102 protein-coding genes, 2 tRNA genes, 3 pseudogenes and 1 riboswitch (1 of these 108 cut by a window edge) are annotated in these 113797 nt (G+C 73.0%); of the genes and pseudogenes, 47 read left to right on the top strand and 60 right to left on the bottom strand.

All coding sequences use genetic code 11. From position 1 onward, the window contains the following. Window positions 1-364 precede the first annotated feature (364 nt). The 11 genes from ACN28A_RS04705 (at window position 365) to ACN28A_RS04655 (ending at window position 15688) form a co-directional block, all read left to right on the top strand. Window positions 365-1534, top strand: a complete 1170-nt coding sequence (locus tag ACN28A_RS04705; protein ID WP_421392689.1) for an inositol-3-phosphate synthase — start codon at window positions 365-367, stop codon at window positions 1532-1534. Continuing rightward, the gene (locus tag ACN28A_RS04700; RefSeq protein ID WP_421392686.1) at window positions 1518-2438 is read left to right on the top strand and encodes an SCO3242 family prenyltransferase; all 921 of its coding nucleotides are present in this window, start codon (window positions 1518-1520) and stop codon (window positions 2436-2438) included. The genes ACN28A_RS04705 and ACN28A_RS04700 overlap by 17 nt, the downstream gene beginning before the upstream one ends. After that, window positions 2435-3391: a sugar phosphate isomerase/epimerase family protein gene (locus ACN28A_RS04695; RefSeq protein ID WP_421392683.1), complete on the top strand. Its 957-nt coding sequence runs from the start codon at window positions 2435-2437 to the stop codon at window positions 3389-3391. Before ACN28A_RS04700 ends, ACN28A_RS04695 begins: the two co-directional genes overlap by 4 nt. A 77-nt stretch (window positions 3392-3468) precedes the next feature. After that, window positions 3469-4152 carry an EboA domain-containing protein gene (locus ACN28A_RS04690; protein ID WP_421392681.1) on the top strand — a complete coding sequence of 228 codons (684 nt, stop codon included), beginning with the start codon at window positions 3469-3471 and terminating at the stop codon, window positions 4150-4152. Next, entirely contained in the window at window positions 4152-5048 is an 897-nt protein-coding gene (locus ACN28A_RS04685) for a TatD family hydrolase (protein ID WP_421392679.1), read from the top strand. Before ACN28A_RS04690 ends, ACN28A_RS04685 begins: the two co-directional genes overlap by 1 nt. Continuing rightward, a complete protein-coding gene (eboE, locus tag ACN28A_RS04680) occupies window positions 5048-6346 on the top strand; it encodes a metabolite traffic protein EboE (RefSeq protein WP_421392677.1) in 1299 nt (432 codons plus the stop codon). The genes ACN28A_RS04685 and eboE overlap by 1 nt, the downstream gene beginning before the upstream one ends. Beyond that, window positions 6339-7763 carry an alkaline phosphatase family protein gene (locus ACN28A_RS04675; protein ID WP_421392674.1) on the top strand — a complete coding sequence of 475 codons (1425 nt, stop codon included), beginning with the start codon at window positions 6339-6341 and terminating at the stop codon, window positions 7761-7763. The genes eboE and ACN28A_RS04675 overlap by 8 nt, the downstream gene beginning before the upstream one ends. After that, window positions 7760-8827 carry a polyprenyl synthetase family protein gene (locus ACN28A_RS04670; RefSeq protein ID WP_421392672.1) on the top strand — a complete coding sequence of 356 codons (1068 nt, stop codon included), beginning with the start codon at window positions 7760-7762 and terminating at the stop codon, window positions 8825-8827. The genes ACN28A_RS04675 and ACN28A_RS04670 overlap by 4 nt, the downstream gene beginning before the upstream one ends. A gap of 435 nt (window positions 8828-9262) precedes the next feature. Continuing rightward, window positions 9263-12148: a PQQ-dependent sugar dehydrogenase gene (locus ACN28A_RS04665; RefSeq protein WP_421392670.1), complete on the top strand. Its 2886-nt coding sequence runs from the start codon at window positions 9263-9265 to the stop codon at window positions 12146-12148. Window positions 12149-12215: 67 nt separating this feature from the next. After that, window positions 12216-14372 (top strand): ThuA domain-containing protein, encoded by a 2157-nt coding sequence (locus tag ACN28A_RS04660; protein ID WP_421392667.1) that lies wholly within the window; start codon window positions 12216-12218, stop codon window positions 14370-14372. Between the two features lie 308 nt (window positions 14373-14680). After that, window positions 14681-15688, top strand: coding sequence for a sugar phosphate isomerase/epimerase family protein (locus tag ACN28A_RS04655; RefSeq protein WP_421392664.1), 1008 nt, complete (start codon window positions 14681-14683; stop codon window positions 15686-15688). A 120-nt stretch (window positions 15689-15808) separates the two neighbouring features. Here ACN28A_RS04655 and ACN28A_RS04650 read toward each other — a convergent pair whose 3' ends face one another. Further along, window positions 15809-16240 (bottom strand): hypothetical protein, encoded by a 432-nt coding sequence (locus ACN28A_RS04650; protein WP_421392661.1) that lies wholly within the window; start codon window positions 16238-16240, stop codon window positions 15809-15811. A 285-nt stretch (window positions 16241-16525) separates the two neighbouring features. Here ACN28A_RS04650 and ACN28A_RS04645 point away from each other — a divergent pair. The 4 genes from ACN28A_RS04645 to ACN28A_RS04630 all read left to right on the top strand — a co-directional run bounded on the left by ACN28A_RS04645 (window position 16526) and on the right by ACN28A_RS04630 (window position 20681). After that, window positions 16526-16598: transfer RNA gene (locus ACN28A_RS04645), tRNA-Asn, on the top strand. A gap of 203 nt (window positions 16599-16801) precedes the next feature. Next, the gene (locus ACN28A_RS04640; protein ID WP_421392658.1) at window positions 16802-19033 is read left to right on the top strand and encodes an MMPL family transporter; all 2232 of its coding nucleotides are present in this window, start codon (window positions 16802-16804) and stop codon (window positions 19031-19033) included. 14 nt (window positions 19034-19047) lie between these two features. Continuing rightward, window positions 19048-20343, top strand: coding sequence for an FAD-dependent oxidoreductase (locus tag ACN28A_RS04635; RefSeq protein WP_421404148.1), 1296 nt, complete (start codon window positions 19048-19050; stop codon window positions 20341-20343). Window positions 20344-20607: 264 nt separating this feature from the next. After that, window positions 20608-20681: transfer RNA gene (locus tag ACN28A_RS04630), tRNA-Ile, on the top strand. Between the two features lie 180 nt (window positions 20682-20861). On the opposite strand, the gene ACN28A_RS04625 is transcribed toward ACN28A_RS04630, so the two are convergent. After that, window positions 20862-21368, bottom strand: a complete 507-nt coding sequence (locus tag ACN28A_RS04625) for a hypothetical protein (protein ID WP_421392656.1) — start codon at window positions 21366-21368, stop codon at window positions 20862-20864. A gap of 300 nt (window positions 21369-21668) precedes the next feature. Between ACN28A_RS04625 and ACN28A_RS04620 the strand changes: the two genes are divergently transcribed. The 5 genes from ACN28A_RS04620 (at window position 21669) to ACN28A_RS04600 (ending at window position 24154) form a co-directional block, all read left to right on the top strand. Further along, window positions 21669-21908, top strand: a complete 240-nt coding sequence (locus ACN28A_RS04620; RefSeq protein ID WP_421392653.1) for a type II toxin-antitoxin system RelE/ParE family toxin — start codon at window positions 21669-21671, stop codon at window positions 21906-21908. A gap of 113 nt (window positions 21909-22021) precedes the next feature. Next, window positions 22022-22321, top strand: a complete 300-nt coding sequence (locus tag ACN28A_RS04615; RefSeq protein WP_421392651.1) for a helix-turn-helix domain-containing protein — start codon at window positions 22022-22024, stop codon at window positions 22319-22321. A gap of 239 nt (window positions 22322-22560) precedes the next feature. Then, on the top strand, window positions 22561-22815 hold the full coding sequence (locus ACN28A_RS04610; protein ID WP_421392648.1) for a FitA-like ribbon-helix-helix domain-containing protein: 255 nt from the start codon (window positions 22561-22563) through the stop codon (window positions 22813-22815). After that, window positions 22797-23213, top strand: a complete 417-nt coding sequence (locus ACN28A_RS04605) for a type II toxin-antitoxin system VapC family toxin (protein WP_421392645.1) — start codon at window positions 22797-22799, stop codon at window positions 23211-23213. The genes ACN28A_RS04610 and ACN28A_RS04605 overlap by 19 nt, the downstream gene beginning before the upstream one ends. 227 nt (window positions 23214-23440) lie before the next feature. Then, window positions 23441-24154, top strand: a complete 714-nt coding sequence (locus ACN28A_RS04600; protein WP_421392643.1) for a peptidylprolyl isomerase — start codon at window positions 23441-23443, stop codon at window positions 24152-24154. A gap of 223 nt (window positions 24155-24377) precedes the next feature. On the opposite strand, the gene ACN28A_RS04595 is transcribed toward ACN28A_RS04600, so the two are convergent. From ACN28A_RS04595 to ACN28A_RS04555, 9 genes and pseudogenes are all read right to left on the bottom strand, one after another. Beyond that, window positions 24378-25574 (bottom strand): epoxide hydrolase family protein, encoded by a 1197-nt coding sequence (locus ACN28A_RS04595; RefSeq protein WP_421392640.1) that lies wholly within the window; start codon window positions 25572-25574, stop codon window positions 24378-24380. Between the two features lie 128 nt (window positions 25575-25702). Next, complete coding sequence (locus tag ACN28A_RS04590) at window positions 25703-26038, bottom strand: monooxygenase family protein (protein ID WP_421392638.1); 336 nt, start codon at window positions 26036-26038, stop codon at window positions 25703-25705. 150 nt (window positions 26039-26188) lie between these two features. Further along, window positions 26189-27631, bottom strand: a complete 1443-nt coding sequence (locus ACN28A_RS04585; protein ID WP_421392637.1) for an LPXTG cell wall anchor domain-containing protein — start codon at window positions 27629-27631, stop codon at window positions 26189-26191. A gap of 281 nt (window positions 27632-27912) precedes the next feature. Then, window positions 27913-28917 carry a hypothetical protein gene (locus tag ACN28A_RS04580; RefSeq protein WP_421392635.1) on the bottom strand — a complete coding sequence of 335 codons (1005 nt, stop codon included), beginning with the start codon at window positions 28915-28917 and terminating at the stop codon, window positions 27913-27915. Window positions 28918-29049: 132 nt separating this feature from the next. Continuing rightward, on the bottom strand, window positions 29050-29439 hold the full coding sequence (locus ACN28A_RS04575) for a VOC family protein (RefSeq protein WP_421404146.1): 390 nt from the start codon (window positions 29437-29439) through the stop codon (window positions 29050-29052). 299 nt (window positions 29440-29738) lie between these two features. Continuing rightward, window positions 29739-30986 (bottom strand): RICIN domain-containing protein, encoded by a 1248-nt coding sequence (locus ACN28A_RS04570; RefSeq protein WP_421404144.1) that lies wholly within the window; start codon window positions 30984-30986, stop codon window positions 29739-29741. 124 nt (window positions 30987-31110) lie between these two features. Then, window positions 31111-31719, bottom strand: a pseudogene (locus ACN28A_RS04565) (family 43 glycosylhydrolase); the annotation flags it as partial. 239 nt (window positions 31720-31958) lie between these two features. After that, complete coding sequence (locus tag ACN28A_RS04560; RefSeq protein ID WP_421392633.1) at window positions 31959-33494, bottom strand: YibE/F family protein; 1536 nt, start codon at window positions 33492-33494, stop codon at window positions 31959-31961. 166 nt (window positions 33495-33660) lie between these two features. Beyond that, window positions 33661-34251, bottom strand: coding sequence for a TetR/AcrR family transcriptional regulator (locus ACN28A_RS04555; protein WP_421392631.1), 591 nt, complete (start codon window positions 34249-34251; stop codon window positions 33661-33663). Between the two features lie 244 nt (window positions 34252-34495). Between ACN28A_RS04555 and ACN28A_RS04550 the strand changes: the two genes are divergently transcribed. Next, window positions 34496-35299 carry a hypothetical protein gene (locus ACN28A_RS04550; protein ID WP_421392628.1) on the top strand — a complete coding sequence of 268 codons (804 nt, stop codon included), beginning with the start codon at window positions 34496-34498 and terminating at the stop codon, window positions 35297-35299. Window positions 35300-35394: 95 nt separating this feature from the next. Then, window positions 35395-36324, top strand: a complete 930-nt coding sequence (locus tag ACN28A_RS04545) for a DUF72 domain-containing protein (protein ID WP_421392626.1) — start codon at window positions 35395-35397, stop codon at window positions 36322-36324. Window positions 36325-36426: 102 nt separating this feature from the next. Here ACN28A_RS04545 and ACN28A_RS04540 read toward each other — a convergent pair whose 3' ends face one another. Then, entirely contained in the window at window positions 36427-37368 is a 942-nt protein-coding gene (locus ACN28A_RS04540) for a threonine/serine dehydratase (RefSeq protein ID WP_421392624.1), read from the bottom strand. Between the two features lie 70 nt (window positions 37369-37438). On the opposite strand from ACN28A_RS04540, the gene ACN28A_RS04535 reads away from it, so the two are divergent. Continuing rightward, on the top strand, window positions 37439-38203 hold the full coding sequence (locus tag ACN28A_RS04535; RefSeq protein ID WP_421392621.1) for an MBL fold metallo-hydrolase: 765 nt from the start codon (window positions 37439-37441) through the stop codon (window positions 38201-38203). Between the two features lie 84 nt (window positions 38204-38287). On the opposite strand, the gene ACN28A_RS04530 is transcribed toward ACN28A_RS04535, so the two are convergent. Genes ACN28A_RS04530 through ACN28A_RS04520 form a run of 3 tightly spaced genes read right to left on the bottom strand, consistent with a single transcriptional unit; the run spans window position 38288 to window position 40839 of the window. Beyond that, entirely contained in the window at window positions 38288-38884 is a 597-nt protein-coding gene (locus ACN28A_RS04530) for a hypothetical protein (RefSeq protein WP_421392619.1), read from the bottom strand. A 57-nt stretch (window positions 38885-38941) separates the two neighbouring features. Then, window positions 38942-39631 carry a response regulator transcription factor gene (locus ACN28A_RS04525; RefSeq protein ID WP_421392617.1) on the bottom strand — a complete coding sequence of 230 codons (690 nt, stop codon included), beginning with the start codon at window positions 39629-39631 and terminating at the stop codon, window positions 38942-38944. Next, window positions 39628-40839 (bottom strand): sensor histidine kinase, encoded by a 1212-nt coding sequence (locus ACN28A_RS04520; protein WP_421392615.1) that lies wholly within the window; start codon window positions 40837-40839, stop codon window positions 39628-39630. Before ACN28A_RS04520 ends, ACN28A_RS04525 begins: the two co-directional genes overlap by 4 nt. A 142-nt stretch (window positions 40840-40981) precedes the next feature. Between ACN28A_RS04520 and ACN28A_RS04515 the strand changes: the two genes are divergently transcribed. Further along, window positions 40982-41494, top strand: coding sequence for a hypothetical protein (locus tag ACN28A_RS04515; protein WP_421392613.1), 513 nt, complete (start codon window positions 40982-40984; stop codon window positions 41492-41494). Between the two features lie 87 nt (window positions 41495-41581). Here ACN28A_RS04515 and ACN28A_RS04510 read toward each other — a convergent pair whose 3' ends face one another. Further along, window positions 41582-42280 carry a C39 family peptidase gene (locus ACN28A_RS04510; protein WP_421392611.1) on the bottom strand — a complete coding sequence of 233 codons (699 nt, stop codon included), beginning with the start codon at window positions 42278-42280 and terminating at the stop codon, window positions 41582-41584. A 414-nt stretch (window positions 42281-42694) separates the two neighbouring features. On the opposite strand from ACN28A_RS04510, the gene ACN28A_RS04505 reads away from it, so the two are divergent. Continuing rightward, window positions 42695-43783: an S-(hydroxymethyl)mycothiol dehydrogenase gene (locus ACN28A_RS04505; RefSeq protein WP_421392608.1), complete on the top strand. Its 1089-nt coding sequence runs from the start codon at window positions 42695-42697 to the stop codon at window positions 43781-43783. Beyond that, window positions 43783-44412 (top strand): MBL fold metallo-hydrolase, encoded by a 630-nt coding sequence (locus ACN28A_RS04500; RefSeq protein ID WP_421392606.1) that lies wholly within the window; start codon window positions 43783-43785, stop codon window positions 44410-44412. Before ACN28A_RS04505 ends, ACN28A_RS04500 begins: the two co-directional genes overlap by 1 nt. Window positions 44413-44538: 126 nt before the next feature. Here ACN28A_RS04500 and ACN28A_RS04495 read toward each other — a convergent pair whose 3' ends face one another. Continuing rightward, a complete protein-coding gene (locus tag ACN28A_RS04495; RefSeq protein ID WP_421404142.1) occupies window positions 44539-46239 on the bottom strand; it encodes a copper resistance protein CopC in 1701 nt (566 codons plus the stop codon). Between the two features lie 270 nt (window positions 46240-46509). On the opposite strand from ACN28A_RS04495, the gene ACN28A_RS04490 reads away from it, so the two are divergent. Next, a complete protein-coding gene (locus ACN28A_RS04490) occupies window positions 46510-48579 on the top strand; it encodes a prolyl oligopeptidase family serine peptidase (protein WP_421392603.1) in 2070 nt (689 codons plus the stop codon). A gap of 115 nt (window positions 48580-48694) precedes the next feature. Here ACN28A_RS04490 and ACN28A_RS04485 read toward each other — a convergent pair whose 3' ends face one another. From ACN28A_RS04485 to ACN28A_RS04465, 5 genes are all read right to left on the bottom strand, one after another. Then, window positions 48695-49168 carry a MarR family winged helix-turn-helix transcriptional regulator gene (locus tag ACN28A_RS04485; protein ID WP_421392600.1) on the bottom strand — a complete coding sequence of 158 codons (474 nt, stop codon included), beginning with the start codon at window positions 49166-49168 and terminating at the stop codon, window positions 48695-48697. Window positions 49169-49318: 150 nt separating this feature from the next. Continuing rightward, entirely contained in the window at window positions 49319-50305 is a 987-nt protein-coding gene (locus tag ACN28A_RS04480) for a TIGR04222 domain-containing membrane protein (protein ID WP_421392598.1), read from the bottom strand. Between the two features lie 125 nt (window positions 50306-50430). Then, the gene (locus ACN28A_RS04475) at window positions 50431-50964 is read right to left on the bottom strand and encodes a hypothetical protein (RefSeq protein WP_421392596.1); all 534 of its coding nucleotides are present in this window, start codon (window positions 50962-50964) and stop codon (window positions 50431-50433) included. A 98-nt stretch (window positions 50965-51062) separates the two neighbouring features. Continuing rightward, window positions 51063-51869: a LysE family transporter gene (locus ACN28A_RS04470; RefSeq protein ID WP_421392595.1), complete on the bottom strand. Its 807-nt coding sequence runs from the start codon at window positions 51867-51869 to the stop codon at window positions 51063-51065. 3 nt (window positions 51870-51872) lie between these two features. Continuing rightward, on the bottom strand, window positions 51873-52619 hold the full coding sequence (locus ACN28A_RS04465) for a metallophosphoesterase (RefSeq protein WP_421392592.1): 747 nt from the start codon (window positions 52617-52619) through the stop codon (window positions 51873-51875). Between the two features lie 97 nt (window positions 52620-52716). On the opposite strand from ACN28A_RS04465, the gene ACN28A_RS04460 reads away from it, so the two are divergent. After that, window positions 52717-53370, top strand: a complete 654-nt coding sequence (locus ACN28A_RS04460) for a CGNR zinc finger domain-containing protein (RefSeq protein ID WP_421392590.1) — start codon at window positions 52717-52719, stop codon at window positions 53368-53370. 491 nt (window positions 53371-53861) lie between these two features. Here ACN28A_RS04460 and ACN28A_RS04455 read toward each other — a convergent pair. The 3 genes and pseudogenes from ACN28A_RS04455 to ACN28A_RS04445 all read right to left on the bottom strand — a co-directional run bounded on the left by ACN28A_RS04455 (window position 53862) and on the right by ACN28A_RS04445 (window position 55088). Further along, window positions 53862-54370 (bottom strand): annotated as a pseudogene (locus ACN28A_RS04455) (AfsR/SARP family transcriptional regulator). 50 nt (window positions 54371-54420) lie between these two features. After that, window positions 54421-54609 (bottom strand): annotated as a pseudogene (locus ACN28A_RS04450) (helix-turn-helix domain-containing protein); the annotation flags it as partial. Window positions 54610-54719: 110 nt separating this feature from the next. Continuing rightward, entirely contained in the window at window positions 54720-55088 is a 369-nt protein-coding gene (locus ACN28A_RS04445) for a VOC family protein (RefSeq protein WP_421392588.1), read from the bottom strand. A gap of 212 nt (window positions 55089-55300) precedes the next feature. Here ACN28A_RS04445 and ACN28A_RS04440 point away from each other — a divergent pair, with 212 nt between their 5' ends. Next, the gene (locus tag ACN28A_RS04440) at window positions 55301-56077 is read left to right on the top strand and encodes a DUF998 domain-containing protein (RefSeq protein WP_421392586.1); all 777 of its coding nucleotides are present in this window, start codon (window positions 55301-55303) and stop codon (window positions 56075-56077) included. Here the strand turns inward: ACN28A_RS04440 and ACN28A_RS04435 are convergent. Further along, window positions 56052-56684, bottom strand: coding sequence for a TetR/AcrR family transcriptional regulator (locus ACN28A_RS04435; RefSeq protein WP_421392584.1), 633 nt, complete (start codon window positions 56682-56684; stop codon window positions 56052-56054). The two genes, ACN28A_RS04440 and ACN28A_RS04435, sit on opposite strands and share 26 nt — an antisense overlap. A gap of 153 nt (window positions 56685-56837) precedes the next feature. Between ACN28A_RS04435 and ACN28A_RS04430 the strand changes: the two genes are divergently transcribed. Both ACN28A_RS04430 and ACN28A_RS04425 read left to right on the top strand, forming a co-directional pair. Beyond that, a complete protein-coding gene (locus ACN28A_RS04430) occupies window positions 56838-57407 on the top strand; it encodes a dihydrofolate reductase family protein (RefSeq protein ID WP_421392581.1) in 570 nt (189 codons plus the stop codon). A gap of 53 nt (window positions 57408-57460) precedes the next feature. Beyond that, complete coding sequence (locus tag ACN28A_RS04425) at window positions 57461-57967, top strand: GNAT family N-acetyltransferase (RefSeq protein ID WP_421392580.1); 507 nt, start codon at window positions 57461-57463, stop codon at window positions 57965-57967. 83 nt (window positions 57968-58050) lie between these two features. On the opposite strand, the gene ACN28A_RS04420 is transcribed toward ACN28A_RS04425, so the two are convergent. Continuing rightward, complete coding sequence (locus ACN28A_RS04420; RefSeq protein ID WP_421392578.1) at window positions 58051-59043, bottom strand: L,D-transpeptidase; 993 nt, start codon at window positions 59041-59043, stop codon at window positions 58051-58053. 82 nt (window positions 59044-59125) lie between these two features. Here ACN28A_RS04420 and ACN28A_RS04415 point away from each other — a divergent pair, with 82 nt between their 5' ends. Further along, window positions 59126-59536 (top strand): VOC family protein, encoded by a 411-nt coding sequence (locus ACN28A_RS04415; protein ID WP_421392576.1) that lies wholly within the window; start codon window positions 59126-59128, stop codon window positions 59534-59536. A gap of 18 nt (window positions 59537-59554) precedes the next feature. Here ACN28A_RS04415 and ACN28A_RS04410 read toward each other — a convergent pair whose 3' ends face one another. Both ACN28A_RS04410 and ACN28A_RS04405 read right to left on the bottom strand, forming a co-directional pair. Beyond that, window positions 59555-60676 (bottom strand): MerR family transcriptional regulator, encoded by a 1122-nt coding sequence (locus ACN28A_RS04410; protein WP_421404140.1) that lies wholly within the window; start codon window positions 60674-60676, stop codon window positions 59555-59557. A 206-nt stretch (window positions 60677-60882) separates the two neighbouring features. Further along, window positions 60883-62034, bottom strand: a complete 1152-nt coding sequence (locus ACN28A_RS04405; RefSeq protein ID WP_421392574.1) for an alcohol dehydrogenase catalytic domain-containing protein — start codon at window positions 62032-62034, stop codon at window positions 60883-60885. A gap of 253 nt (window positions 62035-62287) precedes the next feature. On the opposite strand from ACN28A_RS04405, the gene ACN28A_RS04400 reads away from it, so the two are divergent. After that, window positions 62288-65701: a LuxR C-terminal-related transcriptional regulator gene (locus ACN28A_RS04400; RefSeq protein ID WP_421392573.1), complete on the top strand. Its 3414-nt coding sequence runs from the start codon at window positions 62288-62290 to the stop codon at window positions 65699-65701. Window positions 65702-65747: 46 nt separating this feature from the next. Here the strand turns inward: ACN28A_RS04400 and ACN28A_RS04395 are convergent, their stop codons facing one another. Further along, entirely contained in the window at window positions 65748-66425 is a 678-nt protein-coding gene (locus tag ACN28A_RS04395; protein ID WP_421392570.1) for a BON domain-containing protein, read from the bottom strand. A 238-nt stretch (window positions 66426-66663) separates the two neighbouring features. Between ACN28A_RS04395 and ACN28A_RS04390 the strand changes: the two genes are divergently transcribed. Together ACN28A_RS04390 and ACN28A_RS04385 are read left to right on the top strand one after the other, a co-directional pair. Beyond that, a complete protein-coding gene (locus ACN28A_RS04390; RefSeq protein WP_421392569.1) occupies window positions 66664-68862 on the top strand; it encodes a hypothetical protein in 2199 nt (732 codons plus the stop codon). A 306-nt stretch (window positions 68863-69168) separates the two neighbouring features. Continuing rightward, window positions 69169-71922, top strand: a complete 2754-nt coding sequence (locus ACN28A_RS04385) for a cellulose binding domain-containing protein (RefSeq protein WP_421392566.1) — start codon at window positions 69169-69171, stop codon at window positions 71920-71922. Between the two features lie 221 nt (window positions 71923-72143). Here ACN28A_RS04385 and ACN28A_RS04380 read toward each other — a convergent pair whose 3' ends face one another. Both ACN28A_RS04380 and ACN28A_RS04375 read right to left on the bottom strand, forming a co-directional pair. Further along, window positions 72144-72563 (bottom strand): hypothetical protein, encoded by a 420-nt coding sequence (locus ACN28A_RS04380; protein WP_421392564.1) that lies wholly within the window; start codon window positions 72561-72563, stop codon window positions 72144-72146. 223 nt (window positions 72564-72786) lie between these two features. Then, entirely contained in the window at window positions 72787-72936 is a 150-nt protein-coding gene (locus tag ACN28A_RS04375) for a hypothetical protein (RefSeq protein ID WP_421392561.1), read from the bottom strand. Between the two features lie 519 nt (window positions 72937-73455). On the opposite strand from ACN28A_RS04375, the gene ACN28A_RS04370 reads away from it, so the two are divergent. Then, complete coding sequence (locus ACN28A_RS04370; protein WP_278063458.1) at window positions 73456-73827, top strand: STAS domain-containing protein; 372 nt, start codon at window positions 73456-73458, stop codon at window positions 73825-73827. Between the two features lie 85 nt (window positions 73828-73912). On the opposite strand, the gene surE is transcribed toward ACN28A_RS04370, so the two are convergent. Together surE and ACN28A_RS04360 are read right to left on the bottom strand one after the other, a co-directional pair. Next, window positions 73913-74743: a 5'/3'-nucleotidase SurE gene (gene surE / locus ACN28A_RS04365; RefSeq protein ID WP_421392560.1), complete on the bottom strand. Its 831-nt coding sequence runs from the start codon at window positions 74741-74743 to the stop codon at window positions 73913-73915. Continuing rightward, entirely contained in the window at window positions 74740-75702 is a 963-nt protein-coding gene (locus ACN28A_RS04360; RefSeq protein ID WP_421404138.1) for a 1-phosphofructokinase family hexose kinase, read from the bottom strand. Before ACN28A_RS04360 ends, surE begins: the two co-directional genes overlap by 4 nt. A gap of 88 nt (window positions 75703-75790) precedes the next feature. Here ACN28A_RS04360 and ACN28A_RS04355 point away from each other — a divergent pair, with 88 nt between their 5' ends. Further along, on the top strand, window positions 75791-76249 hold the full coding sequence (locus ACN28A_RS04355) for an SRPBCC family protein (protein ID WP_421392558.1): 459 nt from the start codon (window positions 75791-75793) through the stop codon (window positions 76247-76249). Here the strand turns inward: ACN28A_RS04355 and ACN28A_RS04350 are convergent. Beyond that, on the bottom strand, window positions 76131-76898 hold the full coding sequence (locus ACN28A_RS04350) for a hypothetical protein (RefSeq protein ID WP_421392555.1): 768 nt from the start codon (window positions 76896-76898) through the stop codon (window positions 76131-76133). The two genes, ACN28A_RS04355 and ACN28A_RS04350, sit on opposite strands and share 119 nt — an antisense overlap. 258 nt (window positions 76899-77156) lie before the next feature. Between ACN28A_RS04350 and ACN28A_RS04345 the strand changes: the two genes are divergently transcribed. Continuing rightward, window positions 77157-78398, top strand: a complete 1242-nt coding sequence (locus tag ACN28A_RS04345) for a cellulose-binding domain-containing protein (RefSeq protein ID WP_421392552.1) — start codon at window positions 77157-77159, stop codon at window positions 78396-78398. Window positions 78399-78519: 121 nt separating this feature from the next. On the opposite strand, the gene ACN28A_RS04340 is transcribed toward ACN28A_RS04345, so the two are convergent. The 8 genes from ACN28A_RS04340 to ACN28A_RS04305 form a co-directional block, all read right to left on the bottom strand. Further along, window positions 78520-79623, bottom strand: a complete 1104-nt coding sequence (locus ACN28A_RS04340; RefSeq protein ID WP_421392549.1) for a coiled-coil domain-containing protein — start codon at window positions 79621-79623, stop codon at window positions 78520-78522. A gap of 7 nt (window positions 79624-79630) precedes the next feature. Next, window positions 79631-79759: riboswitch (cyclic di-AMP (ydaO/yuaA leader) on the bottom strand. Between the two features lie 246 nt (window positions 79760-80005). After that, window positions 80006-80209: a hypothetical protein gene (locus ACN28A_RS04335; protein WP_421392547.1), complete on the bottom strand. Its 204-nt coding sequence runs from the start codon at window positions 80207-80209 to the stop codon at window positions 80006-80008. Between the two features lie 123 nt (window positions 80210-80332). Then, on the bottom strand, window positions 80333-80722 hold the full coding sequence (locus ACN28A_RS04330; RefSeq protein ID WP_421392545.1) for a hypothetical protein: 390 nt from the start codon (window positions 80720-80722) through the stop codon (window positions 80333-80335). 124 nt (window positions 80723-80846) lie between these two features. Then, on the bottom strand, window positions 80847-81218 hold the full coding sequence (locus tag ACN28A_RS04325; RefSeq protein ID WP_421392543.1) for a hypothetical protein: 372 nt from the start codon (window positions 81216-81218) through the stop codon (window positions 80847-80849). 27 nt (window positions 81219-81245) lie between these two features. Further along, window positions 81246-81521 (bottom strand): hypothetical protein, encoded by a 276-nt coding sequence (locus tag ACN28A_RS04320; protein ID WP_421392540.1) that lies wholly within the window; start codon window positions 81519-81521, stop codon window positions 81246-81248. Between the two features lie 640 nt (window positions 81522-82161). Further along, complete coding sequence (locus ACN28A_RS04315) at window positions 82162-84285, bottom strand: HelD family protein (RefSeq protein ID WP_421392538.1); 2124 nt, start codon at window positions 84283-84285, stop codon at window positions 82162-82164. Window positions 84286-84449: 164 nt separating this feature from the next. After that, window positions 84450-85499 (bottom strand): alpha/beta fold hydrolase, encoded by a 1050-nt coding sequence (locus tag ACN28A_RS04310; RefSeq protein WP_421404137.1) that lies wholly within the window; start codon window positions 85497-85499, stop codon window positions 84450-84452. Window positions 85500-85732: 233 nt separating this feature from the next. Next, window positions 85733-86062, bottom strand: a complete 330-nt coding sequence (locus tag ACN28A_RS04305; RefSeq protein ID WP_278063448.1) for a hypothetical protein — start codon at window positions 86060-86062, stop codon at window positions 85733-85735. Between the two features lie 293 nt (window positions 86063-86355). On the opposite strand from ACN28A_RS04305, the gene ACN28A_RS04300 reads away from it, so the two are divergent. From ACN28A_RS04300 to ACN28A_RS04285, 4 genes are all read left to right on the top strand, one after another. Continuing rightward, a complete protein-coding gene (locus ACN28A_RS04300) occupies window positions 86356-86847 on the top strand; it encodes a DUF3145 domain-containing protein (RefSeq protein ID WP_421392535.1) in 492 nt (163 codons plus the stop codon). 217 nt (window positions 86848-87064) lie between these two features. Further along, window positions 87065-88801, top strand: coding sequence for a glycoside hydrolase family 3 protein (locus tag ACN28A_RS04295; protein WP_421392533.1), 1737 nt, complete (start codon window positions 87065-87067; stop codon window positions 88799-88801). Window positions 88802-88921: 120 nt separating this feature from the next. After that, a complete protein-coding gene (locus ACN28A_RS04290; protein ID WP_421392531.1) occupies window positions 88922-90052 on the top strand; it encodes a glycosyltransferase family 2 protein in 1131 nt (376 codons plus the stop codon). Next, window positions 90049-92331 carry a hypothetical protein gene (locus tag ACN28A_RS04285; RefSeq protein ID WP_421392529.1) on the top strand — a complete coding sequence of 761 codons (2283 nt, stop codon included), beginning with the start codon at window positions 90049-90051 and terminating at the stop codon, window positions 92329-92331. Before ACN28A_RS04290 ends, ACN28A_RS04285 begins: the two co-directional genes overlap by 4 nt. A 22-nt stretch (window positions 92332-92353) precedes the next feature. Here the strand turns inward: ACN28A_RS04285 and ACN28A_RS04280 are convergent, their stop codons facing one another. From ACN28A_RS04280 to ACN28A_RS04260, 5 genes are all read right to left on the bottom strand, one after another. After that, window positions 92354-92548: a DUF397 domain-containing protein gene (locus ACN28A_RS04280; protein WP_421392528.1), complete on the bottom strand. Its 195-nt coding sequence runs from the start codon at window positions 92546-92548 to the stop codon at window positions 92354-92356. A 555-nt stretch (window positions 92549-93103) separates the two neighbouring features. Next, a complete protein-coding gene (locus ACN28A_RS04275; RefSeq protein WP_421392525.1) occupies window positions 93104-93451 on the bottom strand; it encodes a hypothetical protein in 348 nt (115 codons plus the stop codon). A 162-nt stretch (window positions 93452-93613) separates the two neighbouring features. Next, window positions 93614-94471 carry a helix-turn-helix domain-containing protein gene (locus ACN28A_RS04270; protein ID WP_421392524.1) on the bottom strand — a complete coding sequence of 286 codons (858 nt, stop codon included), beginning with the start codon at window positions 94469-94471 and terminating at the stop codon, window positions 93614-93616. A 471-nt stretch (window positions 94472-94942) separates the two neighbouring features. Continuing rightward, window positions 94943-95995: a tetratricopeptide repeat protein gene (locus ACN28A_RS04265; RefSeq protein ID WP_421392522.1), complete on the bottom strand. Its 1053-nt coding sequence runs from the start codon at window positions 95993-95995 to the stop codon at window positions 94943-94945. Window positions 95996-95997: 2 nt separating this feature from the next. After that, on the bottom strand, window positions 95998-97629 hold the full coding sequence (locus tag ACN28A_RS04260) for a hypothetical protein (RefSeq protein WP_421392519.1): 1632 nt from the start codon (window positions 97627-97629) through the stop codon (window positions 95998-96000). A 164-nt stretch (window positions 97630-97793) separates the two neighbouring features. Here ACN28A_RS04260 and ACN28A_RS04255 point away from each other — a divergent pair, with 164 nt between their 5' ends. Continuing rightward, window positions 97794-98531, top strand: coding sequence for a hypothetical protein (locus ACN28A_RS04255; protein ID WP_421392516.1), 738 nt, complete (start codon window positions 97794-97796; stop codon window positions 98529-98531). 129 nt (window positions 98532-98660) lie between these two features. Here ACN28A_RS04255 and ACN28A_RS04250 read toward each other — a convergent pair whose 3' ends face one another. The 7 genes from ACN28A_RS04250 to ACN28A_RS04220 form a co-directional block, all read right to left on the bottom strand. Beyond that, entirely contained in the window at window positions 98661-99923 is a 1263-nt protein-coding gene (locus tag ACN28A_RS04250) for a D-arabinono-1,4-lactone oxidase (RefSeq protein WP_421392514.1), read from the bottom strand. A gap of 11 nt (window positions 99924-99934) precedes the next feature. After that, window positions 99935-100567 (bottom strand): methyltransferase domain-containing protein, encoded by a 633-nt coding sequence (locus ACN28A_RS04245; RefSeq protein ID WP_421392511.1) that lies wholly within the window; start codon window positions 100565-100567, stop codon window positions 99935-99937. 160 nt (window positions 100568-100727) lie between these two features. Then, the gene (fabF, locus tag ACN28A_RS04240; protein ID WP_421392508.1) at window positions 100728-101954 is read right to left on the bottom strand and encodes a beta-ketoacyl-ACP synthase II; all 1227 of its coding nucleotides are present in this window, start codon (window positions 101952-101954) and stop codon (window positions 100728-100730) included. 2 nt (window positions 101955-101956) lie between these two features. Further along, window positions 101957-102196, bottom strand: coding sequence for an acyl carrier protein (locus ACN28A_RS04235; protein WP_107261778.1), 240 nt, complete (start codon window positions 102194-102196; stop codon window positions 101957-101959). A 132-nt stretch (window positions 102197-102328) separates the two neighbouring features. Then, the gene (locus ACN28A_RS04230) at window positions 102329-103258 is read right to left on the bottom strand and encodes a beta-ketoacyl-ACP synthase III (RefSeq protein ID WP_421404135.1); all 930 of its coding nucleotides are present in this window, start codon (window positions 103256-103258) and stop codon (window positions 102329-102331) included. 52 nt (window positions 103259-103310) lie between these two features. Next, window positions 103311-104486: an acyltransferase domain-containing protein gene (locus ACN28A_RS04225; RefSeq protein ID WP_421392505.1), complete on the bottom strand. Its 1176-nt coding sequence runs from the start codon at window positions 104484-104486 to the stop codon at window positions 103311-103313. 134 nt (window positions 104487-104620) lie between these two features. After that, window positions 104621-105841 carry a PucR family transcriptional regulator gene (locus ACN28A_RS04220; RefSeq protein WP_421392503.1) on the bottom strand — a complete coding sequence of 407 codons (1221 nt, stop codon included), beginning with the start codon at window positions 105839-105841 and terminating at the stop codon, window positions 104621-104623. Between the two features lie 59 nt (window positions 105842-105900). Here ACN28A_RS04220 and ACN28A_RS04215 point away from each other — a divergent pair, with 59 nt between their 5' ends. Beyond that, window positions 105901-106569 carry a phosphatase PAP2 family protein gene (locus ACN28A_RS04215; RefSeq protein ID WP_421392500.1) on the top strand — a complete coding sequence of 223 codons (669 nt, stop codon included), beginning with the start codon at window positions 105901-105903 and terminating at the stop codon, window positions 106567-106569. 170 nt (window positions 106570-106739) lie between these two features. Here ACN28A_RS04215 and ACN28A_RS04210 read toward each other — a convergent pair whose 3' ends face one another. Both ACN28A_RS04210 and ACN28A_RS04205 read right to left on the bottom strand, forming a co-directional pair. Further along, window positions 106740-107393, bottom strand: a complete 654-nt coding sequence (locus tag ACN28A_RS04210; protein WP_421404133.1) for a response regulator — start codon at window positions 107391-107393, stop codon at window positions 106740-106742. 98 nt (window positions 107394-107491) lie between these two features. Then, window positions 107492-108922, bottom strand: coding sequence for a sensor histidine kinase (locus ACN28A_RS04205; protein ID WP_421392497.1), 1431 nt, complete (start codon window positions 108920-108922; stop codon window positions 107492-107494). 255 nt (window positions 108923-109177) lie between these two features. Between ACN28A_RS04205 and ACN28A_RS04200 the strand changes: the two genes are divergently transcribed. Continuing rightward, window positions 109178-109732: a hypothetical protein gene (locus ACN28A_RS04200; protein WP_421392495.1), complete on the top strand. Its 555-nt coding sequence runs from the start codon at window positions 109178-109180 to the stop codon at window positions 109730-109732. A 184-nt stretch (window positions 109733-109916) separates the two neighbouring features. Then, window positions 109917-110582, top strand: a complete 666-nt coding sequence (locus tag ACN28A_RS04195) for a hypothetical protein (protein ID WP_421392492.1) — start codon at window positions 109917-109919, stop codon at window positions 110580-110582. 113 nt (window positions 110583-110695) lie between these two features. Here the strand turns inward: ACN28A_RS04195 and ACN28A_RS04190 are convergent, their stop codons facing one another. After that, on the bottom strand, window positions 110696-111352 hold the full coding sequence (locus ACN28A_RS04190) for a hypothetical protein (protein ID WP_421392489.1): 657 nt from the start codon (window positions 111350-111352) through the stop codon (window positions 110696-110698). Window positions 111353-111689: 337 nt separating this feature from the next. Further along, window positions 111690-113099 (bottom strand): glutamate--tRNA ligase, encoded by a 1410-nt coding sequence (gltX, locus tag ACN28A_RS04185; RefSeq protein ID WP_421392488.1) that lies wholly within the window; start codon window positions 113097-113099, stop codon window positions 111690-111692. 196 nt (window positions 113100-113295) lie between these two features. Between gltX and ACN28A_RS04180 the strand changes: the two genes are divergently transcribed. Further along, the gene (locus ACN28A_RS04180) at window positions 113296-113733 is read left to right on the top strand and encodes an SRPBCC family protein (RefSeq protein WP_421392487.1); all 438 of its coding nucleotides are present in this window, start codon (window positions 113296-113298) and stop codon (window positions 113731-113733) included. Window positions 113734-113793: 60 nt separating this feature from the next. On the opposite strand, the gene aceE is transcribed toward ACN28A_RS04180, so the two are convergent. Beyond that, window positions 113794-113797, bottom strand: partial view of a pyruvate dehydrogenase (acetyl-transferring), homodimeric type gene (aceE, locus tag ACN28A_RS04175; protein ID WP_421392484.1) — the 3' portion only. It continues 2753 nt past the right edge of the window; the window shows 4 of its 2757 coding nt (coding positions 2754-2757); its start codon lies beyond the right edge, outside the window; it ends in the stop codon at window positions 113794-113796.

Genomic DNA, 113797 nt, shown 5'->3' with positions numbered 1-113797 from the left:
TCGCCCCGCCGTCGTCCCGGCGGGGTACCACAACTGCACAGGGAACTCGCGACCGGAGCCGGCAACCCCCGCCGCCCGGTCGCCTGGACCGGGGGAGGCAGGACCGCGACGCCGACCGGCCCTGCCTACCAAGCCCCGTCCGCCCGCACGGTCACGGACCCGAGCAGTGTCGTTGCCGCCGACTCCGGCGCTGCCGACGGGATGTTCCACCGCGACGGTCGGGCGGGCGGGGCGCTCTTTTCAGATCCGAGGCAGGATGTCCCGATAGGCGGACTCGGCGGCAACGTCGGGCATATGCACTGGTTCGTCGTCGTACGCCCCCGGTGGACCCAGGGTCGTGCCGGCACCGGAGGGAGGAGTACTGATGCGTACGGGTGTCTGGCTGGTGGGCGGGCGTGGTTCGGTCGCCGTCACCAGCACGATCGGGGCGCTGGCCCTGCGGGCCGGGCTCGCCGAGCCGACGGGCTGCGTGACCGAACTGCCGGCGCTGCGCAGCGCAACCCTGCCGGCCCTGGCCGACCTGGTCTTCGGCGGGCACGACGTGGCCACCACGCCACTGGTGAAGAAGGCCGAGGCGCTGGCCGAGGCGGGCGTACTGCCGGCACGGCTGGTGCCGGCGCTGACCGAGGAACTGGGCGGGGTCGAGGCGGAGTTGCGTCCGGCACCGACCGGTGACCCGCAGGCGGCGGTGATCGAGGCGGTCGTCGCCGACCTGACCGGGTTCCGCGAGCGGAACCGGCTGGACCGGGTGGTGGTGGTGAACGTCTCCTCGACCGAGCCGGCCCCGGTGGCCCGTCCGGCGTACGCCCGGCTCGCCGACCTGGACGCCGCGCTCGCCGAGGGCAGCCCGCTGCCGGCCAGCTCGGCGTACGCGTACGCCGCCTTCACCGCCGGCTGCTCCTATGTGGACTTCACCCCGTCGACGGGTGCCCGGTTGCCCGCCCTGGCCGAGCTGTCGGCGCGGGCCGGCGTGCCGTATGCCGGGCACGACGGCAAGACCGGGGAGACCCTGGTCAAGTCGGTCCTCGCCCCGATGTTCGCGATGCGCCACCTACGGGTGCGCAGCTGGTCCGGGACCAACCTGCTCGGTGGCGGGGACGGCGCCAACCTGGCCGAGCCGGCGGCGAACGCGGCCAAGTCCGCGAGCAAGCAGCGGGTGCTCGGCGAGACCCTGGGCTACGTCCCGCAGGGCAACACCCGGATCGAGTACGTCGACGACATCGGCGACTTCAAGACCGCCTGGGACCTGGTCACCTTCGCCGGCTTCCTCGGCACCCCGATGCGGATGGAGTTCACCTGGCACGGCTGCGACTCCTCGCTCGCCGCACCGCTGGTGCTGGACCTGGCCCGGCTGACCGCCGCCGCGCACGCCGCCGGCCGGACCGGCCCGCTGACCGAGTTGGCCTTCTTCTTCAAGGACCCGCTCGGCGAGGTGCCGCACGCCCTCGCCGAACAGTGGGCCACGCTGCGCGCCTTCGTCCGCGAGTTGCACCGCCGGCCGGCCTCGGGGGGCGCCGATGCCGTCCCTGCGTGACCTGGCCGAGCTGGTCCGGGCCCCGGCCGCACTCTCGGTGCCCGGGGACGTGGTGGCCGGGGCCGCCGCCGCCGACACGCTCGACGCCCGGGTACCCGGGCTGGCCGGCGCCTCGGTGCTGCTCTACTGGGCCGGGATGGCGGCCAACGACTGGGCCGACCGGGAACTCGACGCGCGGGAGCGGCCGGAGCGACCGATCCCCAGTGGACGGGTCTCGCCGGGGTTCGCCCTCGGGCTCTCCGCCGGGCTGACCGCCGCCGGGATCGGGCTCGCCGGGCTGGCCGGTGGCCGCCGGGCGCTGGCCGTGGCGGTGCCGTTGGCCGGCGCGGTCTGGGCGTACGACCTGCGGGCCAAGAACACCGCGGCCGGGCCGGCGGTGATGGCCGCCTGCCGGGGGCTGGACGTGCTGCTCGGCGCCAGCCGTGGGCGGGTGGTCCGGGCGGTGCCGGCGGCGCTGACGGTGGCCGCGCACACGTACACGGTCACCGAGCTGTCCCGGCGGGAGGTCTCCGGCGCCACCCGGGCGCTGCCAGCGGCGACCCTGGCCGGTACCGCCGCGGTGGCCGCCGCCGCGGTCGCCCGGCCGAGGCGCCGGCCCCCGTCGCCGGCCGGCGGGTCGCTGCCAACCGACGCCGCCGCCGGGTCCGCCCGGCCCGGCTGGCGGGCCCTGGCCCCGGCCGCCCTCGCCGGCTGGTACGGCCTCCGCTACGGCCGCGCCCAGGCCCGGGTCGCGGCCGACCCGCAGGCGTCCCGGGTCCGGGCCGCCGTCGGCGCCGGCATCACCGGACTGCCGGCGTTGCAGGGCGCGCTTGTCGCCCGGGCCGGCGCCGCGCCGCTCGGCGTCGCGGTGGCCGCCGCCGCCCCGCTGGCCCGCCGGCTCGCCCGCTGGGTGTCGCCGACATGACCGCCGCCGCACCGGCGCTGCGCTTCGGGTACGGCACGAACGGCTTCGCCAACCACCGCCTCGACGACGCGCTGCGGGTGATCGCCGACCTCGGCTACCAGGGCGTGGCGCTGACCCTGGACCACGACCACCTGGACCCGTTCGGGCCGAACCTCGCGGCCCGGGTGGCGGCGGTCGGCCGCAGCCTCGCCGCGCACGGCCTCGGGGTGGTGGTCGAGACCGGCGCCCGCTACCTGCTCGACCCCTGGCACAAGCACGCGCCGACGCTGCTGCACGCCGACAACGCGCTGCGGGTCGAGTTCCTGCGCCGGGCCGTCGCGATCGGGGCCGACCTGGGTGCCGAGGCGGTCTCCTTCTGGTCCGGCGTACGACCGGCCGACGTCGACCCGGCGACCGCCTGGGACCGGCTCGTCGCCGGCTGCGCCGAGCTGGTCGAGGCCGCCGACGCGGCCGGGATGCCGCTCGGCTTCGAACCGGAGCCGGGGATGCTGGTCGCCGAGATCGCCGACTGGTGGCGGCTGCGGGACGACCTCGGTGCCCCGCCCGGCCTCGGCATCACCCTCGACATCGGACACTGCCGGTGCCTGGAGCCGTCGCCGGTGCCGGACTGCGTGGCGCAGGTGGCACCGCACCTGGTCAACGTGCAGATCGACGACATGCGCCGGGGCGTGCACGAGCACCTGGAGTTCGGCACCGGCGAGATCGACTTCCCGCCCGTACTGCGGGCCCTGGCCGAGGCCGGGTACGCCGGGCTGGTCGCCGTGGAGCTGCCCCGGCACTCGCACGCCGCACCGTCGGTGGCGGCGCACTCGATCGGGTTCCTCCGCGCCGCCGCCGCCGAGGCGGGACTCGGTGCCGCCGGGCCGACCGGGTTCGGGTCGGCGGAGGGCAGGGGGACGCCGGTGCGGGCGACCGGCGGCGCGCCGGACCGGGGCGGTGACCGGCAGAGCTGAGCAGAACGCGTACGACCGGGGGGACGTCCGGGGGGACCGCGACCACCATCCACACCGGAAAGACTGGGGAGGACCGGATGGAACCGGAACCGGAACTGGAACGACTGCGGGCGGCGCTGCTGGCCGTACCCGACGGGCCGCCGCCCGACCGGGACCGGCTGCCCGACCGGGACTGGCTGGCCGAGGCGTTACGCCGGGTCGGCGCCGAACCGGCCGCGCTCGGCCGGCTCTTCGCGGCGGCCGGCCGCAGGTGCGGCCGGGCACCCCTGCCCGGCCTGCCCGGCTGGACCGCCGACGACGCCGCCCGGGTACTGCTGCTCGGCGCACTGCCCTCGGCCGAGCTGCCCGGCCAGCTCGAGGCCCGCTACCGGGAAGGTGACGCGGCGGAGAAGCGGGCGGTGCTGCGGGCCCTGCCGCTGCTGCCGGTCGGCGACGCCGGGGTGCCGCTGCTGCATGACGCGATCCGGACCAACGACACCCGGCTGGTCGCCGCCGCCCTCGGCCGGTACGCCGACCGGCTCGACCAGGCCGGCTGGCGGCAGGCGGTGCTCAAGTGCGTCTTCACCGGCATCCCGCTGGCCGTGGTGCACCGGCTCGACGAGCGGGCCGACGTCGAACTGGCCGTGATGCTGGCCGGCCTGGCCGACGAGCGCCGGGCGGCCGGCCGGGAGATGCCGGCGGACGCGACCGCGCTGCTGGACCGACTGAGCACGCCCGACCGGTCGGGGACCCCGGGCCGGTCCGGCGTGGAGGAGGCGTGATGAGGATCTTCGACCCGCACATCCACATGACCTCGCGGACCACCGACGACTACGAACGGATGGCCGCCGCCGGGGTACGCGCCCTGGTGGAGCCGGCGTTCTGGCTCGGCCAGCCGCGGACCAGCGCCGCGTCCTTCGTCGACTACTTCGACGCGCTGGTCGGCTGGGAGCCGTTCCGGGCCAGCCAGTTCGGCATCCGGCACCACGCCACGATCGCGCTGAACCCGAAGGAGGCCAACGACCCGCGCTGCCGGGAGGTGCTCGACCTGCTGCCCCGCTATCTGGACAAGGACGGCGTGGTCGCGGTCGGCGAGGTCGGCTACGACTCGATGACGCCGGAGGAGGACGAGGTCTTCGCCGCCCAGCTCGCCCTGGCGGTCGAACACGAGCTGCCGGCGCTGGTGCACACCCCGCACCGGGACAAGGCCCGGGGCACCGAGCGGAGTCTCGCGGTGGTCGCCGAGTCCGGTCTCGACCCGGGGCGGGTGGTGATCGACCACCTGAACGAGGTGACCGTGCCGCTGGTCCGGGACACCGGCTGCTGGCTCGGCTTCTCCATCTATCCGGAGACCAAGATGTCGCCGCCGCGGATGGTCGAGCTGCTCCGGAAGTACGGCACCGAGCGGATGCTCGTCAACTCGGCCGCCGACTGGGGCCGGTCGGATCCGCTGCTGACCCGGGCCACCGGGGAGGCGATGCTGGCCGCCGGCTTCGACGACGACGACGTCGACCGGGTGCTCTGGCGCAACCCGGTCGAGTTCTACGGCCAGTCCGGCCGGCTGGAACTCGACGCGGACGCTCCGGGCGACGGCGACGCCCCGGCCGGCGGGAACGGTCCGGCCGGCGGGGCGGCCGGCACCTTCGAGGGGAACTCGATCCTGCGGGGCGGCAGCTGATGCGGCTGCGGCACGCCGACGGGCAGACGGTGCACCTGAGCTACTGCACCAACGTGCACCCGGCCGAGGACCTGGCCGGGGTGCTGGGGCAGCTCGACACGTACGCGGTGCCGATCCGGGAGCGGCTGGACGCCGACGTACTCGGGTTGGGGCTGTGGCTGGCCGCGCCGGTGGCGGCCGGGCTCGCCGCCGACCCGCAGACCCGGCGGAAGCTCCGCGCCGAGCTGGTCGCCCGGGGACTTGAGGTGGTGACCCTGAACGGGTTCCCCTACCAGTCCTTCCACGCCCCGGTGGTGAAGCAGGCCGTCTACCACCCGGACTGGACCACCCGGGACCGGCTGGTCTACACCCTGAACCTGGCCACCGTGCTCGTCGACCTGCTTCCCGACGACGCCGTCCGGGGTTCGATCTCGACCCTGCCGCTGGCCTGGCGCGAGCCGTGGGAGCGGCGCCAGGCCGACCGGGCGGCCCGGGTGCTGGACGAGCTGGCCGCCGGGCTGACCCAGGTCGCCTGGCGTACCGGCCGGGCGGTGCGGGTCGGCTTCGAGCCGGAGCCGGGCTGCGTGGTCGAGTCGACCGGCCAGGCCGTACAGGCACTGTCCCGGGTGGACACTGACCGGCTCGGCATCTGCCTCGATCTGGCCCATCTCGCCTGCGCCTGGGAGGATCCGGCGCAGGCGCTGGGCCGGCTGCGCGCCGCCGGGCTGCCGGTGGTGAAGGTGCAGGTCTCGGCCGCGCTGGCCGCCGCCGACCCGGTCGCGGCCGCCGAGGACCTGCGCGGGTACGTCGAGCCGCGCTTCCTGCACCAGACCCGCACCGAAGCCTGTGCCGGGGCCGCCGACCCGGCCGATCCGGCACACGCCGCCGACGACCTGGACGCGGCGCTGTCCGCCGGTCTGCCCGGCGCATGGCGGGTGCACTACCACGTGCCGCTGCACGCCGCACCCGCCGCGCCGCTGGAGTCGACGGTTCCGGTGCTCCGGGCGGCGCTGCGGGAGCTGTTCACCGGGCCGGCCGCCGGCTGTGACCACCTGGACGTCGAGACGTACACCTGGGGGGTGCTGCCGGCCGGGCAGCGCCCGGGATCGGAGCCGGAGCTGGCCGGCGGGATCGCCGCCGAGCTGGCCTTCGCCCGTGACGAACTGGTCGCGCTCGGGCTGACCCGAATCCCCGGCGAACCGACCGGGATCACCGGCGCCCTGTCCGACCCGGCGAACGCCGACCCGGCGAACGCCGACCCGGCCGACCCGACCGGTCCGGCCGCCCGCGTATCCGCGCCGAGGAGGCACGATGGCTGACCCACTGCTCGTGATCGACGTGGTCGGGCTGACACCCCGGCTGCTGGCCCGGATGCCCCGGCTGCGCGCCCTGGCCGAAGCCGGCTGCCAGGCCGAACTCGGCACCGTGCTGCCGGCGGTCACCTGTTCGGCCCAGGCGACCCTGCTCACCGGGGTACTTCCGGCCGAGCACGGCATCGTCGGGAACGGCTGGTACTTCCGGGACCTGGGCGAGGTGTTCCTGTGGCGCCAGCACCACGCGCTGATGGGCGGGGAGAAGGTCTGGCAGGCGGCCCGCCGGCAGCGCCCGGACTACACGGTCGCCAACGTCTGCTGGTGGTACGCGATGGGCGCCGACGTGAACTGGACGGTGACGCCCCGGCCGATCTACTACGCCGACGGGCGCAAGGAGCCGGACTGCTACACCGACCCGCCGGAGCTGCACGACGAGCTGACCGGGAAGCTGGGCGGGTTTCCGCTGTTCACCTACTGGGGGCCGGGGGCGGGACTGCCGTCGTCGGAGTGGATCTGCCGGGCCGCCGTGCAGATCATGACCGAGAAGAATCCCGACCTGACCCTGGTCTACGTCCCGCACCTCGACTACGACCTGCAACGCTTCGGCCCGTCGTCGGAGCAGGCGGCGGACGCCGCGACCGAACTCGACGGAGTGCTCGGCCCGCTGCTGGACGCGGCCGCCGCCCGGAACGCGACGGTGGTGGTGCTCTCCGAGTACGGCATCACCGAGGCGAGCCGGCCGGTGGACGTGAACCGGCTGCTCCGGGCCGAGGGGCTGCTCCGGGTCTACACCCAGGACGGGATGGAGTACCTGGATCCGTGGACCTCGCGGGCGTTCGCGGTCGCCGACCACCAGATCGCGCACGTCTACGTCAGGGACCCGGCCGACGTGCCGGCGGTGGCGAAGCTCTGCGCCGGGCTGCCCGGGGTGGCCGAGGTGCTGGACGCCGCCGGAAAGGCCGAGCACGGGCTCGACCACGAGCGCGCCGGTGAGCTGGTGCTGGTCGCCGAGCCGGACGCCTGGTTCACCTACTACTACTGGCTCGACGACGCCCGCGCCCCGGACTTCGCCCGGATGGTGGAGATCCACCGCAAGCCCGGGTACGACCCGGCGGAGCTGTTCTTCGATCCGGCCGCGCCGGGCGCGGCGAAGCGCCGGGCGGCGGTGGCGCTGGCCCGCAAGAAGCTCGGGATGCGCTACCTGATGAGCGTGGTGGGGCTGGACGCGGGCGCGCGGGCGGTGCGCGGCTCGCACGGCCGGCTGCCCGCCGACCCGGCGGACGCGCCGGTGCTGATCTGCTCGGACCCCTCGGTGGCCCGGGACCGCTACCAGGCCACGGAGGTCAAGGAGCTGCTGCTCCGCCTCGCCGGCACCGACCCGGCCGGCGTCGTCGCCGCCCCGGCGACGGGGGAGCGGCCATGACGGCGACCGTTCCGGAGGCGGACCTCGGCGAGTTGCGGAAACGCTTCGACGCCCAGCTCGTCGCCTTCCTCGACCGGCAGGACCCGGACTGGCCGGACGGCGCGCCCCGGGGTGTCTTCACCACGCTGCACCGGTTCGTGCTGGCCGGCGGCAAGCGGCTGCGTCCGCTCTTCTGCTACTGGGGCTGGCGGGCGGCCGGGGGTGCGGACGGTACCCCGATCGTGGCCGCCGCCGCCGCGCTGGAACTGTTCCACGCCTTCGCGCTGATCCACGACGACATCATGGACGGCAGCGACCGGCGGCGCGGCGAGCCCTCGGTGCACCGGCTCTTCGCCGACCTGCACGCCCGGTCCGCCTGGCGCGGCGACCCGGCCTCGTACGGGCGCAGCACCGCGCTGCTCTGCGGCGACCTCTGCGCCGCCTGGGCCGACCAGCTCTTCCACGAGTGCGGCCTGCCTCCGGCGGAGGTGCACCAGGGGTACGGCGTCTTCGCGACGATGCGCACCGAGGTGATCGCCGGGCAGTACCTCGACCTGGTCTCCGGGGTCGGCGACGGGTCGGTGGCCAGCGCGCTGACCGTGGTGCGGATGAAGGCGGCACGCTACACGGTGACCCGGCCGTTGCAGATCGGCGCCGCGCTGGCCGGCGGGTCGGCGGAGCTGCTCGGTGCGCTGGCCGCGTTCGGCGACCCGCTCGGCGACGCCTTCCAGCTCCGCGACGACGTGTTGGGGGTCTTCGGCGATCCGGCGCTGACCGGCAAGTCCATCCTGGACGACCTGCGGGAGGGCAAGCCGACGGTGATGATGGCGCTGGCCCGGGGAAGTGCGGACCGGGCACAGGCGCAGCGGCTGAAGGCGCTCTTCGGCAACCCGGAGTTGGACCCGGACGGCGCCGCCGAGCTGCGCGCGATAATCGTCGAGACCGGCGCCCTGGACCGGATCGAGCAGATGATCAAGGTTCGTACCGATGCCGCGCTGGCGGCGCTGGCCGAGGCGCCGGTCTCGGCCGAGGCCGCCGCCGTGCTCGCCACCCTGACGGCCGAGGCCGTCCAGCGGCACGGATAGCGCTGTCCCGGCGGCCCGGTAGGGACGGCGCTGCCCGACAACCCGGCACCCGGACAGCGCTGACCGGCGACCCGGCCCGGCCGGCGGCAAGCCCGGACGACCGGCCGGAGCGGCGCGGACCACAGAAATCTGATCATCAAAGTCGCAACTTTCTGTCATCGCGACAGAAGTTCATGTTGGTGTGGCGGAAGCTATGGACACATCAACACATCGAAATTAGTGTGTCGAGCAAAGCTCATTCGTATTACGTCGAGGTTACCGGCGGCGCGGTCAGCCCACGACGGCGATCGGCGTACCGGTGTGTCCATATCGGTCGGCGGTCGCGGCGGCTTGGCGGGAACGGCGACCCCCGGGCAGAGAACCACCCCGACGGCATCTGGCGCAACGGCGAGCGCCCTGCCTGTACGCACCTGTTCAGGACGGGAGTGCACGACCATGTCTCCACACCAATCCCCACCACCCAGCGGCCGCCAGGCCGGTCGGGCCCGCGCGACGAGGCGCCGGGCCTGGGTCACCGGGGTCGCGCTGCTCGCGGCGACCGCCGTACCCGCGGTAGTCGCCCAGCCCACCCCGGCGCTCGCACACACGATCAACCCGGCCGACTTCCAGCAGGTCACCCTGGCCCGCGGCGTCGCCGAACTGGGCGAGCCGATGTCCCTGGCGGTACTGCCGGACCGCTCGGTCCTGCACACCGCCCGCAACGGCACGCTGCGCCGGACCGACGCCGCCGGAAACACCTCGGTGATCGCGAACATCCCGGTCTACACCCACGACGAGGAGGGGTTGCAGGGCGTCGGGGTGGACCCGAACTTCGCCAGCAACCGGCACATCTACCTCTACTTCGCCCCGCCGCTGTCCACCCCGGGCGGCGACGCGCCGGCCACCGGCTCGGCGGCGCAGTTCGCGCCGTTCAGCGGCGTCAACCGGCTGGCCCGGTTCACCCTGAACTCCGACTTCACCGTCAACATGGGCAGCCAGGTGGCGGTGCTCGACGTGGCCGCCGACCGGGGGATGTGCTGCCACGTCGGCGGGGACATCGACTTCGACGCCGCCGGCAACCTCTATCTCTCCACCGGCGACGACAGCAACCCGTTCGAGTCGTCCGGCTACTCCCCGCTCGACGAGCGGACCAACCGCTACCCGGCGTACGACGCGCAGCGGTCGGCCGGCAACACGAACGACCTGCGGGGCAAGATCCTGCGGATCAAGGTGAACGCCAACGGGACGTACTCGATCCCGAGCGGGAACATGTTCGCACCGGGCACCCCGAACACCCGGCCGGAGATCTACGCGATGGGTTTCCGCAACCCGTTCCGGCTCAGCGTCGACCGGGCCACCGGGGTCGTCTACATCTCCGACTACGGCCCGGACGCCGGCTCGACCAACTCCAGCCGTGGGCCCAGCGGCCAGGTCGAGTTCAACCGGGTCCCCGCGCCCGGCAACTACGGCTGGCCGTACTGCACCGGGACGAACACCAGCGCCGAGACCTACAACGAGTACACCTTCCCGAGCGGGCCGAGCGCGGCGAAGTACAACTGCACCGGCGGCCCGACGAACAACTCGTTCCGGAACACCGGCCAGGGCACCCTGCCGCCGGCCAAGCCGGCCTGGATCAAGTACGCCGGTGACTCCGGCAGCCCGGCCGAGTTCGGCGGCGGCTCCGAGTCGCCGCACGCCGGCCCGGTCTACCGGTACGACGCCAACAACCCGTCGCCGACCAAGTTCCCGGCCAGCTTCGACGGCCAGTTCTTCGCCACCGAGTTCGGCCGGGGCTGGATCAAGCCGATCCACGTGAACGCCGACGGCTCCCGGGGTGCCATCGACACCTTCCCGTGGTCCGGCAAGCAGGTGATGGACTCGGCGTTCGGCCCGGACGGCGCCTACTACGTGCTCGACTACGGCGCCGGCTGGGGCAGCGGCGACGCCAACTCGGCGGTCTACCGCTTCGACTACGTCGGCGGCGGCAACCGGGCCCCGATCGCGATGGCCAGCGCCAACCGGACCTCGGGGGCGGCACCGCTGAGCGTGACCTTCTCCTCGGCCGGCTCGACCGACCCGGAGGGCGGCGCGCTGACGTACTCCTGGAACTTCGGCGACGGCACCACCTCCACGGCGGCCAACCCGACGAAGACGTACAACACGAACGGGCAGTACACCGCGACGCTGACCGTGCGGGATCCGGCCGGCGCGACCGGAACCGCCAGCGTGCCGATAAACGTCGGCAACACCGCGCCGACGGTCACCATCACCGCACCGGCCTCCGGCCAGGTGGTCGGGTTCGGTGAGGCGGTGCCGTTCCAGATCACCGTCACCGACCCCGAGGACGGCACCGTCGACTGCTCCAAGGTCGAGATGACCTACCTGCTCGGGCACGACAGCCACGCCCACGAGATCACCTCGGCCAACGGCTGCACCGGCAGCATCACCATCCCGGTGGACGGCGAGCACGACGACGCGGCGAACATCTTTCCGGTCTTCGACGCCCAGTACACCGACAACGGCGGGCTGACCAGCCGCAGCCAGAGCGAGCTGGCGCCGAAGCACCGGCAGGCGGAGCACTACGAGACCTCCTCCGGGGTCGCCAAGTACGCCAAGACGCCCGCCGAGGGCGGCTACACCGTCGGCGACATCAACAACGGCGACTGGATCGCCTTCCAGCCGTACCGGTTGAACAACGTCAACGGGTTCACCGCCCGGGTCTCGTCGGCCGGCGCCGGCGGCACCCTCCAGATCCGGGCCGGCTCGGCCACCGGCACGGTGCTCGGCAGCGCCGCGGTACCGGTCACCGGCGCCTGGGACACCTTCACCAACGTCTCCGGCACGATAGGCAACCCGCCGTCCGGCACCACCACGCTCTACCTGACCTTCGCCGGCTCCGGCACCGGGCACCTCTACGACCTCGACGCCTTCACCCTGAACACCGGCACCTCCACCCCCTCGGGCAGCGGGCCGGTCGTCGGGCTGGCCGGCAAGTGCCTGGAGATCGACGGCGGCAACACCGCCGACGGCGCACAGGCACAGATCTGGAGCTGTACGGGTTCGGCCCACCAGACCTGGACCCGCAACGGACAGACCCTGCGTACGCTCGGCAAGTGCCTGGACGTCAACGGCAACGGCACCGCCAACGGCACCAAGATCCAGCTGTGGACCTGTAACGGCGGTGTCGCCCAGAACTGGGTTCCGCAGTCCGACGGCACGGTCCGCAACCCGAACTCGGGCAAGTGCCTGGACGTCTCCAGCAACAGCTCCACAAACGGCCAGGACGTGCACCTCTGGGAGTGCATAGCCGGCGCCGCCAACCAGCGCTGGACCCTGCCCTGACGTGACCGGTTGGGCCCCCGCGCCGACGCGGGGGCCCTCCTCCACCGCCCTCGTGAGGAGAGCGACGATGCGTAGACGACCGTTCCGCCCCGACCGGAGACCGACCCGTTCCCTGCTCGGTCTCGCCACCACCGCGTTCGTGGCACTGGCCTGCACCACCGTGCCGGCAGCCCCGGCCAGCGCCGCCGACGCCCCATACGACGTGCTGGTCTTCTCCAAGACCGCCGGGTTCCGGCACGACGCCATCCCGGCCGGGATCCAGGCGATCCGGGAACTCGGCGCGGCGAACAGCTTCACGGTGACCGCCACCGAGGACTCGGCCACCTTCACCACCGGCAACCTGGCCCAGTACGAGGCGGTGATCTTCCTCAACACCACCGGCGACGTACTCAACGCCAGCCAGCAGAGCGCCTTCGAGTCGTACATCCGGGCCGGTGGAGGGTACGTCGGGGTGCACTCCGCCGCCGACACCGAGTACGACTGGTCCTTCTACGGCAACCTGGTCGGGGCGTACTTCGCCTCGCACCCGGCGATCCAGCAGGCCAACGTGAAGGTGGAGAACCGGGCGCACGCCGCGACGGCCCACCTGCCGCAGACCTGGACCCGCACCGACGAGTGGTACAACTACCGCACCAACGCCAGGTCCACCGCCCGGGTGCTGGCGACGCTCGACGAGTCGTCGTACTCGGGCGGCGGGATGGGCGCGGACCACCCGCATGCCTGGTGCAAGACGTACGAGGGCGGTCGCTCCTTCTACACCGGTGGCGGGCACACCCAGGCCTCGTACACGGAGTCGAACTTCCGGGCGCACCTGCTCGGCGGCATCCGGTACGCGGCCGCCCGGACCAGGGCCGACTGCCGGCCGGAGTCCGGCTACACCGCCCTCTACAACGGCTCGACCACCGGCTGGTCCCAGGCCGGGCCGGGCAGCTTCACCAACTCCGACGCCACGCTAACCTCGACCGGCGGCATGGGCCTGTACTGGTACAGCGCCAAGCAGTACACGTCGTACTCGCTGAAGCTGGACTGGCGGATGCCCGGCGACGACAACTCCGGGGTGTTCGTCGGCTTCCCGTCGTCGACCGACCCGCAGTCGGCGATCGACAACGGCTACGAGGTCCAGATCGACGCCACCGACACCGCCGACCGGACCACCGGGGCGATCTACGGCTTCAAGTCGGCGGACATCGCCGCCCGGGACGCCGCGCTGAACCCGCCGGGGGAGTGGAACAGCTACGAGATCCTGGTCGAGGGGGAGCGGCTGCGGGTCTACCTGAACGGTGCACTGGTGAACGACTTCACCAACACCGACCCGGTGCGGTCGCTGGCCGGGTATGTCGGCATCCAGAACCACGGCACCGGCGACGACGTCTCGTTCCGGAACATCCGGATCAAGGACCTCGGCGGCGGCAACCCCGACCCGGACCCGGGCACCAACACCACGGTGCAGGCCGAGGCGTTCAGCGCGCAGAGCGGGGTCACCGTGGTCGGCAAGGCCAGCGCCGTCGGCGGCTCGGCGATCGGGTACCTCGACCCGGGCGACTGGGCGGCGTACAACGGGCAGAACCTGACCGGCGTCACCTCGCTGCGGGCCCGGGTCGCCTCCGGCGGTGCCGGCGGCACCCTCCAGGTCCGGACCGGTTCACAGAACGGTTCGGTGCTCGGCACGGCGACGATCGCCAACACCGGCGGCTGGGAGAACTTCACCACTGTGAACGCCGCGCTGACCGGCGTGCCGAGCGGCACCCAGAATCTCTACCTGACCGTCGCCGGCTCCGGCAGCGGGCTCTACGACGTCGACGAGTTCACCCTGGTCCGGTCGACCACCCCTACCCCCTCGGGCACCGGGCCGGTGGTCGGGCTGGCCGGCAAGTGCCTGGAGATCGACGGCGGCAGCACCGCCGACGGCGCCCAGGCACAGATCAACGCCTGCGTCTCCGGTTCGGCCCGGCAGACCTGGACCCGCAACGGGCAGACCCTGCGGGCCCTGGGCAAGTGCCTCGACGTCTCCGGATCGGGTACGGCGAACGGCACCAAGATCCAGCTCTGGACCTGCAACTCCGGCGCGGCGCAGAACTGGACCGCCCAGTCGGACGGCACCCTGCGCCACCCCGGCTCCGGCAAGTGCCTGGACGTGTCGAACAACAGCTCGGCGAACGGCCAGGACGTGCACCTGTGGCAGTGCATCAGCGGAGCGGCCAACCAGCGGTGGACCCTGCCATGACGTGACCAGGCGCTCTGCCGGCCCGTCCCGCCCCGCCTCCCGCCCCGCCTCCCGGTCCGCTTCGTCCGGGAGGCGGGGCTTGGAAGGCCCGGCCGGCACCGCCTAGAGTGGTCGTGGCGATCCCCGGCGTCGGCCGGCGACCGGGCGGGAGGCGCAACCCGCCCGGCCCAGGTGCGGAGGCGCACCTGCCGACCGTCCGCCGGGGGAGTTCCGCCACCGTCCCGGACGGCCACCCTCGCCCCGGTCCACCGGCGCCGAGCCGGCGCAGTCGCGAATCCCGCGTGTGATCATCAACAGGGAGACAGACCATGGCGCGACCCATCACGCTCTTCACCGGCCAGTGGGCCGACCTACCGTTCGAGGAGGTGTGCCGGCTCGCCTCGGAGTGGGGCTACGACGGGCTGGAGATCGCCTGCTGGGGCGACCACTTCGAGGTCGACAAGGCACTCGCCGACGACTCGTACGTCGACCGCAAGCGCGAGACGCTGGCCAAGTACAACCTCAAGGTCTGGACGATCTCCAACCACCTCGTCGGGCAGGCGGTCTGCGACCATCCGATCGACGAGCGGCACAAGGACATCCTGCCGGCCCGGATCTGGGGCGACGGGGAACCGGAGGGGGTCCGGCAGCGGGCCGCCGAGGAGATCAAGGACACCGCCCGGGCGGCGGCGAAGCTCGGCGTGAAGACCGTCGTCGGGTTCACCGGCTCGTCGATCTGGCACACCCTGGCGATGTTCCCGCCGGTCCCGCCGTCGATGATCGAGAAGGGCTACCAGGACTTCGCCGACCGGTGGAACCCGATCCTCGACGTCTTCGACGAGGTGGGGGTGCGGTTCGCCCACGAGGTACACCCGAGCGAGATCGCCTACGACTACTGGACCACCCGGCGGACCCTGGAGGCGATCGGGCACCGGCCGGCGTTCGGGCTGAACTGGGACCCGTCGCACTTCGTCTGGCAGGAACTCGACCCGGTGAACTTCATCTTCGACTTCGCCGACCGGATCTACCACGTCGACTGCAAGGACGCGAAGGTGCGTACCGGGGACGGGCGGCGGGGACGCCTCGCCTCCCACCTGCCCTGGGCCGACCTGCGCCGGGGCTGGGACTTCGTCTCCACCGGGCACGGCGACGTGCCGTGGGAGGACTCGTTCCGGGCGCTGAACGCGATCGGCTACGACGGCCCCATCTCGATCGAGTGGGAGGACGCCGGGATGGACCGGCTGGTCGGTGCACCCGAGGCGTTGCAGTTCGTCCGCCGGCTCGCCTTCGACGCGCCGAGCGCGGCCTTCGACGCCGCGTTCAGCAGCAAGGAGTGACCGCAGGCGCTCCGCCGCGGTAGCCGCCCCGGCCCCGCTGCGGTGCCGGAAACGGCGAACGGTGTGGGGCCGGCCCGATCCCGGGCCGGCCCCACACCGATCACGCGAAGGTGCACCAGCTCAGAAGCTTGTGCCGTTCGCTCCCGACGCCGCCCGGGAGGCAGGGGCGGTCGTCGAGGACTTCGTGCCCGTACCCGAGCCGGACTTCGCGCTCGACCCGGAGGTCGAGGTCGAGCCGGCGGTCGCGCCCGAGCCGGACGTACCCGATCCGACAGTCGTCTCCGTGCCGCCGCTGCCGGTACCCGCCCCGGATTCGCTGCCGTCACCGAGGGCGAACTTCTCGCCCAGCCGACTGTGGCTGAGTCGATCCTTGCCCTCGGAGTACAGCCGGGACGCCTGAGCCTGCGCCACCCCGGCGGCTTCCTGCACCGTCGGGTGGTCCAGGACCTGGCGGCCCTTGAGAACCAACTCCTCGTACCTCTCCCGGCCCGCGCGGGCGCCCAGGACGAAGCCCACAGCCAGCCCGCCGACGAACCACAGCTTTCCGCGCATGACGGCTCCTTTCCATGTTGTGACGCGGTCAGCGCCCCCGGTATTCGCGGTGAGCGACCGTGTCGCGCCTGCGTCGTCTGTCCCCAGGTTCCCTACCCATCCTCCACCGCTGTCATTCCTGCTGGTGGCTCCCGTGCCGTTTTGTCCAGATAGCGACCTCCGGAACGTCTCCCCGGCCCCCGGCCGGTGCGCCGGAGCGATAACCCGGTAGCCCCACACCCCCGGCCGTCCTGTACTCTTGTGCCGTCGCACGGCGCCGGAGAGATCCAGCGTCGGAGAACGCGATCCCCCGTAGCTCAATTGGCAGAGCAGCCGGCTGTTAACCGGCAGGTTTTTGGTTCGAGTCCAAACGGGGGAGCTTTCCCAACATCCCGCCCGTCGGCCCCGCCGACGGGCATCGTCATATCTGGGGCCCTGTCCGGACTCCGGCGACCCCGGCCTCCGCCCTCGGCGACCCGGTCCGGCCCGGCCTGGTCCGACCCGGCCTGGTTCGGCCCGTCCGGTGCCGGTGCCTCGGTCGTCGGGGCGGTGCGGAGAGGGCACGGAACGGATGGGTGGGAGATGGCTGGATCACGACGCCACGCCGCCATGCTGCTCGCCGCCCTGGTCGTGGTCGGCTGGCTGGCGGTGGGCGCGGTGTCGATGCGCTACCCGGGCCGGCTCGGCGAGGTCGCCACCAACGACAACGCCGCGTTCCTGCCGGCCGACGCCGAAGCCACCCGGGCCGAACGGCTGGCCGCCGGATTCGTCGAACGGCAGACCCTGCCGGCCCTGGTCGTCTACGCCCGGGACGCCGGGGTCACCGACGCCGACCGGCAACGGGTCAACGCGGACGCGGCCCGGTTCGCCGCCGTACCGGGGGTCGTCGCACCGCTGCCGCCGCCGATACCGAGCGCCGACGGCAAGGCCCTCCAGGTGATCGTGCCGGTGGACAACGCCGAGGGCGACCGGACCCGCGAGGTGGTCGCCGAGCTGCGCCGGATCGCCGGTAAGGGCGACGCCGGCCAGGTCGTCGTGGTCGGCGGCCCGGCCGGGCTGCTCGGCGACCTGATCGAGGTCTTCTCGTCGATCGACGGCCCGCTGCTGCTGGTCACCCTCGTCGTGGTACTCGTCATCCTGCTGGTCGTCTACCGCAGCCCGGTGCTCTGGATCGTCCCGCTGCTCGCCGCCGGTCTCTCCTACGCCCTCGCCACCCTGGCGGTCTACTTCCTGGCCAGATCCGACGTGATCACCCTGAACGGGCAGGCCCAGGGCATCCTCACCGTGCTGGTCTTCGGAGCCGGCACCGACTACGCGCTGCTGCTGATCGCCCGCTACCGCGAGGAGCTGTGCCGGCACCACGACACCGTCAGCGCGATGCTCGCCGCCTGGCGGGGTGCCGCGCCGGCCATCTTCGCCTCCGGCGGCACGGTGATCGCCGGACTGCTCACCCTGCTGCTGTCCAGCCTGAGCTCCAACCAGGCCCTCGGGCCGGTCGCGGCGGTCGGCATCGGCGCCACCCTGGTGGTGATGCTCACCTTCCTGCCGGCCCTGCTGCTGCTCGGCGGGCGATGGGTGTTCTGGCCCCGGTCGCCGTACGTCCAGGGCGCCGCCTCGGTCGGCCGACTGTGGAAACCGGTCGCGCACTTCGTCGCCCGGCGGGCAAGGCTGGTCTGGGTGGTCACCACCCTGACCCTGGTCGCGCTCGGCTTCGGACTGACCCAGCTCGGCGCCACCCGGCTCGACCAGTCGGAGCTGTTCACCAACCGGACCGACTCGGTGATCGCCGATGAGGTGATCGAACGGCACTACCCCGGCGGGCTGGGCAGCCCGGTCACCATCTTCCCGCTGGCCGGCGCGGCCGACCGGGTGGCGGAGGCGGTCGGTGGCGTGCCGGGAATCGCGCAGGTGCGCACCGTCCCGGCCGGCGATCCCAACGCGACCGGCTCGGAAGCCACGCCGGGTGGTCCGGGCGCGCCGGGTGCACCGGGCGGTCCGGGCACGCCGGGCGGTCCGGGCACGCCGGGCGGTCCGGGTGCGCCGGGCGCCTCCGCCGGGCCGCCGAAGGTGGTGGACGGCCGGGTCCAGCTCCAGGCCACCCTGACCGCGCCGGCCGACAGCGCCGAGGCGGAGCAGACGGTACGCGAGCTGCGGGTCGCCGTACACGCCGTGCCGGGCGCCGACGCGGTGGTCGGCGGGTCGACGGCGGTCGGGGTGGACACCGCCGACGCCTCCACCCGGGACCGGAACGTGATCATCCCGGTGGTACTCGGGGTCATCGCGGTGATCCTGGCCCTGCTGCTCCGCGCCCTGCTCGCCCCGATCCTGCTGATCCTCACCGTGGTGCTGTCGTTCCTGGCCACCCTCGGACTCTGCGCGTTCCTCTTCCGCTACGCCTTCGGCTTCCCCGGCGTCGACGCGTCGTTCCCGCTCTTCGCCTTCGTCTTTCTCGTTGCGCTCGGCATCGACTACAACATCTTCCTGATGAGCCGGGTACGGGAGGAGTCCGTGCGCCAGGGCACCCGGTCCGGGGTGCTACGCGGGCTGGTGGTCACCGGTGGGGTGATCACCTCGGCCGGGTTCGTGCTGGCGGCCACCTTCTCCGCCCTGGCCGTACTGCCGCTGGTGATCCTGATCGAACTCGGCCTGGCGGTCGCGCTCGGCGTACTGCTGGACACGATCGTCGTACGCTCGCTGCTGGTGCCGGCCTTGACCTACGACATCGGACCGGCGGTCTGGTGGCCGTCCCGGCTCTCCCGGGTCACCGGTCACCCGGACCGGACCCGGGTCACCGGCCACCCGGAACGGGAATGACGGCCGCCCCCGACCTGCCGGCGGCCACCGACGTGGTGATCGTCGGCGGCGGGCTGGCCGGGCTGGCCGCCGCCCGCCGGCTGCACCGGGCCGGCACGCCCTGGCTGCTTGTCGAGTCGGCCGACCGGCTCGGCGGCCGGATCGGCACCGACGCGGTGGACGGCTACCTGATCGACCGCGGGTTCCAGGTGGTGAACACCGGCTACCCCCGGCTGTCGGCGCTGGCCGACCTGGCCTCGCTCGGACTCGGCTACTTCACCCAGGGCGTACTCGTGCGCCGGGGCGGGGCCCTGCACCGGCTGGTACACCCGGCGCGGGACCCGCTCGGCGCCGCCCGTACGGTGCTGACCGATCTCACGGACAGCGGTGTGGGGCGGCGGACGGACGGCGGTGTGGGGCAGGCGGGCAGTGGCCTCGGGCGGCTCGGTGACCGGCTCCGGCTCGCCGCCCTGGCGGCGCGCTGTGCGGGCTACCCGGTGGACCGGCTGCTCGCGGCGCCGGAGACCAGCACCGAGACGGCACTGCGCCGGGCCGGGCTCTCCGACCGGATCGTCGAGGAACTCGTCCGGCCGTTCCTCTCCGGCGTCTTCGGGGAGCGAGAGCTGGCCACCTCCAGCCGGGTCGCCGCGCTGATCGTCCGGTCGTTCGTCCGGGGCCGGCTCGGGCTGCCGGCGGCCGGGATCGGGGCGGTACCGGCCGCGGTCGCCGCGCCGCTGCCGGAGTCGCTCATCGCACTCGGCGTCGCCGCCACCTCGGTACGCCCCGGGCAGGTGTCCAGCACGGCCGGCCCGGTCCGCTGCCGGGCCGTACTCGTCGGCACCGACCCGGCCACCGCGGCCACCCTGCTGCCGTCCCTCGGCCGGGTACGCATGCACACCCTGACCACCTACTACCACTCGACGGCCGAGCCGCCGCTTGACGAGCCGATCCTGCTGCTCGACGGGGACCGGCGGGAGCTGGTGGCGAACACGGTGGTGGTCAGTCACGCGGCACCGACGTACGCCCCGGCCGGACGGCACCTGGTGGCGACCTCGGTGGCCGGCCCGATGGTCCCACCCGAACCGGTGGTACGGGCCGAACTGGCCCGGCTCTACGGCCGCCCGGTCGACGACTGGGCGCACCTGACCACCGTCACGGTGCCGGCGGCGCTGCCGGCCGCGCCGCCACCGCAGGGGCGGCTGCGCAAACCGGTGGTGCTCGGGGACGGGATGTTCGTGGCCGGGGACCACCGGGCGAGCCCGTCCGTGCAGGGTGCCCTGTCCAGCGGGTGGCGGGCGGCCGGGGCGGTCCTGGAGTACCTGGGTCGCTGACGCCGCGCACGGCCCGGCCGGTTGCCGGGACCTCTCCGGCGCCGCCGTCGCAGCCGAGCGGGGGCGAACCCTGGCCGGCAGCTCGGCGTCACCTCGAAGTCGATGCCGGTTGGTATCCTCGCCGTGCCGGAAACCGCTCGGGGCGGTGCCGAACCGGTGAGCGATCCGGTGGGCCGAGCGCGGCCGACTCGATCTTCACCGGTGGGCTCCGCATGTCGGTGGTCGGTCGACGCCGTGCCGGGTTACTATCCCGGCGCCCGTTTCGGGGCGGTAGCTCAGCAGGTTAGAGCAGGGGACTCATAATCCCTCGGTCGCGGGTTCGAGTCCCGCCCGCCCCACCCGCAGCACTTGACCTGGGCAAACATGAGACGGTTGTTGGCGGTGCGCGAACCGCTTCGGCTAGATGGATGGCCAGATGGGAAAACGTGATCTCCTCGCCTTGTGGTCGAGGTCCGGGCGTGACGGCTGAGCGGTCCGAGATCTGGCGCGGGCGGTCCAGTCAACTGGTCGGTTCGATCTCACTGCCCCCGATCCCGCGTCAGGCACAACTGCCGGGCGGCGGGGTCGTGCAGCACGAGATACGCCGGCCCGCTGAGCTGGCCGGCGCGTTTCACCACCACCTGAGAGACGCGAACGGAGCGCAATGCCGCCGCACCGGAGGAGGTGCTCATCCGGCGCCGTTCCATGAAGTAGAGGAATTGGGGACCGGAAAGGATCGCCTGCTCGTCGTACGGTGGCTCGGCCGTGCCGATCCGCGACCAGTTGTGCAGGACGGCGGAATTCTGCTCGACGTACTCGGCGAGGCTCTTGAGGAAGAGCGCCGCCGCCGTGGTGGCCGCCTTCACCCGGAGAGCGCCGGTGCTCGGGTCGGTGGTGATGACCAGCGCACCAAACGCATTCAAGAGACTCACAACCGCGCCTGCGGCCGCCGGCTCCGGTAACCCGTCGACCAGCACCGAGCTTTCGTGGTCGGGAGGTATCGCCCTGATGATGCCGCACGACGGCGCTACGGTCGGTGCCGCCACTCATGAGCGGAACCTACCGGATTCGTCCTGGCACGGACAGTAGTTGATCTCTCGATTGCCTGACGGTCGATGCCTGCGCTCAGGTCGCGCCACTGCCTACCCGACGCTCAAGGTGTTGCAGTGCGGCGACCCGTTGGGTACGGGCTCGGGTGGCCCGGCTACCGGTACAAGGCCACCAAGCCCGTGACCTGCTGTTGTGCTGCTGCGGCTTTGCCGTTACACGAACCAGTGCCGTGGTCGGCACGCGGCCCGGTGAGCGTTGTGCTGTCTTCTGATGGACTGTGGTATAGCATCGTTGCTATGGCCTGGGGTACCGTTGAGCTTGAGCCGGAGGTGGAGAAGTGGCTGGAGAGCCTGCCGACCGCTCAGTTCGCCCACGCGGCGTTCTACGTCGACCTGCTCGCTGAACAAGGGCCGCTGCTGGGCGAGCCGTACACGAAGCAGCTCGATCGGAAGCTGCGCGAGTTGCGGTTCCACCTCGAGCGGCGGGCAGTCCGGATCACCTACTGGATCGGACCGACAGGAGAATCATCCTGCTGACGGTTCTCCATAAGACGCGCGTGCGGGACGAGCGGGAGATCGACCGGGCACGCCGGGCATTGGCACGGTGCATCGACGAGTCGCACGAGATTGTGGACGAGGAAGGCTAGATCATGAGCGAAGGTGACGGTTGGGCCGCGATGCGGGAGCGGCGGATGGCTGAGCCGGGTGCCGCTGAGGCGTACGACGCGGCGCGGCTGGCGTTTGAGCTCGGTCGTTCCGTTCGGGAGCTTCGTGAGCGCCAGGGATGGAGTCAGACACAGCTGGCTAAGGCGTCGGGGATGACGCAGTCCGCGGTTGCTCGGTTCGAGGCCGGTGGGACCGTTCCGACCCTGGCGGTGCTGGAGCGGTTGGCGGCGGCGCTGGGCGTGAGTCTCAAGGTGGGTTTCGAGTCGCGGGGCGAGCCGGCTTGAGTTGCGGGCAATCGCCGTTGTGCCACTCATCGTTCACCGCTCCGAGCCTGTGACCTGGTCAAACCTGCCGGCAGCGGGTGACCTGCGACGGTGATGTGCGGTTCGCGCAGCGACGCGTCCGGCCCACGGACTTCTCTAAACTGCGGTTCCTGGCCGTGTCGCAGTCGTCATGCGAACCGGTTGATCGAAGCCTCGAGTCTTTCCTGGCGAGCGGGTGATGCTGCATGCATAATGAATGCATGGTTGCTCTCCAGATTCGGGACGTACCGGAAGAAGTACGAGACGCCCTGGCAGCCCAGGCCAAGGCGCGCGGGCAGTCACTCCAGGCGTACCTGTTGGATCTGGTGGAGACCCAGGCTCGCCGGCTGCGCAACACCGCGGCCCTTGATCGCTTCGCCGGCCGATCGGACGGTGCTCGCTCCCTGCCGGGGGAGAGCGTGGCCGAGTTGAATGACCAGCGGGAGCAGCGCGGACCATGCGGAAGCGCCGCATGATCGTCGTCGATGCGTCGGTTCTGGCCGACGCCCTGGTCGACGACGGGCCGGTCGGCGACGCGGCGCGGGCGGAGCTGACCGGTGATCCGCACTGGGCCGCACCGAGCCATCTTCTGGTCGAGGTCATGTCGGTGATCAGAGGCAAGGTCCTCGGTGGGAAGCTGGGCCTTGCCCGGGCTCAGGAGGCGATCGGCACCCTGCCCTCGTTAGTCATCGATGAGGTTGCCATCGCTATGCTGCTCGACCGGATGTGGCAGTTGCGGGGCAATGTCACGGCGTACGACGCGGCTTACGTCGCGGCGGCGGAGTTGTTGGCCTGCCCACTCGTGACCGGTGATGGTCGGCTCGCCAAGGCCAGCGGCGTCCGCTGCGAGTTCCGACTGCTCGCAGTGTCCTGACGGTTGCCGCCCGAGGATCATCGGCCTGACGCCCTCGGTACGGACAACCTGAGTGGAAGCGGATCATCGGCGATCGTTGCGGGCTGGTTCGCATGGTGGTACCTCCGGCTTCACCGCTTCCGGCGGTCACAGCGCCGACGCCGTGCGGATCGACTCGGCCCGCTTGACGAGTACATCGATGTCCGTTAGACCGGGTGGGGAACTTCACCGGGTATATGGAGGACATCGTGGCCCCACGTCGCATCGCTGTCACGGCGCTCACTGCCGGTCTGCTGCTCGGCGCCGGAGCCACTCCGGCGCACGCCGCCGGGCCGCCGGAGGTGACGAAGGGGCCCTGCCAGTACACCGAGACTCCGGACGAGCCGGCGGCCCGACCGGTCCCGCTGCCGCGCGATCCCCGGCACACGCCGGACCGTGGCACGGTGACCACCACCCTGGTCACCAACCTCGGCCTGATCCCGCTGACCCTCGACCGCGCGCAGGCGCCGTGCACCGTGCAGAGCTTCCTGCACCTGGTGCGGCACAGGTTCTACAACCGGACCGTCTGCCACCGGCTCACCACCTACCCGACGCTCAAGGTGCTGCAGTGCGGCGACCCGTCGGGTACGGGCTCGGGCGGCCCGGGCTACCGGTACCGGGACGAGCTGCCGACCGACCTGCCGCCCGCACCCACCGACCCGACCGGCGAGCGGAAGATCTACGCGCGCGGCGTGCTGGCCATGGCAAACGCCGGGCCGGACACCAACGGCAGCCAGTTCTTCCTGGTCTTCGCCGACTCGGCGCTGCGACCGAACTACACGATCTTCGGCAGTGTGCGGCCACTCGGCCTGCGTACCCTCGACCGGGTCGCCGCGGGCGGCGTGGCGCCGACGGCCGACGACCCGGCCCCGGTCGACGGCGCTCCGGCGCGGCGCACCGAGATCCACCTGGCGATCTGGTGATCGTCCGGGCCCGCGCCGGAGTTCGGTTCAGGGCCCGGCGTCGTCGGCACGCCCGTGTGGCGCCGCTGGTAAGCGCCGGCGGGGCGCGGGTGGGTCAGCGGCCGACCGCCGGGGCGGAGCGCCTGCGCGGCGCTACGTAGCCCCCGGCGCGCGGCAGCGCGAAGAACGCGTCCATCTGCGGGCCGGCCGAGCACTGAGGGGTCCGAAGCCGGCCGTGGCACACTCAGGACTTCCGTAGTGGCCCGAACGCGGCCCGCAGCTCAGTCGTGAACAGGTCAGGCTCCTCCCAGGCGGCGAAGTGGCCGCCGGCGTCGACCTCGTTGAAGTACCCGAGGCTGGGATAGACCGTCTCGACCCAGCTGCGCGGCGCAGCCCAGATCTCGCCGGGGAACGTCGTGAAGGCGACCGGCACCGAGACCGGTGGCGGAGCCTGGCCGGATGCCTGGGCCGCGGCCTTGAACCGCGCGAATTCCCAGTACCAGCGGGCGGATGACGCGCCGGTGCCGGTCAGCCAGTACAGGGTGATGTTGTCGACGACGGTCTCCCGGGTGAGGTTGCCGACGGGCTCGCCGTCGACGAAGGCGCGGGAGATCTTGTAGTAGCTGTCCGTGTCGTGGTCCAGCATCCAGGCGGCCAGACCGACGGGGGAGTCCAGCAGGGAATAGCCGATCGTCTGTGGCCGGGTGGCCTGCTCCAGGAAGTAGCCGAAGCCGTCCGTCATGAACCTGTCGACCGCGTCACGCGCCGCGCGTTCCTGCTCGGACTCCGCCGGTAGCTGGTCCTTGAGATCGAGTGCCCCGGCCAGCAGGTTGAGGTGGATGCCGAGCAGACCTTCGGGCCCTTGCCGGCCCATCGCGTCGGTGACGGCGGCGCCCACGTCGCCGCCCTGGGCGACGTAACGCGGATAGTCGAGCCGAGCCATCAAGGTCGCCCACGCCCGGGCGATCCGGCCGGAGTCCCAGCCCGGCTCGGTCGGCTCACCCGAGAAGCCGTAGCCGGGCAGCGACGGCAGGACGAGGTGGAAGGCGTCCTCGGCCCGCCCGCCGTGCGCGGTCGGATCGGTGAGCGGACCGATTGTGTCGAGCAGCTCGACGACCGAACCCGGCCAGCCGTGCGTCATGACCAGCGGCAGCGCATCCTCGTGCCGCGACCGTACGTGGATGAAGTGGATCTCGACGCCGTCGATCTCCGTCGTGTACTGCGGCAGGGCGTTCAGCTTCGCCTCGAACGCGCGCCAGTCGTGCTCGGTCGTCCAGTAGCGGGCCAGCTCCTGCACCGTCGCCAACTGCACGCCCTGGGCGCGATCGGTGACCAGCTCCCGGCTGGGCCAGCGGGTGGCCGCGACCCGGCGGTGCAGGTCGGTGATCGCTTCCTCCGACGTGTCGAGCCGGAACGGGCGAATCTCGCTGTCGTCGGCCACGCACCCACCTCCTGCTCAGGTCGACCGTTGTCGGTAGGACCGATCGGCCACTCGCCGCTCATGGTCGCACGGCAACCCGGCATACAATCGCAAAAGCGGGCATAACTGAAGTACGGCCGTGGGCCTGCCTACGACCCGTAGAGCTCGGTCTCGTCGACGACCGGGTTGCCGTCGTCGGAGCGTCCCAGCCGGGCCGCCGAGCCGAACATTGGTCCGCGAGCGCCTCGAACCCGGCGAACCGGCCGAACCCGAGCGGCTCGGGAACGTCGTCGTGGACGGCCTCCATACCCCCTCATCGAGTACGTCTCGTGCCACAACCCGGTGCCACCGGAGTCTCGAAGAAAGCTCGACCACCACTGGCGGTACGGCAGCGACCGCGCGAAGGCGAGCAGCCACGGCAGGTCACGCCAGTACTGCCGCATGCCCACGTTCGTCGGGAAGAAGGAGTAGAAGTACAGCGGCATGCACGCTCACGCACCGGTCGATGGCTTGCGCGCTCACGCATGCGTCGATGGCCTTCCGGGCGGAGGTCGGGCGCACCGACGACGAACGGCAGGTGCGGCCCCGATCAGAGGCCGCACCTGCCGCGTTCGATCTCTACCCGTGCGGACGGGTCAGCGGCGTACCGTCCGGCGTCGCCGGCTGAGGAAGAGGAAGGCCGCACCGGCGACCAGCAGCGCCACGCCGACGCCGACGAAGGCGATCGTGTTGGCACCGGTCAGTGCCAGCCCGCCACCGCCACCCGCCGTCTCGGCGTTGCCGCCGCCGGGCGGAGCCTGGGCGACGTTGCTCCCGCCCTCCGGCGACTCCTCGGCCACCGGCTCGGTGGCCGGAGTGGTCGGCCGGGCCGCGTCGCCCGCTGGCTTCTGCGGGGTCGGCTTCTGCCCGGCCGGCTCCTGGTCGTCGTCGGGCTGGTCGTCCCGGCCCGGCTGCTGACCTGGGGCGTCGTCACCGGGCTGCTCGGCCGGCGGCTGCTGGCCGCCAGGGTTCCCGGCCGGCGGTTGCTCGTTGCCGGGCTCCTCGGCCGGCGGCTGTCCACCGCCGGGGTTGCCGCCGGCCGGCCCCTGGCCACCCGGCTCGCCCGCCGGCGGCTGCTCGTTGCCGGGCTGCTCGGCCGGCGGTTGCTCGTTGCCCGGTTCCTCGGCCGGTGGCTGTTCCTGGGGCGCCGGCTGGACCAGGATGCGGACCGAGTCGAGCGCCGGGATCTGGTTGGCCCGCACCATCATCGGGATCCGGTGCGAACCGTCGCCGGCCCACGACGAGCACTGCGCAAGACCGGCGGGCAGCCCCGGCACCTCGACGATCACCGAGTCGGGGTCCTCGCCACCCTTGCCGTCCTCCGTCGCGACGAAGAACGCCGGCACCGGAGCCGGGTCGGCCGCCTCGCTGGTGCTGGTCAGCATCCGGCACGCGGTGTGGAAGTGTCCCCGGACCAGGCCGTCCTCGTCGAGCAGCGAGGACTCCAGGTAGTAGCCGCCCCGGGCGGCGGGCAGGAACCGGTCCCGGACCAGGTTGCGGGTGCTCACGACCAGCCGGAACGGCTGCCCCTCCCGTACTCTCCGGGGAGCCTCGCTGATCAGCAGTGTCGGATTCTGCTCGGCGGAGCCCACCTCACCGAAGGCGGTCGAGACGCACCGGCCGCCGTCCTGGAAACCGGTGTGCGCCGGAAGGTCGCTGCCCTTGCAGTCGTTGCCGAGCGCGTCCAGGCCACCGCCGGCCGGCGGGTTGCCGCCGGGGGTGGCGGTTGCCGTCGCCGGCGGCCGCGTGCCGCCCTCCTGCTCCGCGCACTCCTCGTCGGACCCGGGCGGGGTGGCCGTCTCCGTCGCGCCGGGGCTGGCGGCGTCGTCGTCACCGCCCGAACCGGGCCGTTCCGAGGCACCCGCCGACGGCGGCGACGAGGTGGGCTCGCAGCCGGGGGCGGCCTGCTGGCTCTCCGCGTTGGATATCTGGGTGACACCGACCAGACCACCGAACACGGCGAGGGCGGCAGCCACGGCGAGGAGGCGGCGGCGCTGGCCGTTGTCGGTGGAGGAGCGACCGCGGTGCGACCGTCGCATGTGTATAGACCTCCTGAAGTCTGTGCGCTGCGGCTCGGACCGGTGGGGGTTCCGGCTGCCGTGGACGAACGACCGTCTTTCGGTGGCTGCGTCCTCGACGACGCCTACGAGTCGAGGTCGGTGCCACGCGGGTCAGCCCGTACGCCGCACGCACACCGTATGGACCGGTCCGTTCCCGGGCCAAACCCAGTAGCCGGAAATGCGGGTTTCTTGAACCGGACCTAATGGAAACTTATGTTGGGCCGCCGGCCGGGATGCGATCGGCGTCCCGGTCGGCCCCGTCAGCCGGCGGTCGGATCGTCCGACCGGGGCGCCGAGCGGGGCATCTGGTCCAGCAGGAAGTTCTCCAGCCGGTCCCACGCGGACTGGAGCAGCTGCGCCGGGTCCTCGGCCGCCATCATGTCCCGGCCCGGCACGAAGGCGCTGCGGGTGAAGTACTCGCCGTTGGCGAAGTAGCTCAGCTTGAGTACGGTGTGCCGGCCGTGCAACTGGAGAGTCGGAACCAGCACCGGTCCCGGGTACGGCGTCCGGCAGTGCGCGCAGAGCTGGCAGGGCTCGCCGTCGCGCCGCCCCTCCAGCGGTACGCCATGCCGCTCACACCGCTGGCACAGTCGCCGCCACTCCTGGTCCGGGATGCTGGCGAGTCGGGCCGGTCCGGCGATCCCGGCAGTCGGGGACGGCCCGCCGCCGGTCGGCGCGGGAGGCTGCCACGGGCCGGGGTACGGCATGGTTCGGCGGGGATCGGTCAGTTCGCGTTCCAGCCGTCGCCAGAGCTGTCGAACCCGTCCGAACAGCTGTTCCGGCACTGCGCCCGGCTCGTTGCCGTGTCCGTCTGCGCCCGGCTCGTCGCCGTGTCCGCCTGCGCCCGGCTCGTTGCCGTGTCCGCCTGCGCCCGGCTCGTTGCCGCTGCGGTCGACGGTGCTCGGCTCGTGGTCGCCGTGCCCGACGGTTTCCAGGTCACGGCCGACGTAGCGGTGGCCGTCGTCGAGCCGCAGGTGCCAGCTGCCGGGCCGGCCGGCCCGCTGGAAGATCTGGGCGCGGTAGGGGCCCTCGTACCAGGTCGGTCCGCTCGAGACGACCAGGTCGTGATCGTCCGTGGCGGTCACCAGGTCGGGGCGCCAGCGCATCGGCGTGGCCAGGTGACCGGCCTCCCGGGTGTCCGTGTCGCCGCCGAGGTGGCTGGGGCGGCAGTCGTCCGAGCAGTACGCCGAGCCGGCTGCGGGGGCGGCACCGCAGGGGCAGAGGCCGGACGTGGCCCGGTCGATCCGGTCGAGCAGGTTGGCCATCACATCGCCGCCTCGGTGCAGGTGGGAGCGTCCGGCGCGTCGCCGGTCGCGCAGTCGACACATTCAACGATATCGCTCGATGTGTCGATCATCGTGACCCACCCGCCGCAACGGTGTCTCACGCCGTGCGTGCTATTCCGCGCGGTCCTGTGGATACCAGCGCAGCTCGACGGTGTTGCCGTCCGGGTCGGCGACGTAGATCGAGACCGCGTCGCCGCGCGCACCGAAGCGGTCGACCGGACCCTCCAGGACGGTGAAGACCCCCGACTCGATCACGTCGGTCCAGTCGAGTGGCTCCACGACGAGGCAGATGTGGTCCACGTTCGACCCGCCCCGCTCGCCGCGTACCAGGTCGATGATGGTTTCCCGGGTGATCCGCGCCGACGGGAACGGGACCTTGCCGGCCCGCCACTCGTCGACCCGGACCGGCGCCAGGCCGAGGGTGCCGCAGTAGAACGCGAGCGAGCGTTCCACGTCCTGCACGGTGAGTACGAGATGGTCGAACTCCTTCACCCGGACCATCGTCGTCACCGTGCCGCCCGGTCGCCGGCCCGGCCGACCGGGCAAGTCCGGTCGGGAAGCTTGCGCTCCGGCGCTCCGGCGCCGCGCGAGTTGTCGACGGTCTCGGTGTTGCCCATGTCTCCTCCTGTCGGACCACGCCGGGCGGCCGTGCCGTCCGGCGTCATGGCCGAAGTCCGGCCCGATAGTGCCGCTGTCCATCATCCGGCACCGACATCGAGGCCGGCCGGCACCGGCACTGGAGCCGGCACCGGCAGCGAGGCCGGGATCGAGGCCGGAGCCGAAGCCGAGACCGGCAGGGTTCACGGGGCGAGCAGAAGTACCCGGTCCGGGTCGCCGGGCAGGGCGGCGATGGTTCCGTCGGCGTTGACCAGCCGGTAGCGCTCGCCGTCGACCGCCTCGATCCGCCACAGTGCCGCCGGCCCGGCGCCGTCGCGCGGACCGAGGCCGAGGCGTGCTGCGCCGTCCGGGCCGGCGGAGGCGGTCAACGGCCGGTCCGCGGCCAGGTTGACGATCCGGAAGTACCCTTCCCGGGTCGGGACGAACCGCCAGAGCTGGCAGTTCCCGGCCCGGGGCCGGTCCGCGACCACCGGACCGCCCGACCCCGCCGCCGGCCGCGTGCCCCACCGGGCACATCCGGGTACGCCCCAGACCCGCTGCCCCGTCGCGTCCGCGACCAGCACGTCGCCGACCGGTTCGAGGCGGAACCGCTGGCAGGCATTGTCCAACCAGGTGTACGCCTGCACCGGCGCACCTATCCCGCCGCAGCCGGCCGCCTCCAGCACCCGTCCGGCCAACCGGTTCTCGATCCGCGACCAGCCGCCCGCCGCCTCTACGCCGGCCGGCACGCGCACCCCGGACGAGCCGTCCACGGCCTGCGGCGGCACGCCGTCCACGGCCGGCAGCACCCGGAACCGCTGGCAGTCGTTGGCCAGCCAACCCCAGAGGGCCACCCGGGCGCCGTCGGCGTTCACGCAGCCGGCGATCTCGGCGACCTTGTTGCTCGACCGGTTCAGCAGGCTGACGTACCCGTCGCCGTGGTACTCCGGCCGCCACTGCTGGCAGGTACTCGTCGAGGGCTCGGTGATCCGGACGTCGGCACCCTCGTACCCGCAGTCCGGCACCCCCACCGCCCCGCCGCTGGCCTGGTTGACCAGGCGGAACCAGGCGCTGCCGTGACCGGCCCGGATGCTGCCGGAGCGCGGGTCGCCGAGTCGGGGCCAGCCGTCGACCCAGCTGACCGGGCGGACCGAGAGCTTCGGCGCCCCGCCGTCGGTGGTGTCGTAGTAGTGGTGGGCGAACCAGTCCCCGCCGGGCCCGGCGAAGACGTCCCCGCCACCGGTGCCCCGGAACTCGTTGTAGCCGCGCAGCAGGTCGGTTCCGCCCCCGGCGAGCAGCGGCGTCCCGTCCCGGTCGAGGTACGGGCCGGTGAGGCTGGCCGAGCGGCCGGCCACGGTCCGGTAGTCGGCGTCGACGCCCCGGCAGCAGTAGTCGAGGCTGGCGAAGAGGTAGTAGTAACCGCCCCGGTGGACGATCGACGGATTCTCGATAGGCGCCGCCGCGTGCGGCGATGTGGTGCAGCGTCCCGTCCGCCGGTAGGCCGGTGCCCCGGTCCAGCCGGCGGATCCGCAGGCCGTCCCAGAACGAGCCGAAGGCGAGCCAGGGCTGCCCGTCGGCGTCGAAGATCACGTCGGGGTCGATGGCGTTGAAGCTGTCGGTGTCGCGCGAACGCATCACCATGCCGTGGTCGACCCAGCCGTACGCCGGGCTGGCCGGGTCGAGCGTCCGGCTGGTGGCCAGCCCGATCACCGAGTTGTTCGTGCCGAACGACGAGGCCGCGTAGTAGAGGTGGTAGACGCCGTCGAAGTAGCTGATGTCCGGCGCCCAGAAGTCTGCCGGGGTCAGGCCCAGCTCGGCGACGACCCAGGCCGGCGGGGTGCTGAACACCGTACCGAGTTCGGTCCAGTGCAGCAGGTCGGTGGAGCGCTTGACCGGCAGGTAGGTACGGGTGCCGGCGTCGCCGGTGATGACGGCGTAGTAGTACCGGCCCTGCCTGATCACCGTCGGGTCGTGTGCGATCGGATCCGCCGCGATCCGTCCCACCGGCACGGGCTCGGAACCCCGGATGGCTGCGGGTGCGGAAGCCTGTGCGGTCGGGCCACCGAGCGTCACGGCGAGCGCGGTGACCAGCCCGACCGCCGTCGCCCGGCTCAGCAGCCCGGAGCCGTCCCGCCGCCCGGCAGCCCGTACCGGTCGGTGCCGTGCCGTCACCGCGCGAAGCATGCCCGCTCCCTCCGACGAGCCGCCGTCCCCAGTGGACTGACCTGGCCCAGCACGACGGTGACACGGGGACGGCCGACCCGCCATCGTCCTGGCGTCCACAACCCTCGTCGATGCCCGGCTCTGGCGGCACCCGGCTTCGACCACCGGTCCGGCGGGCGCCCGGCCCTGGAGGGCACCCGGCCTGGGCGGTACCTGGCCTTGGCCGGTACCCGGTCCGGTGGTGCTGGCCGGTCCGCCCGTTACCGCTTTCCGTCCGGATGACGGTCGACGAAGGCCATCCACGGGTCGGCCTCCGGCGCCGCGCCGCCCGGTGCCGGCCCGCCCGCTGGTGCTGCCAGGGCTGCGCCGGCCGCTGTCGATGCCGCTGTCGATGCGGTCGCCGGCGCCGGCCGCCCCGCCTCTGCCCCGGTCACGACCTCTGCCCCGGTCACGACCTCTGCCCCGGTCACGACCTCTGCCCCGGTCACGACCTCTGCCCCGGTCACGTCGCGCCGGTCCGTCGGAGCCGGAACAGCGGCGGGGACCGGTGTCGCGCCGGGTAGGGACGTGGCCCGGGTCGGTGGTACCGCACCCGCTTCCGCCCCGGGGCCGCGCCTGGCGGCGAGCAGGGCGGCCAGTGCGGTGGTGATCGGTACGGCGGCGATCAGCCCGATGGTGCCGACCGCGCTGCGGACCAGTTCCTGGGCGATCAGTTGACTGGTGAGAAGCTCACCGACCGGGGTGGCGGTGTCGGCGGCGAAGAGCAGCATCAGCGGCAGCGAGGCACCGGCGTACGCCAGCACGATCGTGTTGATCACCGATGCGATGTGTGCCCGGCCGATCCGGGTGGCGGCCGAGTAGAGCCGGCGGAATCCGTAGCCGGGGTTGGCCAGGGCGAGTTCGCTGACCGTGGCCGACTGGGTGACGGTGACGTCGTCGAGTACTCCGAGGGAGCCGATCACGATGCCGGCCAGCAGCAGGCCGCGCATGTTCACCTCGCCCTGGGTGATGGAGAGGTAGTTCGAGGTCTCGTCGGCGATCCCGGAGAGGTGCGCGGCGGCGGTGGCGATCGCGGAGAGCGCCGCGGTGATGGTCAGGCTGACCAGGGTGCCGGCCACCGCGACAGTGGTGGTCATGCTGAACCCGTGGGTCAGGTAGAGCACGGTGAGCATGATCGCCGCCGCGCCGACGATGGCGACCAGCAGCGGCGAACGCCCGTCGAGGATGGCCGGCACGATGAACATCAGCAACACCGCGAAGGTGACACCGAGGCCGGCCAGCGCGCTCAGGCCGCGCCACCGGCCGAAGGCGAGGACCGCGAGCGCGAAGACCGCCCCGAGCAGCCACAACTGGGTCGACCGCTGGTGGTCGATGATCGAGTACTGCCGTTCCGGGCTCTCCTGGAGGTAGAGCAGCGCCACGTCGTCCCCGGGCGCCACCCGGACCGCGCCCGGCCCGGACGGCACGTCGGTGCTGACCCGCTGCCCGGCCCCGACGCCCTCGGTCAGGTCCACGGTGACGGTCCCGCAGTCGGTCGGGGCACCGGCCGGCCGCTCCTCCCCGGCGGGCGGGGCGGGGCAGGGCACCGAGTCGACCGCGACCACCGTGCCGAGTACCCGGATCGGCCCGTCGCCCTCGGTTGTCGGCGTCGACGCGTCCCGGGGCCAGAGCAGCACCATCGACACCAGGGTGAGCAGCGCCGCAGGGATCAGCAGAGCGAGGCTCAACCGGCGTGCGGCGCGGCCGGCCGGCCGGCCGGGGCGGGGCAGGTGGCTGTGCGCGTGTTCGGAACTCATCGGCTCGGCTGCCGGCCTTCCTGCTCGGGTCGGACAACGGGCTCCCGGCTGAGCGTGGCAGCCGGAGACTCCCGACGGGCCAGCATGACACGTCGGTGACCGGCCGGACGAGGCGTCGGGCTGTCGTCACGCAGGGTGGTTGCTGGGTCGCGGGCGGTCGGTCAGGTCAGTGGATCAGTGCGTCGGTCAACCGGTCGGCGGTCTCCTGGTTCAACGGCCCGTGCCCCAGCAGGAAGCGGTACCAGAACAACCCGTACGCCTGGTCGACCATCAGTTCGAGATCCAGTTCCGACCCGAGCTCGCCGCGATCCCGGCCCCGCCGCACGATGGTGTGCAGAGCGTCGCGGCGGCTCCGGGTGAACTGCCGCAACACCTCGGCGGTACTCGGATCACGGGCCGCCTCGGCGGCGAGGGTACGCAGCACGGCCGCCGTCGCCGGCTCGCCCGCCCGGCGGAACGTGCGCGCGAGGTAGTCGCAGAAGTCCTCCCGGAGTGATCCGGTGTCCGGCACCGGCACCAGCGAGTCGCTCCAGTCGGTCAGCGCCTCCAGCAGCACCGTGCCCTTCGACTGCCACCAGCGGTAGATCGTCTGCTTGCCGACCCCGGCCTCGTTCGCGATGAGGTCGACGGTCAGCCCGCCGTCGTGCCGGCTGGTGAGCAGCCGGAGTGCCGCGTCGAGGATGGCCTGCCGGGCCTCCTCGTTGCGGCGCCGACCGGTGTGTGCCCGGCGGTGGCCGTCGGAGCCGCTGGTAGTCACCAGCCCAGCATAGGTTTTGCCGGAACTGTCGGTCTCGATAACGCCGGTGTCGGCTGCCGGGTCGTCATCACCGGCCGGCTGCCGCGCCGACCGTTCCGCGGGCCGTCGAAGCTTCGATCCGGCGGGCGGGCGGACGTGGCCGGCCCGGTGCGGCCTGAACCACCAGCCGGCCCCGGCGCGGCCCCGTGCTAGGCTCCCGCGCCAACAACGGATTGCTGACCGAGACACCGGGACGGGGAGCGGGATGACTCGGATGCATCGTGGTGGGGTCGTACTGGCTGCCGCCACCGCCCTGATCGTGCTGAGCGGCTGCGGAATTTTCGGCGGCGACGAGTCGGAGGCGCCGTCACCGGAAGCGACGGCGATGCGCGCCGCGACCGACGCGGTGAAGGCGGCCCGGACGCTGCGCGCGACGTTCAAGACCAGCCAGATCGACGGCACGGTGCTCGGCGGAACCGTCAGCGGAGAAGCGCAGGTGGTGGCCGGGACCGGAATGACGGTCAACTGGAGCTACCGTACGGACACCATGTCGGGCAAGACCAAGACGGTGGACGGGCGCCTCATCGCGGTCGACGACGCCGTGTACATGGCCTCGCCGCAATGGAAGTTGCCGGCCGGCAAGAAGTGGTTCTGGATCAACCCGGGCTGGCCGGCCAGGCTCGACCAGCCGATCGCGGTCGAGTGGTTCGCGATGGTGATGTCGCGGTTGCTCGACCCGCTGTTCCTGCTCGACCAGGGGCTGCCCGAGGCGACCGGCCTCAAGAGCACGCCCGCGCCGGGTGGTCCGGAGGGCACCACCGGCTACAAGGTGGACTGGAGCTTCGTGGTGGACACTCCCGGACCGCAGGTGGCGGCCTGGGCGAAGCAGGTCGGCGACGCGGTCGTACTGGAGGTCTCGCTCCAGGTGGACGGCACCAACCAGCCGGTAGGGCTCACAGTCAAGTCGTCCACCCAGCGGATGCTCTTCGACGCCGACATCACCTTCGACGGCTACGGAACGCCCGCCGAGGTCGCCGCGCCTGGCGAGGCCGAGGTCGAGAAACCGTGACCGGCAAGAAACTCTGCGCCACGATCGGGTAGTTCCCGGTCTGTCCCGCCTCGACAGGTTTCGACCACCATGGGCGGTGGGGAGAGACTGTGGACATGGGCGAGATGAAGGTGGGCACCTCCTCCTGGGCCGACCGGTCGCTGCTCGCGTCCGGCTGGTATCCCAGGTCGGTCAACACCCCGGCCGGGCGCCTGGCCTACTACGCCGAGCGGTTCGGCCTGGTCGAAGTGGACACCACCTACTACGCCGTACCGGCACCGGAGGTCACCTCGGCCTGGGTGGACCGTACCCCGCCGGACTTCACCTTCAACGTCAAGGCGTTCGGCCTGTTCACCGGGCACGGGGCGGAGGTGTCCGCGCTACCTCGCGACCTGCGGCCGGACGGCCGGGACTCGGGTCGGGTACGCCGCCGCGACCTGCCGGAACCGACCTACGACAAGCTGTGGCAGCGGTTCCGGGAGGCCGTCGAGCCGATCGCCGGGGCCGGCAAGCTGGGGGTGCTGCTCTTCCAGTTCCCACCATGGCTGGCCCACGGCGAGCGGGCCAAGCAGCGAATCCTCGACACCGTCGAACGCTGCCGGCCCTGGCGGGTCGCGGTCGAGCTGCGCAACGCCTCCTGGTTCGACGGCGACAACGGGCCGGACACCGTCGGCTTCCTCGCCCGGCACGACCTCAGCATGGTCAGCGTCGACATGCCGCAGGGGCACGAGTCGTCGATCCCACCGCTGCTGCTGGCCACCGCCGAGCCGGCGGTGATGCGCTTCCACGGACGCAGTCCCGAGTGGACCACCGGTGACAAGGAGTCCCGGTTCCGCTACGCGTACGGCGACGACGAGCTGGCGGACTGGGCGAAGCGGCTGCGTGGGCTGGCCGACGAGACCGACGAGCTGCACATCCTGCTCAACAATTGCTGCGCGGGCCAGGCACAGCGGGACGCGGCCACCCTCGCCGCCCTGCTCGGCCCGGAGGCGGACTGGCCGGGCCGACACACCCGCCGCCGCGCCGCCCTGCGGGTGGTGCGCTGACCGCCCGTCCGCCCGTCCGCCCGTCCGCCCGCGCCCGTCCGCCCGCGCCCGTCCGCCCGGCAGTTGCGGCGGCCGGGCCAGCCTGGTGTCGGCCGGCAGTGGTCAGCCGGCCAGGTCGGCGGGGTCGGTGTTCGCACCGCAGAGCAGTACGGCCAGCCGTTCCCCGGCGACCGGCCGGTAGGCCCCGGCGGTCAGCGCGGCCAGCGCGGCGGCGGTGCCGTGCTCGACGGCGATCCGGTAGCGGCTCCAGAGCAGTCTCCGGGCCTCGACGATCTGCGCGTCGGTGACCAGCACGCTGCGCACGCCCGCCCGGACCGCCACCTGGTGGGCGATCGAGCCGACCCGGCGGGCGCCGAGCGAGTCGGCGGCCACCCCGGCGACCGGTACGTCCACCGGTCCGCCAGCGGCCAGTGCGGAGTGCAGCGCCGAGGCGCCCTCCGGCTCGACCGCCACCACCCCGGCCCGGCCCTGAAGCGCGGTGGCCACCCCGGCCATCAGCCCGCCGCCGCCGACCGCGACCAGCACGGTGTCCAGGTCACCGGCCTGGGCCAGCAGTTCCAGCCCCAGGGTGCCCTGACCGGCGCAGATCTCCGGCTGGTCGTAGGCGTGGCAGAACAGCGCCCCGGTGTCGGCGGCCCGCTTCACCGCCGCGTCGTACGCCTCGGCGTACTCGGTGCCGTGCCGGGCCACGGTGGCGCCGAGTTCGCGCAGCTTGTCGACCTTCACGGCGGGAGCGGCGGTCGGCACGTACACCTCGGCCGGAACGCCGAGCGACCTCGCCGCGTACGCCACGGCGGCACCGGCGTTGCCGCCGGACGCGGTGACCACCCCGGCGGGCGGCAGTTCGCCGCGCTCGGCGGCGGCCAGCATCCGGTTGAACGCGCCCCGCGCCTTGAACGAGCCCGAGTGTTGCAGGAACTCCAGCTTCAGCCAGAGCGCTCCGGCCGGCCCGGCGAGGTCGGGCTCCGCCCGGGCCGTCGGGGTGGTCCGGACGTGCCCGGCGATCCGGGTCGCCGCCTCCTGTACGTCGGTACGGGTGATCACCGTCGCCGTCCCCTTCCCCTGGTCCGCCCGCCGTACCGTATCTCCGGTGTCCCGGTGGCGCGGATAGGGTGTGTGCCAACCCACCCGGTCCGCCCCGGACCCCGCTCGCGGAGGTCAGGTCACCATCGACGGCATCATCGTCCGCCAGATCGCCGGCCGGGTCTGGCTCTCGCCCGGCGACCCGGACCCGGCGAACGTGCAGGCCGCGGTGGCGGTCGTCGCGGACGAGCGCGGCAGCGTCGTCGTCGACGCCGGGCACAGTCCGGCACACGCCCGCGCTGTCCAGGCGGCGATCCGGGCCGCCGGCCTGCCGCCGGCCCGCTGGCTGGTCTACACCCACCACCACTGGGACCACGTGTGGGGCGGATGCGCCTGGCCGGACGTGGAGATCGTCGGGCACGTCGCCGGGCGGGAACTGCTCCGCCGGGAGGCGGCCCGGCCGTGGAGCCACCGTTACCTGCGTGACCAGGTACGCGAGAACCCGCGACTCGGCCCGAGCTTCCGGGCCCGGGCGCTGGCCATGGACGACTGGACCGGCTTCTCGATCCTTCCGCCGACGGTGACCTTCACCGACGAGCTGACCCTGCCGACCGGCGTACGGCTGCGGCACGTCGGCGGCGCGCACGCGCCCGACTCCACCGTCGTGCTCGTCCCGGACGCACGCGTCGCCCTGCTCGGCGACTGCTTCTATCCGCCGCCGGCCCACCTGCGCGGTCCCGACGACGACCTCGACCTGGCGATGCTGCGCAACCTGCTCGACGACGACTACCAGTGGTACGTCCACAGCCACGGCGAGCCGACCACCCTGGCCCAGGCCCGGCAGCTCTCGGCCTGAGCCGTGGCCGACCATCGCCGCCCGTAGCTGCCCATCGCCCATCGCCCATCGCCGGCAGTCTCAGGCGTGACGGGGCGGTGTCCGTCAGCGGCTCGGTGCGGTCGCTTCGCGGTCGGCCTCGGCCGACCGGCCGGTGGGGGAGCCGGACCGGCCGGTCAGCGCACGTACGCCGAGGTAGAGGAAGGGCAGCAGCAGGAGCAGGTCGGCCAGGTGCGCGATCGTCACCTCCCGGGTGATCCGGCTCAGCGGGAACGCCAGCGCACCCAGGCAGAGAAGTACGCCGACCGGCAGCGGTGCGGCGCGCAGCCGGAGCAGCAGCACGCCCAGTCCGAACACGACGAGCGGGAAGAGCGGGCCGGGGATCCAGTAGAGCGACCAGGCGGCGAAGGGGTGCTGGTCGAGCAGTTCGATCGTGGTGGCGTGCGAGGCGTCGAAGAGCCCCTCGTGAATGCTCTGCACCCCGAACGCCACCCCACCGACGGAGGCGAAGACGGTGACCGGCATCGCCACCGCCGTGTAGCGCGGCGCGACGACGCGGAGCCGCCCGTAGAGGCCGATCAGACCGATCAGCCAGCAGGTGCAGGAGAGCGCCACGAGCGTACCCGCGGTGACGCCCTGCCGGTCGGGCTCCCAGAAGAAGCCGGAGGCGAGATTCAGCAACGGTCCCAGGATCAGAAACATGCTCCGAACGCTACGAACGGCCGGCCGTCGCCGGATCCGCCGCGCGGCACCGCCGGGCTACCGCGGTCGTCGTATCCCGGCGAGCCCGCTGCGGTAGGCGAAGACCACGAGCTGGGCCCGGTCCCGGGCGCCGAGCTTGGCCATCGCCCGGTTGGCGTGCGTCTTCGCGGTGGCGGTGCTCATACCCAGCCGGGTGCCCACCTCCGCGTTGGACAACCCCTCCGCGACGAGCGTCACCACCTCGCGCTCGCGGGCGGTGAGCGTGTGCAGGCCGGGTACCTCCGGGCCGTCGACGTAGGCGGCGATCAGCCGGCGGGTCACCTCGGGCGCCAGCAGCGCGTCGCCGGCCGCCACCACCCGGACCGCCCGGCGCAGCTCGTCCGGCTCCAGGTTCTTCAACAGGAAGCCGCTCGCCCCGGCGCGCAGTGCCGCGTAGACGTACTCGTCGAGTTCGAAGGTGGTGAGCACGACCACCCGGACCCCGGGCAGCCGGTCGTCGGCGACGATCCGCCGGGTCGCGGTCAGCCCGTCCGTGCCCGGCATCCGGATGTCCATCAGCACGACGTCCGGCCGGTGCGCCCGGGTCAGCGCGATCGCCTCCTCACCGTCGGTCGCCTCGCCGACCACCTCGATCTCCGGCGCCCGCTCCAACAGGACCCGGAAGCCGGCCCGGACCAGCCGTTGGTCGTCGGCGAGCAGGACCCGGATCCGTCCCGTCCCGCCGGCCGTCCACTCCGTCGCCGTCATCCCGGCAACCATCCCCGGACCTGGAAACCGCCACCGTCCGCCGGACCCGTACGCAGCCAGCCGCCCAGCCCGGCGGCCCGCTCCGCCATCCCGCGCAGACCGTTGCCGGGCGGGCCGCCCGGACCCCGGCCGTCGTCGGAGACGGTCAGGTCGAGCCCGTCGGGGCGGTAACCGAGCCGAACCTCGATCCGGTCCGCATCCGCGTGCCGGACGGCGTTGGCCACCGCCTCCTGCACGATCCGGTACGCGGTCGCCTCCACCGCCCGGGACAGCGGGCGCGGCGTGCCGTCCTGTCGGAGTACCGCGCCGGTGGTCGCGGCCAGCGCCGGCAGCCGGTCGAGACCGGGGACCGGCGGTTCCGGTGCGTCGGCACGGGTGCCGTCCCGGAGTACCCCGACCGCCGCCCGCAGTTCCGTCAGCGCATCCCGGCTGGCCTGCCGGACCGCCTCCAACGCGGCTCGGGCCTGGGCCGGGTCGTCGTCCAGCACGTCGGCGGCGACCCCGGCCTGCACACCGACCACGGCCAGGGTGTGCGCGGTGACGTCGTGCAGCTCCCGGGCTATCCGGATCCGTTCCTCGACCACCTGCCGTCGGGCCGCGTCGTCACGCTCGGCGGTGAGCAGGGCGAGCCGGATCCGTCGGCCGCGCACCGTCTCGCCGAGCAGCAGCGCGGCAACGAACACCACCGTCGAACTGTCCAGTGTGGCGTCCAACGGCCCCACCCCGGCCATTGAGGTCCGGCCCTGCGCGTCCAGCAGGACGAAGAGTCCGGCGAGCAGCAGGCCGAGCCGGCGGCGGCGGGCCACCGCGACCGAGTAGAGCGCGACCCAGACCGGGGCGGCCGGCGCACCGCCCGGATAGCGGGAGACGTGGTAGAGCAGGAAGAGGCCGCCGACCACCGCCAGCACCGCCGCCGGCCAGCGCCGCCGGGCGAGCAGGGCCGCCGCCATCGCGGTGCCGAGGGCGTACGCCCAGAGGTCGGGTGTGCGGTCGCCCGGCAGCACCGCCACGACCGCGATCCGGTACGCGGTGACCGCGCCGGCCGCTGCCGCGATCCCGGCGTCCACCGCCCAGCGCCGCCCCCGCACACCGCCCAGCGTCCGCCAGCCCCGCACACCGCCCAGCGTCCGCCAGCCCCGGTCGACGTCGAGCCCTCGCCGCCTCCGGTCGTTACCGGGCGCCGGTCCGGCTCCGGTCCAGCCCTTCATGCGGTCACTCTACGAATCCGGCTCCGGAGGCACGTACCACGAACGCGGTAGCAGCCCGGGTGGGGCACGGGCTTGACCCTCGACCTCGTCGAGCCGCCAGCATCGGCGGCGGCACAGGCCAACCGAGACAGGGGAGTGGACGATGGAGCAGGGCGGCGACGAGATGATGGCGCGGATCGTCGAGGCGGTCGGCTGGGGGCAGGCCGGGCGTACCGGGCCGGCGCGGGAGCGGCTGACCGAGTTGTGGGACCGGATCGGGCCGGCCGGCGACCCGCTGCACCGCTGCACGCTGGCGCACTATCTGGCCGACCTCCAGGACGATCCGGCCGAGGAACTGCGCTGGGACCTGCGGGCGCTCGAAGCCGCCGACACGCTGACCGACGAGCGGGCCCAGCGCTACCACGCCACCCTGCAGGTCCGGGCGTTCCGGCCGTCGTTGCAGCTCAACCTCGCCGAGGACTATCGCAAGCTCGGCCGGCCGGACCGGGCCCGGGAGCATCTGGCCCTCGCCCGGGAGAGCCTGCCGGTGCTCGGCGACGACCCGTACGGCCAGATGATCCGGGACGCCGTCGAGCGGCTCGGGACCGAGCTGGCCGGCAGCGCCCCCGGGCCCGAGGCGCGACGCCCGGACATGGTGCGGTCGACCGGAGGCTGACCGGAGACGGCGAGCGGGCCAGCCCCCGCGGTGGTTGCGGGGGCTGGCCCTCTCGGTGGTGTGGGTGTGGGTGTTGTCGGGTGGTGTTTATGCGGAGTAGCCGCGTTCGGTGGCCCAGTTGGCGAGGTTGATGGTGCTCATCCAGTACTGGGCCTGGTCCGGGTTGGCCGGGTCGGCGATCTTGACCTTGCGGCCGTGGTCGTCGTAGCCGACGACGGTCAGGTAGTGCCCACCCGGGTAGGAGTGGGACATGCCGTCGACGTCGGTGGCGGTGCCCTTGATGTTCATCACGACCGGGCGGTTGGCGTCGATGGCGTTGACGATGTCGACCTGGAGCCGGTCCATCTGTTCGGGCTTGGCGGTGCTGTCCGGGATCGCGACGGTGCGGTAGTCCTTGCCGCCGGTGCTGTTGAGGACCCGGGTGGTGTCCTCGGCCGAGTTGGTGCCGGCCTCGGTGGTGCCGAGTCGCTTGGCGACGTCGTCCTGGCTGGGGGTCTGGCCCTGGGCGGACAGTGCGATCCGGGTCGCGGCGGGGGCGCAGTAGTAGAAGTTCTCCTGCGCCTTGTACTGGTAGTCCAGGGACTTCGACGGTGCCCGCTTGTCGATCTCGCGGATGTCGTTGGTGACCGCGGCGGCGGTCGGGTTGCCGCCGGTCGGCGGGTTCTGCGTCGAGATGGCCGGGGCGGCGAACGCGCCGCCGACGACGGCGAGGCCGGCGATGCCGAGCGCGGTCTTGCGGATCGGGGTTTCGGTGATGGCCGGGAGCCACCGCTTGACGTTGGTCATGATGGTCACCTTCCATTTCCGGGGGTACGACGCCACCACCCGCCCGGGGGGGCGGGGTGGTGGGTCGGAAGAGGGAAAGAAACCCGAAGATCAGAAGTCTCTCGGGGGTGCCGGGGGATGTAACCACGCCCGGCGGCTACCCATTCCCCGGGCCACACCGGGGGGCCGGGGCTCGGGGTGCTGCTGCGGACGTACGCCGGGTATAACCATGGCCGCCGGCCCGATGTTCCGCCACCCGGCCCCGACCAGCCACCCGATCATTAACCAAAAACCGGACATCGGGCGGCCCACGGGACGGCGGCCCCAGTCGGGCATCCGGCGAAATGTCCCGCCCTTCGACCCGTGCGTCCGAGGGTGTGGCCTGCCAGACTTCCTGGTGCCGGCGGATCGTGATCGAGATCTTGAGGAGGCAGCGTGAGCCAGGAAGTACGCGGGGTCATCGCCAGGGCCAAGGGTGCACCGGTGGAGGTGACCACCATCGTCGTACCGGATCCCGGCCCGGGTGAGGCCGTGGTACGGGTGCAGGCCTGCGGCGTCTGCCACACCGACCTGCACTACCGGGAGGGCGGCATCAACGACGACTTCCCGTTCCTGCTCGGGCACGAGGCGGCCGGAATCGTGGAGCAGGTCGGCGCCGGGGTGACCGACGTCGAGCCGGGCGACTTCGTGGTGCTCAACTGGCGGGCCGTCTGCGGCAACTGCCGGGCCTGCCGGCGCGGCAGGCCGTGGTACTGCTTCGCCACCCACAACGCCGGGCAGAGGATGACCCTGACCGACGGTACCGAGTTGTCCCCGGCGCTCGGCATCGGCGCGTTCGTGGAGAAGACCCTGGTACACGCCGGGCAGTGCACAAAGGTCGACCCGGCGGCCCGTCCCGCCGCCGTCGGGCTGCTCGGCTGCGGCGTGATGGCCGGGCTCGGCGCGGCGGTGAACACCGGCGGCGTCACCCGGGGCGACTCGGTCGCGGTCATCGGCTGCGGCGGGGTCGGCGACGGCGCGGTGGCCGGCGCGGCCCTGGCCGGCGCGACCACGATCATCGCGGTCGACACCGACCCCCGGAAGCTGGAGTGGGCCAGGGGATTCGGCGCGACGCACACGGTGAACGCCCGACAGACCGACCCGGTCGAGGCGATTCGCGAGCTGACCGGCGGACACGGCGCGGACGTGGTGATCGAGGCGGTCGGCCGGCCGGAGACCTGGAAGCAGGCGTTCTACGCCCGCGACCTGGCCGGCACCGTCGTGCTGGTCGGGGTACCCACCCCGGAGATGAAGGTTCCCGACCTGCCGCTGCTCGACGTCTTCGGCCGGGGCGGCGCGCTGAAGTCGAGCTGGTACGGCGACTGCCTGCCGGACCGGGACTTCCCGATGCTGACCTCGCTCTACCTACAGGGCCGGCTGGACCTCGACGCCTTCGTCAGCGAGGAGATCGCCCTGGACCAGGTGGAGGCGGCGTTCGGCAAGATGCACCACGGTGAAGTACTGCGATCGGTGGTGATCTTCTGATGCCGGCCCGCATCGACCACGCGGTCACCTCGGGCACCTTCTCGCTCGACGGCCAGACCTTCGAGGTGGACAACAACGTCTGGGTGGTCGGCGACGACGCCGAGTGCGTGGTGGTCGACGCGCCGCACGACGTGGACGCGATCCTGGCCGCGGTCGGCGGCCGGCGGGTGGTCGCGATCCTGGCCACGCACGCGCACGACGACCACATACGGGTCGCACCGGCGCTGGCCGGGGCGACCGGTGCCCGGGTACTGCTGCATCCGGCCGACCGGGTGCTCTGGGACCTGGTGCACCCGGACGTGCCGCCCGGCGGTGACCTGGCCGACGGGCAGTCGATCGAGGTGGCCGGCACCAGGCTGGAGGTCCGGCACACGCCCGGACACAGCCCGGGGGCGTGTTCGCTGTACGCGCCGGAACTCGGGGCGGTCTTCACCGGCGACACCCTGTTCCAGGGCGGCCCGGGGGCGACCGGTCGGTCGTTCAGCGACTTCGGCACCATCGTCGAGTCGATCAGGCAGCGGTTGCTGACCCTGCCGCCGGAGACCGTGGTGCACACCGGACACGGCTCGAGCACCACGATCGGCGACGAGGCGCCACACCTCGCCGAGTGGCTGGCCCGGGGACACTGAGCCGCGGCAGCCGGGGGACACTGAGCCGCGGCAGCCGGGGGACACTGAGCCGCGGCAGCCGGGGGACACTGAGCCGCGGCAGCCGGGGGACACCGAGTCGCGGCAGTCCGGCGGGGCGGGCGGTGTTCAGCGCACCCGCACGACGGTCCGCACCGTCGCCTGGTCGATCTCCGAGGTACGCACCGTGAACCGCAGCTCCCAGTCGCCGGGAATCGGGAAGTTCACCGCACCGACCCCGTGGTGCGGCTCGACGCCCAACATCGGCACGTCGGTCGGCTCGACACCCTGGGCCGGCAGTGCGGTGGTGAGCGTCCACTCCACCGCCGGCAGCGGCTTGCCCTCGGCGGTGTAGACGTACGCGTGCACGGTGTTGTTCGGCCCGAGCTGCACCGGATAGATGTCGAACTGGAGGGTGTAGAGCGGCGAACTGAGTGTCTGGGCGAAGGTGTCCGAGGCGGCGATCTCGGCCTCGATCCCGGCGTTGCGTCCCGGGGTGGTCTGCACGAGTACCGCGCTGACCCCGAGCACGACCAGGCCGACCAGCACCTCCAGGCCGACCGTACGGCGCAACCGCCGCCGCCCGGCGACCGCCGTGCCCCCGTCCCCGTCCCCGTTCCCGGCTCCGCCCAGCCGGTGCTGGACCAGGCGGCGGGCGTACCAGGCGGCGGCCAGCAGCAGGGCGAGCAGGGTCAGCTTGGCCAGTACCAGCCGGCCGTAGCCGGTGCCGAAGAGGGCTCCCGGTGCGCCGATCTCGATCACCGCCTGCACCACCCCACCGGCGACCAGCCAGAGCACCGCGATGCCCGCCCAGCGGGACCAGACCGGTAGCACGACCGCCAGCACCCGTGGATGGGCGGCCCGCAGCGGGACCGCGAACAGCGTCACCAGCCCGCCGAGCCAGACCGACATCGCGGCCAGGTGCACCACGCTGGCGATGCCGCTGGCCAGCGGGGTCGGCGAGGCGGCGGCGTGCCCGGCCAGCGGCCAGGTGGCCAGCCCGGCCAGCCCGAGCACGACCAGCAGCCCGGCCCGGACCCGCCCGATCCGTCCGCTCCGCCCGGTCCGTCCGCTCCGCCCGGCCCGCCCGCTCCGCCCGGCCCGCCCGGCCCGCCCGGTCCGTCCGGCCAGCACCGGCGGCAGCAGGGCGGCGACCAGCACCAGGATGCCCAGCCTGGCGGCGAGTGCCAGCCCGAAGTCCGAGCCGAGCAACTGCCACAGCTCGGTGCCGGAGACGTCCAGCAGCCCGGCGCCACTGGTGTAGGGAGCCTGCACCCAGAACCCGGTCAGGGTGCCGACCGCGACCAGCACCAGGCCGGCCCGGACCAGCCGGACGGCGCCCCGGCGCGGCAGCCGGCCCGGCCAGAGCAGCCCGAGCAGCAGCGCCGGGCCGATCAGCAGCACCAGTCCGGCGTACCCGAGATATCTGGTCACCGGCACGGCGACCTGGACGTCCCGGCGTACCGTCTCGTCGGCCGGCTCGGGCGGGGTGGCCGAGGCGGCGCCGACCGCGAAGGTGAAGCTCCCGGCGACCGGGTGGCTGTCGGCGGAGATCACCCGGTAGCTGACCAGGTAGGTGCCGAGCGGCCGGTCGGCGACCCGGACCGGGATCCGCAGCGTGGCGTCCCGGACGCTGGCGTCCCCGTCGTTTATCCGCTTGCCGTCCGGGGCCAGCACCTGCGCCCGGCCCGGCACCAGGGCCACCGGTTCGCTGAAGGTGATGGTCACCTCGGTGGGCGAGTAACCGAGTACGGCCTGCTGCTGCGGCACCGTGCCGACCACCGCGGCGTGCGCCGCCGCCGGCCCCGCCGGACCGGCCAGCACCGCCATCCCGGCCGTCAGCAGCACCGCCACCCCGGCCAGCAGCACCGCGAACAGCGCGCCGACCGGCGGACCGCCGGCGGCACGGGCGCCCGGCGTCGAGACGCCGGCAGGTACGCGTTCGAGGTGTGTTGCCGGTACGGGTTCGAGGTGTGCTGCCGGTACGGGTTCGAGGTGTGAACGTCCCACCTCAGTTAGATCGTTTTTCGGCGTCCGGAAGTTCAATCCGCCATCCGACTGAGTGGCAACGCGTTTCACCTTCTGTGGTAGGAACCCTGGGTGTCCCCGGATCTCGACGACGAATTCCGCTGGCTCGAATCGCTCGCCGACCCGGAGGTGACCGCCTGGGTGCGGGCCCGCAACGCGGAGACCCGCGGGGCGCTCGCCGACGACCCCTCGTTCGCGCCGCTGCTCACGGAGCTGCGCGGGGTGCTGGACGCCGCGGACCGGGTGCCGTACGTGCATTGGGACGGAACCTACCTGTACAACCTCTGGAAGGACGAGGCGCACCCCCGGGGACTGTGGCGGCGTACCACGCTCGACGAGTACCGCCGGGCGGAGCCGGACTGGGAGTTGCTGCTCGACGTCGACGCGCTGGCCGCCGCCGAGGCGGAGCCGTGGACCTGGCAGGGCGCGATCGTGCAGCGCCCCGGGCACCGGCGCTGCCTGGTCCGGCTGGCCCGGGGCGGTTCGGATGCCAGCGTGGTCCGCGAGTTCGACCTGGCCACCCGGGACTTCGTGCCGGACGGGTTCACCCTGCCGGAGGCGAAGAGCGACGTCGGCTGGATCGACGCCGACCACATCTACGTGGGCACCGACTTCGGTCCCGGCTCGCTGACCGCCTCCGGCTATCCGCGGATCGTCAAGCGCTGGCGCCGGGGCACCCCGCTGGCCGGGGCCACCGTCGTGCACCAGGGCCGCGACGACGACGTCTCGGTGTACGCGGTGCACGACCCCACTCCCGGGTTCGTCCGCGACTTCCTCGGCCGCCGGCTGGACTTCTTTCGCCGGGAGGAGTTCCTGCGCACCGTCGACGGCGAGCTTCACCGGATCGACGTGCCGGAGGACGCCGAGACCGACGTACACCGGGAGTGGCTGCTGATCGCGCTCCGCTCCGACTGGACGGTGGGCGACCGGACGTACTCCCCGGGGTCGGTCCTGGTCACCCGGCTGGACCGGTACCTCGCCGGTGAGCGCGACCTGACCGTGCTCTTCGCCCCCGGCCCGGACAGCGCGCCCGGCCGGCACGCCTGGACCCGGGGGCACCTGATCCTGAGCAGCCTGGTCGACGTGCGGGGTCGGATCGAGGTGCTCACCCCCGGCGAGGACGGCTGGCAGCGGCGCCCGCTGCTGGAGAGCACCGAGGCCACCGGGACCACCGACCCGGTGGAGGAGCGGCACGTCGTCGTCGTCGACACCAACCCGGAGGAGAGCGACGAATACCTGCTGGCCAGTACCGGATTCCTCGCGCCCACCGCGTTGCATCACGGCACGGTCGGCGGGCCGGTCGAGACGCTGAAGCGGGACCCGGCGTTCTTCGACCCGGCCGGGATGACCGTCCGGCAGCTGCACGCCCGCTCCGCCGACGGGACCCTGGTGCCGTACTTCCTGGTGCGGCCGGCCGGGGAACCGACCGGGCCGACCCTGCTGACCGGCTACGGCGGCTTCGAGATGGCCTGGACGCCGAGCTACAGCGGGATCATCGGCCGGGGCTGGCTGGCGAGGGGCGGTAGTTACGTGGTCGCCAACATCCGGGGCGGCGGCGAGTACGGCCCGCGCTGGCACCGGGCGGCGCTGCGGGAAAACCGGCTCCGGGCGTACGAGGACTTCGCCGCCGTCGCCACCGACCTGGTCGACCGGGGTGTCACCGTGCCGGCACGGCTCGGCATCGAGGGCGGCAGCAACGGCGGGCTGCTCATGGGGGTGATGCTGACCCGGTTCCCGGAACTGTTCGGCGCGGTGGTGGCCCGGGTGCCGCTGCTCGACATGCGCCGCTACCACCTGCTGCTGGCCGGCGCCTCCTGGATGGCCGAGTACGGCGACCCGGACGACGAGGCCGACTGGGCGTTCCTGCGGGAGTACTCGCCCTACCACAACGTCCGGCCGGGGCAGCCGTACCCGCCGGTCCTCTTCGTCACCTCGTCCCGGGACGACCGGGTGCATCCCGGGCACGCCCGCAAGATGGCCGCCCTGCTGCACGCCTGCGGCTACGACGTCTCCTACTACGAGAACATCGAGGGCGGGCACGGGGCTGCCGCCGACAACGCCCAGATGGCCTTCAAATGGGCGCTGATGCTGCGCTTCCTCTGGCACCGCCTGACCGACACCGACTCCGCCGTCGTCCCCTGAGTCCTGTCGCGCACCCCGACCCCTGTCACCTGAGCGCTGTCGCGTCCTGAGCGCTGTCGCGTCCTGAGCGCTGCCGCCGTGCCCCGGTCGCTGTTCCGGTGGTGACCGTTCGGGCTCAGTTCTCCGGGTTCGTGGGCTGCCGGTCGTGGTGGTCGAGGAGCCGGGTCAGCAGCCGGCCGAGCTGGTCGCGTTCGTCCGGAGCGAGCGGGGCGAGCAGGTCCTCCTGGACCCGGGCGAGCCGCTGCTCCAGCCGGCGGAGCTGACGGCGTCCCGCCGGGGTGATGGTGATGACGTTGCGCCGCCGGTCGGTCGGGTCGGGGGAGCGCTCGACCAGTTGCCGGTCGGCGAGGTCGTTGACCGCGGCCACCACGTCGCTGAGGTGGATCCCGCTGCGGCGGCCGAGATCCGCCTGGCTGGTCGGACCGAACTCGTGCAGGGTGAGCAGCAGCCGGTAGTGGTAGCCCCGGGAGCCGACGTCGGCGAAGCCGTCGCTGACCAGCCGGTGGGCGTGCCGGGCGGTCTGGGTGAGCAGCCAGCTCGGCAGTCCGGCCAGCTGGGCGGGGGTGTCTTTCTGCGGCACACTCTGCACGGACCCGAGCCTAACAACATCGTTCGCCGCGCTAACGGTTCCGGTCGACCTGGCCGATGTGTCGACGTGCCGACTCAACCGTGTCGCGCCATTCCGGCACAGCTGCTCGGGCCGTGCCGAGACCGGCACAGCTGCTCTGGCCGTGCCGGGTCAGCTGCCTCCGCCGCCTCCGCCGCAACCTCCGCCGCCGCCTCCGCAACTGCTTCCGCCGCCGCTCCCGCAACCGTGGCCGCCGCCGGAGTCGGAGCTACCGGAGTCCGAACCGTAGCCGCCCGCGCAGGCGAAGCCGCCGCTGCCGGTTGCCGAGGCGCCGCCCACGGCCCCGGAGGCGACCCCGACCCCCTGCTGGAGCCCGGCCTCTGCGGCGAACTCCGGATCGGCAGCCCAGAGCGCCGCCGGGCCGAAGAGCGCGACCGCCAGCGCCGCACCGTGCGGGCCGTAGGTGCTCCAGGCCGGCTGCTGGGACGGGGCCAGGTGGGCGTGTTCGGTACGCAGGGCGGCCAGTGCCCAGCCGCCGGCCCGGGTCCGCACCGGCGGCCGCCGTCCCAGCACCACGGTTGCCACGGCCACGGCAACCAGGACGGGGATCAGCGGCGGCCACACGTCGCCGGCCGACGCCTCGGCGAACAACCGGAGTACGCCGAGCAGCAGCACGCCGGCCAGCAGCCGGGTCGCTCGGCGCAGTGCCCGGCGGGTCTCCTCGCCCGGCATCAGCCCGGCCTCGATCAGCCCGGTGTGCGTCCGGCCCAGCTCCACCGAGACGCCCGAGTCGTAGTCGAGTTCCCGGGGTGGCCGCCGATGCCCCGCGAACTGGTGGACCGCCGCCTCCAGCCCGCCCGCCCCGACCGGCCGGTCCCCGGTGACCACCAGGCGCCGGTCCGGGGCGGGACCGATCCCGACCGCACCGGCGTTGCGCAGCGCGGCGAGGGCGGTGCAGATCGCCAGCCGGCTGCCGCCGTTCAGGTACCCGACCTGGGTGGCGGTCAGTGCCGAGGTGCGTACGCTCTCCGGCCCGGCCAGCAACTGTCGCCGCCGTACGGCGGCGTACCCGATGACCACCACCGCCAGCAGGAGATAGCCGGACAGGAAGGTCGGCGCGCTGATCCCCCAGATCACGTTGCCCGCAGCAAGTGCCATGGCCGTGTCCCCGTCCACTTAGGCCGAACGTCCCCTCGATTGTGCGGCCGGAGGCGGCGGGAAGTGCTGTTGATCACTGTTTCTTGACCGAAGCTTGCGGCTGGACCCGCCGGACCGGAGGCCGGTCAGCCGCGGACGAGGGGGCAGTCGAAGTCGATGCTGAACTCGACCTCCTGGCCTGTGGTGGCCCGCTTGGCCGTACCGCTGAGCTTGCCGGAGGTGCGGTCGCCGTCCTCGGTGCGCTGCCCGGTGAACGCCACCGTCTGGTACGTCTCGTCGGCACCGCCGAGTGTCAGTGGCACGGTCGCCCCGTCGCTGTCCTGGTCGAACGGGCCCGGGGCATGCGGCAGGGACAGTTCGATCATGGCGTCCGTGGTGCTGAGCGAGAAGATCTTCGCCGGTACCTCGACCGTCGAGCAGTCGTCGGTGGTGAACTCGTACTTCCTGCGGTCGGCGGTCACCGTGACGGTGCCGGTGCCACCGGCCGGCGCTCCGGCGGCCGGAGCGCTGCCGGTCGGCGTGGCACCGCCGCTGCCCGTACCGTCCGATCCGGTGCCCGGCGCCGGATCGTCACCGCAGGCCGTCACCCCCGACAGCAGGGCCAGGCCCAGTACCGCGCTCACCAGCGGCACCGGCCGGCCGGAAATCCACCCGCGCATCCACCCTCCCAGGTCGTCTCCGTGCGGAACCCGCTCATCGTCGTCGCACGCATTCGGGCCGGATTCAGGAATCGTTCGGGTAAGCGGTGGCCCGGTGCTCAGCTCACCGCCGTACGGAGACCGAGCCCGACCAGGATCACCCCGGTCACCCGGTCGAGCGCCCGGCGGACCCGTGCGGTGCGCAGCAGCCGGACGGCCGCCCCCGAGATTGCGGTCCAGCCGGCGAGCCAGCAGCCGACCAGCAGCGCGTGTGCGGTGCCGAGAACCAGCATCGGGACCAGGACCGGACCGTCCGCGTCGAGGAACTGCGGGGCGACGGTCAGGTAGACGGCCGCCGCCTTCGGGTTCAGCACGTTGCCGAGGAACCCCTGGAGGTAGGGGTGGTGCCCGCGCCACGGCAGCCGGCGCGCGCGATTGGTGGCCGGCGCATCCGGTGCCGCCGTGCCCGCCCTGCCCACCGGCTCGGTCGGCTCAATGAGCCTGGTCGGCTCGGTCGGCTCAATGAGCCTGGTCGGCTCGGTCGGCTCAATGAGCCTGGTCGGCTCGGTCGGCTCAATGAGCCTGGTCGGCTCGGTCGGCTCAATGAGCCTGGTCGGCTCGGGGCGCGGGCGGTGGCGACGGGTTGCCGACCAGAGCAGCCACAGCCCGAGCCCGGCCAGGTAGCCGGCGCCGAGCAGTTTGACCAGCAGGAACGCCTGCGACGAGCGGAGTACCAGCGCGGCCAGCCCGACGGCGGCGAGCAGGGCGTGCACGTAGAGGCCGGTGAGCGTACCCAGGATCACCCACCAGCCCTGCCGGCGCCCACCTGCGGCGACCCGCGAGACGACCAGGGTCAGACTGGTCCCCGGCGTCGCGGTGATCGGCGCGACGGCCGCCAGGAAACCGAGTACGGCGATGCCGCGCACCGCTCAGACCACCACTCGGTAGTGCGTGGTCAGCAGCCCCGCGTCGTCGTAGACGTGGAACGCCACTCCGGGCGGCTGGGCCAGGTCGACAAGCGGCCCGTCGCCCTCCCACGGCATCCGCAGGGTGGAGACCACGCCGGGGGCGATCCGCAGCGGCCGGCCGGCGAAGGTGCTCGCGGCGGCGGTGTGGAAGTGCCCGGTCAGCACCGCGACGACCTGCGGGTGGGCGGCGAGCAGTTCGGCCAGCGGCTCGGCCGGCAGCAACCCCATCGTGTCGATGACCGGATGGTGCAGGGCGACCGGCGGGTGGTGGAAGGCGACGAAGACCGGTGCGTCGGCCGGTGTCGACGCCAGTTCGCCGGCGAGCCAGGCCATCGTCTCGGCGTCGAGGTGCCCGTCGTTCCGGCCGGGCACCGTCGAGTCGGCGAGCAGGAAGACCGCGCCGGCCACGTCGTGCCGGGCGTTCACCGGGCCGTCGCCGCCCCGCCCGTCGCCGAGCAACCCCTTCCGGTACGCGTCCCGCGCGTCGTGGTTGCCGGGGCACGTCAGCACCGGCAGCGGTGCGGCGAGGAGCTTGGCCGCGGTCTCGTACTCGGTCAGCTCGCCGTGGTCGGCGATGTCCCCGGTGACCAGGATCGCGTCGACCGGCCGGGGCAGCGCGTGCAGGTGGTCCATCACCCGGGCGGTCCGCTCGGCCGAGCGGGGCGATCCGTCGAGGTGGGTGTCGCTGAGGTGGGCGATGACGAGCACTGACGTCCCCCTAATGCCTTCATGTGTTTCAACCATTAGTCAGGGAACGCTACCGTGGACCGAGGCGCCCGGACAAGCCGGTGCCGGAGGAGCAGTGATGGCCCAGCAACTCGTGCTCGCCCTCGCCGGCACGATCCGGCACGACGGCAACGGTGGCGTCGCGGACGACCTCGCCGACGTCGCCGGGCTGACCGCATGGCTCGAGGCGCAGGCGGAGCCACTGGCCGGGTACGCCGGCGGTCTTGCGGCGCCGGTCCAGCCGCCTCCGGGGTACGCCGACGGTCTCGAGGCGGTTGCCGGGTGGGTCGACGAGCCGCTCCGGCTCGACGTGGTCGCGCTGCGCCGCGCCGTGCGTACCCTCTTCGCCCGGTCGGTCCGGCCCGCACCACCGAGCCGGGCCGACCGGGCGACGCTGCTCGACCCGCAGGACGCGGTCGACCAGCTCAACCGGGCGGCCGGGAGGTGGCCGGTCCGGCCGGTGCTCAGCTGGCCGGACGGGGGCGCCCCGGCGGTCACCTGGTCCGGCGGGCCGGCCGACGCCCGGACCAGGCTGCTCGCCGGGCTGGCGCGGGCGGCGATCGAGTTCCTCGCCGGCCCGGACCGGGAGCGGCTGGCCGCCTGCCCGGCGCCGCGCTGCGTCCGCTACTTCCTGAAGGGGCACCCGCGGCAGGAGTGGTGCAAGGCCTCCTGCGGCAACCGGGCCCGGGTCTCGCGGCACTACCACCGCCGGGCAGCCGACCGGCCCGGCTGACCCGGTGGTTCGGGGTCTTCCCGGTACGCCGGACGGGCCGGCAGATTCGGGGCCGGTGCGGGTTCTGCCGGTTGTGCCGGTGCTCGGGCCGGTCGGCGGGACTTCGGCCCAGCCCACCCGGGCTGCGGCCAACCGGGATCGGGTCGCGGCCCGTTACCCGACCCGCGCCAGCCACCGGCCATAGCGTTGACGCTCATCGAAGTCTTCGACGATGGGAGCAGGAGAATGCGTCGGATCCTCGCCCTGCTGGCCGTCGCCGTCATCCCGGTCGTGCTGCTTGCGCCGCCGGCTCCGGCCAAGGCCGCGCCCGGCGACCGGTAATGGTCCTGCGGCAGTACGCCACCCGGCTGGGTGGTGCTGGCCTAGGCCGGCATCTGCAACCCGAGCACCCGGGCCGGTTACCTCTTCGTCCAGCACGCCGAGGGGATGCCGGCCGGCTCGTCGCTCACCGTGTGCCAGTTCTCGCCGATCCCGAGCGGATGGCGGGTCGTCTACGGACCGGTCCACGTGGGCAGTTGCGCCGTCAACTGGGGCAGCTCCTCGCCGAACGCGTACCTCATCTCCAACTCCTGACCGGGCAACTGCTGCCGGAGCACCCGCAGGTACGCGGCCCGGAGTTCCGCTCCGGGGACCACCCCCAACTCGTCGGCGAGCCGGTCGCGTAGCTCGGTGACGAGCCGCAGCGCCCTGGCCTGCTGCCCGGCGCAGGCCAGGGCGAGCATCAGCCGGGCGTGCAGCCGCTCGTGCGGCGGTTCCACCTCGGCGACCTGGGCGAGCGGCTTGCTGACCCGGGCGGCCGTACCGGTCTGGAAGGCGAGGTCGGCCAGCGTCAGTGCGCAGTCCAGGCGCAGGCGGGCCAGCCCGGCCGCCGCCGGATGCCGGAGCAGCCCGGTACTGCCGGCGAGCAGTGCCCGCGCCAGCACGCCAGCCCGGCGGCGAACAGTTCGGCCGCCCGGTGCGGCTCGCCCCGGTCCCGTGCCCGAGCGGCTCGCTCGGCCAGTGTCCGGAAGCGGGCCGCGTCGACCCGGTACGGGAGCGCAGCCGCGCCTGCTCCGTACTGGACAGCCCGAGGGCGGCCGAGAGTCGGGTGACCACCGGCGCCGCCACCCGGTCGTGCTCCAGGTCGCGTACGGTCCGTACGCCCACCCCGGCGTGGGTGGCCAGGGCTGCCTGGGTCAACCCGGCCGCCGCCCGGTGGCCGCGCAGCAGCTCGCCGAAGGTCTCCGATTCCTCGCTCACCGGTGTCGAGAGTTCCAGGGCGGACTGTATCGCCACTGGACCCGGGCTGGATCGCCGGCCCGGCTACTCTGGCCGGCCGGGTCCCCCGGACCGGTCCACAGGGTCTGCCGTCATCCGGGCGTCGGCGGCTCCCAGTACGCCTCCACCCGGTGTCCGTCCGGGTCGAGACACTTGAAGGCGACGTACGAAGGATCGTCGTAGTCCTCGACGATCGGTACGTCGTCGGCCCTCAACCGGCGCAGCAGGGCGCGGACGTCGTCGGCGTCCGGCAGTCGGAACCCGAAGTGCAGGAACGGAGCCGGTTCCTCGACGGCGTCGACCGCGTGCAGGGCGAGGTCGAAGCCGTCGGCGTTCCGGACGATAACCGTGCCGTCGGGGTACCGCTGTGCGGTGCCCGGATCGAACCCGAAGTAGGCGTGGTAGAAGCGGAGGCTGCCCTGCGGGTCACCCACCGGCAGGCCGAGGTGGTTCAGGCGCACAGCCAGAAACTATCCCGGCGGGGAAGGTCGGCGCATCTGGACTGTGCTACGCATCGTGCGAGAGGACGCAATTCGTGCTGTCGAGGCTGTCGAGGCTACTCCGATCGACGTAGGTGTAATCGCGGGGAGTGGGGGCGGATGTCCGCACCGGGACGACGCGGCACCGGTCCGGCCGCCCATAGCGTGCGGGCAGGAGCAGCGAGGAGGACCAGATGTCCCGTACCGATCCCCGGAGCCGTCCGCACCGAACCGCCGACCTGGGAGGTGGGCCCCGCCTGCCCCGACCCGGCGGCAGGACCGGTACGGCATCGGCGGCGAGCCGTACCCGCGTCGCCGACGCCACGGCGGTCGGGTTGGCGCTGCCGTTCGTCGGTTTCGCGATGGCCGATCTCGGCGCTGCGGGCTGGAGTCCGGTCGAGCGGATGGTCAGCCACTACGTACACGCCCCGAGGGTCGGTTGGCTGATCCCGGTCGGGCTGCTGGTGCTGTCCGCCGCCTCGGCGGGACTGCTCCGCCTGGCCGCCGGCCGGACCCGGGGTGGCCGGGTCGGGCTCGGGCTGCTCGGGGTCTGGAGCGTCGCGGTAGGAGTCGGAGCAGTCTTCCCGGCCGACCCGTACGGCTCGTGGGACCGGCCACCGTCGCCGGCCGGGCTGGTGCACGGCACGGCGGGGCTGGTCGCCTTCGGCGTACTGCCGGCGGCGGCGGTCCTGCTGGTCCGGGTCTGGTGGCGGGATCCCCGGTGGCGGCGGGCGCGTCCGGCGCTGGCCGTCTCGACCGTCCTGGTGGTGGCGGCGCTCCTGGGCTTCGTGGTGGTCGGTGTCGACGTGATGACCGACGGACCGTCGTTCACCGTCGGCGACTACGCCGGCGTGGCCGGGTTCGCCGAGCGGGTGCTGCTCTGGTCGTACGCCGGTTGGCTCGGCACCGTCGCGATCAGCCTGCGCCGGATGCCGAGCGGTCAGGTCACTCCCGGCCCACCGCCGCATTAGGCGGAGCGGGTGACCGGGTTGGGGTGGCCGGCGGGCCCGGCGGCAGGATCCGGTCGACCATGTCCGCGATCAGCCGGTCGAGCGGGTACGGCGACAGCACGTCGGGCACGGTCAGCTCGTCGACAAGCAGCCCGCTCATCGCGAGGTAGAGCAGCAGGGGTGTGGTCCGGTCGCCGGGCAGCTCGGCGCCGACGTGGAACTCGATGCTGTCCCGGAGGTTGGCGCTGAACACCTCGGTCAGCGCCGCTCGGAGTTCGGGGCGCCGGGTGCCCTCGAGGCGAAGTTCGAGCATGGCCAGATAGCTGCTCCGGTCCCGGCGCATCCGGCCGAGGATGTCCCGCATCAGCCGGGTGACCAGGGCGCGGTCCCGAGGTGCCCGCATCAGCTCGGCAACCTCGGACTCGACCGGGGTGAGGCGTTCCCTGGTCCGCTGCGTCACCTGACCGAGCAGATCCGGTCGGTTGGCGAAGTAGTTCGAGGTGGTGCCGGTGGGTACGGCCGCCTCCGCGTCGACGGCCCGGAAGGTCAGCCCGCGTGAGCCGTCCCGGGCGAGGACCTCGATCGCGGCGTCGAGCAGGGCCATCCGGCGGGCCGGGTTCTGCCGCATGCGGTCTCCTCGTTCTCGCCGGGACGCGTGATGATCCCGTTTGACATCACTGCGAGTGTAGTACTACGTTCAAACCACTCCAGATGGAGTACTTCGCTAGAAGTGGTAAGCGGAGAAGATTTCTCGACCGCCAGCAGCAACTCGAGGAGAAAGATGCGAAAGCTCGTCTACTACGTGGCCAGCACCGTCGACGGCTACCTGGCCGGTCCCGGTGGGGAGTACGACTTCTTCCGGGTCGATCCGGACCTGGCGGCGGCGGTCAACGCCGAACAGCCCGAGACCCTCCCGACCCACGCGCGGGCGTCGGTCCGGCTGACCGACGCACCGAACAGGCGGTTCGACACCGTCCTGATGGGACGGCGCAGTTACGAACCCGCACTCCGGGAGGGCATCACCAGCCCGTACGCCCACCTCCGGCAGTACGTCTTCTCCCGGACCCTGAGCGGCACGGATCCGGAGGTGGAGATCGTCGACTCCGATCCGGTCGCCACGGTGCGGGAGCTGAAGCGGTCGGCAGGACTGGACATCTGGCTCTGCGGCGGTGGTCGGCTGGCCGGCACGCTGCTGCCAGAGATCGACGAACTGATGATCAAGCGCTATCCGGTCGTCATCGGCGCGGGCATCCCGCTCTTCGCCGGGGCCTTCCAGCCGGTTCCCTTCACCGTCACCGACACCCGCACCTTCGACTCCGGCGCGGCCCTGGTCACCTACTCCCGGACGTGACCGGCGGCGGAATATCGCTGGTAGACCACCGGCCGGGCCGGCAGGATGGCGCGATGCGAATCCGACCGGCCCGGCCGACGGACCTGCCGGTGCTGCGGGACGTGGAGCGGGCCGCCGGCCGGGCCTTCCGGGAGATCGGGATGCCGGAGATCGCCGACGACGAACCACCCCCGGTAGAGGCACTGGCCCGGCATCAGCGCGCCGGCCTGGCCTGGGTCGCGGTCGACGCCGACGACCTGCCGGCCGGCTATCTGGTCGCCGAGCCGGTCGACGGCAACCTGCACGTCGAGCAGGTCTCGGTGCATCCCCGGGCCGCCCGTCAGGGGGTGGGGCGCACGCTTATCGAGCACCTTGCCGCGCACGCGACCGCCAACGGGGTACCGGCGCTGACCCTGACCACCTTCGCCGACGTGCCCTGGAACGCCCCGTACTACTTCCGGTGCGGCTTCGTCGTGCTCGGCGAGTCGGAGCTGACCCCCGGGCTGGCCGCGATCCGGGCCCGCGAGGCGGCGCACGGCCTGGACCGGTGGCCCCGGGTCTGCATGCGCCGTGACCTGTAGTCCGGTCGCACCCGCGCTTCGGCGACTGGGCCGCGCCCCGGCCCGATCGACGACCGACCGCCCCGCTCGCGGTCGGGTCGCGCTCAACGACGGGCGGCCCGCGGGGCGGTGTCGGGCTCGGGATCGGTGTCGGGATCGGTGAGCCGTTGCGGTGCGGAGAACCGGTCGAGCACCAGCAGTTCGGTGCCGGGCGGCACCTCGGCGAGCAGCAACTCCTGGGCCTTCCGGCTGATCCGGATGCAGCCGTTGCTGTTGCTCCGGCCCAGTTGGCGACTGTCGTACCAGGCATGCAGTCCGATGTGCGCGCCACGCAACGTGGACGGTACCGAGTCCGGGTCGTCGGGTACGGCGCCGAGCGCGAGGACCTCGACACCCGCGTACACCCGGCCGGGGAGGAGCGACCGGCCGAGGACGAAGGTCCGGCCCAGCGGGGTCGGCGTGACCGGGGTCCCGACGCTGACCGGCCAGGACCGGACCAGCCGGTCGTCGCGGTACCAGTGCAGCCGGTGTGCCCGCCGGACCGCCACGAGGATGTCGCGCAGTTCCACGGTGCTCCACGAGCCCGGCGGCACCCAGCCGACGCGCCGGTTCGCCGACGGAAGCAGGACGGCGGCCCAGCCCGCCCGCCGGGCCACGATCGGCAGGGTCACCGGCACACCGCTGATCGTGGGCGCGAGGAAGGCGCGCGGGCGGCCACCGGGCGCGTCGTACACGGCGAGCCGGCGGATTGGCCGCAGGCCCTCGCCGAGCCGGACCGTCGACGTCGGGGCCGGGTCCTCGGGGAAGCCGCGTGGGGCGGGCTGGTAGTCGAGTACCGGCAGGTCCGCCGGGGGTGGTGCGGCCGGCAGGGTCGGTTCGGCGTGCGCTGGCGTGGCCGGGGCGACGTCACCCGGGGCTACCGCTGCCGGCGGCGGTGGTTCGGCCGCCGACTGCCGGTCGGTGGTCCGCCGCGGCCCGGCCGGCCCGTCGACCGCCACCACCGTCAGCACCAGCACCCCACCGAGTACGGCAAGCGCGGCGCCGGTCCGCCGAAGTGCCCGCCCCGAGACTATCGGACTGAATCGGACAAAAGCCATCTGGCTACTGTAGGTTGTCGACTCGCTCCATCCGGCCGTACGGGTCGTGCCGCGTGTCCCGGTCGCGTGCCAGACTGTGGCGATGACTGAACCGTCTCCGGTACGGCAACTTCGGCTGGTGGTCACCGCCGACGACTACGACCAGGCGCTCCGGTTCTACCGCGACGTGCTGGGCCTGCCGGAGCAGGCGGCGTTCTCCTCCCCGGACGGTCGCGTCACGATCCTGGACGCCGGCCGGGCCACCCTGGAGATCACCGATCCCGGGCACGCCGAGTACATCGACGAGGTCGAGGTCGGTCGCCGGGTCGCCGGGCACATCCGGGTCGCCTTCGAGGTCGACGACTCTCCGGCGGTCACCGCTACCCTGGCCGAGGCGGGCGCGACGGTGATCGCCGAGCCGACCCGTACGCCGTGGAACTCGCTGAACTCGCGGCTGGCGGGGCCCGGTCACCTGCAACTGACCCTCTTCACCGAGTTGGGCGAGGAAGCCTGACCGCGAGGTGTGGGTGGCTCAGATCCGTACCGGCATCAGGATGGAGAAGGCACGATCGTCGTCGGGCCGGCGTAGCGCCAGCGGGCGGATCGGCCCGTCGAGTTCGAGGACCAGTTGGCCCGGCCCGGCCGCGTCCAGGGCGTCGAGCAGGAACTCGCGGTCGACTCCGACCCGCACCACCGGACCATCCGGCAGGCCCGGGGTGTCGGCGGGGGAGACGGTGAGCCGGTTCGCCGCGTCGACGGCGAGGACGCTCACGGCACAGCGGGTGCCGTCGTCGGGGCGTACCACCGTCCGGGTCTCGCCGGCGGTCAGCCGCTCGCGCAACCCGCCCACGTCGACGGTCACCCGGCGGCCCGGCCCGGCGGTCGCGCTCCGCAGCAGCCGGCGATAGTCCGGGAAGTCCTGCTCCAGCGGGGTGCCGGTGACATGCCGGTCCCGTACCCGCAGGCCGACGGCGGCCGATCCGAGGGTGAGGGTCGCCGGCCAGCCGCCGGTCAGCAGCGCTCGGGCCGCGTCGACGAACGAGACCGGAGCCGTAACCCGGCGGCTCCCGGTCGCGGTGGCGTCCCCGAGCCCGGTGGCGTCCCCGGTCGCGGTGGCGTTTCCGGTCGCCGGGCCGGTGTCTGCCGGCACCGCGGCGACGGCCATCCGGTACCGGTCGGTGGCGACCAGCCGGAGCACGCCCTGGTCGATCTCCAAGTGCACGCCGCCGAGCATCGGCAGCCCGGGGTCGGTCCCGACCGCGAACCGGACCGCGTCGACCGCGGCCGCCAGCTTCGGCCCGGGTACGGTCAGCCGGATCTCCGGCTCGGTGGCCGGCTCGGCGGCGGTGCAGAGTACCCGGAGCCGGGCCGCCTCCCGGCGGGCGTCGGCGAGACCCTCCGCCAGCCGGAGCAGGTGCGCGTCCAGCAGCCGCGACACGGCGGCCGGATCCGAGCCGCGCAGTTCGAGCACCCGGGTGATCTCCGCCAGCGGCATCCCGATCCGGCGCAGCCCGGCCAGCAGCCGTGCGGCCGGCAACTGCCGCTCGGCGTACCGGCGGTAACCGGTGCCGGGGTCGACCGAGGCGGGCGCCAGCACGCCGGCACCGTCGTAGAAGCGCAGCGCGCTGATGCTCAGGCCACTCGCCCGGGCCATCTCACCGATGCCGAGCAGCCGTCCGTACCCCTCCACGAGCAGGAATTGTGCCCCCTCGACCAGGTCGAGGGTCAAGGGCTCGGCGAGCAGTCTCACCGGGCCCGTCAGGTGAGTTGCGCCGGGACCGTGCCGTGAGTTGCGCCGGGACCGTGCCGTGAGTTGCGCCGGGACCGTGCCGTGAGTTGCGCCGGGACCGTGCCGTGCGGTCAGGAAGCCTCCGGGGTGAAGGCGACCCGCACGCAGCCCTCGGCACGGTCCCGGAACAGGGCGTAGCCGTGTGGCGCGTCGTCCAGCGACAGCCGGTGCGTGATCAGGTACTCCGGCCACAACTCGTCGCGCCGCATCCGGGCGAGCAACTCCGGGACGTGGCGCTGGCCGTGCTGCCGGGCGGCCCGTACGGTCAGTCCCTTGTGCAGCACCGCTCCGAGCGGGAACCCGTCCACGTGGCCGGCGAAGATCCCGAGTACGACGACGGTGCCGCCCTTGCGACACGCGTACACCGCGTCGGCCACGCACCCTGGCGGGCCGAGCGGGCCGGGCACCGGTGACCCGAGGGCCGGCGGTGCCATCCCGACCGCCTCCACGCAGACGTCCGGACCACGGCCACCGGTCCGGTCCCGCAGTTCGGCACCGGCGTCGACCCGCAGGCTGTGCAGCGTCTCCACCCCGACCTCGCGTTCGACAATCGCGAGCCGGTCGTCGAGCAGGTCGACGCAGATCACCCGGTCCGCGCCGCGCAGCACCGCCGCCCGGGCCGCCAACTGCCCCACCGCACCGGCGCCCCAGATCGCGACCACGTCTCCCGGGCGTACGTCGCCGAGTTCGGCACCGAGCCAGCCGGCCGGCGCGGCGTCCGAGGCGAAGACCGCGCGGTCGTCGCTCACCTCGTCCGGTATCCGGAACGCGCCGTGGTCGGCGTACGGCACCCGGACGTACTCGGCGTGGCTGCCGGCGAAGCCGCCCAGCGCGTGCGAGTAGCCGAAGCAGCCGGCCGGCACCGCAGCCCAGACCAGCTCGGCGAGGTCGGGATTCGGGTTGCCGTTGTCGCAGCAGGAGAAGAGCCCGTGCCGGCAGTACCAGCACCGCCCGCAGGCGACGATTGAGCAGACCACCACCCGGTCCCCGACGGTGTGCCGGCGTACCTCGGCACCGACCTCGACCACCTCGCCGACGAACTCGTGCCCGAGCACGTCACCCGGCTGAGTCTCCGGAAACCGTCCGGCGATGAGGTGCAGGTCGGAGCCACAGGTCAGACTCTGCCGTACCCGCACGATGGCGTCCTGTGCGCTGACGATCCGGGGATCGGGGACCCGTTCCACGGCCAGCCGGTCGGGGCCCTGCCAACAGAGCGCCTTCACCGCGGCCGGGCCGGCGGGTGCGGGCCGGCGGTGTCGGCCAGCCGGTCGGGTACGTCCATCGCCCTCCTCCGCCGCGGACAATCGCGGCCCGGGGCAGCAGCGTCCGGGCCAGCATCCACCGATCCGTACCAGCCGTCATCGTCCGGTGCGGCCGGGTGAACCGGGGTCGTCCGCAAGGGGTGAACCGCGACGGGCCGGGTATCCGCCTCGGACCGTCGCAGCGGGCGGGCGGGGAGGGGGATGGGCAACATCGATGGAACGGATCGAGGAACCAGCCGGAGGCAGCACGCCGGCCACTGCCGGATCGGGCACCGCCACACCGGCCACCGCTGGATCGGGCACCGCCGCGCCGCCGCTGCTAACCGCGAAGCTGGCCGTCACGCCCCGCTCAGGGGCGGTGCTGCTGCCCCGACCCCGGCTCTTCGACCTGCTCGACGGGGGTACCGCCGGCCCGCTGACCCTGGTCTCCGCCGCCGCCGGCTGGGGCAAGACGGTACTGCTGAGTTCCTGGTGCCGGGCCCGCAACACGACGGGGAGCCGGGCCGTGGACAGTCCGGACCGGGGGCCGGTGGGCTGGCTGTCGCTGGAGCCGGGTGACGGCGGGGCACGGCTCTGGTCATATCTGTACGCGGCGCTGCGGCCGGCCGTCGACGGGCAGCAACCGGATGCCGGGGACGAACCGGACCCGGCGTACGGGTTGGAGTTCCTCGCCGACCAGTTGGCCCGGCGTGCCGGCCCGGCGACGCTGATCCTGGACGATCTGCACCAGGTGGACGACCCCGAGGTCTCCAGCGGGCTGGAGTTCCTGCTCCGGCACACGGCGGGTCGGCTGCGGCTGGTGATCGGCTGCCGCACCGACCCCGGGCTCGCGCTGCACCGCTGGCGACTCAGCGGGGAGTTGACCGAGATCCGCGCCGCCGACCTTGCGTTCCGACCCGACGAGGTGGCCGAACTTTTCTCCGGGTACGGGGAGCCGCTGCCGCCCGAGCAGGCCCGGCGGCTGTGCGACCGTACCGAGGGCTGGCCGGCCGGCCTGCGGTTCGCCGCACTGGCCCTGCCGGGCCATCCCGACCCTGCCCGGTTCGTCGACGAGTTCACCGGGGAGTATCCGGACGTCGGTGACTATCTGACCGAGGAACTGCTGACCGGGCTGTCCGCCGACGCCCGGGAGTCTCTCTGCCGGGCGTCGCTGGTCGCGGGATTCTCGGCGGAGCTGCTGGGCACGCTGACCGGCCGGGCCGACGCCACCCGGGCACTTTCCGAACTGGACCGCCTCGGCGGGTTCGTGATCCCGCTCGGCGGCCGGCCGGCGGGCTACCGGTGCCATCCGATGCTCGGCGAACTGCTCCGCTCCGAACTGGCCCGCCGCCCCGCCGAACAGGTGGCCGAGCTGCACCGCCGGGCCGCCACCTGGTTCACCGCGAACGACCTGCCGGCCGAGGCGCTCCGGCACGCTCTCGCCGCACACGACTGGCCGTACGCCATCGACGTGCTGCTGCGGCACTGGCCGGATCTCGTCCCCTACGGCCAGTACGCCCCGCCCCGGCCGGAGCCGCCGGCACCCTCGGCCGAGGTGGTCCGGGACGGCCCGGAGATCGGTCTAGCCTACGCGGCGGACCGGCTGGACGGCGGCGAGTCGACCGACGCCGCCGGTTACCTGGCGCTGGCCGCCGAGCACGCCGACCAGCTCGACGCCGCCCGCCGCCACCGGTTCCGGCGGATCGCGGCGGCCCTGCGGCTCGGCACGGTCCAGTCCGGCGGCGACCAACCGGCGGTACTGGCCGGTCTCACCGATCTGCTCGCCCCGGACCCGCCCGACCTGCACGCCCACACCGAGAGGCAGAACCACATCAGTGCAAAGAGCCGGCTCGACCCGGGCGACCGACCTGACCCGGGCGACCGACTTGACCCGAGCGGCCGGCTGGGCCCGAGCAGCCGACTCGACACCGCCGGGCGGGCGGCCGTCGCGGGGCAGGGCGGCGGCGCCGGCATCGAAGCGACCGTCGACGGCGGCAGCGTCCTGGGCTTTGACCTCGACACGTACGTGGACGCCGATCGGATCGACCTCGCCCGGCTGACCCTGCTCGACGTCGACCGGTCCAGGCCGGACGGGTCAGGTTGGGCCGGGCCGGACGGGTCAGGTTGGGCCGGGCCGGACGGGTCAGGTTGGGCCGGGCCGGACGGGTCAGCGCCCTCCGGGTCGGACGGGTCAGCGCCCTCCGGGCAGGACGGGTCAGCGCCCTCCGGATTGGACGGGTCAGCGCCGCTCCGGTCGGGGCTGGGCGACCCACCCGCCCGGCAGTTCGCCGTCGATCCCGTGGACGGTGGTGAGATCGACTCGGGAGGTCTGGACCTCCGCGCCGGAGCGGTGGCCAGGATTCTGTCGGGCACGATCCGGTTCGGGGCGGGTGACATCGTCGCAGCCGAGCCGGAGATCGCCGCCGGGCTCGCCGGGGCGAGCCGGGCGGGTCTGTCCCGGGCCCGCCGATTGTGCCTGGGGCGGCTGGCGCTGGCCCGGGCGGTCCGGGGCGAACTGACCGGCGCCGACGAGGCTGCCCGGGCGGCACTCGGCTCGGCGCCCTTCCGGGGACTGATCCGGCCGGCCGACGGCGTACACGCCTATCTCGCCCAGGCGCTCGTCGCGCTGCACCGGGACCGGCCGGAGGACGCGGAGGCCAACCTGGCGCTCGGCATCCGGGGCGCGGAGTACGTCGACGAACCGTTGGTGCACGTACTGACCGGCATGGTCGAGGCGCGACTGCTGCGTGACCGGGGCGACCTGACGGGTGCGCATCAGGTGCTGGCCGGCATCCGCCGTCGGCTCGGCGACCGGGTGGAGGCGCAGCCGTTGGCGCACTGGCTGCTCGCCGCCGAGGCGGAGCTCCGGATCGACCACGGCGACGTGGAGCTGGCCCGGGAGATGCTGATTCCGGCGGTGGAAGGGGGTGCGGTTCCGGTCGAGCCGGTGGCGGTCGCGCTCGCCCGGGCGCACCTGCGGGCGGGCGACCCGCAGGCCGCGCTCCGCACGTTGCCCGCCTGGGAGACACCGGCCGGTCCGACGCCCGGTGCGCCCGGCGCCGCAGGTGCAGCCGAGCCGACGGCCGGTGCGGCTGCCGCGACCGGCACGCCGCTGACGGGTGCGGCTGCCACGGCCGGCACGCTGCCGCTGCCGCTGCCGCTGCCGCTGCCGCTACCGCTGCCGCTGCGGCTGGTGGCCGGGCTGCTCGACGCGAGCGCGGCCCGGCTGACCGGCGATCACCGCCGCGCCGCCCGGTTACTCGAGCACGTGCTGCGGCTGGCCGAGCCGGAGGGCTTCCGGCAGGTCTTCGTCCGGGCCGATCCGCCGGTACGCGACCTGCTCGCCGCCCACCTCGACTCGGGTACGGCGTACTGGGCGATGGTGCACGACCTGCTCGGCGCCGTCGACGGGGTGGCCGGAACGGTGACGACGACACCGCCGACGGTGCCACCGGGTGAACCGTTGACCGAGCGGGAACTGACCGTGCTGCGCTACCTACAGAGCATCCTGTCCAATGTCGAGATCGCTGCGGAACTCTCGCTCTCGGTCAACACCGTCAAGACGCACGTCCGGAACGTCTACCGCAAGCTCGACGTCACCCGGCGCCGGGACGCCGTACGCCGGGGCCGTGAACTCAACCTGATCTGAGTCGCCGTGACCGTTCCCGGCGGTCCGCGACCGTTCCCGGCGGCGGTCACAGCCGTACGGTGATGTGGTTGTCGACCCTCGTGACGCCCGGCGCCGACCACGCCACCCGTTCGGCCTCCTCGCGTTCGAGCCACGAGCGGACGTTGCCGGTCAGCACCACCGAGTCGTCGTCGATCCGGATGTCGATCCCGGCCGCGTCGGTCTCCACGCTGCGTACCAGCGCGCTCTGGATCCGGCCGGAGATCTCGTCCCGGTCCGGCCGTTCCCGGGGCACGACCGAGATCCCGTTGCTGAGGCCGCGTACCCCGGCGAGTTGGCGTACCGCCTGCTCGGCGGCGCGGCGCTGGTACTCCCACTCGACCTCGCCGCGCAGCACCACCCAGCCGTTGGAGACGGTCACCTCGATCTCGGCGGCTGGCACGAAGGCGTCCCACTCCAGCGCGCGGGTCGCCGCCGCCGCGATCTCCGGGTCGTCGCGTTCGGCTGAGGACGGCAGGCGTACCTCCAGGTCGTTCGCGACCGCCCGGACCCGGTGCACCCGCTGGGCGGCCCGTTCCGCCGCCCACTTCTTGGCGTAGTTGTCGACCCAGCCACGCAGCGTAACCACGCCCTGCCGCACCGCGACGCCGATCTCGTTCGGCTGGACCCGGGGCTCCCAGGCCAGCTCCGCCAGGATGTCGCGCTGGATGTCCTCGTCGCTGGGGCTGATCACGCGGCCGGCCATTGCGTCCCTTTCCACTGCTGAAGTGCGGCGGTCCGGGCGACCGGTAGGCTGCGCCCGCCGGTCAGGTCCGCGACTCGACTCTGGCCTGCCGCAGGGTGAGCGTTCCTCACCCGGGCAGGGTGACTCGAACGGGGGCGTGACAGCCCGAGTGACCATCAGGGATCATCAATGCCGGTGTGCTCGGGGCAGATGCCGGTGCGGTGTGCGGGGCCGGGTCCGGGCGGAAGGAAGAAGCAGGATGACGATCGAGCGGCAGACGGCGCCGGCCGGACCCGACGAACCCGGCGGCCAGGTCGACAACGAACCCGGCAACCGGGCCGGCAACGGAGCTGGCAACCGGGTCGGCAACGAACCTGGTGACCGGGCTCGGCCGCCGGACGGGCGCGCCGGGTCGACCCGCCCGGTGCGCGGGCCCCGGACATCCTTCCTGGTACGCCTGGCCACCCACGAGTGGACGCTGGCCGTGCTCGGTGGGCTGCTGCTGGCCGTGGTGCTGACCTGGCCGACCCTGCGCGACATCACCAGCACCATCCCGCAGGACATCGGCGACCCGACCCTGCAGGCCTGGCAGATCGCCTGGGGCGGGCACGCCGTGCTGCACGACCCCACCCAGTTGTGGCACTCCAACGCCTTCTATCCGGAGCCCTACACCTACGCCTACTCCGACACCCTGCTCGGCTACGCCCCGGCCGGGATGCTCGGCGAGGGCCCGGTGGCCGCCGTGGTCCGCTACAACATCCTCTACGTCCTGGTGCACGCGCTCGCCTTCGTCGGGGCGTACGCGCTGGTCCGGCAGCTCGGCGCGGGCCGGATCGGCGCCGCGGCCGCCGGGGTCGCCTTCGGGTACGCCCCCTGGAAGCTCGCCCAGGCCGGACACCTGCACGTGCTCTCCATCGGCGGCATCGCGCTGGCCCTGGCGATGTTGGCCCGTGGCCACGGCTGGTCGCTGCGGCACGGCTACCGGCCGGAGCTGCGCCGCCCCGGCTGGGCCTTCGCCGGTTGGCTGGTGGCGGCCTGGCAGATGACCCTCGGCTTCGGTATCGGGCTGCCGTTCGGCTACGTGCTGGCGCTGGTCTGCCTGGCGGCCGGCGCCGGCTACGCCTGGTCGGCCTGGCGGCGTCGGTCCCGCCCGCCGTTCGGGCGCCGGCTGCTGCTGGCCGACCTGGCCGGCGGGGTGGTGTTCGGCGGGGTCAGCATCTTCATGGCGCTGCCCTACCTGGAGGTGGTGGCACTACATCCGGCCGGCCGGCGGACGCTGGCGCACGTGCAGATGTTCTCGCCGCCGTGGCGGGGGTTCCTCACCGCCCCGCCGGAGAACTGGCTCTGGGGGGAGCGGCACGCGGCGGCCCGGGAGACGTTCAGCTTCGCCGGGGAGATGACCCTGCTGCCCGGGGTGGTGCTGATCGGGCTCGCCTTCGCCGGGCTGTTCTTCTCGGTGTGGCGGGTGCGCCATCGGGTGCTGCTGGCCGCCGGCGTACTCGGCAGCGTCGCACTGGCCAGCGGTACCACGCTCGGCGGTGACGGCAATCCGGGGTACGCGACGCTGGTCCTGCACGCCCCGGGCTTCGACGCCATCCGTACCTCGGGCCGGTTGGTGCTCTGGACGACGCTGCTGCTCGGCATTCTCGCCGCCGGTGCGCTCAGCGCGCTCACCCAGCTCAAGCCGGATCCGTCCGCCGAGCGGCACCCCGCAGACCCCGACGCGAAGCCGACCCCTCCAGAGGCCACCTCCGCCGCACCGCCCGACTCCGCCGACTCCGCCGACTCCGCCGCACCGCCCGACTCCGGCGCCCCTGCCGACGGCGCCCCGGCCGCCGCCCCTGCCGACAGCGCCGACGCCGCATCGCCCGCCTCTACCGGCGCCGCCCCGGCGTCGGGGGTGGCGGGACAGCGGCGGCCCGAGACGCCGGTACCCGTGTTGCGCAGCGCCGCCTACCAGCCGCCACCGGGCGCCGAGGAGCCGGACCCGCCGGCACCCGAACGGCGTGCCGCCGCGTTCCGGACGGCACTGCTACGGCTGGTCGCGCTGGTCCCACTGGCGTTGATCGTGCTCGAAGGGGTCAACACCACCCCGCACGCCCCGGTGATCCCGCAGCCGGCCGCGTTGCGCGGGGCGGAGGGGCCGCTGCTGGTACTGCCGAGCAGCGGCACCCTGGAGTTCAGCGTGATGCTCTGGTCCACCGACGGCTTTCCGAAGATCGTCAACGGGCTGGCCTCCTTCACCCCGGAGTCGCAGGCGCAGACCCTCGGCGTCACGGCGAACTTCCCGGATCCGATCAGCGTCGACCACCTGCGGCGGATCGGTGTGCGTACCGTCGTCGTGCTGCCGGAGTACCTGCCGGGGACGCCGTGGCAGGAGGTGCTGAACCGGCCGGTCGACGGGTTGGGCGTGACCCGCGAGGAGGTTTCCGGCTCGGTGGTGTTCCGCCTCGGCTGACGGGTCCCGCTGGACCGGCTCGGCTGGACCGGTCCCGCTGGACCGGCTCGGCTGGACCGGTCCCGCTGGACCGGAGCGGCCTCGGGTTAGTTTGGGTCTCCAACTATTGACAGCGTGGCCAGCCGTGTGTGAACGTCTGCACGACGCCGTTCCAGGGAGCCAGGACGACGCCACGGGAGCATGGGCAGCTCCCGGAGCAGCGGCCGCCGAACGCACGACCGGCGGGACCGGGTCCTCCGTCCGTGTGCGTGGCGAGTCCGGCAGCGCCGGCCAGCGCCAGCCAGCTCTTTCCCCAGGGAGCCGTACATGCGTAGAAGTCTTGCCCACGCGCTCGTGGCCGTCCTGGCCGCCGGTGCGGTGGCCGTGGTGGCCCAGGTCGCCGTCAGCCCGTCCGCGGCACCGGCCTCGGCCGCGGCGACCGAGCCGTACTCGTGGAAGAACGTCCGGATCGACGGCGGTGGCTTCGTTCCGGGCATCGTCTTCAACCCCACCGAGCGGAACCTGATCTATGCCCGCACCGACATCGGCGGCGCCTACCGGTGGGAGCAGGCCAGCCAGAGCTGGACTCCGCTGCTGGACTGGGTCGGCTGGGACCGCTGGGGCTGGAACGGGGTGCTCAGCATCGCCACCGACCCGGTGCAGACCAACCGGGTCTACGCGGCGGTCGGGATGTACACGAACGACTGGGACCCGAACAACGGGGCGATCCTGCGTTCCACCGACAAGGGGAACACCTGGCAGGCGTACCAGTTGCCGTTCAAGGTCGGCGGCAACATGCCGGGCCGGGGGCAGGGGGAGCGGCTCGCCGTCGACCCGAACCGGAACAGCGTCGTCTACTACGGCGCGGAGGGCGGCAACGGGCTCTGGCGCAGCACGGACCACGGCGCCACCTGGGCGAAGGTCGGCAACTTCCCGAACGCCGGCAACTACGCGCAGGACCCGAACGACCCGAACGGCTATCTCAACGGCAACCAGGGCGTCACCTGGGTCAGCTTCGACAGGTCGACCGGCACCGCCGGCAACACCACCCAGACCATCTACGTCGGAGTCGCGGACAAGGCCAACCCGGTCTACCGGAGCACGAACGGCGGCACGAGCTGGGAGCGGATCGCCGGGCAGCCGACCGGCTACCTGGCGCACAAGGGCGTCGTCGACCCGGTCGGCGGCTTCCTCTACATCGCCACCAGCGACACCGGCGGCCCGTACGACGGCGGCAAGGGCGACGTCTGGAAGTTCAACCGGTCCACCGGAGCCTGGACCCAGATCAGCCCGGTCCCGTCCAGCAGCGCCGACGCGTACTTCGGCTACAGCGGGTTGACGATCGACCGGCAGAACCCGAACACCATAATGGTGGCGACGCAGATCTCCTGGTGGCCGGACGCGATCTTCTTCCGGAGTACGGACGGCGGCGCGACCTGGACCCGGGCCTGGGACTTCACCTCCTATCCGGACCGCTCCAAGCGCTACACCATGGACATCAGCTCGGTGCCGTGGCTGACCTTCGGCGCCAACCCGGCCCCGCCGGAGGAGACCCCGAAGCTCGGCTGGATGAACGAGTCCGTCGAGATCGACCCGTTCGACGGCAACCGGCTGATGTACGGCACCGGCGCCACCATCTACGGCACCACGAACCTGCGCGACTGGGACAGCGGCGGCACGGTCACCATCCGGCCGATGGTCCGCGGGTTGGAGGAGACCGCCGTACTCGACCTGGTCAGCCCGCCCACCGGCGCTCCACTGGTCAGCGGGCTCGGCGACATCGGCGGCTTCCGGCACACCAACCTGGACGCGGTGCCGGCGACGATGTTCACCCAGCCGGTCTTCACCAGCACCACCAGCCTCGACTTCGCCGAGCTGAACCCGGGCATCATGGTCCGGGCCGGCAACTTCACCGACGCCGACCGGCCGGGCGACAGCCACGTCGCCTTCTCCACCGACGGCGGGACGAACTGGTTCCAGGGCCAGGAGCCGGGCGGGATCAACAGCGGCGGCACGGTCGCGGCCGCCACCGACGGCAGCCGGTTCGTCTGGGCGCCGGGCGACGCCGGGCAGCAGGTGGTCTACTCCGTCGGGTACGGCAACTCGTGGAGCCAGTCCAGCGGCATCCCGGCGAACGCCACGATCGAGGCGGACCGGGTGAACCCGAACAGGTTCTACGGCTACTCGGCCGGCCGGTTCTACCTGAGCACCAACGGCGGGCAGAGCTTCACCGCCACCGCCGCCACCGGGTTGCCGGCCAGCGGGGCGAGGTTCAAGGCGGTGGCCGGCGCCGAGGGGGACGTCTGGCTGGCCGGCGAGACCGGAATCTTCCGGTCCACCGACTCGGGCGCCACTTTCACGAAGCTGTCGAACGTGAGCAGCGCGGTGAACGTCGGGTTCGGCCGGGCGGCACCCGGGCGGGCGTACCCGGCGGTCTTCGCGGTCGCCACCGTCGACGGCGTCCGCGGGGTGTACCGGTCGGACGACGCGGGTGCCGCCTGGGTCCGGATCAACGACGACCAGCACCAGTACGGCAACATGGGCGAGGCGCTCACCGGTGACCCGAGGGTCTACGGGCGGGTCTACCTCGGCACCAACGGCCGGGGGATCCTGGTCGCCGACCGGCTCGGCGGTCCCTCCAATCCGCCGACGAGCACTCCGACCACCCGCCCGCCGACGGCCACCCCGACCGCCACGCCGACCACCCGGCCACCCACGGCCACCCCGACCACCCGCCCGCCGACCGGGACCCCGACCGGCACGTCGGCGCCGGGCGGGGCCTGTGCGGCCAGCTACCGGGTGACCGGTTCGTGGCAGGGCGGCTTCCAGGCCGAGGTGACCGTGCGGAACACGGGTACGTCGACGATGACCGGCTGGACGGTGGGCTGGACCTTCGCGAACGGGCAGACGATCAGCCAGATCTGGGGCGGTACGCACACCCAGGCCGGTTCGTCGGTGTCGGTGCGGAACGTGGCGTACAACGGCAACCTGGCGCCGAACGCCGCCACGACGTTCGGCTTCCTCGGCAGTTGGAGCGGTGCGAACGCCGTACCCGCACCGCTGAGCTGCGCGCGGAGCTGAGGTAACTCGGGCGGCTGCGCGCGGAGCTGAGGTAACTCGGGCGGCTGCGCGCGAGGCTGAGGCAACTCGGGCGGCTGCGCGCGGAGGCGGGGGACAGCTGGGCTGCGCGCGGAATCGAGGCAGACCTGGATCGGGGCCGCACTGTCGGGGCCCGGCGCGAAACGCGCCGGGCCCCGACTTCCGCGCGGACCCGCCCGACCGGCCGGGCGGGTCCGTCGGTCTCAGGCGGTGTCGGCCCGGACCGCCGAGTTGGCCCGGTCGACGTCCACGAACTCGACGCGGTCGCTGTCGGGCAGTTCCCGCTCGGCGCGGGCCAGCGCGGCCCGGGACGCGCTGGAGGCGGCCCAGGCCAGGGCGGCGCCGACCAGGCCCGCCCCGATCAACCAGCCCCAGGGCAGTCCCTGGCGCCGGCCGGCGAGCGCGTCGTAGGCCCGGCCGGCCCGTACCCGGGCCTCGTCGGTCACGGCACCCATCCGGTCCCCGGCGTGGCTGCCGAGGTGGGCGCCGGTCCGCCGGGCCGAGCGGGCGGTGTGCTTCACCGAGTCGCCGGCCGAGTTGACCGTACTGGTGAGGTACTCCCACGCCTGGTCGGCGATCCGCTCGGGCTTGCTCTGATGTTTCAGCAGGTTGGTTCCGAGCATCGTGCTACCTCCTCGGTTGCCGAACGAAGCGGCCACTTCGGACAGAGGCGTCTGTTCGGCGCGGTTTGCGGGTTACTACTGTCGGAGGTGCCCAGGCGCCCTACCTGGCAAACCCGCGATCATGTCCCGACATCTGCTCCGACCCGGTGTGGCCGCCGCCGCGGCGGTCGACGGGCCCGGTGCCCGGGAGTGACCGGGCCCGCCCCCGCGGCGGGGCAGCCGCTCAGCGGAGCTGGACGACGGGTGCACGACGGGCGAAATCGTCGCCGCCGTCATCGTCGTCCTCGCCGTCACCTCCGCCGCCGAATCCGCAGGCGAGCACGAGTGCCAGCAGTGCGCCGACGCCGGCCAGTCCGATCAACTTCCTCAGCATCAGGTGTCCCTTCCGAGCCCTGGGCGCCCGTACGCTGCGACGGACGGATCAGCCCATGCTAGGTGGCCGACGACACACCCGCCCGCGCCGGACAACCGTGCCCAGCCGCCCCGCCACGAACAGGGCTGGCAGCGTCGGCGCGGCCCCCGCGTCGTACCGGGCTCGCAGCGCCGGGCAGCCCCGCCTCACATCCGGCCGGTCGGTGTCGTGAAGCCGACACGGGTTCACCTACCGGTGCGCGGTGCCGTCCGGTCGGCGTTCCGCGAGCTGCGACACAGGGCACCGGACGCCCATCCGGACCTGGTAGGCGGCTACGCTGAGGGTGCAACTGACGGAGGTGTCGATGCCGACGGCGCAGGAAAATTTAGCGCAGTTTGCCCCGTTACCGGGTAGGTTTGTCGGCTCGTTGAATAGATTGCCCGTCCGGAAGGGTGGCGATCGGGGCCGTGAGAGGAATACTCTCGGTCGCGGCCCGCGTACTGATTAGGCGCCCGGACATGGGCGAGTGGAGGTGCTCGCGTGAGCCTGTCGATCGTCAAGTCGGTCCTGCCTGGTGGAGTTGTGGAGATCGCCCCTCGGGGAGAAATCGACGTCGATACGGCGTACGAGGTTCGTGAGGCGATCGCCGGAGTTCTGACCAAGGGGCGACCGTCCAGGATCGAGCTCAACATGCGACTGGTCAGCTTCATCGACTCCGTCGGTATCAGCGCCATGGTCGCCGGCTTCCAGACCGCGGAGGTCAGCGGCGTCAAGCTCGTGGTCACCGAACCGAGCCGGTTCGTCCACCGGCAGCTCTGGGTCACCGGGCTCCTCGGTCTGTTCGGCGCGCCCGAGCCCTACTTCGCGGGCGCCTCGGCCGTGGCCGAAGAGGTAAAGGTCCCCGGCGCCTGACCGTCCCCGGTCCGCGCCGATCGTCGCGGACCGGGAATTCGCTCCCTACCCCGCGCCGATCGTCGCGGACCGGGAATCTCGCCCGCTATCCCCGTGGATCGTCCAGTCCGGACAGATCCGCGTCGTGCGCCTCGGTGACCGCCCGGATCGCCGTCACCGAGGCGTAACCCTCGGTCAGCCACGCCAGGTCGGTGCCCGGCTCTACGCGCTGCCCGGCCTCCTCCAGCGCGGTACGCACGAAGCCCTTGCCGGCCTCGGCGACCGTCATCTGCACCTGGCCGAACCCGGCCAGCCTGGCCCGGCGTACCCCGCGCAGCCGTTCGTACGGCACGTCGGGGGAGTTGACGTTCAGCACGCTCTGCACGGGTGCGGCGGTCAGCCGGGGCAGCAGGTCGAGAGCGACCCGGGCCGCTGTCGCCCAGTTCCGCCGCTCGTCCCGGTCCGGCCGGGGTACGGCCACCGCCGCACCGCCACTTCCGGTGCTCGCCTCGTGCACGGCGAGTACGTCGAGCGAGACGGCCATCCCGTGACAGCCGTTCGCGGCGGCGGTGAAGGCCGCGCCGACCGTGCCGGAGTGCAGCACCGCGCGACCCGCGTTGGCGCCCCGGTTGATCCCGGAGAGCACCAGCGACGGTGCCGGCCCGAACGCCCCGTGCAGGGCGATCAGCGTGATCAGCGCCGGTGAGCCGGCCACCCCGTACGCCGGTGTGCCGGGCAGTTCCTCGAGCGGGTGCTCCTCGACCACCACCCGGCCGTCCCGCTCGACAGCGCTCATCGCGGCGCTCGCCCCGCTGGCCTCCTCGCTCGGGGCGGCCACCACCACGTCCAGTCCCCGCTCCACCGCCGTACGCGCCAGCCAGCGCAGCCCCGGGGCGGCGATGCCGTCGTCGTTGGTGACAAGCACCCGGATCGTCATGGCTTCGTGGTCCGATGCGCCAGCTCGTCCGGGGTCAACCGGTCCTGCCGGTCCACCCGCATCGGTGCCAGCTTCACCCGGTCGACCAGGCCGGCTATCGCGTCCGGCCGTCCGGTGCCGAGCCCGTGCCGGGTGACGTTCAGGGCACCCGCCGCCGCGCCGGTCCGGATCGCGAGCCGGATGTCGCCGCCCTGGGCCAGCACGGCCGCCACTCCGGCGGTCATCGAGTCACCGGCGCCCCGGTGGTCGGCGACCTCCAGCCGGGGCATGTCGAGTTCGACGATCTCGCCGTCGACCAGGACCAGCGCCGGCAGTTCGGCCCGGCTGACCACCACCGTCTCGGCGCCCCGGGCGTGCAGGGCCTGGATCACCCGGACCAGTTCGGCCTCGCCGTCGTCGTCGGCCAGGCCGTCCCGGAGCAGCTCCTCGTGGCTGACCTTGAGCACCGACACGCCACTTTCCAGCACGGCCGCCAGGTGCGCGCCGGAGAGGTCGGCGACGACCCGGCTGCCGTTGTGGCCGAGGTCGGCGGCGAGCCGGCGGTAGATCTCCGGTGCGACCAGGGACGGGTGTCCGGGGCCGCTGAGGATGCTGACCTCGGCGCCGAGTCCTTCGCTGAGCGTGAGGTTGTAGAGCTCGTCCAACTCGTGCCGGGCGAGCGGATGACCCGGCACCGAGGCGATCTCGTGCCGCTTGCCGTCCCGCCGGTCGTGCACGTAACCGCCGCTGCTGGACTCCCGGTGGATCACCCGAAGGTCCACGCCCTCGCTGGCCAGCAGGGGTTCGAGTACCTGCCCGATCTCGCCGCCGAGGCCGGCGCAGAGCACCACCGGCACGCCCAGGCAGTTGATCATCCGGGCCTGCCACACCCCCTGGCCGCCGGGGTGCAGGTGGATCTCGGTCTCCTCGGCCGGCTGGTCGACGGTGACCGTCAACTGCGGGTCGGGGGCAAAGACCATGACATGTCCGCTCACGCCCGTTAGATACCCACTTAGCCGCTATTCATGCAGCTGGCCGGCTTGCCGCCAGGTTTCCTAGACTCGGTTGGTGCCGCGCACCGGCTCATTTCGCTATCGGGTGCACGCACGCTGCGAACCGGCCGACGCGCTGCGGCTGCTCGGCGACGTGCGACGGCAGGGCGAGCTGCACCCGTTCGTCGTGCGGGTCCGCCCCCGACCCGCCGGGCCGGGGGCACTGCGCAGCGACCTGGTCACCGACCGGCTGCGCTGGGGGCCGCTCCGGTTCCGGACCACCTACCGGGCCGACCTGCTCCGGCTCGCTGCCGACGAACTGGAGTTGGTGGCCCGGCAGTGGCCGCGTACCACCCTGCACAACCGGACCCGGGTGACCGGGGAGCCGGACGGGCTGCTCCGGGTCGACGTCGAGATCACCCTGTCGGCGCCCGCGCCGCTGTTCCGGTACGCGTTCCGGCAGGCTCGGGCCGCGCACCTGGAACTGGCGAATCGGCTGCCGGCCGCGTTGGCCGCCGCCGGCCAGCAGCCCTGACCGCCCGCCCGTTCCCGGCGGCGCCCGCCGTCCGGCGGGTCCGACCCCACGGCTTGTAGGTGGAGAGCACCGTGGCGACGACCAGCAGCGTGCAGGAGACGATCGGCGCGGCCAGCAGCCCCTGCCGGGCGTCCGCCGGGGTCGCCGCGCCGAGCTCGGCGGCCCGCAGGTTCGGCAGCAGGGCGAAGAGCACCGCCCCGACCATCACGGTGGTGATCACCAGTTTGACCAGGACCCAGCGGTGCCTGACCAGGCCCCAGGGGGTGAGCAGCGCACTGGCGAGGCCGACCAGCCAGGCGAGCACGCTCAACGGTACGAAGACGGCCTGCCCGACCAGCGCCGCCGCCGGATAGACCAGGTCGGGATCGGCGCCGCGTGCTCCGGCCACACCGAGGGTCAGCAGCACCACGTCGATTCCCAGCCAGCCGACCGCGGTGACCACGTGCAGGGTGAGCAGGGCTTTTCGCCAGGGCGGTGAAAGCTTCATACCGGTGATGCTGCCGGCGGAAGCCCGGCGTGACGTCGTGCGGCTGTGGGCGCTGCGGGTACGCAGCTCGACGTACGTTCCGCGCAGCGCCAGCTCCCGGTCCAGATCGCGGTGCCCTGCCGTGATCAGGGAGCGTTCGGCCTGCCGGAGCCGGCCGGACACTCCCTGATCACGGAAGAACCCGCTCCGGTGTTTGCTCGCATCGATGGTTGTCTTTAAGCTTGGTCGGCCGCCGTCACGGGGCGACCGGGTACGGGCTGGCCGGGGCGTCGTGGTGGTCGGGTGACCAGGGGAGCCGGTCACGGCAGCACAACGAGGCCGGTACGCGTCGGGCGTACCGCGTCGCTCGTCGTCGTAACCGCACTGCCGGCACGCGCCAGCCACGGCGACGGCGCCGGCAGTCGTCCGAGAGGAACTCCCATGCGGATCTCCGCACCGTACCGTCGCGTCTCGCTGGCCCTGGCCGCGATGACCGCGATCGCCGCGAGCAGCGTCGCCGTGCTCGGCACCGGCCTGGCGCCGGCCGCCCAGGCCGCAGCCGGCTGCCGGGTCGACTACCAGGCCAACCAGTGGACGGGTGGCTTCACCGCCGCGGTCAAGGTGACCGCCGGGGACGTCGCGGTCAACGGCTGGACCGTGACCTGGACCTACGGTGGCGACCAGCGGATCACCAACGGCTGGAACGCCCAGGTCACCCAGTCGGGGGCGACCGTGACCGCCCGGAACGTGGCCTGGAACGGGTCGCTGCCGGCCGGCGGCTCGACCGAGTTCGGCGTGCAGGGCACGTATTCGGCCAGCTCGGCGGCACCGACCGGGTTCACCCTGAACGGCGAGCCGTGCAACGGCGCCGAGCCGACAACCCCGCCGAGCACCGCGCCGCCGACCAGCCAACCGCCGACCACCCCGCCGACGAGCGCCCCGCCGACGCTCACCCCGCCGCCGACCACGCCGCCGAACACCCCGCCGCCGAGCGGCTGCGGCACGGCGGTGCTCTGCGACGGCTTCGAGAACCAGACCGGCGCCACGCCGTCGGGCGACTGGGCGGTCAGCTACCCGGACTGCTCGGGCAGCGGCACCGCCAGCATCGACACCTCGGTCGCGCACCAGGGCACCCGCTCGGTACGCGTCAACGGCGCGGTCGGCTACTGCAACCACGTCTTCGTCGGCTCCACCCGCGACCTGAGCGGGGTCGGCGCGGTGCGCTACGCCCGGCTCTGGGTACGGCACACCACCGCGCTGCCGACCTCGCACGTGACCTTCCTGGCCATGCGCGACGCCGCCGACGGCAACCGTGACCTGCGGATGGGCGGGCAGAACGGCGCGTTGCAGTGGAACCGCGCCTCGGACGACGCCACCCTGCCGGAGCAGAGCCCGAACGGCGTGGCGCTCAGCATGCCGCTGCCGGTCAACCAGTGGTCCTGCCTGGAGTTCATGGTCGACGGCACGCAGGGCCGGCTCTCCACCTGGGTCAACGGGACCGCGGTGACCGGGCTGACCGCCGACGGCACGCCCACGCACGACGTCGACGGGCAGTGGTACAACCGGGCCAACTGGCGGCCGAACCTCACCGACCTGCGGCTGGGCTGGGAGAGCTACGGCGAGGGCGCCGACACGCTCTGGTTCGACGACGTGGCGCTCGGTTCGAGCCGGATCGGCTGCTGACCGGGGTACCCGAGCGGGTTACCCGGCCGGCGGTCGCGGCCTGACCGGAAAGCGGACCGCCGGCACTGCCCAGGGGTGGCGGGCGGTGCCGGCGGTCCGCGACAGGTTACGCGACCGATCCTCAGTTCATCGAGAGGTGTACGTGGTTGGTGTGGTCGCTCGACGGGTCCCCGTTGCCCCCGTTGTACGTCTTCCAGCCACTGCTCGGCAGCCAGATCTGCTTGAACCAGATCACGTACAGCACGCCGAGCCGGTTGGCGTTGCGCACGTAGTACGCCGCCAGGTTGTTGCCGTACGTCCGGTCGCCACCGGTCGCCACTCCGCCGAACCCGTTCTTCTGGGCGGCGAAGTCGCAGGCCTGGCCCTTCGGGTGCTCGCCGCTGCCACCGCTGCGGAAGCAGGAGACGAACCGGGTGAAGCCGGCCGCCTGGGCCTGCTTGAGCGCGTGCAGGGTGCGCGGGGTGATGCAGCCGCTGGTGGTCGGGTCGTCGAGACTGCACGACTCGTCCGGGAAGGAGCCGTCGGGGTTGCGGGGTGCCGGCCGGGCGGAACCGCCGCCGCTGCCGCTGATCCCCGAGCCCGCGCCGCCGCTGTTGTTCGCCGCCGCGAGCGCCCGTTCGGCCTGCTTCTTGCGGGTCTCCATCACCTCGACCTGCTTGCGCTGCTCGCCGATCTCCTTGTCGAGCGCGGCCTTGGCCTGGGTTTCCTTGTCCAGGCTCTCCTGCAACCCGCGCAGTTCCCGGCTCTCGTTCGCCGAGATCGTGTCGAGTGCGGCGGCCCGGTCCACCAGGCTGGTCGGCGAGCCGCTGTTGAGCAGCGCGGAGACCTGCCCGAGCCGGCCGGTCCGGTACGCCATGTTGCCCATCTCGGCGACCCGTTCGCTCCGGGTCGCCACCTCGGCGCGCAGCGCGGCAAGCTGCTGGTTCAGTTCCTTCTGCCGCTTGACGGAGTTGTCCAACTTGTTCTTGGCGTTCAGATAGCCCTTGCTGGCGGCCTGAAGCTGCTCGCGCAGGCTGTCGGTGCCTCCGTCGATGTCGTCGCCGCCGGGAGCCGCGGCCAGCGCCCCGGGGGTCGCGTACTCCGGTGCCGCGGCGGCGGGTGCGCCGCCGAGCGCCGCGAGGACCATGCCCAGGGTGAGCGCCGCGGTGGTCGCGAGCTTCCGGGACGGTCCCGAGGCGTTCCGCGCGGACGCCGGAGCGTGTCGGGTGGGTGCCAGGAACGGCATATGACAGTGTCCTTCCGTCAGCCGCCGACCGGGTTAGCTGACGGGTTCGGGACGGAAGATCCCTACCGCTGGCGCGGATGCACCCCTGGTACGTGGTTCCCCGGCTCGCCGCGTGGCGATTAGGCGACGGCCCCCGCAGGCGCCGGAGGGCGCCGCCCGGCGGAGACCGGAGCCGAGCCTACCGGCAGTTGCCGCCCGGGGATACGTGGAGTTGTCAGAGCCGAATTCACGTTCCTCCTGCTTCGGGCGGATGTATCCGGACAAATATCGCCGGTACCGGCCGGAAACTTAAGATGCCGCTAACTATCGGTGAGTTCTGATGGTGACTGTGCGAGTCGCGGGAGCGCTGACCATCCCCGTCGGTGGGTTCGGACGCAGGCTGTCACTCGTTGCCGAGGGCTGCGACGAGGGGTGCCCGGGCGGCCCGGCGGGCGGGCAGCAGGCTGGCCAGTACCGCCGCCGGGGCGGCCAGGGCGGCGCAGAGCGCGGGCTGCCTGCCCGACGGGTGCCGCCGGCAACCCGTGCCCGTATCGGCAATGAGTCCTGACGGATAGGCGGGAAGAGCGCAATGACGGAAGGCTGTCACGTTCGTTGTGTGGGAGCCCGGGCTGAAATGCCCCGGGCGACCCGGCGACCGTGGGGTGGTGGGCGGAGTGGATAGCCAGTCGCACACCCCGCGCCACCACCCACTGTGGGTGTTGCAGCTACATCAGCTTGCCGGACGGATCTCGAGGCGAGTGCATGTCCTCTTCAACAGCGCATCGGTCGCTGGGCCGAACGGCAGGGTTAGGCCGACGCAGTAAATGGTGCCGTGGTAATCCCCGGATGAGAGCCATTGGACGGGAGTCGCGGGATTGTTGCCCAGGTTGAAGCTACCGACGGTGCCGCCGAAGCACCGTGTCGGACGTGATGTGTAGGTCAGCCAGATTTGACGCGGCAGCTGACTGGCATTACACGCCCGCTCGTCGATGAGTGGTTCGACGGTTTGCGCAGAGGCGACCGTCTCAGGGGCAGGAGAAGCCTGCGCAGGGGGACTGAATGCGATTGTGGCAAGGAGCGCCGCCACCATGGCCAGTGTGACCGTTACCCGTTTCGGCATTTTGTTCCTCCCTAGTTGCGGATCACGACACGTACCGCCGCCCCAGCGCTCCGAAGTGTCTGGAGACTCCGGACCTTCTTGGGTCGCCTGCGGCCGGAATGGACGCTTGTCCTGGTCGAACCAATCAGCCCCACCATGCGTTGACGTACAAGTCGTACAAGGACGGCGCCACGTAGTAGCACTGGTACTCCTCCCACTCCAGGCCGCCGCCATAGCCCTTCTCACCCCTGCTTATGCAGCTCGCAAGGTCCGTGTAGGAGGCGTAGTAGTCCCAGACCGGCCTCAGCGACTCGCTGGAAGGCGACCCGGTGTGGCTTCGGTCGACGCCGGTCGACGCCGACGCATGAGCGGCGCTACCGGTCATGGCGGTCACGGTAAGCCCTGCGACCATCAGCAGCGCGGCGAGCGCTCCCCTTGTACGCACGTCTTTCTCCTTCTCTTGTCGACTGCGGTCACCGATGCCGTGGCAGGCGGTGTCCACGATGGATACGGTCACGGCGGTACGGGTGCTGCTGGCAACGGCTCAGTACTGGTACACCCACAGTTCGGCTGTGATGCCAGTGGCATTGCGACACTCGGCGTAAAAGCCTGGCCTCGCATTCCACGTTCGGGCGTGCTCGTAGCACTGGGCCTCGGAATAGGTGCCCAGTTTCCGCCATCCTGCCGGGGTCAGGACCCGTTCGCCGGCCGACGACTGCCCGGAGACCTCGGAAGCGCTTGCGGTCATCGAGGCGCCGCCAATCGCGAGCACTGCCGAGCCGACGATCGCTGCCGCCATCAGGGTACGTCTGATCTTCATACACGTGGCTCCTTTTCTTGATTGCCTGTCCGCGAGGACTGCCGACAGCCGGTCAGGAAACTGGCTGAATCCGCCCACCATCAGGGGGACAACCCTCGGACGCTCAGCCTCGACCAGTAGCCAGCCAAGCAGTCAGCGGTTTCATTCCGGCTTCATGATGGCTTCTGCAACTCCTGACGAGAGGATGGTGGAGTGTCAGGGCTCCGGCGAAGTCGTTAGGTGATGCCGAATTAGTGCCAGTGGGCGGGTGCTGTCGCGGGCGTGGTGTCGGTTGGCGGCGGCGATGTTGGTGGTGCCGGCGGTCTGTAGTGCGCTGATGGCGGCGTTGCGTAGGGCGGCCATGACACCGTCCGGTGCCGGCGCGGATCTGGCTGCGGTCTTCGTCGTCGGTGACGTCGCGAACCCACGACCGACAACCAGGTGCCGAGCAACCAGGCACCAGGGCCGGCTGCGGCCGGCGTCAGAATGTCGAAAGCCCCCGGCCCCGGGCCCCGGGGCTCGTCATCTCAGTGGCCGCCAGCGGGACGGTCCCCACCCGCTCCGGCAACCGACCCGCTCCGGCAACCGACACCGCTCCGGCGTCCGACCGCGCTGGCCCACCCAACAGTCGTCAGACCGGGGCGGCCGAGCCCGGGAACCGTCAGGCCGGTTCGACCGTGGTGAGTCGCTGGGTGGCCCGGGAGAGCGCGACATAGAGGGTGCGCACCCCGGCCGCCGAGTCGGCCCGGATCTCCGACGGGCCGACAAGCACGACCCCGTCGTACTCCAGGCCCTTCGCCTGCATGGTGTCGACCACCGACAGGCGCGGGCCGGCGGGCTCCAGCCAGTCGGCGACCTCGGCCCGGCGGGCGGCGGAGCTGATCACCCCGACCGTCCCGTCGACCTCGGCGAGCAGTTTTGCCGCCGCCTCCCGGACCGCGTCCGGCAGCTCGGCGGCCGGCACCACCAGCTCGACCGGCTGCACCCCGGTGGCCCGGACCGCGACCGGCAGCGGCAGGTCGGGGGAGACCTCCCGGATCACCCGGGCCGCCGCCGCGAAGATCTCCGCCGAGTTGCGGTAGTTGGTGGTGAGCGTGAACTCGTGCCGGGGACGCCGGCCCAGCGCCTTGTCCCGGGCCCGGGTCAGCTCCGCCGGGTCGCCGGTCCAGGCGGTCTGCGCCGGATCGCCGACCACCGTCCAGGAGGCGAGCCGGCCGCGCCGGCCCAGCATCCGCCACTGCATCGGGGAGACGTCCTGGGCCTCGTCGACCACCACGTGCGCGTACTCGCGGTAGTCGGCGGGCCGCTCGGCGGCGGCGTCCCGGCCGGACCGGGCGGCGCGCTGCCGGTCGGCGTAGGTGGTCACCTCGCGCACCCCGCCGGTCAGCTGGTACGGGTCGCGGCGGCGCTTCGCCGGGCGGGGCGGCCGGCCGAGCAGGTGGTCGAGTTCGTCGAGCAGTGCGACATCGGCAACGGTCAGCTCCGCACCGCCCGCCGACCGGTACGCCTCGGTGAGCAGCCGGATCTCGGCGTTCGACAGGATTCCGGCGGCGTACCGGCGCAGCCGCTCCGGCCGGGCCAGCCAGGGCAGCACGTGCCGGGGATGCAGCCGGGGCCACCAGGCCCGCAGGAAGTCCCGGAACTCCTGGCGCTCGGCGATGTCGTCCTCGAAGCTCCGCTGGTCGGGCAGCCGGCCGACCCGCAGCTGCTGGGCCTGCGCCCAGAGCGCGGCGAAGATGCCGTCGAAGCCGGCCCGGCGGACCTCGTTGCGCCGGGCGCCCGGCGGCAGCGCCCGGGTCCGGATCCGCTCCAGCTCGGCGGTGGAGAGCCGGAGCAGCTCACCCCGGTAGAGCAGCCGCAGCTCGCCGGGGGCGTCCGGCACCTGGTCCCGGACCGCCCGCTCCAGCACCCGGCGCATCCGCAGCGAGCCCTTGACCGCGGCGACGGCCACCGGGTCGGTGCGGGTGGCCGCCACCTGATCGAAGAGCGAGCCGAGCGAGTGCAGGGTGGCGGCGTTCTCGCCGAGCGACGGCAGCACCGAGGCGATGTAGTCGACGAAGACGGCGGACGGGCCGACCACCAGCACCCCGCCGCCGGCGAACCTGCCCCGGTCGGAGTAGAGCAGGTAGGCGGCCCGGTGCAGGGCCACCGCCGTCTTTCCGGTGCCCGGCCCGCCGGAGACCATCGTCACCCCGCCGGCCGGGGAGCGGATCGCCTCGTCCTGCTCCTGCTGGATCGTGGCGACGATGTCCCGCATCTGCCGGCCGGTGGTCCGGGACAGGTCGGCCAGCATGGCGCCGTCGCCGACCACCCGCATCCCCTCCGGCGCCGCCGCCGGGTCGAGCAGGTCGTCGGAGATCCGGGTCACCCGCTCGCCGCTGGAGGTGATCACCCGACGGCGTACGACGCCGCGCGGTTCCGCCGCCGTGGCCTGGTAGAAGGCGGCGGCGGCCGGTGCCCGCCAGTCCACCACCAGCGGTTCGGCGTGTTCACCGCGTACGCCGAGCCGGCCGACGTGCAGCACCTGCCCGGTGCCCAGGTCCAGCCGGCCGAAGACCAGCCCCTCGTGTTCGGCGTCCAGGGTGTGCCGGCGCCGGGCGGCGTGGAAGACCATCGCGTCCCGCTCCACGAGTGCGCCGAAGTTGCCGACCCTGGCGAGCTGGTAGCCCTCCCGCTCGGCGAGTACGGCGGAGTGCCGCAACTGCGCCAGCCGGGCGTAGACCCGGTCCAGGTGACGCTGCTCGACTTCGATCTCCTGCTGAAGCGTGGTGTGGTGGTCGGTCAACGCGTCTGCTCCCGGAGATCGATCTGCGGCGACCCGGCGCGTCCGACCCCCGGGTCCGGACGCCCCGCGCGCCGAATTGCCAGGAAGCGAGGGTACGCCGTGCCGGCGCCGACCGGTTCGGCCACGCCAGGTCCGGGCGCGCTCGTGGTCGCGGTCGTGCCGGTTCAGCGTCCGGCCGCACCGGCGCGCAGGTCGGCCGTCCCGGGGGCCGGGCGCGGTACGCCGTGCGTTGCGCCGGCCCTCCTGGGCTGCTCGGAGACGATCCTGGCCCGCCTGCGCCGGTTGGCGGTGGCGGCCGCCTTCCGGGAGATCCTCCGGACCGGCCGGACCCGGTCGACGACCGAGTGCAGGGCGGCGGTGACCTCGTCGGGGCGCTCCAGCATCAGCATGTGGCCGGCGCCGGGGCAGATCGTCAGCTCGGTCGAGGGCAGCGCCTCGGTGATCGACACCGTGCAGGGTGGCGGGGTGAGCCGGTCGCGGTCGCCGACCAGGGCCGCCACCGGCAGGTCGCCGAGGGCGGTGAGCGTCTCCAGCCGGCGCTGTGCCCCGATCGAGGGCCGGAACCCGCCGATCGAGACCAGCGAGGCGCGGGCCACCGCCGAGGTGGTGAGCCGGATGTCGGCGGGGTCGCAGTCGTCGCCGAAGAGCAGCCAGCGCAGCGTCGGGCGGAGCACGTGCAGCAGGGGCGGCGGGGTGCGCCAGCCGCCGAACCGGGCGAGTACCCCGGCACAGTTGGTCTCGGCGATCCGGATCAGCCGGGCCAGCGGTGCGGGTACGCCGTAGCAGGTGTGCGTGTGGCCCTCGGCGGTGGTGGCCACCAGGACGAGTCCGGCGACCCGGCGGGCGAAGTCGCCCGGGTGCCGGTGGGCGTACTCCATCACCGTCATGCCGCCCATCGAGTGCCCGGCCAGCACCACCGGCCCGGTCGGGGCCACCTGGGCGAGTACCTCGGCGAGGTCGTCGCCGAGCTGGTCGAGGGTGGCCGTGCCCAGCGTGCTGGGTCCGGAGCGGCCGTGCCCGCGCGCGTCGTACCGGACCACCCGTACGGCGTCGCCGTACCGCTGGCGCAGCGCGTCGACCTGGCGGTGCCAGGTGCGCCCGTCCAGGGTCCAGCCGTGCAGCAGCACCACCGTCAGCGGCGCGGACTCCGGGCCCGAGACGTCGACGTGCAGCCGTACGCCGTCGGTGAGCCGTACCGAGGCCGGATCGGGCATGGTCACCTCCGCGTCGAGCCCGGTGGCCGGGCGCCACGGGATCAGGGATACCCGCCCGGCGTCCCGGCGAATCATCCCGCGGTCCGGACCGGCCGGAGTCGTCGGTCGGAGTCTCGGCCGGAGCCGTCGGCCGGACAGGTGCGGGACTGGTGCCGGACAGGTGAACGCCCCGACGCGGGATGATCCCGGTCGGGGCGTTACGGATGGTGCGCTGGACTGCGTGCCGGTGCGGCTCAGGCCTCGAAGACGCCGGCCTCGACCAGCCGCTTCTCGGTGGTGTCCCAGCCGTCGGCCGGGTACGTCGCGGCCAGGTTGTTCAGCTCGGCACGGAGCTTGGCGGCGTGCCCGGCACCGGCCAGCACCCGGATCTCCTCGACGAAGGCCTCGGAGTCGGTGCGCAGGTGCGAGGTCTTGCCGTTGGTCAGGTTCCGCACGTAGGCGTGCTTGCCGCCGTTGAGCGGGATGAGGTACTTGAACTCGCCGAGCACGCTCAGGGCGCCACCCTGGCCTGCCTGGCCGGCACGGACGGATGCGCGCGCGGTCTTGGAGGTGTTGCTCGCCACGGGGGTACTCCTTGAAGACGTACGGGAGGACTTGGGAAGTCCGAGGGGACAAGCCTGAGCGGCAGACGCCGCCGGGCAAATTTTACACGACCACGGCGATGGCCGGACGGCTACCGCCACTGACGTGCGGTCCAACTACCGTCACCGGTACGGCTATTCCCCCGGGGCAGTTTCGTGAATCCCTGGCGTACCATCCGTCACAAGCGTCATCATGTGTTCCAGCAATCACACGAGATCACCCGCCGAGGTCGAGGTCGTAGGGGAAGACGCACCTCGCTCTCCGGGAGGTCACCGTGCCAACGCGTGGCGTCGTATACGTCCACTCGACCCCACTCGCCGTGTGTCAGCACGTCGAGTGGGCGATCGCGCGCGTCCTCACCGCGCCGGTCACCCTGCACTGGACGGCCCAGCCGGTCGATCCGGGCGCCCGTCGGGCGGAGTGCGGGTGGTCCGGCCGGCCAGGGACCGGCGCGGAGCTGGCGGCTGCCCTGAGACAGTGGCCGATGATCCGCTTCGAGGTCACCGAGGAGCCGAGTCCCGGCGTCGACGGTGAGCGTTTCATGTACGTGCCCGGCCGGGGGCTCTTCCGGGCCACCACCGGAGCGGCCGGCGACATCCAGCTCGGCGAGGACCGGCTGCGCGCGATCATGGCGTCGGCCCGCGCCCCGGAGGCGCTGGCGCACGCGCTCGACAAGGCGATGGGTACCGCCTGGGACGCCGAGCTGGAGCCCTACCGGTACGCCGGTGACGGTGCCCCGGTCACCCTGCTCACCCGGGTCGGCTGAGCCGGCGGTCCGTCCCGACGAGCGCGGCTGGCCGCGTCGGGTCGGCGAGCTACGGCCGGCCGTGTGGGTCGGTGAGCTGCGGCCGGCCGTGTGGGTCGGTCACGTCGGCAGAGCGGCCCGGACCGGCCCCCGCGCTGGTCCGGGGCGGGGCGTACCCCGGTCCGCCGGGTCCTTGGTCAAGTTGCCCGGCCGGTGCCGGGCTGGTGGGATAGCGGGCGTGTCGACTCCCCTCCGGCGCGCTCGGATCGTGCTTCCCCTCGTCAGCGGCCTGATCGTCACCGCCCTGGTCGTCTCCGGCTGCGCCGGCTCGCGGCAGCCGCAGACGCCGGCCGCGCCCGGGTCGCCGTCGTCGTCGCCGACCGCCGCCGCGGTCACGCCCTCACCGGACCCGGCGGTCCGGGCGGCGCAGCTGGCCGGCACCCTCGCCGACGAGGACCTGGTCGGCCAGGTCCTGATGCCGTACGCCTACGGCAGCTCGGCGACGAAGGTCTCCGGCGGCTCGGCGGCCGGCAACCGGAAGTTGGCCGGGGTCGAGACACCGGCCGAGATGATCGCGAAGTACCGGCTGGGCGGGCTGATCCTGGTCGGCTTCTCCGCCGACGACCCGACCAGCGACACCCAGCCGACCACGAACGTCGACAACCCGGCGCAGGTACGCGAGCTGACCGCCGGCATCCAGGCCGCCGCCGGAAAACTGCCGGCCGGTGCCGCCGGTGCGCTGATCGGCATCGACCAGGAGTTCGGGGTGGTCACCCGGATCTCCGAAGGGGTGACCAACCTGCCCAGCCCGATGGCCTTCGGCGCGGCCGGCGACCCGGCGCTCACCGAGTCGGCCTGGCGGGCCGCCGGCACCGAACTCGCCGCCCTCGGGGTGAACGTCGACTTCGCGCCCAGCGCCGACGTACTCGAGGCGAACAGCAGGGTGATCGGCTCCCGGTCGTACGGGTCGGACCCGAAGGCGGCCGGAGCGCAGGTCGGCGCCGCCGTACGCGGGCTACAGGGCGCGGGCGTCGGGGCCACCCTCAAGCACTTCCCCGGGCACGGGCAGACCGCCGCCGACTCGCACAAGGGCCTGCCGGTGGTCACCGCCGACCGGAAGAAGCTGGAGTCGACCGCGCTGCCCCCGTTCGCGGCCGGGATCGACGCCGGGGCCTGGCTGGTGATGGCCGGGCACCTCGACGTGCGGGCCGTCGACCCGGGGGTGCCGGCCACCTTCTCCCGCAAGCTGCTCACCGACGTGCTGCGCGGGCAGCTCAAGTTCAGCGGCGTGCTGGTGACCGACGCGATGGACATGGCGGCGGTGGCGAAGCAGCCGCCGGGGACGACCGCCGTGCGGGCGTTGAACGCCGGCAACGACCTGGTGCTGATGCCGCCGAACGTGACCCAGGCGTACGACGGGGTGCTGGCCGCGCTGCGGGACGGCTCGCTGCCCCGGGCCCGGTTGCTGGAGGCGGTGACCCGGGTGCTGACGCTGAAGTTCCGGCTGGCCGGGCAGCCCCGGCCGGAGATGGGCACGGTGAACAGCGCCGGCCACCAGGAGGCCGCCCGGCGGGCGGCGGCGGCGTCGGTCACGCTGCTGCGCGGCAGCTGCGCCGCGCCGCTGCTGACCGGGCCGGTGACGGTGACCGCGGCCGGCGGCCGGGAACGCAGCCGGGACCGGCTCAAGGAGGCGCTCCGGGCCGCCGGGGTCCGGGTCACCCCGTCCGGCGGTGCCGTGGTGCACCTCGTCGGGTACGGCGACGGCACCGGTGACCTGCGCGCCGACGCGGCGGTGACGGTGGCGATGGACACCCCGTACCTGCTCGGCAAGGCCGGCTCGAAGGTGCTGCTGGCGACGTACTCGTCGACTCCGGCGGCGTTGGCCGCGCTCGCCGACGTGCTGGCCGGCCGGGCCCGGCCCACCGGGCGCTCCCCGGTGCCGGTCGGCAAGCTGCCCCGGACCACCTGCTCCTGACTCGTCGACGAAACCCGGGCGAACCGCCCCGGTGACCCCCGGCCGCTGGTGAGCTCGGTCACTGGACCGGCTGGTAGCGTTCGACTGTCCGAAGATCTCGCGAGACGGGGGTGTACGGCGGTGACTGGCCGGGTGCCGACCCTCTCCGTGGTCGTGCCGATCTACAACGAGGAGAGCGTCCTCCCGTTGCTGGCCGAACGGCTGCGGCCGGTGCTGGACGGGCTCGGCGAGCCGTACGAGGTGGTCGCCGTCGACGACGGCAGCACCGACGCCACCCCGGTGGTGCTGGTCGGGATGCGGCGCGGCTGGCCGCAACTGCGGATCGTCCGGTTGCGCCGCAACAGCGGTCACCAGGCGGCACTCATCGCCGGGCTGTTCCGGGCCCGGGGCGGCTACGTCGCCAGCATCGACGCCGACCTCCAGGACCCGCCGGAGGTACTCGTCGAGATGCTGCGGCTGGCCCGGACCGAGGGCCTGGACATCGTCTACGGAGTACGCGCCGACCGCTCCACCGACACCCGCTTCAAGCGCTCCACCGCCGGGCTGTACTACCGGCTGGTGCGCCGGCTCGTCGGCAACGCCGTACCGGCCCAGGCGGGTGACTTCCGGCTGCTCAGCCGGGCCACCGTGGAAGCCCTGCGGGAGCTGCCCGAACGCCGCCCGGTGCTCCGGCTGGTGGTGCCCTGGCTGGGCTTTCCCAGCGGCGAGGTGAGTTACGTCCGCGAGGCGCGGGCGGCCGGCAACACCAAGTACTCGCTGTCCCGGATGTTCCGGCTGGCCACCGACAGCATCACCAGCTTCTCCGAGGCGCCGCTGCGGGTGGCGACCTGGCTCGGTGCCGGCGGGATGCTGCTCTGCACGGTCATGGTGGTCTTCGCGATCGTCATGTACTTCCGCGACTCCACGGTCACCGGCTGGGCCTCGCTCTACGTGGCGGTGCTCTTCCTCGGCGCCGTCCAGTTGCTCTGTCTCGGGCTGCTCGGCGAGTACATCGCCCGGATCTACGCGGCGGTACAGGGCCGGCCGGCGTACTTCGTCGGCTCGGACACCGCCGAGGCGGTGGTCGACGGGCCCGACCCGGCCGAGGGGCTCGACCCGGTCGAGCCGGTCGTGGTCGAGCGGGTCGAGGCGGTCGAGACGGTCGCGGAGGTCGAGCAGGAGGTGGCTCCGGTCTCCGCCGCTCCGGCGGCGCCGCCGGCCGGTCCGGGCACCCCGGCCGCCCGGGACGGCGGCGTACGGGTGGTCCGGTGACCGCTACCGAAGCGGCGGTGGCGGACTCCGCCACCCCGGCCGCACCGGCGCGGGCCGCCGCACTGCTCCGCTGGGCGCCGCTGCTGGTCGGCACCGGTTACTTCGCCGCGGTACTGCTGGCCGCCGACACCGCCGCCACCGACCTGCTCCGGTACGCCGGCTACCTGCTGCTGGCCCTGATCCTCCCGGGCACCCTGGTCTACCGGGCGCTGCGCCGCCGGCCGCACACCCTGGTCGAGGACGTGGCGATGGGCGCCGCCGTCGGGCTGGTGCTGGAACTGCCCGCCTGGGCGCTGTACGCCTGGCTCGGCCTGGCCGGCTGGCTCTGGACCTGGCCGGCGGCGATCGTCGCGGTATTCCTGGCGGTGCCCCGACTGCGCCGGCACTGGCTGGTCCGGAACTACCCCCGGCGGGCCCCGGTGGGCTGGTCCTGGACGGTGGCCGGGGCGGTGGCCTTCTTCACCAGCTATCTGTCCAGCACCTTCCTGGAACGCAACCCGGTGCTGCCCACCTCGGAGGAGACCCACCAGTACCTCGACCTCGCCTACCAGCTCTCGCTGGCCGGCGAGGCGAAGCACCAGTTCCCGATCCACCTGCCGCAGGTCGCCGCCGAACGGCTCGACTACCACTGGTTCGGCTACGTGCACATGGCCGCGACCAGCCTGGTCGGCGGGATCGACCTGCCGGTGGTGGCGCTGCGGCTGACCATCCCGGCGCTCTGCGCGGCGGCGATCGTGCTCACCGCCGTACTCGGCTGGCGGGTCAGCGGCCGGCCGGCGGTCGGTGCGGTCGCGGCGGTGCTCTTCTTCGTGATCGGCGAGACCAACTTCACCGACCCGGTGACCATGCCGTTCGGCACCCAGGCGTCCTTCGTGATCTGGCACGGCATGTCGATGATCTACAGCTGGGTGCTGCTTATCGCGCTGATCGCCGTACTCGCCGACGTGGTGGACCGGCGTCCGGACCGGCCGGTCGCGGCGATCGGCCGGGGTGCGTTCGTGCTCGCCCCGCTGCTGATGCTCGCCTCCAGCGGGGCGAAGGCCAGCTCCCTGCCGGTGGTCGGGCTGGCCCTGGCGTTCACCGCGCTCGTGCTGCTGGTCGCCACCCGGCGGATCCCGTGGGCGGTGGTGGGTGCCGGACTGGCCACCGCCGCCGCGCAGCTCTTCGCCACCGCCGTGCTCTACCGGTTCAAGGCGTACGGGATGGGGGTCGATCCGCTGGCCAACAGCCTGGAGCCGTACTGGACGCCGCCGCCGGGCGGCTGGCCGTTGCCGCTTGCCTACCTCGCCGTGGTCGCCGCCTTCCTGGTGAACATGCAGCTGCGGGTGGTGGGCATCGTGCCGCTGCTCTGGCTGCGCCGGGGGCGGCTCGAGCCGGTGCAGTGGTTCCTGCTCGGCGGTGCGCTGGCCGGTCCGCTGCTCTACCTGCTGCTGAACCAGCCGGGCGGGGCGAACCAGTACTTCACCCGGGCCGGCTTCACCTTCGCGGTCGTCCTCTCCGCCTGGGGCTACCTGCTGGTGGCCGACCGGGCCGGGCTGACCCGGCGGTCCGGCACGGTGCTCGGGCTGGGCGCCCTGGCCCTGGCCGGCGTGCTGGTGGCGGTCCAGTTCCGCTATGCCGGGCCGGCGGACGGGCAGACCATGTTCGACTGGCTGCGCCCGCTGCTGTGGTGGTCGGGTGCGCTCGCCGTGCTGGCGGTGGTCGCCGCCGGGATCTGGCTGCCGGCAGGTCTCGGCATCCAGGCGCTGCACCGGCGGGGCGCGATCGCCCTGCTCACCGCCGTCCTGGTGGTCGGGGCACCCGGCCTGCTGATGGACATGCGCAAGTCGGAACGCTCCCCGAACGGCGGCGCGTACGCGAACATCTCGCTGCCGAAGAGCCGGGTCGACGCCGCCCGGTGGGCCCGGGACCACAGTGCACCCGGCGACGTGCTGGCGACGAACGTGCACTGCCTGGCGGTGGTGAACGGCTGGTGCGACGCGCGCTCGTTCTGGCTCAGCGCGTACGCCGAGCGCCGGGTGCTGGTCGAGGGCTGGGGGTTCGCGCCCCGGGTCGCGTCGTCGGGGGCGTACACCCCGTTCTGGGACCAGGAGCTGCTGCGGCGCAACGACGAGGCGTTCACCTCCCCGACCGAGGCCGGCCTGCGGGAGCTGCGCGACCGGCACTCCGTGCGGTGGCTGGTGGTGGACCGGTCGGTGGGGGTGGAGTCGCCGGAGCTGGGCTGGCTGGCCCGGCTGCGCTACGACAACGGCCGGATGGCCGTCTACCAGCTGCGCTGAACCGCCGTCCGCCGGGGGCGGTTCAGCCGAAGCCGTCGGCGCGGATGCGGCCCAGGAAGGCGGACCATGGGCCGGTTGCGAAGCGTAGTTGCACCGACGGGTCCTTCGAGTCCCTGACGGCGACCACTTCACGCAGGGTGAGTGTGGCTTCCACGCAGTTGCCCTCGATGCTCCGGGAACTCCTCCGCCAGATGATCTCGGGCTGCTCTGACGCCACCAACGTGCCTCCTCGCCGTGGCGCGGCCCTCAGCGCCGCTGTTCGGATGCCCCCACAACGAACTCAGCGGGCCGCTCAGACCGCCTTTGGAAATCGGGGCCGCTGGATGCGAGGGGATTCCAGATTCCGCCAGTGTAAGGAGGACGGCGAGGCAGAATCCAGCGCGGAGGCGTTGGCCACTGTCGATCTGGGCAGGTCATCACGGGTGCCCACTATCTGACACCGCCGGGGCGAGTGATCTTGTCGTTCCGGGGAGACGGAACGGGCGGAGGACTCTATGCTGGGGGCCAGGACGAGGAGGCCGTGTTGTATCTCGGGAAGCGATGAGCGTGAAGGCCAGAGGAGAGATCAGCGGGCGAACTGGTGTTCGACGGTATCCTCCGAACGGCCGAAGTTCATCGACGAATGACGACGATCCCTCGGCTCTGCGCCTCGCGGTCTACGGCGTGGCAACCGGCATGGCGGCACTGCTCACCGCAGAGCTATTGGCGCGGGCACTCGGCAATCTCGGCGGTGCGGCGAAAGTCGTTACCTTCGCCGTAACGGTGGCACTTGTCAGTGCAGCCGGGGGGATCTATTCCACTCCGGTCCTGAATCACGTTCGGGAAGTCGAGGCGCGGGTTCGGCGGATGCATCGCTGACCCGGCGCTGTTCGGCCCGGCTCTGCGCGACCTTCGTGATGGTCCGGCAGACCATCGTCACGACGCCGCCGCCGACCACGATCAGGACCTTCAACGAGTCGAGCCAGCCGAAGAGGAAGCCCAGGCAGGCGGTGACAGCAACCATTATCGCTATCGCCCGGAACAGCTTCCAACTGTCGCCGACCGCCTCGCGCAGCACCCCCGCGGCCCACGACTCCGACGGCCCGCCGGCCGGCCGGCCCGGGGGCACCGGGGTGGTCACGGTCGTACTCCGGGCAGCTTGTAACGCCGGGCCGGCGCTGGCCGGCCCGGACACACCGGTCGCCGAGCGGGCGTCGAGGTGGTGGTCACTGGGTCACTCCGTGGGGAGAGGGCGGAGGCGCGTCGACCGGCCCGGCAATCGGCGACCCGCCAGAACACGGTGCTAGCCCACCGTTCGGCTTGTGGTTTCCCACTCCACGTCCGCGAGGGTGACCGCGCGGGCCCGGAGTTGGTCGAACACCTTCACAAACTGGTCGACCTTGTCGGGTTGGTCCCGGGTCGACAGTTCCCCCGCGCTGTTCTCCATGTAGAGCAGTGAATCGCCGTACGGCTCGGGCAGTTCCAGCACCACGAAGCCCCCCTGGAGCCCCGGGTGCGCGCCCCGGCTCGACGGCAGTACGCGTACGTCGACATTCGGCACCTCGGCGAGTTCCGCGAGATGCGCCAGTTGGTCGGTCATCAGGTCGGGCTGTCCGCTCTCCGCGCCGACGGCACGGCGGAGGATCCCCTCGTTGAGGATGAATTCCGCCTTGACGGCGTCGGACTCCTGGATCAGCAGCCGCTTGCGTTCCATCCGGACCCGGACCTTCCGCTCGATCACGTGCTCGACCTCCCTGCGGTCCCGCACCGGCAGGGAATCGACCATCCGCACGGCCCGCAGGGTCGCCCGGGCGTATTCCGGAGTTTGCAGCGGTCCGGGGACGACATTCGACTCGTAGTGCATGATGTGGTCCGCCAGTCCCTCGAATTCGAGGAAGTGGAGGAATTCCCTGGCGAAGATGTCACGGTATTCGGCGAAGTTCTGCTGGCGCGCGGTCTTGGCCATGTCGAGCAGCTCGGCGACGGCTTTCGGGTCGTCCAACCCATAGACCTGGAGCAGTGCCCCGAGGTCGGTGCGGGTAATTGCGACCTCGCCGAGTTCGATCCGGTTCACCTTGGACTGCGACCAGTCGAGCCGGTTGGCCACGTCGGTCTGGGTGAGGTCTGCCTGGGCGCGCAGCTGGCGGAGTCTCCGGGTCAATCTTCGACGCTCCGCAGCGGATCGTGGACGCTCAGTCATCACCATGGGTCCTCGCGTAGAGTAGTTTGATCATCGGGTTACCCGTCCTGCATACAGCTTACCGCCGTATGCGGTCCGGGTTATTCGTGGCGCCCGCGCGGAAAGGCGTGGTGACCTGCGTCACTCGGGCTGCCGTACCTGACCATCGACTGTGGAGCCGCCATGGTGTGTCCTCCCACGGCTCGCCGTTGCCTACTCAGAGTTGCGGACGTTCTGCCTGCCGTTCCCCGAGGGTCGCTCCGGGACGTCGGGCAACCGGACCTGATGTACCCAGGCTACGCGTCGTCGTACCGGGCGTAACACCGGGATGGCTCTGTGGATTCCTCCGCAGCCAGGAAAGCGTTCACCCGGCCCCTCGTCGCACTATTGCAAAAGTCTTGCAGAGGCTTATCCGTGGCGCGGACGCGGCAGATGTCCGGAATGGACTACCGGTCACAACCTTTCGAGATCGTCGGCCGCCGCCCGGGTGGCCGGATGCTCGGAGCCGAGAATACGTTGTCGCGCCGTGTGCACGGCGGAGAGATTGGCGAGCGCCGACTCCCGGCGCCCCTGGGCGTACTCCAGGAGTGCGAACCCGTGCCGGACCTGGAGAGTGCTGGGATGCTCCGCCCCGAGGAACTGCCGGCACCCCTGCAGCGCCAGCCGGTACTCCGCGTCCGCCTCGGGTGCCCGGCCCTGCCGGACGAGCAGGTCCGCCAGCGCGTACCGGGTCAGCGGGGTGTCCGGATGGGACTCGCCGAGCACCGTCGTCCGCTCGTCGAGTACGGCCCGGAACTCGGCCTCGGCCTCCGGCCAGCGTCCCCGGTCGGCGACGACCCCGGCCAGGCTGCACCTGGTCCGCAGGGTCTCCGGGTTCGCCGCGCCGAGCTGCTCCGTCCGGGCCTTCAACACCGCCCGGTACGCCGACTCCGCCTGCTCCAGCAGCCCCTGCTCCCACAGCACCGCCGCCCGGTAGTAGCGGGCGGCCAGCCGCTCGGGGTCGTCCTCGAAGAGCCCGACCTGCCGGTGCAGCCGGTCCACCTCGTCCAGCAGCCGGGCCGCGTCCGCCGTCCGGCCCAGGTGCAGGAGCAGCAGGATCCGGTCGCAGTGCACAACCGCCGCCACCCGGTCCAGCTCGCGCAGCGCGTCGGGATAGCTGCCCCGCTTCTCCAGTTCGGCCGCGGTGTCGTACCGCCGGGTCAGCGGACCTGGCGACAGTCGCGGCCCGCCGGGCGGGGTCCGCGGCCCGACCTCCACCGCCGCCCGCTCGGACCGCCCGACCTCCAGGGTCTCGGCCAGGTCCTGCCGGCCGACGGCGGCCAGGGCCCCCGGCAACTCGTCGAGCCGCCTGCGCGCCTGCAACCAGCGCCAGATGCCCTGCGGCTCGTCGCCACGGGGGAACCGGTCCTGCTCCGGCCCGTCGATCCCGAGCTGGACGCAGAGCTCCGGCCAACTGGTGTGCAGCCGGCCGTAGAACTCCCGCTCGGCTGCGGCGGTGAAGCCCACCGTCAGGCGTCCTCGTCGAGCAGGCGCACCAGGTCCGGCCGGTCGAGGGCGAGCAGCGCGTCACGCAACTCCGGCAGCCGGCCCCGCACCTCCAGCCAGCGCCAGATGTGGCCCGCCTCCCGGCCCTGCGGCAACCGGTCCACCTCGTCCGGGCGCATCCCCAGCAGGTCGGCGAGTTCCGGCCAGCTGTCCGCGAGACGCCGGCCGAACAGGATCTTGGTCAGCCCGGAGTAACCGTCCCGGCCCGAACCCGCCGGACGTACCGCAGCCTCCGCCGGACCCGGTCGGGACATCCCGGGCGGCTCCACATCCGCGCCCGCGCCGGCCCGCTGTGTCGTATCCCCGACCCGATCGGCCGATGCGGTGACCGGGGCGGCCGGTGCGGCGTCGGCGGGCGGCGCCGGCCGGGGTGTACTCGGTGGCGTGGTGAGGTCGACGGGCACCCCGCCGGAGTCGTCGCCGAGCATCCGGATGGCCAGCGCGGCCAGCTCGAAGTGCCACCACCGGTCCGGCAGCGCGACGTCGACCCGGCTCACCGTGCGAAGTGCCGAGGCGGCCAGCACCAGCCGGTGCTGCCGGGCCCACTGCTCGACCAGGCCGTACCGGGTGGCCGGGCCGGCCGCCGCCCGGTAGACCGCCTCGGCGACCTCCAGATAGCCGGCGATCGGTGGGGTACGCGGATAGCGGTCCGGGGTCACCAGCAGCTCGGCCAGGCTGGACCGGAGCGCCGAGTACGGTGCGAGGCCGGGCAGCCAGCGGTCGGCGATCGCCAGCAGCAGCTTGACCGGGTCCCGGGAGACCGGGGTGGTGGGGGAGAACCGGCCCAGGTCGATCAGCCGGAAGTCGGCGGCCCGGATCTCCCGGCCCACCGGGATCAGGATGTTGCCGGGGTGCAGGTCGCCGTGCCCGTTGCCGCTGAACACCTCGATCTCGTCGACCGGGCCACCGTCGGGTCGCGGGCGGTCGAGCTGACCGAACAGCAGCGCGAGCGGGTTCGGCAGCGGATCGGTCCGGCCCGGCACCCGGACCAGCGCCGGCGGGTCCCGCACGTCGAGCCTGGCGACCCGGGCGAAGTCGCGCAGGCCGGCCAGCTTTCCGGCGAGATCGGCCCGGAGGAACTCGCCGGGCGGGACGCTCTTGCTCTCCAGACCGGGGTCCCCGGACCAGCCGTCCACGATGGCCCTGACGATCGTGCCGCAGTACCCGGCGAGGTCGGCGTGGTCGACGAGGCTCTCCAGCGTCAGCATCGCGGAGACGTCGCCCTGGGCCACCTCCTGCAGGTGCAGCCACCAGGAACTGCCCGGCAGCGGGTTTATCCGGTCGGTGCGGACCAGGTGCCGGTCGTAGAAGTCCGCGGGCGTGCACTGTTCGGCCAGATCGACCGCCCGCGACTCGGCGGCGGCCAGGTGCGGTGGGACCAGCTTGAGGATCGCCCCGCGTTGCGGGCCTCGATGCGGGCGCAGCCGCACCGAGGCCACGTAGGAGCCGCTGCGGCCGTCGGTGAACCAGCGATGGAATGTGAGATCGAATGCCTGACCCTTGATCCATTCCGAAAGCGCGTAAAACAGATCCTTGCCCAGAACCTCGGCCCAGGCGAGCGGGTTGGTAAGTCGACCCTCTGTCGATTCGGCCATCGTCTGGACCCCGTCCCGGCGGTCGGCAACAAAAACGGCGCCAAGCGCCAACTACCTATCCCACCACACCCCCGACCACCTGGCAATCCACGATGGACACCCGCCCGACTCGGCCACTTTTCCGATCCGGATACCCTGCATATATCTGATCAAGGAGCGTGAGATTGACCGAGATTGCCGGCCGCACCCCGGAGCAGCCGCCCGAGCAGACCTCCGCCGCCGACACTTCCGCTGCCGCTGCCGCCGACACCTCGGCCGCCGGCTCCTCGGCCGCCGGCTCCTCGGCCGCCGGCTCCTCGGCCGCCGGCTCCTCGGCCGCCGATCCGGAGACGCCCTCGACGGCCGAGCGGATCGACCTGCTCCAGTGGCACCTCGACCGGTACGACCGCTCGCGCGCCTCCACGTCGAGCCGGGCCTCGGTGGTGCTCAGCGCCAGCGCCATCCTCTCGGCCGGCAACGCCGTGGTGCTCGCCCAGCTGCTCGGCGGGTCCGTCGCCGATCGGTTAGGGTCGGTGCCACTGGTGCTCTTCACCCTGGCCAGCCTGGTAAGCGCCGGGCTGGTCGTACTCTCGCTGCTGCGCGCGGCGAGCGTGCTGGTGACCATCCGCCCCAGCCGGGCCATCCTCGGCAGCGGAGACGAACTGCCGGAGGCGCTCGTCTTCAACGGCACCGACACCGTGCGCCGGCTGCACTCCTTCGCCGAGTTCCAGGCCGCGCTGGCCGGGCAGCGCGACCCGGAGATCCGCCGGGCCGCCCAGGTCGAACTCTGGATCGGCATCCAGCAGCACCGGCAGCGCTACGTACGGCTCCGCGAGGCGGTACGGCTGCTCCGCTACGCCGCCGTGGCGTTCCTGGCCATCCTGGCCAGTGCCATGATCGGCAACCTGTTCCTACAGCTCTGACGGCCGATCCACCGCTCGGGCCAGCTCGACCGGTCCGCGGCTCCGTCCAGCTCGACCGGTCCGCGGCTCCGTCCAGCTCGATCGGGTCGCGGTCAGGCCAGGCTCGGCCGGGTCGCGGTCAGGCCAGGCTCAGCCGGCGGCCGGGAAGTAGCGGTCCAGCATCTCGTTGCGGAACTTGCCGGTCGGGTCGTACCGGCCGACCAGCTCGGCGAAGTCGGCGTACCGCTCGTAGCGCTCGCGCAGCGCCTCGGGCGGTACGCCGAAGAGTTTGCCCCAGTGCGGCCGGGCCGCGTACCCCGCCAGCCGCTCCTCGACCGCCGCCAGCACCGGCAGCACCGCGTCGGTCTTGACCCAGGTGAAGTGCACCGCCGCGCTCTCCCGGCGGTAGCTCGGGCTCAGCCACAGCTCGTCGGCGGCGACCGTGCGGATCTCCGAGATCTGCAGCACCGGAGCGATCCGGTCGGCGATGCCGTCCAGCGCGCGCAGCGCCCCGACCAGGTGCTCGCGCGGCACGAAGTACTCCGACTGGAGCTCCTCGCCGCTGCTCGGGGTGAACTCGAGCCGGAAGTGTGGCAGCCGGGCGTGCCAGGGCCCCGGAACGCCGAGCTGCTCGGTGCAGTGCACCGCCGACATCCCCGGTACCGGGTGCCGGGGCTCGGTCGCCAGGGTGGCCGAATACCAGTGCGGCTCGGCCGGAGCCGGGTCGGAGCCGTCGACCCGGCGCTTGCGCCACACCTGGTTCACCAGTGGACCGGTCCAGTCGGTGAAGAGGCTGACGCTGTAACCGGCACCGAGGATCTCGTCGGGATGCGCGTCGAACTCGGGGCGGGGCAGGTCGTCGTAGACGTACTGGGCGAGATCGAAGGCCGGGACGAGGTCCAGGGTGAGCCGGGTGACCACGCCGAGCGCGCCGAGCCCGACCACGGCGCCGGCAAAGTCGGCGTCCCCCCGGCGCAGCGTCACCAGCTCGCCGTCGGCGGTGACCAGCTCCAGCGCGGCCACGGCGGCGGCCAGGTTGCCGTTGCCCGGCCCGGAGCCGTGCGTGCCGGTGGCACAGGCCCCGGCCACCGAGATGTGCGGCAGCGAGCCGAGGTTGTGCAGGGCCAGGCCGGCCCGGTCCAGCTCGCCGACCAGGTCGCCGTAGCGCAGCGCCGCCGAGACGGTGACGGTGCCGGCCGCCCGGTCGACCTCCAGCACCGGCGGCAGGCCGGCCAGCGAGACGAGGTCGCCGGTGGTGTCGGCGATCTGGTTGAAGGAGTGGCCGGTGCCGAGCGCCCGGATCCGGTCGCTGCCGGCGACAAGCGCGCGCAGCTCGTCGACCGAGCCGGGCCGGTGCAGCCGGCGGGCCCGGAAGTCGACGTTGCCGGCCCAGTTGCGCAACGGGGAGGTCATCGCCGGGCCGGTCACTTCGGGTCGGTCACGAGCGCCGGGGTCCGCATCCGCATCATCCAGTGGCTGGTCGGTATCCGGGTCGCGTCGTCGACGACCTCGCCGTCGACGTCGGCGAATGTCTCCCGGCCGAGCGCCACGAACGCCTCGGGGGTGCGGACGTACTCGCCACGGTCGTTCCTGGACATCCACCGCGAGATCGGATGCTGGCCCGGCACCAGGGTGGGGTCGACGGCGATCACCCGGCCGCCCGGGGCGAGCGCCTTGGCCGAGACCGTCAACACGTGCCGGCACTCGTCGTCGGAGAGGTGGTGCAGCAGCCCGAGCAGCAGGATCGCGTCGGCCGGCGGGATCTGCCCGAGGTGCTGCTCGCCGAAGACCTCGCAGCGGAACTCGACCTGCTCGCCGCCCCAGCGTCGGCGGGCGTGCGCGATGTACTTCTCACTGGTGTCGAAGCCGTAGTAGCGGACCTTCGGCAGCCGGCCGAAGTAGTAGGCCGGGCCGCAGCCGACGTCGATGATGGTGTCGCCGTCGGTGAGCGCGAGCTCGTCGAGGCAGCGGTAGCGGAGCCGGTCCGCGCCGAGGCCCTTCTGCAGGGCCACGTACAGCGCCTCGTGTCCGAGCAGTCCCTTCAACGCCGCCAGCATCCGCGCCTCTCCTCAGCTCGCCGTCCGCTCGTCGTTCGTCCCGCCGTCCTGCGAAGAACGGCGCCCGCCGCACCTGGTGGCGCGGCGGGCGCCGGAACGAGCCGAAATCTACCACCGCCGGACCCGGGCAGGGCCGGGGCCGGCGGTCAGGGGCAGGCGGTCAGGGCCGGGCGAAGACCAGCACCGCGTTGTGGCCGCCGAAGCCGAACCCGTTGTTCAGCGCCGCCGGGATCTCCAACTGCCGGGCCTTGTGCGCGACCACGTCCAAGTCGAGGGCGTCGTCCGGATCGTCGAGGTTGATCGTCGGCGGCACCATCCCGTCCCGGATGGCCAGGATGGTGGCGATCGACTCCAGGGCGCCGGCCGCACCGAGCAGGTGCCCGGTCATCGACTTGGTAGCGGTCAGCACCGGGTGGTTGCCGAGCGCGGAGCGCAGCGCGACGATCTCGGCGATGTCACCGACCGGGGTGGAGGTGGCGTGCGCGTTCACGTGCACGATGTCCGAGCGGTCGATGCCGGCGTCGGCGATCGCCATGTTGATCGCCCGGATCACCCCGCGCCCCTCGGGGTGTGGCTGCACGATGTCGTACCCGTCGGAGGTGAGCGCGGCACCGGCCAGCCGGGCGTAGACCCGGGCGCCGCGCGCGGCGGCGTGGTCCGCCCGTTCCAGGACGACCGCGCCGGCGCCCTCGCCGAGTACGAAGCCGTCCCGGCCCTTGTCCCACGGGCGGGAGGCGCGTTCCGGGTCCTCGTTGCGGGTCGACATCGCCCGCATCGAGGCGAACCCGGCGATCGGCAGCGGGTGCACCACCGCCTCGGTGCCGCCGGCCAGCACCACGTCGGCGCGGCCGGAGCGGATCATGTCCAGGCCGAGCGCGATCGCCTCGGCCCCGGTGGCACAGGCGCTGGCCACCGAGTGCACTCCCGCCTGCGCACCCAGCTCCAGCCCGACCCAGGCGGCCGGGCCGTTCGGCATCAGCATCGGCACCGTGTGCGGGGAGACCCGACGCGGCCCGGACGCCTCCAGGATGTCGTCCTGGGCGAGCAGCGTCTGCGCCCCGCCGATGCCGGAGCCGACGCTCACCGCCAGCCGCTCCGGCTCCGGCGGCGAGTCGGCGAGGCCGGCGTCCGCCCACGCCTCGTGCGCGGCGATCAACGCGATCGCCTCGGAGCGGTCGAGCCGGCGCAGTTTGACCCGGTCCAGTTTCTCGGTCGGTTCGACCGCGAGCTGGGCGGCGATGCGTACCGGAAGCTGCTCGGCCCACTCCTGGGTGAGCGGACCCACCCCGGAGCGGCCGGCCAGCATGGCTTCCCAGGTCGACGCGACGTCCCCGCCGAGCGGGGTCGTCGCGCCGAGCCCGGTGACGACGACGTCGGGACGACTCATGATCAGGACTGCGCCTCGATGTAGGCGACGGCGTCACCGACGGTCTTGAGGTTCTGCACGTCGTTGTCCGGGATCTTGACGCCGAACTTCTCCTCGGCGGCCACCACGACCTCGACCATGGAGAGCGAGTCGACGTCGAGGTCGTCGGTGAACGACTTCTCCTCGGCGACGTCGTCCGGGCTCACCCCGGCGACCTCTTCGAGGATCTCGGCGAGGCCGGCGGTGATCTCGTCACGGGTCATTGTGGTTCTTTCCTCTCCATGGATGGATGTCGGCGGCGGCGGATCCGTCCGCCGCCGCTGGTCAGCGTTCGACCGGTCGGAGTACCCGCGGCCGGGCCGGCGGGATCGCCGCCGGGGATCCGGGGCACCCGGTCAGGGGCATCGGACGACCTGTCCGGCGTAGGTGAGGCCGCCGCCGAAGCCGAAGAGCAGCACCGGGGCGCCGGACGGCACCTCCCGGCGTTCGACAAGCTTGGAGAGGGCCAGCGGCACGCTCGCCGCCGAGGTGTTGCCGGACTCGACGATGTCCTTGGCGATCACCGCCTGCGGCATGTCCAGCCGCTTCGCGATCCCCTCGATGATCCGTAGGTTGGCCTGGTGCGGCACGAAGGCGGCGATCTCCGACGGTGCCACCCCGGCCCGCTCGCACGCCTTGAGGGCGAGCGGAGCGAGCGCGGTGGTGGCCCAGCGGAACACCGACTGCCCCTCCTGCTGGATGTACGGGCGCCAGCCCTCGATCCGCACCGCGTCGCTGCGCTCCGGGACCGAACCCCAGACCACCGGCCCGATGCCGTCCGGCTCGTCGGCCCCGGTCGCGGTGACCACTGCCGCCCCGGCCGCGTCGCCGAAGAGGATGCAGGTCGACCGGTCGGTCCAGTCGACGAAGTCGGAGAGCTTCTCCGCGCCGATCACGATCGCGTTCCGGGCGGCACCGGCCCGCAGGGCGTGGTCGGCGGTGGCGAGCGCGTAGGAGAACCCGGAGCAGGCGGTGTTGACGTCGAACGCGCCCGGTGCGTCGATGCCGAGCTTGGCGGCGACCCGGCAGGCGGTGTTCGGGCTGCGGTCCACGGCCGAGCAGGTGGCCACCACCACGAGGTCGATGTCGGCGGCGGCCAGCCCCGAGTTCGCCAGCGCCTTGTCGGCGGCGGCCGCGGCCATGTCGGCGACGGTCTCGGAGTCGGCGATCCGCCGGGTGGCGATGCCGACCCGCTCGCGGATCCAGGTGTCGTTGGTGTCGACGATCCGGGCCAGGTCGTCGTTGCTGAGTACCCGCGACGGCTGGTAGTGGCCGAGCGCGATCATCCTGCTCACCGGGCCACCGCCGGGCGATGGTCCGGGAACTCCGGGGAACCGGTCATGAAAGCTGTCCTCCGATGCGGGCGACGGGCTGGCCCGGGGCTACCGGGTCGTCGTGCTGGGCGAGCCATCCGGTGAGTAGCCCGGAGTCGTGCGCGGTGACCTCGACGCTGCCCGTACGGGTGCTGACCGTCCCGACGACCTGCCCGGCCCCGACGACGGCGCCCTCGGCCAGCTCCGGCGCCGGGGTGAAGGTGCCGGCGGCGCCGGCCAGCACCACCCGGAACGGGGTGGCGGGCACCGGCCCGGCCGGTCCGCCGTGCCGGGCGATCAGGTCGCGGGCCGCCGGCAGGTCGGCCGGGGTGTTCAGGGTGACGATCTCGGGTACCTGCCCGGTGCCCTTCAACTCCCGCTTGATCAGCCCGGCCAGGGTGCCGGCCGGGGCCAGCTCGATCACGGCGGTGACGCCGAGCGCGACGAGTCGGTGCACGCAGCGGTCCCAGCGGACCGGGGCGGTCACCTGGCGGACCAGCCGGTGCAGCATCTCCCGCCCGTTGCCGACCGGGGCGCCGTCGGCGTCGGAGAGCAGGATCCGGGCCGGGTCGGTCGGTACGATCCCGGCCGCCACCGCAGCCAGGGCCCGCTCGGCCGGGGCCATGTACGGGGTGTGGAAGGCGCCGGCCACCTTGAGGGCGATCACCTTGGTCCCGGCGGGCGGGTTGGCGGCGAACTTGGCCAGCCGGTCGACCGCACCGGCGACCACGAGCTGGTTGGCGCCGTTGGAGTTGGCCAGGTGCAGTTCGTGTGCCTCGACGGCGGCGAGTATCTCGTCGGGGTCGCCGCCCATCACCGCCGACATCCCGGTCGGCTCCAGGGCACAGGCGGCGGCCATCTCCCGGCCGCGTACCCCGGCCAGCGTCACCGCCGCCTCCGCGCTGAGTACGCCGGCCAGCGCCGCCGCGGCCAGCTCGCCGACGCTGTGCCCGGCGGTGACCCGTACGTCGTGCAGCGGCAGCCGCTCGGCGGCGAGCAGCGCGGCGGCGACAAGCAGCGGCTGGGTACGCGCGGTGTCCCGGATCTCGTCGGCGTCGCCCTCGGTGCCGAGCCGCACCAGGTCGACGCCGGCCAGCGCGGACCACCAGCGCAGTCGCGCCTCGGCGCCGGGCAGTTCGAGCCACGGGGTCAGGAAGCCGGGCTTCTGGGAACCCTGGCCGGGGGAGAGTACGGCGAGCACGCTTACGACTCTGCTGGATCATCCGTTCCGGCGCGGGTGCCGTGATGTACCAATCCGCACTACCAGCTTTGTGAGGACCCTACAAAGATCCATCGTGGTGACGGGCTCGTCGTCCCGTCTGTCCGGTACCGCGCCTACTGTCCCGTCCCAGGTCCGACCGGTGCGGACGGGTCCAACCGTCCGATCGTCAACGCCATCCGCAGCGCGAAGGCGTCCCGGGCGGTCAGCGGAGAGAATCCGGTCACATCCGCGACCCGGCGCAGCCGGTACCGGACGGTGTTCGGGTGCACGAAGAGGGTCCGGGCGGCGCTCTCCAGCACCCCGTTGGCCGCGAAGAACGCGTCAAGGGTCTCCAGCAGTTCGCCGCCGGCCCGGACCAGCGCGGCGTAGACGTCCTGGCGCAGCGCCCGGCGGGCCTCCGGGTCGCCGGCCAGGGCCCGCTCGGGCAGCAGGTCCGCGGCGGCCACCGGGCGGGGCGCCGCCGGCCAGGCGGGTGCGGCCCGGAAGCCGGCCAGCGCCGCCCGGGCCGAGTCGGTCGCCGCGTCCAGGCTCGGCACCGCCGGCCCGACCACCACCGGGCCGGGGCCGAAGCCGGCGAGCATCTTCGCGGTGGTGGCCAGCGGGTCGGTCGCGCCGCCGAGCACCAGGACGAGCCGGTCGCCGTGCACCCCGCCGATCATCTCCAGCCCGAGCCGCCGGGTGACCCGGTAGATGGTGTGCAGCACGGCGGTGACCTCGCCGCCGGGGGAGCGGCCGACCGCCACCGCCACCGGCGGAGCGTCGGACCAGCCAAGCGCGGCGGCCCGGCTGGCCAGTACGTCGGGGGAGTCGCCGCGCAGCAGCGCGTCCACCAGCAGGGCCTGGAGCCGGGCGTCCCAGGAGCCGCGCGACTCGGCGGCCCGCGCGTAGACCCGGGCGGCGGCGAAGGCGATCTCCCGGGAGAACCTGAGCACGGCCTCGTGCAGCAGTTGCTCCTCACCCGGCGCGGCGAGGTGCGGCACCTGCTCCTCCACCACGTCGATCGTCACCTTGATCAGGGCTACCGTCTGCTGGAGGCTTATCGACCGGGCCAGTGCCCGGGGCGCGGCGGCGAAGACCTCGTCCGGGCTGTCCGCCAGGGCGTCGGCGCCGTTGCGGTCCTCGGCGCTCGGCAGCGAACGCAGCCACTCGACCAGGGACCGGACGCCGGCCTGGGCGACGAGCATCACCCAGGAGCGCTGCTCGGCCGGCAGGTCGCGGAACCAGGGCAGGGTCTCGTCCATCCGGGTGACGCTGGCGCTGGCCAGCGTGCCCGCCGCCCGCTCGATCCGGCGCAGCGTGGCCGCCAGGTCACCGTCGCCCGCCTCGCTCGCCATCGGCCCAGCGTGCCACGCGAGGCCCGGCTGGTGGCCACCGGCCGTGGCATCATGTGCCGATGGTCGCCCGCCCGCCCCTGCTGGTCCCGCTGCTCGCGCTCGCCGGCTTCCTGGTGCTGCTCGCGGTGACCGTGGCCGGCTGGGCGCCGCCGGACCGCTTCGACACCGCCGTCAGCGACGCGTTCCGGGGGTACGGCGACGCCAGCCCCCGGCTGGTCGACGGGTTGCGGATCGCCACCGACGTGGCCGCCACGATCCCGTTCCTGGTCGCCGGCCTGGCCGTCGCGGTCGGGCTGGCCGTCCGGGGCCGGCGCCGGGCGGCGGCGTTCGTCGCCGGCGTGACGGTGCTGGTGCCGGTGCTCTGGGGACTGATGCACTGGCTGGTGCACCACCCCCGGCCCGAGGACGGCTTCGTGGTGATCACCAGCAACGGGTTCCCGAGCGGGCACACCAGCAACGCGGCCGCGGCGGCGCTGGTGGCCGTACTCCTGCTCTGGCACCGGCTCGGCGGGCCGGCCCGGCTGCTCACCGTCGGCCTGGCGGTGGCGTTCGCCCTCTTCGTCGGGCTGACCCGGGTCGCCCTGCTGGCGCACTGGCCGACCGACGTGCTGGGCGGCTGGCTGCTGGCGCTCGCCGTGGTCCCGCTGGCCGCCCGGATCGCCCGGACCCCGGCCGCCGCCGGCGCTGCCCGGCCTGCCGACCGGCACCCGGACCGGGCCGCCCGGTAGCCGCCGCCCCCCGCGCACCGATGCGCGCTGATGCGCGCCGCGCCGCTCCGCGCTGATCTGTGGCGCGCGCCGGTCCGCGCCGGTCCGCGCCGCTCCGCGCTGATCTGTGGCGCGCGCCGATCCGCGCTGATCTGTGGCGCGCCGATCCGCGCCGCCCTGGATCAGGCCGGTCAGGGTGGTGGTGGCAGGGCCAGTTCCTGCGCGAGAATCGCCGCCTGCACCCGGCTGCGCAGTCCGAGCTTGCCGAGGATCCGGCTGACATGCGTCTTGGTGGTGCTTTCGGCCATCGCCAACCGCTGCGCGATCTGCTGGTTGGACAGTCCGAGCCCGAGACAGGCCAGCACGTCCCGCTCCCGGGGCGTCAGCTCGGCCACCGCCGTCCGGGCGCCGGCCGGGGTGACCGGGGCGGTGGCGGCGAAGGCGGTGATCAGTCGACGGGTCACCGCCGGCGCGATGATCCCCTCGCCCCGGGCGACCGTACGCACCGCCTCGACCAGCCCGTCGGCGTCGGTGTCCTTCAGCAGGAACCCGGACGCGCCGGCCCGGAGCGCGCCGAAGACGTACTCGTCCAGGTCGAACGTGGTCAGCACCAGGACGTCGGCCAACCGTTCGGCGACGATCTCGGCGGTCGCCGAGACGCCGTCGAGCCGGGGCATCCGGACGTCGAGTACCGCCACGTCCGGCCGGAGCCGCCGGCACAGCGCCACCGCCTCCTCGCCGTCGGCCGCCTCGCCGACCACCGCCACGCCGGGCGTGCCGGCGAGGATCAGCACCAGACCCGCGCGTACCGCGTCCTGGTCGTCGGCGACCACGACCCGGACCACCCGGCCCGTCCCGGCGGCGTCGACGGTCTCGGGCCGGTCACCGCCGGCCGGGCCGTCGAGCGCGGTGTACGCACCGGCGTCACCTCGGTCCGGCCTGGTCACGGCCGGCCCGTCGGCGCCGCACCGCCGACGTCCTCGCCGGCCCGGCCCGGTGCGGCGGCACCGGGCGGCGAACCGGTGGCGTGAGCCGGTGCCGCCGGCGGCTCGGCGCTCGGCAACTCGGCGTGTACCCGCCAGCTCGCACCCCTCGGTCCGGCCTCGAACCGGCCGCCGAGCAGGGTGGCCCGCTCCCGCATCCCGATCAGTCCCGCGCCCGCCCCCGGCAGACCGGCACCGGCGGCGAGCCCGGCACCCTGGGCCCCTCCCACCCCGGCGAGCGGATTCTCGATGGTGAGGCTGACCGAGCGCCGCTCGTGACAGATGGTCAGGACGGCCGGCCCGGCGCCGTGCTTCAGCGCGTTGGTCAGCGACTCCTGGACGATCCGGTACGCGGCCCGGTCCACCCCGACCGGCAGCGGGCGTACCTCGCCGGTGGTCTGGAACCGTACCGTCAGGCCGGCGTCGCGGGCCTGGCCGACCAACCGGTCGACCTCGGCCAGCCGGGCCTGCACCGGGCCGTCGCCCGTGCCCAGCCGGGCGGGCTCGTTGCCGGCCGCGGTGGCGCTGCCGGCTGGGTTGGCGCTGCCGGCCGCGGTCGCCGCGCTGCCGGCCGCGGTCGCGCCGCCGGGTGTGGCTGGAGGAACCGGTTCGGCGCCGGCCGGTTCCCGGAGCAGGCCGATCATCTGCCGCATCTCGGCGAGCCCCTGCACGCTGTTCTCCCGGATCACCCGCAGCGCCTGGTCGAGCTGGGTCCGGTCCAGCCCGGAGACCGACAGCGCCGCCGTGGCGTGGATCGCGACCGCGCTCAGGTGGTTGGCGATCACGTCGTGCAGTTCCCGGGCCATCCGGCTCCGTTCCGCCGCCACCGCCTGGCGCCGGTCGAGTTCGGCCAGCCTGGCCGTCTGCTCGGCCCGGGCGCGCTCGGCGGCGGCCTGGTCCCGGTACTGCCGCACGCCGATGCCGCTGACCACCGGGAGTACGCCGATCAGCACCACCGGAATCGCCAGCCCGATGCCCTGCCAGGCCGGGGTGGCGAGCAGCACCCCGACCAGTGCGGCAACCCCGGTCAGCACCAGGTTGACCCAGAGCAGCCGGCGCCAGAGCCGCGCCGACCCGTAGACGCAGGAGTCGAAGAGCACCTGGGTGTAGACGAGCGTGGTGGCCAGCGACGACCCGTGGACCAGGTCGACGGCGATGGCGACGGTGCCCAGCGCGAGGCCGAGCCGGGTCGCCACCCGGCGCAGCGCCACGGCGAGACAGGTGACGGCGAGGGTGCCGACGGTGAGCCCCGGCGGGGGGTCCAGCAGGCCGGGATTGAGCGGGTGGTACACCCCGAGCGCCGTCATCAGCAGTCCACCCGCCAGGGACGCGGACGCCAGCGCGACGTCCCGGGACAGGGAGCCGCGTTCCAGGCTCAGCCGTGCGGTCACCTTCCGATCCCACCACAGCGGCGGGGCGTTTCCGTCGGCCCCGGCGACGAGGCGTACCCGGTCGACTCCGTCGAAGGGTGTACGCGTACCTCTTTCGACGGATCCGGATCTCCGTACCGGTGCCGAGGTCCGGCCCCGCCGCCCCGCCGAGACTGGGAACAGTGGCCGGGGCCACGGGCGCCGAGCGGCGTGCCGGCACCGGCGAGGCGGTGCCGTGCAGCAACGGTGCCGCCCAGGAGCGGAGGGGGACACGGGATGCTGGCGGTGATCGCGGCGGGCGAGATCGGGTTCTGGGTACTGCTGGTCGCCGGCCTGGTCGCCCGCTACCCGCTCCGGATGCCCCGGCTCGGCGCGCTGCTGCTGCTCGGCACGCCGGTGATCGACCTGGTGATCCTGGTCGTCACCGTGCTCGACCTGCGGCGCGGTGCCACCGCGAACTTCACGCACGGGCTGGCGGCGGCGTACCTCGGCTTCTCGGTGGCCTTCGGGCACAGCATGATCCGCTGGGCCGACCAGCGGTTCGCCCACCGCTTCGCCGGAGGACCGCCGCCGACGAAGCCGCCGGCCGGCGGCTGGGCGAGGGCCCGGTACGAGTGGCGGGAGTGGGTCAAGGGGCTGCTGGGCTGGGCCGTCGCCTGCGGCCTGCTCGGCCTCGGCATCCTGATGGTCGGCGATCCGGACCGGACCGCCGAGCTGCTGGCCTGGATCGTCCGGTTGACCGTCGCGATCGTGATCTGGCTCGTCGCCTTCCCGGTCTGGGCGACGGTCTTCCCGAAGTCCACCCAGAGCCGGAGGTTGACCGGTTCGTGACCTGGATCTTCCGCGGAGCGGGATGCAGGAGTTTCTCACCACGGTGGCGTCGAACTCGTCGTCCGGGACCAGTACGGTGACATGGTCCCGGTGATGCGCTTTCCCGCACTGGCTGACCGACGACGGTGCGGGTGCCACCCTGCCGGGCGACCGCCCACCCGGCGGCGAGTGTGAGGAGGCCTGGATGGCGCATGACGCCGAGCGTGGCTGTTCGGAGGACGAGCAGGATTCGCTACTTGGCGATCATGGGCCGGTGTCACCGCTCGGCCCGGTCGGCCGGTTCCGCTGGGTCTGCGGCGCCAGCGCCGCGCTTCCGGCCGGCCCGCTCGCCGGGTCGTCCGCCCGGCCCGGCGCCGAACCGGGGACGGCCGGGCGCGCGGACGGCCCCGACGAGCCACCTCCGGCAGCCGCTGCGGGCGATCCCTCCGACGCGGCGCTTCCGACGGCGAGGAGCGGGACCGGGCCGGCTCCGGAGGCGAGGAGCGGGACCCGGCCGGAGCCGGCGGCGACGGACGACCAGGCCGGGGTCTTCCGCCCCGGTGAGCCGGGGGAGGGGGCCGGGCTGGCCGCCGCACCGGGCGACCCGGAGCAGGCCGGTCCCGACCCGGGGCGGCCGGTCGACCGGTCGAGGCTGGTGCCCCGACCCCGGCCGGGAGAACCGGACGGCGACGACCTGGACCGGCCCGCCCGCGCCGCCGGCCCGGCGGAAACCTCGACCGTGCAGGCAGACGGGCGTACGCCGGGCTGTCAGACCGAGCTGCCGGGCTGGGCCGGAGCACACCGGCACGGCGCCGTACGCCCGTCCCGCCGCTCCGTCCGCCGTGACCGCCCGCCACGCCGCTGGTGCTGACCGCCCGCCATGCCGCTGGTGTTGACCGCCCGGCTCGGCTGGAGATCTGACCGCCCGTCGGCCGTGGCCCAGGGCGGTAGGTCGCGGAGGGTGCGGGGTCAGCGGGTGCGGGGTCAGCGGGTGCGGCGGCGTACCAGCAGGGCGATGCCGGCCAGCCCGAGCGTGATCGCGAGCAGCACCGCACCGTTGAGCAGCATCAGCCGCCGCAGTTCGCCGAGGAGCCGGTCGACGTCCCTGCCGGTGCCGATCGCGTCGTCCGGGATCACCCGCTCGCCGCCGCCGATCCCGCCGCCGTGCAGGCTGCTGACCGCCTGCTCGGGCAGCGGCGCACCGGCCGCCAGCAGGGTCTCCGCCATGGTCAGCCGGCCGAAGAACCAGGCGGCACCGGGCTTGCTCCTGTCCGGCTGCTTGGCCGGCCGGTAGACCCGCGGCCCGCCCTTGGCCAGCGGATAGAGGTCGTACGACTGCTGGGCGACCTCGCCGGCGTGCAGCACGACCGTGTATTTCGGACCGAGGTCGGCGGCCTTCAACCCGGCGCTGTTGCCGCTGCCGGTCTTCAGGAAGCCCACCTGGTCGACGAGCGCGGCGAACAGGTCGGGCTCGCCCCGGGCCTGGACCGTCACCGGGGACGGCAGGTCCTTGCCGGAGATCACCACCGCGGTCGGCTTGGCCGGCTTCGCCTGGGCGGCCCCGGCGATCCCGAGCCAACTGGTCGCCGCGATCAGCAGCGTAGCCACGCCGACGAGTCGACGACTCACCTCTCCGGCCATCGCCGACCTCCTCGCCCCGTCTCGATGGTGGCCATGATGCAGGTCACGCGCTGGTTGGTCGGTGGAGCGCACGGCAGGCGTCCCAGATGGACCGCCGTACTCCCTAACAAAGACTCCGCAGAACGCCGCTCGGTTGCACCTGGACGAGCAGTAATTGGAACTATCTGCGATCAATGGTCGACAGAATCACGAGCCGATGATCACCTGGCGAAATCGTAGCGGGATGTGGAGGATCATGGGGGCCCGGGTCGCCCTGTTGACATTCACCGGTGCGCAGCGTCATGGTGCTGACGCTCAGCGTGCTGCCGACGAGAGGGAAGCCCCCGGACCGTCCCGTTCAGACCAGCCGGAGCCGGGCGGCGCGCAGCCGGGCGAGGGTGCGCTCCCGGCCGAGTACGGCGAGTGACTCGAAGAGCGGCAGCCCGACGCTGCGCCCGGTGACAGCCACCCGGACCGGGGCCTGGGCCTTGCCGAGTTTCAGCCCCCGGCCGGCGCCGACCTCCTCCAGGGCCGCCTTCAGCGGCTCGGCCGCCCACTCCGGCAGCGCCTCGAAGGCGGTGATCGCCTCGTCCAGCAGCTCGGCCGAACCCTCCTTCATGCTCTTCGTCCAGGCCGCCTCGTCGACGAGTGGCGAGTCGAGGAAGAGGAAGTCGACGTTCGGCACGATCTCGCCGAGCACGGCGATCCGGGTCTGGGCCAGCGGTGCCACCGCGGCGAACGCGGCCGAGTCGAAGTCGGCCGGCTGCCAGGGCGGCGGCGCGATCGTCTCGGTGCCGGTCAGCCACGGCTGGCAGGCCGCGACGAACTCGTCGACCGGCAACGCCCGGATGTACTCGCCGTTGAAGGCCCGCAGCTTCTTCTCGTCGAAGAACGCCGGTGACGGGTTCACCTCGGCGAGCCGGAACTCGGACTCGATCACCGACCACGGCACGATCTCCCGGTCGCCCGACGGCGCCCAGCCGAGCAGCATCAGGTAGTTGCGCATCGCGTCGGCGAGGTAGCCCTCGTCCCGGTACGCCTCCAGGGCCACCTTGTCGCGCCGCTTGGAGAGCTTCTGCCGCTTGGAGTTCACCACCACCGGCACGTGCGCCCAGACCGGCGGCTTGACCCCGAGCGCGTCCCAGAGGAGCTGCTGCTTGGGCGTGTTCGGCAGGTGCTCCTCGGCCCGGATCACGTGCGTGATGCCCATGACCATGTCGTCGACGACGTTGGCCAGCAGGAAGACCGCCGAGCCGTCGGCCCGGGCGATGACGAAGTCCTCGATCAGCCTGTTCTCGAAGGTGGGCTCGCCGCGTACCAGATCGACGACCACGGTCTCGCCCTCGTCCGGGGTACGGAACCGCAGCGCCCGGCCCGGGCCCGGCTCCAGGCCGCGGTCCCGGCAGAAACCGTCGTAGCCCTGGTACTGGGAGCCGGTGCGGGCCTGCACCGCCTCCCGGGTGCAGTCGCAGTAGTACGCCCGGCCGGTGCGGTGCAGCCGGGTGGCGGCGTCGCGGTGCTCGCCCGCGTTCGCCGACTGGAGGTACGGTCCCTCGTAGCTGCCCCGGGCGATGCCGATCCAGTCCAGCGCGGAGAGGATGCCCTCGGTCCACTCCGGCCGGTTGCGGGCCGCGTCGGTGTCCTCGATCCGCAGCACGAAGACCCCGCCCTGCTGCTTGGCGAAGATCCAGTTCTGCAGCGCCGAGCGGGCACCGCCGACGTGGAACATCCCGGTCGGGGAGGGGGCGAAGCGTACTCGTACCGTCACGGCCTCCAGCCTACGCAGCTGTCCGCGGTGGCCCGCCACCAGGTTTCCCGCCGGGCACCGGAGCGGGCGCGGCGAGCGGCGAATTCCACCAGGGTAGTTTCGCCCGGCGTGTCGATGGGCAATCGTCCGTTTTCGTCCGTAATCGTGAATAAGCTGCCAATGGTCATGGGTTGTCCGCAATGGAGGCGACTGAAGGATGATGCTCATCGAACGCAGCACGCGGGTCGACGCGCCGATCGAGGCGGTGTGGGACCTGGTCCAGCGCGCCGAACACCTGCCGGGCTGGCTGGCCGGGGTACGCCAGGCCGAGGTCCTCTCCGGGGAGGGGATCGGCCGCCGGCAGCGGGTACACGCGGCGGGCCGGGCGCTGGACGCCGAGGTGATCGCATACCAGGAGCCGACCCTTATCGCCTGGCGCGAGCGGGCCGAGGGCTCCGGCGCGCGGGCCGAGGCGCGCACCGAGGTCTACGTCGAGCTGGCCCCCGAGGACGACGGCACCTCGGTACGCCTGATCATGGTCCGCTGGCCCGCCGGCCCGGTCAGCGGGGCGCTGCTGCGCTGGGGGATGCGCCGGGTCGGCGCCGACCTGGAGGGCTCGCTCGCCCGGCTCACCGGGCTGGCCACCGTCGGCTGAGGGGCGGGTCGTCGCCGCTGCGACGCCCCGCCCCCCAGGGTGCGGATCAGGTGCGGACCGTCAG

This window comes from Plantactinospora sp. WMMB782 (assembly GCF_049179135.1).
Lineage (GTDB): Bacteria > Actinomycetota > Actinomycetes > Mycobacteriales > Micromonosporaceae > Plantactinospora.
The sequence above is the reverse complement of the archived record's forward strand: the minus strand, read 5'-3'. Positions and strand labels throughout refer to the sequence as shown.

Bases quoted from the DNA above. Each gene is read 5' to 3' on its own strand.
- ACN28A_RS04515 (WP_421392613.1), top strand. From the start codon at position 40,982: ATGGAGCAGGGCGGCGACGAGATGATGGCGCGGATCGTCGAGGCGGTC.
- ACN28A_RS04480 (WP_421392598.1), bottom strand. From the start codon at position 50,305: ATGGCACTTGCTGCGGGCAACGTGATCTGGGGGATCAGCGCGCCGACC.
- ACN28A_RS04620 (WP_421392653.1), top strand. From the start codon at position 21,669: ATGGCCTGGGGTACCGTTGAGCTTGAGCCGGAGGTGGAGAAGTGGCTG.
- ACN28A_RS04610 (WP_421392648.1), top strand. From the start codon at position 22,561: ATGGTTGCTCTCCAGATTCGGGACGTACCGGAAGAAGTACGAGACGCC.
- ACN28A_RS04410 (WP_421404140.1), bottom strand. From the start codon at position 60,676: ATGGCCCGGGCGAGTGGCCTGAGCATCAGCGCGCTGCGCTTCTACGAC.
- ACN28A_RS04580 (WP_421392635.1), bottom strand. From the start codon at position 28,917: ATGGCCAACCTGCTCGACCGGATCGACCGGGCCACGTCCGGCCTCTGC.
- ACN28A_RS04340 (WP_421392549.1), bottom strand. From the start codon at position 79,623: ATGCCGTTCCTGGCACCCACCCGACACGCTCCGGCGTCCGCGCGGAAC.
- ACN28A_RS04195 (WP_421392492.1), top strand. From the start codon at position 109,917: ATGGCGCATGACGCCGAGCGTGGCTGTTCGGAGGACGAGCAGGATTCG.
- ACN28A_RS04520 (WP_421392615.1), bottom strand. From the start codon at position 40,839: ATGAAGGGCTGGACCGGAGCCGGACCGGCGCCCGGTAACGACCGGAGG.
- ACN28A_RS04650 (WP_421392661.1), bottom strand. From the start codon at position 16,240: ATGCGCGGAAAGCTGTGGTTCGTCGGCGGGCTGGCTGTGGGCTTCGTC.
- surE (WP_421392560.1), bottom strand. From the start codon at position 74,743: ATGACGATCCGGGTGCTTGTCACCAACGACGACGGCATCGCCGCCCCG.
- ACN28A_RS04475 (WP_421392596.1), bottom strand. From the start codon at position 50,964: ATGCGCGGGTGGATTTCCGGCCGGCCGGTGCCGCTGGTGAGCGCGGTA.
- ACN28A_RS04345 (WP_421392552.1), top strand. From the start codon at position 77,157: ATGCGGATCTCCGCACCGTACCGTCGCGTCTCGCTGGCCCTGGCCGCG.
- ACN28A_RS04675 (WP_421392674.1), top strand. From the start codon at position 6,339: ATGGCTGACCCACTGCTCGTGATCGACGTGGTCGGGCTGACACCCCGG.
- ACN28A_RS04690 (WP_421392681.1), top strand. From the start codon at position 3,469: ATGGAACCGGAACCGGAACTGGAACGACTGCGGGCGGCGCTGCTGGCC.
- ACN28A_RS04320 (WP_421392540.1), bottom strand. From the start codon at position 81,521: ATGAAGATCAGACGTACCCTGATGGCGGCAGCGATCGTCGGCTCGGCA.
- ACN28A_RS04705 (WP_421392689.1), top strand. From the start codon at position 365: ATGCGTACGGGTGTCTGGCTGGTGGGCGGGCGTGGTTCGGTCGCCGTC.
- ACN28A_RS04660 (WP_421392667.1), top strand. From the start codon at position 12,216: ATGCGTAGACGACCGTTCCGCCCCGACCGGAGACCGACCCGTTCCCTG.
- ACN28A_RS04670 (WP_421392672.1), top strand. From the start codon at position 7,760: ATGACGGCGACCGTTCCGGAGGCGGACCTCGGCGAGTTGCGGAAACGC.
- ACN28A_RS04655 (WP_421392664.1), top strand. From the start codon at position 14,681: ATGGCGCGACCCATCACGCTCTTCACCGGCCAGTGGGCCGACCTACCG.
- ACN28A_RS04495 (WP_421404142.1), bottom strand. From the start codon at position 46,239: ATGGCGGTGCTGGCCGGTCCGGCGGGGCCGGCGGCGGCGCACGCCGCG.
- ACN28A_RS04395 (WP_421392570.1), bottom strand. From the start codon at position 66,425: ATGGCCGGCCGCGTGATCAGCCCCAGCGACGAGGACATCCAGCGCGAC.
- ACN28A_RS04245 (WP_421392511.1), bottom strand. From the start codon at position 100,567: ATGCTGGCGGCGTTGAAGGGACTGCTCGGACACGAGGCGCTGTACGTG.
- ACN28A_RS04525 (WP_421392617.1), bottom strand. From the start codon at position 39,631: ATGACGGCGACGGAGTGGACGGCCGGCGGGACGGGACGGATCCGGGTC.
- ACN28A_RS04615 (WP_421392651.1), top strand. From the start codon at position 22,022: ATGAGCGAAGGTGACGGTTGGGCCGCGATGCGGGAGCGGCGGATGGCT.
- ACN28A_RS04360 (WP_421404138.1), bottom strand. From the start codon at position 75,702: ATGGTCTTTGCCCCCGACCCGCAGTTGACGGTCACCGTCGACCAGCCG.
- ACN28A_RS04560 (WP_421392633.1), bottom strand. From the start codon at position 33,494: ATGAGTTCCGAACACGCGCACAGCCACCTGCCCCGCCCCGGCCGGCCG.
- ACN28A_RS04220 (WP_421392503.1), bottom strand. From the start codon at position 105,841: ATGGCGAGCGAGGCGGGCGACGGTGACCTGGCGGCCACGCTGCGCCGG.
- ACN28A_RS04380 (WP_421392564.1), bottom strand. From the start codon at position 72,563: ATGCTCGGAACCAACCTGCTGAAACATCAGAGCAAGCCCGAGCGGATC.
- ACN28A_RS04385 (WP_421392566.1), top strand. From the start codon at position 69,169: ATGCGTAGAAGTCTTGCCCACGCGCTCGTGGCCGTCCTGGCCGCCGGT.
- ACN28A_RS04440 (WP_421392586.1), top strand. From the start codon at position 55,301: ATGTCCCGTACCGATCCCCGGAGCCGTCCGCACCGAACCGCCGACCTG.
- ACN28A_RS04685 (WP_421392679.1), top strand. From the start codon at position 4,152: ATGAGGATCTTCGACCCGCACATCCACATGACCTCGCGGACCACCGAC.
- ACN28A_RS04575 (WP_421404146.1), bottom strand. From the start codon at position 29,439: ATGGTCCGGGTGAAGGAGTTCGACCATCTCGTACTCACCGTGCAGGAC.
- ACN28A_RS04500 (WP_421392606.1), top strand. From the start codon at position 43,783: ATGCCGGCCCGCATCGACCACGCGGTCACCTCGGGCACCTTCTCGCTC.
- ACN28A_RS04330 (WP_421392545.1), bottom strand. From the start codon at position 80,722: ATGCCGAAACGGGTAACGGTCACACTGGCCATGGTGGCGGCGCTCCTT.
- ACN28A_RS04425 (WP_421392580.1), top strand. From the start codon at position 57,461: ATGCGAATCCGACCGGCCCGGCCGACGGACCTGCCGGTGCTGCGGGAC.
- ACN28A_RS04510 (WP_421392611.1), bottom strand. From the start codon at position 42,280: ATGACCAACGTCAAGCGGTGGCTCCCGGCCATCACCGAAACCCCGATC.
- ACN28A_RS04605 (WP_421392645.1), top strand. From the start codon at position 22,797: ATGCGGAAGCGCCGCATGATCGTCGTCGATGCGTCGGTTCTGGCCGAC.
- ACN28A_RS04430 (WP_421392581.1), top strand. From the start codon at position 56,838: ATGCGAAAGCTCGTCTACTACGTGGCCAGCACCGTCGACGGCTACCTG.
- ACN28A_RS04200 (WP_421392495.1), top strand. From the start codon at position 109,178: ATGCTGGCGGTGATCGCGGCGGGCGAGATCGGGTTCTGGGTACTGCTG.
- ACN28A_RS04700 (WP_421392686.1), top strand. From the start codon at position 1,518: ATGCCGTCCCTGCGTGACCTGGCCGAGCTGGTCCGGGCCCCGGCCGCA.
- ACN28A_RS04530 (WP_421392619.1), bottom strand. From the start codon at position 38,884: ATGTTTCTGATCCTGGGACCGTTGCTGAATCTCGCCTCCGGCTTCTTC.
- ACN28A_RS04460 (WP_421392590.1), top strand. From the start codon at position 52,717: ATGGCCCAGCAACTCGTGCTCGCCCTCGCCGGCACGATCCGGCACGAC.
- ACN28A_RS04180 (WP_421392487.1), top strand. From the start codon at position 113,296: ATGATGCTCATCGAACGCAGCACGCGGGTCGACGCGCCGATCGAGGCG.
- ACN28A_RS04420 (WP_421392578.1), bottom strand. From the start codon at position 59,043: ATGGCTTTTGTCCGATTCAGTCCGATAGTCTCGGGGCGGGCACTTCGG.
- ACN28A_RS04695 (WP_421392683.1), top strand. From the start codon at position 2,435: ATGACCGCCGCCGCACCGGCGCTGCGCTTCGGGTACGGCACGAACGGC.
- ACN28A_RS04190 (WP_421392489.1), bottom strand. From the start codon at position 111,352: ATGGCCGGAGAGGTGAGTCGTCGACTCGTCGGCGTGGCTACGCTGCTG.
- ACN28A_RS04585 (WP_421392637.1), bottom strand. From the start codon at position 27,631: ATGCGACGGTCGCACCGCGGTCGCTCCTCCACCGACAACGGCCAGCGC.
- ACN28A_RS04545 (WP_421392626.1), top strand. From the start codon at position 35,395: ATGGGCGAGATGAAGGTGGGCACCTCCTCCTGGGCCGACCGGTCGCTG.
- ACN28A_RS04310 (WP_421404137.1), bottom strand. From the start codon at position 85,499: ATGCCCGATCCGGCCTCGGTACGGCTCACCGACGGCGTACGGCTGCAC.
- ACN28A_RS04235 (WP_107261778.1), bottom strand. From the start codon at position 102,196: ATGACCCGTGACGAGATCACCGCCGGCCTCGCCGAGATCCTCGAAGAG.
- ACN28A_RS04375 (WP_421392561.1), bottom strand. From the start codon at position 72,936: ATGCTGAGGAAGTTGATCGGACTGGCCGGCGTCGGCGCACTGCTGGCA.
- ACN28A_RS04665 (WP_421392670.1), top strand. From the start codon at position 9,263: ATGTCTCCACACCAATCCCCACCACCCAGCGGCCGCCAGGCCGGTCGG.
- ACN28A_RS04550 (WP_421392628.1), top strand. From the start codon at position 34,496: ATGACTCGGATGCATCGTGGTGGGGTCGTACTGGCTGCCGCCACCGCC.
- fabF (WP_421392508.1), bottom strand. From the start codon at position 101,954: ATGAGTCGTCCCGACGTCGTCGTCACCGGGCTCGGCGCGACGACCCCG.
- ACN28A_RS04230 (WP_421404135.1), bottom strand. From the start codon at position 103,258: ATGATCGCGCTCGGCCACTACCAGCCGTCGCGGGTACTCAGCAACGAC.
- ACN28A_RS04415 (WP_421392576.1), top strand. From the start codon at position 59,126: ATGACTGAACCGTCTCCGGTACGGCAACTTCGGCTGGTGGTCACCGCC.
- ACN28A_RS04250 (WP_421392514.1), bottom strand. From the start codon at position 99,923: ATGACCTCCCCGTTGCGCAACTGGGCCGGCAACGTCGACTTCCGGGCC.
- ACN28A_RS04260 (WP_421392519.1), bottom strand. From the start codon at position 97,629: ATGGCCGAATCGACAGAGGGTCGACTTACCAACCCGCTCGCCTGGGCC.
- ACN28A_RS04590 (WP_421392638.1), bottom strand. From the start codon at position 26,038: ATGCCGCTGTACTTCTACTCCTTCTTCCCGACGAACGTGGGCATGCGG.
- ACN28A_RS04640 (WP_421392658.1), top strand. From the start codon at position 16,802: ATGGCTGGATCACGACGCCACGCCGCCATGCTGCTCGCCGCCCTGGTC.
- eboE (WP_421392677.1), top strand. From the start codon at position 5,048: ATGCGGCTGCGGCACGCCGACGGGCAGACGGTGCACCTGAGCTACTGC.
- ACN28A_RS04390 (WP_421392569.1), top strand. From the start codon at position 66,664: ATGACGATCGAGCGGCAGACGGCGCCGGCCGGACCCGACGAACCCGGC.
- ACN28A_RS04400 (WP_421392573.1), top strand. From the start codon at position 62,288: ATGGAACGGATCGAGGAACCAGCCGGAGGCAGCACGCCGGCCACTGCC.
- ACN28A_RS04215 (WP_421392500.1), top strand. From the start codon at position 105,901: ATGGTCGCCCGCCCGCCCCTGCTGGTCCCGCTGCTCGCGCTCGCCGGC.
- ACN28A_RS04435 (WP_421392584.1), bottom strand. From the start codon at position 56,684: ATGCGGCAGAACCCGGCCCGCCGGATGGCCCTGCTCGACGCCGCGATC.